The organism is Paractinoplanes globisporus DSM 43857 (genome assembly GCF_000379645.1).
GTDB lineage: Bacteria > Actinomycetota > Actinomycetes > Mycobacteriales > Micromonosporaceae > Actinoplanes > Actinoplanes globisporus.
This window is the reverse complement of the sequence record NZ_KB903301.1, coordinates 112,805-224,391: the sequence shown is the minus strand read 5'-3', so window position 1 is coordinate 224,391 and position 111,587 is coordinate 112,805. Positions and strand designations below refer to the sequence as shown.

The window sequence follows — 111,587 nt, the reverse complement described above, 5'->3', positions numbered from 1 at the left end:
CCGAGCCGGGCCGCCCGCACCTGCTCGTCCTCGTCCATCACGAAGATCTCGTCGAAGAACGTCGCCAGGGGCGCGACGAGCCGCGACACGACCTCGGTGAACCGGAGCAGATCGGGCTCGGTGGCCGCAGCCAGCGAATCCCGCACCGACCCGACCGCCGCGACCAGCGCCACCTCGGCCGGCTCCTTCAGCACCCCCGCATCGAATCCGGCCACCGTCGACGGCGGCACGATCCGCCGCGCTCGCTGCACCGCCTCCGCCACCGCCACGAAGTCAGGATTCGCCGTGACCGAGGCCAGCTGCGTCAACAGGTGACCCGCCACCGACGGCCGGGCAAAGTGGGGGAGCACCGCCCGTACGCGATCAATGGGGTTGCCCTCCTCGGCGAGCGTCTGCTCGAGGCGCTTGGCCAGGAAGTCCGCGCACGCGGCGAGCACCTCGTCCGAGACCGGCACCGGCTGCCGGGCGGCCGCCTCGCGCAGCCCGTCCGTCAGCGAAAGAGCGCCTAGCGCCGGATGCGCCCGGTGCACCGCCAGCAGCCCGAGCACGGCCCGGCGTACGGCAAAGGGGTCGCTGCTGCCCGTCGGCAGCCCCACCGTCGCCGCGAGCCCGGCCACCAGGTCGAGCCGGTCGGCCAGCGACAGCAGCGCTCCCGGCAGCGAGGCCGGCAGAGCGTCCCCGGTGCTCCGGGGCAGTTCGTTCTCGTAGACGGCCTGCGCGACGTCCCGGGGCTCGCCCGCGTGCATCGCGTAGTCCCGGGCCATGATCCCGGCGAGGCTGGTCATCTCGGTGACGAGCTGCGAGCCGAGGTCGAACTTCACCAACGCGGCCGCGCGGTTCAACGCCGCCGACGACAGCCCCAGCGACGACGCCAGCGCCAGGGCCAGCGACGCGATCCGCGCCGACCGATCGGCCATCGAGCCCAGGCGGTCGGTGAACGTGACCCGCTGCAGCCGCTCCCGCATCACCGGCAGCGGAGTCTCCCGGTCGGCCCGGTAGAAGAACGCCGCATCCTCGTAGCGGGCCCGCAGCACCGCCTCGTTACCGGCCCGCACCAGCTCGACGTCCACCGGCCCGTTCGCCACCGTCACGAACATCGGCAGCAGTGCGCCATCGGAGGACCGCACCGGCAGGTACCGCTGGTGCTTGCGCATCACCGTCGTCAGCACCGCGTCGGGCAGCGAAAGATAGCTCTCGTCGAACGTGCCGAGCAGCGGCGTCGGCGCCTCCACCAGGTACGTGATCTGATCGATCAGCGCGGCCTCCCCGCGCACGTCGACCCGCCCGTCCGGGTAGACGTGGTCCTGGGCGCCGGTGACGATCAGCTCGCGCCGGTCCTCGGGGTCGGCGACGATCCCGTGGAAGGCGAGCGTCTCCATGAACGTCTCCGCCGACGCGATCTCCAGCGTGGGGGAGGCAGCGGTCCGCAGCACGCGCGTCTGGCGGCCCGCGGCGAGGGTGCCCACCGCGACCGGTACTACGTCGTCACCCCAGAGCGCGACCAGCCAGCGGATCGGCCGGCTGTAGGACAGCTGCGGGTCGCGCCAGCGCATGTTCTTCGCGGCGCGCAGCCCCGACACCACCTTCGCCAGCACCGGGGCCAGAACCTCGGCCGCCGCGCCGCCGACCTCGGGCCGGGTCACCACGGCGTGTTGCACGCCGTTGAACGAAGCCTCGCCGAGCTCGGCCAGGGTTGCCCCCTGCCCACGGAGGAACCCCTCGAGCGCCTTCGTCGGCGCCCCGTCCGCCCCGTACGCCGCCGCCAGCTTGGGGCCGCGCACCACGCGTACGTGATCGTCCTCGCGCGCGGCGACGTCGGCGACCACCGCGACCAGACGCCGGGGTGTGGCGAAGACCCGCACGTCCCCGTGGGTGAGCCGGGTGCCGGCGAGACCGCTTCTGATCTCCCGCTCCACGGCGTCGCGCGCGGCCCGGCACTCGGACGGCGGCAGTTCCTCGGTGCCGATCTCGAAGACCAGCAGCCGCGCGCCGTCCCGCTCCGCCGGAGCCGCACTCGCCGTGGCCAACGCGGGCGGAGAGACTCTTCCCAGGGGATGTGAAAGCTCATCCCGGCGCGCCACCCACAGCTTGGCCACCTCGCCGGCCAGCCGCCGCATCCGCCCGAACTCGGCCGCCCGGTCCGCCGTGGACACGGCACCGCGCGAGTCGAGCACGTTGAACGCCTGCGAACATTTCAGCACGTAGGTGTGCGCCGGCACCGGAAGTCCGGCATCGATCAGCCGCTGCGCCTCGCCCGCGTAGATCTCCAGCAACTGCCGGTTGGCCGCCACATCGGCATCGTCCAGGTAGTACCGGGACATCTCGTACTCGCCCTGTCCGAATACCTCGCCGTACGAGATTCCCGGCGCGTACTCGATGTCCTTGAAATGGTTCTTGTCCTGAAGCGCCATGATGATGCGCTCGATGCCATAGGTGATCTCGACCGAAACCGGGTCCAAATTGATCCCACCGGCCTGCTGAAAATACGTGAACTGCGTGATTTCCAGTCCGTCGAGCCACACTTCCCAGCCGAGCCCCCAAGCTCCCAGCGCCGGCGACGCCCAGTTGTCCTCGACAAACCGCACATCGTGCGCCGCCACGTCGATACCCAGCGCCGCCAGGCTGCCCAGATAGAGCTCCTGCGGATTCCCCGGATCGGGTTTCAGGATCACCTGCAACTGCGTATGAGTCTGCAGCCGATTAGGGTTCTCCCCATACCGCGAGTCATCCGGCCGAACCGACGGCTCCACATAGACGACCCGCCACGGCTCCGGCCCCAGCACCCGCAAAAACGTGGCCGGATTGAGCGTCCCGGCCCCCACCTCGGTATTCATCGGCTGCACGACCAGGCACCCCTGATCAGTCCAATACGAGGTCAACCGAGCCAGCGCGTCCTGCATGGTGAGCATGGCGCGAAGTCTAGGGCGTGGCTCTCCGCGCGCATCCGATATCCCCGCCCGGTCACGCCTCCGGTCGTCGTGTAGCGGCTTTCCATTCAAACCCCCCAGCAGCGGTACGCGTCGACAACGCCCGCCGAACTGAGGAGCTCCCGAGTCCGGCCGCCCCGCCGTGCCCCGCGACCACCTGCCACCCCAGGCCGCAGCGCGCCTCTCGCGTGAGCGGAAAGTAATCGCCCGAACACCCATTGCGACCGATGGTCGCTCAATCGCAGGAGGCTGACGTGGCGACTCGTCGATCCCGCTTTGCCCGGAGCGGGCGGGCTGGGCTCCTCGTGGCCGGGTTTCTCGCCATCATGGTGATCGTTCTCGGTTCGCCGCTGCTCCTGGCCGCCCTTTCCGGCACCGCCCTGCCGTGGGGCCGGCTGGCCGACGTCGGCGACGCGTTCGAGGGAGCGTCCGCGCTGCTGTCGGCGATCGCGTTGTGCGGCATCGGCGCTTCGTTGCTCTACCAGCAGCGCCAGGTCCGCCAAGAGCTGGCCGGCATGGACCGCCAACAACACGCCGAGTTGTTGAAGCTCGCGCTCGACAATCCCGAATTCATGGAGATGCTCAACGGTGAGCCGGCCGGCCCGCACGCTCGTCAGGAGACCTACGCGAACCTCACGATGATGTATTGGCTCGCCATCTGGGAGTTGGGCGAGATCGACGATGACGAGCTGCGCCTGATGGTCGGGAGCCTATTTCGCAGCGATGTCGCGAGACGCTGGTGGGCGCGCGTGGGGGCGGTCTGGATCGGCACGCGGCACCGGCCCGAGCGAGTTCGCTTTCTGTCGATCATCTCGGCCGAACACGCTCTCGCACAGCGGGCCGTCGTCGAGTCGCATTGCGAGGTCAGGGCCGTCGACCGGCACCGCCCGAACGTCGCGGCCGGTGCCGCGTTGGCGGTGGGCGTCGCCGTCGGCCTGGGTTTTCGCCTGCTCGGCCGGTGTCAGGGCCGGCGGAGGCGGTCGGCCCGGATGTCCTCGATCAAGCGGCGCCACGTGTCCCGGTCGTAGCAGAGGGTCCCGCCGTGCGGATCTTTTGAGTCGCGGACGAAAACCGCGTCGCCGCCCTCGGAGATCGCGACCTCCACGCAGGCGCTGTTCGCCACGGAATAGGAGCTCTTCCGCCATTCCAAGCTCATGTCAGCGAGACTAAACCGCGGGATGACGCCGGGCAGTCGCCCGATCGAGTGGCCCCACTTGTCGACTGTCACCAGGTGAAGCGGGAGGGGTAGGTGGCTTCGGCTATTTCCTTTTGGCCCTCGGCGTTGGGGTGGAAGTAGTCGACGTTGTTGACCAGGGTGAGGGTGTAGCGGACCTCGTGCACGCGCCCGCCGTCCCAGCGGCAGCGTTTGCCGTAGGCGTGGCAGGCCTCCTGCAGGGCGCCGTTGTAGTCGTTGACGCGGGAGCGGACCTGGTCGCGGCGGGCGTCGTCGGCGGGGGCGGTGGAGGTCGGCGCGGCCAGCAACGCCGGGCAGATGTGGAAGCGGGACCAGGTGCGGACGGCGTCGGCGTCGGTGTGGCCGACCTGCCACAGGCGGTAGATGTTGGGGATGCTCGCGACCAGGACCCGGGTGTTGGGGAGGCCCTTCTTGATGCGGGCCAGCGCCTGGTCGACCGAGGCACGGAAGCTGCTCACCGAGGTCATAGCCCCCGGCGTCGTGGCGCACGCGTCGTTGGCGCCGATCAGGACGGTGATGTACTGGGGCTTCACCGCGACGGCCCGGCGGGCCTGGGTGGGCAGGTCGGCGGCCTCGGCGCCGGGCTCGGCGTAGCTCTGGGCGTGGTTCTTGATGGCGGGGTTCTTGGCGAGGATGCGGCTGTAATGGCTGTCCACCGAAGAAGCGGTGCCCGTCGACCAGGAGTTGCGACCGCAGACCACGAACGTGCCGCAGCTGCCGAAGCCGGCCGTGATGGAGTCGCCGAGGGCGGCCATCGAGGACGGGTAGCCCTTGGTCGAGCCGGTGGTGGGCGCCGGACCGGCGCCGCCGGCACCCTGTTCGCAGGCGAGCATCAGAACGCCGAGGAGGGCCAGGGCGACGACATGCCAGCGGCGGATCATAAAACCCCCGGGACGTGACGGACAGCTACAAACTACGCACGGTATGTTATCCCGCGCCGGCCAGCAGGCGGTCGGCAACCTCGGAGCGCCGGTAGAGAACCGACCGGCCGTGCCGCGCGCTGACCAGCAGGCCGCCGGCGCGCAGGGCGCGCAGGTGCTGGTTGACGGCGGTCGTGGTCACGCCCAGGCGGGCGGCCAGTTCCGTGGACGACGCGGGCGTCGCGAGCTGGACGAGCAGGCCGGCTCGGTGGGCGCCGAGCAGGGCGGCGAGCGCCCCGGGGGAGGGCAGCGGCTGCGGTTCCCAGAGCGTGCCGATGCCGCGGGCGGCGTACAGGATCATGGGTGGTTCTTCGGGGGAGATCGGGGTCGAGGCGTTGGCGGTCCAGAGCGTGGGGACGAGGGTGAGGCCGCCGGTGGTGGCGCGGGTGTAGGTGACGTTCGAGCGCAGCTGCACCTCGACGACCTCGCCGACCAGGCTGACCTGCCGGGCCAGGCCCGCGAACATCGCCGCCAGCCCGCCGTGGGCCATCTCCCGGCCGCGGTACGTGACGTCGCCCTCGAGCAGCGCGCGCATCCGTGGCCAGTGCGGGGCGAAACATCGTTCCCAGTAGCCGGTGAGCGCCGACATGATCCGGGGCAGCGGTGGTGGCCGATAGGCGGCGCCGTGCAGCATCCGCAGGTCGCGAGCGACGACCGCGGGCGGGGTCGTGGCGACCGACGCGAACTCGTCCTCGATCCGGGTGACCGGGGACAGCGGTCGCGGGTTGAGAAAGTCCGGCGTCCACAGCCGTTCGTTGGCCAGCGCGGAGAGCGTCTCGGCGTCGAGCTCGTGGCGCGCCCTCAGCGTCTCGTGGATCCAGGGCAGGTGCAGCGGGAAACGACCGGGATCGCGCCAGGCCCGCAGTGACAGCACCATCTCGTTGAACGGGGAGATCGCGAACCGCACGTCGGCCAGGTCCTGGCCGACCAGCACATATCGCACGAGCATGAAGGAATAGGCTACATCGTTATCGCGTACGACGCCCGGGTGGCAGAAAGAACGGCGTGACGATCACGCTGGCGAAGTCCATCCACCCGACCGAGCGCGCCCTCGCCTTCGGCGCCGCGACCTCTTCCCTCGCCAAGGGCCTGCTGTTCGGCGTGAGCGCGCTGTTCTTCACCCGGGTGGTCGGGCTGTCCGCGGCGACCGTCGGGTTCGGGCTCACGGTGGCGGGCGGGGTCGGGCTGGCCACCGCGTTCGGGTCCGGCTACCTCTCCGACCGGCTCGGTGCGCGGCGGGTGCTGCTGGCGACGACGGTGCTGCAGGGCGCGGCGGTCGGGGCGTACACCATCGTGCGGAATGTGATCGCCTTCGTCCTGATCGCCAGTGTGGCGGTCGGCGCGGAGGCCGCGCAGCGGACGGCGCGCACGACGCTGCTGGCGCGGCAGTTCACCGGGGCCGACCGGGTCGAGGTGCGGGCCCGGCTGCGGGTGGTCACGAACGTCTTCATCGGCGCCGGCTCGGTGGCCGCCGCGGGCACGCTCACCCTGAACTCGCGCGCCGCCTACACGATCACGATGGTCGTCGCCGCCGTGCTGGTGCTGTCGGCGGCGATTCCCTTGCGCGGGTTGCCCGAGCCCCGCACTTTAAAAAACGAGCAGAAGCAGAAGACGCCGTTGCGGGACTGGCGCTACCTCGGGATCGCCGCGCTCAATGGCCTGCTCACCATCCAGTTCGGCCTGCTCACGGTCGGCATGCCGCTCTGGGTCACCGGCCACACCCGGGCCCCGGCCGCGACGGTCGCGCTGTTGCTCGTGCTCAACACGGCGTTCGTCGCGCTGTTCCAGGTGCGTGCGGCGCGGCTGGCCACCGACATCCGTACCGCTGGGCGAGTCGTCTTCGGCGCCGCGACGGCTCTCGCGCTCGCCTGCGCGCTCTACGCCTTCGCCGGGCACGGGCCGGCCGTCTTCGCCACCGCGCTGCTCGTCGTCGGCGTGCTCGCGCACAGCACCGGGGAGATCCTCGCCGAGGCCGGCGGCTGGGAGCTGGCGTTCGAGCTGGCCGACCCGCGCAACGCCGGCGCCTACCAGGGCGTCAGCCAGACCGGGTTCGCGGTCGGCACGATGCTCGCGCCGGCCGCGGTCACCACCACCGCGATCGACCACGGCGGTCCCGGCTGGGTGGTACTCGCGGTCACGTTCCTGGTCGCGGGCGCCGGTACCGCTGTTCTCGCCCGCACCGCCGTACCGCTGTTCTCGCCGCCACCGCGGTGAGAAGATCCGACGGATGAGTTGGCTGAGGCGGCACGACCCGAACCTCATGGCGGTCCGGCGGGCCGCCCGGGTGATGCTGGTCGCCTGCCTCGGCTTCTACTTCTGCCGGTACGTGATCGACGCGCCCGCGATGGCGCCGTACGCCCTGTTCGGAGCCGTCGCGCTCGGCGCCCTCTCGCAGATACCGGGCACGCCGATGCAGCGGGCGCGGACACTGCTCGCGGTGCTGCCGGTCGCCTGGGTGCTGGTCTCGCTGGGCACGCTGCTGTCGTTCAGCACGGTCGCCGCGACCGCCGGGATGTTCCTGCTCGGCTTCACGGTCAGTTACGTCGGCGTCGGCGGGCCGCGCCTGGCCGGGCTGGCCGCGGGCATGCAGCTGCTGTACATCCTGCCGTGCTTCCCGCCCTTCGACCCGGGGTCGCTGCCGTCCCGGCTGCTCGGCGTGACCATCGCGATCGTCCTGCTCGCGATCGCCGAGGTCGTGCTGTGGCCGGACCCGTCGCCGACGCCGTACCGGGAGAAGCTGGGCGCGGCGGTCGGGGCGCTGGCCGGGTGCCTGCAGGCGGTCGCGGACACCTGGGCCGGCGATCCCACCGGTCGCGACCGGCTGGCGGCGCTGCTGCCGGAGGCCACCGAGGCGGCCGAGGCGCTGCGGCCGTCGCGTCTTCCGCCGCTGCAACGCCCGGCCTCGGCCGGCCGGCGGGACCGGGCGCTGAGCTCGGCGTCGGGCACCGCGCGACTGCTGCTCGGCCGGGCCGTCGATCTTTTCTTCACCGACGAGAAGGGCTCGGTGACCCTTCCGGCGGCCACCGATCTCGTACGGCGGACCGCCGAGTGCACCGCGGCCGCGGCGGCCTGGTTGCGCGGCGACGGGCCGTTGCCGGACACGACGCACGTCGCCGCGGCGCTCACCGAGTTCCGCGTTGCCCGGATGAACACCGACCCGAGCGGGCTGCCCCCGGACCGGCTGCGGCTGGGCGCGCTCGCGCTGGCGCTGGGGGAGTGGACCAAGACGCTCATCTTCGCGATCCGGATATCCGCGGGCGAGCAGCCGGGGCATCCCGATCCGACGCCGGAGTCGGCCCGCCCGGGACCGTTCTGGTACGCGTACCGGAAGACTCCGGCGCTGTATTGGCACCGGCTGAGGGAAAATCTCACCCCGCGATCGGTCGCCTTTCAGGGCGCCCTGCGCCTGGCCGCGGCCCTGGCGGTGGCCCGGCTGCTCGCCGGCGAGCTGGACCTGTCGCACGGCTTCTGGGTCTTGCTGACGATCCTGACCGTGCTGCGCACCTCGGCCGCGGAGACTCGCTCGGCGCTGCGCCCGGCCCTGGTCGGCACGGTCGGGGGCTCGGTCGTCGCGGCGCTGCTGCTGATCGGCGGCATCGACCCGACGGTCTACGCGATCGCGCTGCCGATCGTCATGCTGGTCGGCTTCGCGGCCGGGCCGCTGCTCGGTCTCGGCTGGTCCCAGGCCCTCTTCACGCTCGTGATCACCTTCGTGTTCGCCCAGGTCACACCCGTCAACTGGCGGCTGGCCGAGGCGCGCGTGCTGGACGTGCTGCTCGGCGCGGCGATCGGCGTGCTGATCGGGCTCTTCGCCTGGCCGCGCGGCGGTGGCGGCGAGCTGCACCGGGCGGCGAGCACGTTCCTGACCTCGGCGGCCGACGTCGTGCGGGAGACGGTGGCGGTGATGGCGAACGGTCAGCAGCCGGGCGCGGCGATGCCGCACGCGCGCCTGACCGGTCAGCTCGCCGACGCGTCGTTCGCTCTCTACCAGAGCGAACGACATCCCCCGGCGTCGGTGGACTGGCAGGCGACTCTGCTGGCGGGACACCATGCCGTACGGGGGTCGGAGGCGCTCGTGCGCTCGTGTCCCGCCGGTGGGTTGCTGCCGTGCGTCGAGCCGCTCACGGCCCTGTCGTCGGACGTCGCCGAGCGGTACGCCGCCGTTTCCGCCGCTCTGAGTCGCCATGGGCCGCTGCCGGCGTCCATGCCGCCGCCGCTGGAGCTGAGCTGGCCCACCAACCTCGGGCAGGACCTCTACATCATCGCCGACCTGCGGGTCTGGCTGGGCGGACTGGCCGAGGACATCGGCGCGATCCGCGGGCGGCCCGAGGGCCTCGACGGGCTGCGCGGCCGGGTGGCACAGCTGGCCGACGGCGCCAGCTGAGTTCCGCCATTCCACGCCTTTTTCACGATAACTACGACATTGTACGCAAGTGGTGCAGATCGGCCGGGCGGAGGCGGCCCGAGGGGTTTCGCAGCGGCTGGCGGCGACGGTGGAGGCCTATCCGGGCCTCCGGGTCGTGCCGGTGCCGGCCCAATTCCTGCGGATGCCGTCCGACTCTTCCGCGGGCGGGCAGCGCGTGCTCCGCGGCGGGCGGCTGCCGGAGGCCGACGACGAGGTCTTCGAGGTGGTCGGCGAGCTGTGGCGCTCGGCCGGGAGCCTGGTCACCGACGCCGCGACCCCGGACGGCCGGGTGCTGTCCGCCACCGACCCGGCGGGGTACGTGATCTCTCTGGCCCGCTACGGGATCGACGACCCGGTGCTCACCGTGGCGTCGCCGCCGTTTCCCGCCCCGTTCCTCGACCGCGGGCTCGCGGCCGGGCTGCTGGCCGGGGTCGGCGTCGGCTGCCTCGGGCCGTGCGTGGCGCGGGTCGGGCCGTCGGAGGTGATCCCCGGGCTGGCGTCGTACTGGGGCTGGGTGCCGATCTTCGCGCTGGTCGTGATCGGCAGCCTGTGGTTCCCGGAGACCCGGCGCTTCGGCATCGGTCTGGCCGCCACCGGCCTGATCATCGGCGTAGCCGTGGCCGCGATCTTCTCGTGAATCGCTACTGATCTGCCCCTGGCATTGCCTGGCTCGCCCGTAGCCGCCCGCCGAACGGGACGGCATGCGACTCCGCCTAGTTCTCGCCCTGGTGACCGCCGTGCTGACCGTCCTGGTCGGCGCGCCGGCGCAGGCCACCCGCCCCCCGGCGATGAAGGCGCTGACGTTCAACCTCTGCGGCAACGTCTGCCGCAACGGCGAGGTGGCCGACACGGCCGGCAACATCGCCTACAAGATCCGCAAGCTGGGCGCCTCGGTCGTGATGCTGCAGGAGCTGTGCTACTCCCAGTTCCTCGGAATTCGCGACCGCCTGGCCCGGTACGGGTACGCGGCGGAGTTCGCGGCGGCCTCGCACGGCGGCCACTGCAACGACGACGACCACAAGCACGGAACGGCCTTCGGCGTCGCCCTGATCGCCCGCGGCCAGCTCTCGGGGAAGATCGTGTACCGCCTGCCCAGCCCGTACCGGGCCCCGTCGTCGTCCGAGGGGCGAGTCGTGCTGGGTGCCGTGGTGCGGCTGCCCGGCCGCACTTTGTTCGCGGTAACGACGCACACCGCGCTCGGCCCGAACCTGTCCATCCAACTGGCTGCCATCCGCCGCTGGCTGGTGCCGGTGGCGGCGCGGCGCCCGGTCCTTTTCGGCGGCGACCTGAACCTGGCCCCCTCCAGCGGCGACCTCGACCCCTTCTACACCGCCTTCGACGAGGCCGACGCCGACCGCGACCACCCGCTGCCCACCTTCATTCCGAGACCCGCCCGGAAGATCGACTACCTGTTCGGCAGCAAGCGTTTCCTGACCCCGTCCGGCGTGGCCCGGGCCGACACCGGCTACTCCGACCACAGCATGTATCTGGGCGCCTTCCGCTAGCGGGAGACCTCTGAGGAATCATGGCCGCATGGAGCCCTCCCTGCGCAGCTGGATCGAAGCCAACCTCGCCGGCCACCGCGTAGTGGCCGAACGGGACCTGACCGGCGGATACAGCAACCACAACATCCAGCTCACCACCGACGACGGCGCCCAGTTCGTGCTCCGCCGCTACCTGGGCGCCAATGCCTGCGCCGTCGAATCCGCCCTCGCCCGCAAGCTGACCGGCGTAGTACCGGTCCCCGAGGTCATAGCCGCCGACGAGACCGGCAAGACGGCCGGCGAGCCCGTCCTGCTCTCCGCCTTCGTCCCCGGCGAGCAGGTAGGCGCCGTCCTCACCCCCGCCACCGCCCCGGATCTGGGCCGCGAGGTAGGCGCCACCCTGGCCGCGATCGGCTCGGTCACCTTCGACGCCCCAGGCTTCTTCGCCGACGCCGGCCTCCAGCCCGGCCCGCCCGGCGCCGAGCCCATCGCCGGACTGGACGCCTTCGTCGACCGCTGCCTGCGCGAGGGCAACGCCGCCGGCCACCTGACCGACGACGAGCAGCGCGCCCTGCGCCGCTACGCCGAGGAGGCCACCCCGGGACTGGCCGCCCTGGCCGGCAGCCGCCACCTGGTGCACTCCGACTACAACCCCAAGAATCTCCTGGCCGCGCGGCGCGGTGACGGCTGGTCGTTGGTCGCGGTCCTCGATTGGGAGTACGCCTTCAGCAGCTCACCGTTGTTCGACGTCGGCAACATGCTCCGCTTCCCGCGCCCGGCCGGCTTCGAGGGCGCGTTCCTCGACGGCTTCCGCGCGGCCGGCGGTGAGTTGCCCCCGGACTGGAGGCAGCTCAGCCAGGCAATCGACCTGTACGCGCTGGCCGACTTCCTGACCCGCCCGGTCGAGCACCGCTATTTCGGCCGCGCGGTGGAGCGCATCCGCACCCTGCTCAGCGGTGGCTGACCAGCGGGTGGCGCTCAGCGGTGACTGACCAGCGGCCAGCCGGGCGGCCACCGTGTCGAACGGACGCAGGCCGCCGCGCTGGGCGCCGGCCAGGCCCTGCCGGTGGCGCTCAGCGGTGGCTGACCAGCGGCCCGGGGCGGAAGTCGACGAAGGCCGGCGCATCGCCCAGCCCCAGCCGGAGTGCCGCCTCCTGCAACCCCCTGGTGGTGGCCCGGCCGTCCCAGCGCCCGGTCACCGCCCGGTGCTCGGCGGCCTGCACGGCGGCGACCAGCTCCGACACGGTGAACGAGCAATGCCCGCGCCGGGCCACGAAGGCCTGCCGCAGGAGCGGCCCGCGCGCCTGCTGGGCGTAGCGGTTCTCGAACTCCACCGGCGCGAGCTGGTCGTAGAGCGTGTGCATGGTCAGCGTCGGCACGTCCAGCCGGCCGGTCAGCGTCGACGTGCGGGCCAGCGAGGCCAGCGCCGGACGGTCGGCCCGGACGGACGCGTGCCGGGTGAGGTCGGCCAGGTCGGCCCGCAGGTCGAGCCCGGCGCGGCGATAGAGAGCCTCCACCGTGGACCGGTACGGTGACCGGGCCAGCAGGGCGGTGTAGTCCACGCCGGCGTTCCACGACGCGTTCCCGCCGGCGCTCAACTCGATGAAGTACCGCGCGGGCATGATGAACGGCAGCGTCGACACGAGCCATTCGTATTGAGCCTGCGCGATCCCGGCCGCGTCGGTGGGCGGTGTGTCCTGAGTGGACGACCAGGTCGGCATGTTCAGCAGCGCGGTCCCGAGCGCGACCCGGGCCCGCCCGGCCGGAGTCGCCTGGGCCTCGGTCGCCGCGGCGGCGAGCTGAGAGGCGGCGGCCGCGCCCTCGGCGGGACTCGCGTAACCGACGAGCGGGATGCCCGCCGCCGGCGCGAGCAACCGGGAAAGCGCAAACTCCCCGTCCAATTGGTAGTTGTTAAGGTCTATCCCGCCGCCGAGCAGCCCGCACGTGGACACCGCCGCGTCGAGCCGATGCCCGGCCCGCTCGGCCTCCTGGGTGCTGATCAGCCCGCCCATCGAGGTGCCGAGGGCGATCGTCGTGCGCGGGTGGCCCACGATCCGCTCGACGGCCGCCAGCGCGGCGAACTGGTCTCGCGTGGCCGACGACAGCGCCCACAGCGACCCGTTCGGGTCATAGGACGAACCCACCAATGCATAGCCCATTGCCAGCAGTGCCTGCCCGGTCGCGTCATTGGGCGCGTCGGCGGCGGTCAGCGTGCCGAAACCGTGGCTGTACAGGATCAGGGTGCCGCCCCAGTCGCCGGGGACGTCGGCGATCCAGGTGGCCCCGTCGGCGAGCGTTCCGGTGTAGTGGGTGACGGTGCCGCGTGCCGCGGTGGCTGAGCCGGCGCGGGTGGCGTTGCCGAGGGCGCTGTCGTTGCCGCGGGCGTCGGCGGCGGCGTTGCCGAGGGCGGTGGCGTTGTCGAGGGCGCTGGCGTTGCCGATGGCGCTGGCGTCGGCGTGGGCGGTGGCGCGGGCGGCGGTGTTGCCGCGGGCGTCGGCGTGGGCTGGTGGGGCGAGGGTGAGCGTGAGACCGAGCGGGACAGCGGCCAGAGCCGCCGCGAGACGGTGCATGATGACCTCCTGCGCAGGGTGGGGACTATGCCGTCGGGGACGAACAGCACGACCGCGATCAGCAGCAGGGCGTAGACCGCGTACGAGAGCACACTCGGCGCGTAGCTGGGCATGCCGGGCTGGGTCGCGACGACGGTCAGCAGCCGGACCACGACGGTGATGAGCGCGGCGCCGGCCAGCGCGCCGCCGATGCTGCCGATGCCGCCGACGACGGCCATCACGACGTACTCGATCGACAGCAGCACCGGGAACGAGCCCGGCGCCAGATATCCCAGATAGAACGCGTAGATGCCGCCGGCCAGGCCGGCGAAGGCCGCCGAGACGGCAAAGACCAGCAGCCGGTACGCCCCGACCGGCACCCCGCTCGCCTCGGCCGCCATCTCGCCGGTGGCGAGCGCGCGCAGCCCGCGGCCGACCCGGGAGCGCACGAGGTTCCGGGCGATCAGACTGACCATTGCAACGCTCAGAACGACCAGAATCAGATAGTCGCGATCCTGATCGAGCTCGAACGATCCGATGGACAGATACGGCAGGCCCTGGAGACCGATCGCGCCGCCCGCCCAGTCGGCCGAGGCGAGCACCGACAACAGGATCAGCTGGAGCGCCAGCGTCGCGAACGCCAGCTGGTGCCCGCGCAACCGCAGGATCGGCACGCCGACGACCGCGGCCACCACCGCAGCCGCAATCGGCGCCGCGAGAAGGCCGAGCAGCGTCGGAACACCGTGCACAGCGAGCAGACCGGCCGTATACGCCCCGATCGCGTAGAACGACGCCTGCCCGAGCGAGACCTGCCCGGCGTAACCCATGAGCAGCGACAGCCCGACCACCGCCATCGCCGACAGCCCGAGCAGGATGAGGACCGGCAGGTTCATACCGCCTCCACCACGTCGCGGCGGCCGGCCCGCGCGATCAGCACGGCGAGCATGAAGATCAAGGCCACTTCGGTCTGGTACGACGTGCTGAGGTAACCGCCGACCAGGGCCTGCACGATGCCGAGCAGCAGGCCCCCGGCAAGGGTGAGGCCGGGCCGGGTCAGGTTGCCGAGGATCGCCGCGGAGAAGCCGTTGACGACCAGGGCCACGTCGCTGTCGAAGGACACCTGCTGCACCGGCGTGACCAGCACCCCGGCCAGCCCGCCCAGCGCTCCGCCGACCGCAAAGGCGAGCAGCCCCATGCGGAGCACGTTGATGCCGACGACCCGGGCCGCGTAGGGATCGGCGGCCGTGGCGGTCAGCGCGCGGCCCAGGTCGGTGCGGGCGAAGAGCAGCGCCGCGCCGGTCAGCACCACCGCGGTGACTCCGGCGATCAGCAGGTAGTGCGCCTGGATCCGGGTGCCCAGCACGGTGACGGAGCCGGGAACTCCCGCGAAGGATCGCGGCTGATCACCCCAGATCACAATCTCGACGGCGTACGCGAGAACGCCGAGACCGAGCGTGACGATGAGAGCCGCCTGCGGCGTGGTGCCGGGTTTGCCGATGGCCACCAGTCCGACCAGCACACCGACGAGACCGGCCAGCACGACCGCGAGCCCCTCGGCCAGGCCGTGCGGCAGTCCGGCCGTCAGCAGCGTGGTCACGGTCAGCGCCGCCAGCACCGCGAAGGTGCCCTGCGCGAAGTTGACCACCCGGGTGACCCGGTAGATGACGACCAGGCCGCTGCCGGTGAGCGCGTACGCGCAACCGATCCCGGCGCCGGTGATGAGGTATCCGGCGAGCTCGCCCATCACCCCTCCAGCCCCAGATAGGCGGCCGCGACCGAGTCGCTGCCGGCCAGCGCGGCGGACGTTCCCGAGGCGGTCACCCGCCCGGCCTCGAGGACGTAGGCCCGGGTGCACAGATCGAGCGCGAGGCGCGCGTTCTGCTCGATCAGGAGCACCGCCAGCCCCTCGGTGGCGTTGCGCTCCCGCAGATGGTCGGCGAGCCCGGCCACCACCAGCGGCGCGAGCCCGAGCGACATCTCGTCGATGACCAGCACCTCGGGCCGGCTCATCAGCGCCCGTCCCAGCGCGACCATCTGCTGCTCCCCGCCGGAGAGCCGGCCGGCCCGCCGGTGCCGGAGCGGTTCGAGCGAGGGCAGCAGTCGATAGACCGGTGAGGTGTCCCGGTCCCGCCCGCGCCACGCCCCCAGCCGCAGGTTCTCGTCGACGGTCAACGGCGCAAACAGGTGCCGCCCCTCCGGCACCAGTGCGAGCCGCCCGGACACCGAGACCCGTCCCGCGGCCGGCTTCAGCAGGCCGCAGAGTGTGTTGACCAATGTGGACTTGCCCGCGCCGTTCGGCCCGATCAGCGCGACCATCTCGCCGCGACCCACCGACAGGCTGACCCCGTCGAGCGCGGTCGCCGCCCCGTACCGGACGGTCAACTCCTCGACATCGATCACTCCGCACCGCCCAGGTAGGCGGCGATCACGGCCGGATCCGACCGGATCTGGGCGAACGGACCGGACGCGATCACCCGGCCCAGATCGAGCACGGTCACCCGGTCGGCGAGCCGGGCCACGAACGCCACGTCGTGCTCGACCAGCAGGATGGACAACCCCTCGCCGCGCAGCTGCTCGATGAGCCCGGCCAGCGCCGACCGCTCCGGCCCGCGCAGGCCCGAGGCGGGCTCGTCGAGCAGCAGCAGCCGCGGCCGGCCGCACAGCGCCCGGGCCACCTGCAGCGCCCGCTGCTGCCCGAGCGGCAGGGAGTCGGCGGCCCGATCGGCGAGCGAGCCCAGCCCCACCCGGTCGAGCGCCACCGTGGCGAGCGAGCGGATCGACGCCTCCTCGCGCCGGTGCCGCGGCAGGCGCAGGACGGCCGCGACCGGCCCGGCCCCGGTGACCGCGTGCGCCCCGACCATCACGTTCTCGGCCACGGTCATCCGGTGGAACACCGGCACGTCCTGGAACGCGAACGCGATCCCGAGCCGCGCCCGCCGGTGCGGCGCCAGCCGGTCGATCCGTGCACCGTCGTAACCGACGGTCCCGGCCGTGGCGACCAGCTGCCCGCCGATCAGCTTGAACAGGGTGGACTTCCCGGCGCCGTTCGGGCCGATCACCGCGTGCGTCTCGCCGTGCGCGACGTCGAGAGAGACATCGCGCACGGCGTACACGCCCCCGAACCGCCGGGTCGCGCCCCGAACGCTCAGCAGAGCGCTCACCCGGCCAGCTTTCCCTTGGCCCAGTCCGTGGCCACGAACGCTCCGCCCTTGACCACGTTGATCGAAATGTAGTCGGAGGTCAGCCCGGCATGGTCGGTCGCCGAGTAGTGGTAGGTCCCGTTCGGGGTGGTGAGCGTGAGCCCCTCGAATGCCTGCTGGATCTTCGCGTGGTCGTCGCTGTTCGCCTTGGTCACGGCCGCGGCGAGCAGCTTCGTCCCGGTGTAGCCGTCGGCCGCGAACTGCGGCGGCGGATAGCCGTACTGCGCGGTGAACGGTTTGGACAGTTCCTCGATCGCGCTCTTCTGCTCGCCCGCCGGCAGCGCGTCGCCGACCACCGCGATCGAGCTGGCCACGAAGACGCCCTCGGCGGCCGGTCCGGCCGGCTTGAGCCACAGCGTGCTGGCCTGCGCCCCGGTGAACATCAGCGGGATGCCGAGACCCGCGGTCGCGTACTGCTTGGCGAAGGCGACTCCGGGCGGACCCGTCGCCCAGACCGTGAGCGCCTGCGCGCCCGAGGTCTTCACGTGGTTGAGCACTCCGCTGAACTCGGTCGTGGACGTCTCGAACTGCTCATCGGCGACCAGAGTCACGCCGTATTGAGCGGCCTTGGCCTTCATCCCGGCGGTGCCGGCGTTCGCGTAGGAGCTGCGGCTGTCGTGCGCCACCGCGACCTTGGTGAAGCCTTGAGCCTGGTAGTACTGCAGGATCCGGTCGGCGTACGTCGCTGAGGTCGCGGGCACCACGAAGACGTACGGATGGATGGGTTTGACCTGCTCGTCGGCGGGCGTCAGCGAGACGTAGGGAATCTTCTCGCGGTCGACCTGCGGGATCGTGGCGAGCGCCGAGTTGGAGAACGGCGACCCGAGCACCGCGGCCACGCCCGCGCCCTTGAGGTCGTTGAAGCTCAGCACCGACTGCTCGGGCTGGCTCTTGTCGTCGCGGGTGATCAGCTCGATCTTCCGGCCGAGCAGGCCGCCCGCGTCGTTGATCTGCTGCACGGCCAGCTCGACGGACTTCTTGTCCTCGCTGCCGAGTGGTGCATAGTTGCCGGTCAGGGAAACGATCAAACCAATCTTCAACGAGTCGTTCGAATCGTTGGCGTCATCGCCGCACGCGGCGATCGGAAGTAGAAGGAAAGCGCTGAGGACGGCAAGAAAACGTCGCATGAGTACCTCCGTGTACTCAGGAGCGGGTGCCGCCAAGTTAGGCGCAATCTTGACGCTGGTCAATAATCTGCCCGACTTCACGGCACATGTCGCCAACATCGCCGGTACTGTGCCGGACGTGCCCCCTGTCTCCGCCTCGGCGATCATGCTGACGTTCCTCGGCGACCACCTGCTCGACCAGGGCGTCTGCGTCTACTCCGGCAGTGTCATCGACGTGCTCGCCCGGGCCGGCGTCTCCGAGGAGGCCACCCGCTCCACGCTGACCCGGATGACCGGGCGCGGGCTGTTGCGCCGGCAACGCGGCGGCCGCCGCATGTACTTCGGGCTCACCGAGCGCTCGACCCGGATCCTGCGCGACGGCGGGGTGCGGCTGTGGCAGACGGGCGCGGTCAACCGCGACTGGGACGGCACCTGGACGCTGCTCGCCTTCTCGCTGCCGGGGGAGCGACAGCGGGAGCGGCACGACCTGCGGGCCGAGCTGGCGTGGGCCGGATTCGGCCCGGTGCAGGGCGGCCTCTGGATCGCCCCGGGCCGGCCCGACGTGTCGCAGATCCTCGACGACCTGGGGCTGGGCTCGCACATCCGGATCTTCCGCGGGCACGCCGACCCGTCCACCGACGTCGCCGAGATGATCGCCAACGCGTACGACCTGGATGCGCTCGCCGCTCGCTACGAGGATTTCCGCTCGCGTTGGGCGGCGTCGTCGGCGAAGCCGGCCGACCCGCTCGCCAGCAAGCTGCTGCTGGTGACCGATTGGCTGCAGATCATCCGGCGCGACCCGCGGCTGCCGATGGAGCATCTGCCGGCGGACTGGCCCGCGGTCGCCGCGCAGGAGCTGTTCTTCCGGCTCGACGACCTGCTGGCTGCCCCGGCCGCGGCGATTGCCGCGAGCCTGCTCGAAACCGTGCCCGACGCCGGCGAGGCGGTGCGGGACGCGGGCGAGGCCGTGCGGGACGCGGGCGAGGCCGCGCCGGCTCACGACGCCGGCTAGGCCGCCGGCTCCTGCTGTGCCCGCCGCGAGCCGCCGCCGAACTTCTTCGTGTCCCGCTTGGCGTCGTACATCGCGGTGTCGGCCGCCCGCATCAGCTCGTCGTACGCGTCCGCGTCGTCCGGGAACAGGGCGATGCCCACGCTGCCGCCGATGCGCACCTCCTGGCCCTCGATCGTGAACGGCTCGCGCAGCCGGTCCACGATGCGGCCGGCGACGGCCGTCGCCACGTGCTCGTCCGGGTCGCGGGTGAGCAGGATCGCGAACTCGTCTCCGCCGAGCCGGGAGACCACGTCGTCGTCGCGTACGGCGCCCAGAAGCCTTTTGGCGACCTGCTGCAGGAGCATGTCGCCGGCCTGATGGCCGGCGGTGTCGTTGACCTGCTTGAAGCCGTTGAGGTCGAGCAGCATGAGCGCCGCCCGGGTGCCGGTCGCGCCGGCCACCTCCACCGCCTGCTCGGCCCGATCCAGCAGGTACGACCGGTTGGGCAGCCCGGTCAGCGAGTCGTGGTACGCCTGGTGGGACAGCTGCGCGACGTGGGCCTGGGCGGCCTGGCGCATGCCGGCGCTGTCCACGATCAGCGCGCCCTCGACCGACAGCTGCTCGGCGAGGATGCGGTCGCGGCTGGTCCACTCGCGAGTCTCCGAGGCGCTCCCGCACATGATCATGCCGACCGGGCCCTGGGCCGAGAGCATCGGGATCGCGAGGTACGACTTCAGCCCCAGCGTCTTGATGATGCCGCCGTTCACCGCGGTCGCCGCCGCCGAGTTGGCGACCAGGGCCGGCTTGCCCTCGGCGATCGACTGCCACACCGGGGACTCGGCGATCGGCTTGCCGACCAGGTGCGCGAACTGGCCGTCGCCGTCCCGGGCGCCGATGCTGTGCACGTACCGGATCAGGCCCTCGCCGTCGATGAGGCAGAGCGCGCCGTAGTCGGTGCGGAACGCCTCGGCGGACGCGGCGACCAGGATCCGCCCGGCCTCCTCGACGCTGGTGGCCTCCATGCCCTTCTCGAACAGGCGCCGGACGACGTTGGACACGTGCGAGAGGAACTGGCGCTGCTTCTCGGCCGCGAGCCCCTGGAGGGTGGTGGCGAAATGCAGCGCGAGCGGCGAGAGCGTGCCTTGGCGCAAAAGGTCCAGGTGTTTGCCCGTCAACAGCAGGACGCCGAGGGTCTGACCGCCGATGCGCAGCCGCACCGCCATCCGGTCGGCGTCGACCAGCGGCTTCGCGCCGGCCGCCATCCGGAAGACCTTGCCCGCGGTGATCATGTCGCGCCCGCCCGGCTCGCCGAGGCGCGCGGCCGGGTTGAGCAGGCCGGTCTCGGAGTCGAGCTCGAAGACGGTGGCGGCGGTGAGCTCGGCCGCGGCGCGCAGGTAGGGCGCGGCGACGTCGAGCACGTGCTGCACCGACGGCGTGTCTTTGGTCATGAACGTGACGAGCTCGGTCATCAACGCCTCTTGGGGGTCGCCCAGGATGGCAGCTTCCGGCTGCACTTCGCTGCTCACGGTCACGGCTCTACGAGTCGGCACCGGCGGCGGCGGCTTGAGCGGGCGTGACGCGGGCCGCGGTGGCAGTTCGGTTGCGCGTTGCCCCCTTGGACATAGATCCTCATGAAACCTTGACGTAACCTGAGAAATCTTGTTGGACTGTGTTGGCTCATGGCGAAACACGAGCGCACTCTTCCGCTCCGAAGGGAATTTCGCGCGTGAAAACACATGTCCGGGGCCGCTGGCTGCTCGCGGCCGGGTCTGCCTCCGTCCTCCTGCTCAGCGTCGGCTCCTCCGCCTCCGCGTCCTCGTTTCCCGGGCTGGCCTCGGTCACCCCGCAGCCCGCGCCCGTGATCCAGGCCGCCGACGGGTGGCACGCCGGCATCCCGCCGATCGCCACGCCGTGGACCGGAAAGGTCACACCATCTAACGCTCTGCCCGAATATCCGCGACCGCAGATGACCCGTTCCCGCTGGCAGAACCTCAACGGCGTCTGGGAGTTCGGCAAGGCGGCCGTCGGCGAGGCGGTGCCGGCCGGTAAGACGCTCGGGGAGCGCGTGCTCGTCCCGTACCCGATCGAGAGCGCCCTGTCCGGGATCCAGCGGCACGAGGACCGCATGTGGTACCGCCGGACGTTCACCGTGCCCGCCGGCTGGAAGGTGGGCAGCGGGAACCGCCTTCAGCTGCACTTCGGGGCCGTCGACTACGACGCCAAGGTGTTCGTGAACGGCGCGCAGGTCACCACCCACCGGGGCGGTTACGACGGCTTCGACGTGGATGTCACCGGCGCGCTGACCGCGAGCGGCCCGCAGGAGCTGATCGTCTGGGCCGAGGACCTCACCGACGCGACCGGTCAGCCGATCGGCAAGCAGCGCCGCTCGAGCGACCACGGCATCTTCTACCAGGGCAGTTCCGGCATCTGGCGCACGGTCTGGATGGAGCCCGTCCCCGCCGCGAGCATCACGTCGCTGCAGCTCACGCCCTCGGTCTCCGGGGGCAACCTCAAGATCAAAGTCAACACAGCCGGCGGTACGGGGTTGAGCGTGCGTGCCGTGGCTCGCGGCGGCGGGTCCGTGGTCGGTGCCGCCGACACGCTCCTGACCCTCCCGATGCCCCATGCCCGTCTCTGGTCGCCCGATAACCCCTACCTGTATGACCTTTCTGTCGATCTGCTCGGCGGTGGTAAGACCATTGATGCGGTCGGTTCGTACTTCGGTATGCGCGAGATCGGCACCGCGCCCGGCGCCGACGGGAAGCTCCGGATCACGCTGAACGGCAAGATCCTGTTCAACATGGCCAACCTCGACCAGGGCTTCTGGCCCGACGGCCTGTACACCGCGCCCACCGACGACGCGCTCAAGTGGGATCTCGAGCAGGACAAGGCGATGGGCTTCAACGCCGTCCGCAAACACATCAAGGTCGAGCCCGACCGCTGGTACTACTGGGCCGACAAGCTTGGTCTGATGGTCTGGCAGGACATGCCTGCCGCCAACACCGGGCCGATCCCTTTGGATTGGCGTGCGCAGTTCGAGTCGGAGCTGCACGAGATGGTTCGCGAGCACCAGTCGTGGACGTCGATCGTCGCCTGGGTCCCGTTCAACGAGGGCTGGGGCGAGTGGAGTCGCGACGACACCGGCCGGATCGCCACCGAGGTGAAGGCGCAGGACCCGTCCCGCCTCGTCAACGCGCACAGCGGCGTCAACTGCTGCAACTCGCACGGCGACTCCGGGGCGGGCGACGTCATCGACTTCCACCAGTACCTCGGGCCGGCATCACCGGCGCCCTCCGGCAACCGGATCGCTATCGACGGCGAGCACGGCGGCTTCGGCCTCAAGACCTCCAATCACATGTGGTTCGGCGACGGGCAGGCATACGAGATGGAGCCCGACTCCCCGACGCTGACCTCGAAGTACGTCGCCAACCAGGAGGCCGTGATCACCTCGGCCACGTACTGCGGCATCAGCGCGGCCATCTACACGCAGATCACCGACGTGGAGGCGGAGCTCAACGGCTTCTTCACGTACGACCGGCAGGTGGCCAAGATGGACCTTCGCAAGGTCCGAGCCATCAACCAGAAAATCATCAAAACAGCAGACGGTTCCGGGGCGAACGTCCCGCAGCCTCCGGCCGGCACGCCGGGCCTGACCGGGATCGCCTTCTGGCCGTTGGACGGTTCTTACGGCACACTCAAGCCGGTCGGGGATGCCCCGTTTGTCGCGGGACATTCCGGACAAGCCGTCGCGCTGAACGGCGGCTACCTAGATGCCGGATCACCGGTCCTGAACACCGCCTCCGACTACTCCGCCGCCGCCTGGGTCAAGCTGGACAAAGCGGACGGCGCCTTCCAGACCATTATCAGCCAAGATGGTCCGACCAATAGCGACTTCTACCTTCAGTACTCCGGCGCCGACCAGCGCTTCGCAATGAGCTTCGCGGGGGTGCGAGCCTTGGCGCCGGCCAAGCCCGAGGTGGGCCGCTGGTACCACCTGGTAGGTGTCCGCGACACCGTCAAGGGCGAGCTGCGCCTCTACGTGGACGGCCAGCCGGCCGGCACCGCGAGCGCCTGCATGCCCCAGGCCGCCCCCACCGGCAACACGGTCATCGGCCGAGGCAAGTACGGCGGCAACCAGGTCGACTTCCTGGACGGCACCGTCGACCAGGTCCACCTATACGACCGGGCCCTGACCGCCGACGAGATCGCCCAGCTCTACTCCTCCGGCCAGTAGCCCGTCCCCAAGGGAGAAGGCGGCCCGGCAAGGCCGCCTTCTCCCGCCGCTCTTCTCCCGCCGCTCTTCTCCCGCCGCTCTTCTCCCGCCGCTCTTCTCCCGCCGCCCTTCTCCCGCCGGCTTCCGGCATGGCGGCCTGCGGCACCCCCGGCCTCCCGCCGGGCGTGCGGGCCCACCTTTCGTTGGGCGTGCGGGCCCGGCCCGGAACTGGTTGTCTGGCCGGGTGGCAGCGGGGGTATGGGCGCTTCGCCGATTCCGCCTGTTCTGGGCGGCCGACACGATCAGCGCCGCCGGCGGTGCGCTCTCCGCCGTGGCCCTCCCGCTTCTGGCGATCGAGACCCTGCATGCCTCCGACACCGAGGTGGGCGTGCTCCGGGCCGCCCAGACCCTCCCGTTCCTGCTGCTGGCGATCCCGATCGGCCTGCTCGCCGACCGCGTCTCCCGGCGCCGGTTGCTGCTGGCGGCCGACGCCGTACGCGTCCCGCTCACGCTGACCATCGCCCTGACCGGCGCCGCGATTCCGGTGAGCGGCCTGGTCACCCTGGTCTTCGCCATCGGCACGGCCACCATCGCGTACGAGGTCGCCTACCTCTCCGCCCTCCCCGAGTTGGTGGCCGCCCCCGCCGACCTCCCTGCGGCAAACCGTGCCGTCGAGTCCGCCCATGCCGGCGCCACCCTCGTGGGCCCGGCGCTAGGTGGCGCCTTGGTGTGGCGATCTCCGCCCCCGCGGTCATAGCACTCGACGCCCTGTCCTTCGCCATCGCCGTGGCGCTGACCGCCATCAACCGCTGGGACCGTCCGCCCCCGTCGCCCCGGGATGGCCCGGACCGTCCGCCTGCGGTGCCGCGCGACGGCCGGGATCGGCCCGCTGGGCGGCGCCTTGCTGCTGGCTGGGCATGGCTGCGGGGCGATCGGTATGTCCGGCCGTTGACGCTCTACCTGGCCACGAACAACCTTGCCGCCCAGGCGTTCCAGACGGCGTTGCTGCTCTTCGTCGTGCGCACGCTGGATCGCGGGCCGGCCGCGGTCGGCCTGGCGGTGGCCGCCACAGGGTGCGGGTTCCTGGCCGGGGCGCTGGTCAGCCCGGGTGCGGCCCGCCGCTTCGGCACCGGCCGGGTGGTCATCGCCGCCTCGCTGATCGGCGCCCTTGGCATTGCCCTGGTCGCGCTCGCGCCGGCCGGGACTCGGTCGGCGGGCGGTGCCGCGGAGCTAGCCTTGGTCCTGGTCGGCGCGGGCCTGGCCGGCGCCGGTTCGGGCCTGTTCAACCTGCACTCGATCGCGATACGTCAGGCGATCACGCCGCCCACCCTGCTGGGCCGGGTCAACGCCGTCGTCAAAACCATCTCCTACGGCTCGGCCACCGCGGGCGCCTTCCTCGGCGGCGTCGCGGCCACCGCCTTCGGTCCGCGCGCGGTGATCGCCACCGCCGCCGCGCTCTCCGCGGCGGCCACCACGTGCCTGCTCACCCCACCGATCCGCACCCTGACGACCACCCCGGTCCGCGAAGAGGTCTAGCCCTCGATCGGGCGCAGGCGACCACCCAGGCCCGCGAAGGCGCCCAGCCGCGACCGGACCCCGCCGACCACCCCGGTCCGCGATGACGCCTGACCCGCGACCGGACCTTGGCGACCACCCAGGCCCGGGAAGCCCTCGAACAGACGCTGGCGACCACCCCCGGGTTCGCGAAGGCGCTCGGCCCGCGATTCGGTGGGGGAGAGCGGTCAGTCGTTCGGGTCGGCGGGCTGGTTGGCGCGGTCCAGGGCCAGGTCCAGGGCGAGGACGCTGGCGATGATCAGAAGGGGGTTGATGTGGGCGGCTACCTGGACGGCGTAGGTGTCGCGGATGGTCAGCCAGCGCTTGGAGACCGCGGCCACCTCCTGGCCGTTCTGCTCGATCACGTACTCGTGGTCCAGCAGGTCGCCCTTCATCTCCAGGTCGTCGGGGCCGGGGACGTCGATGGTGAACTTGTCGCGGAAGGGGGTGAAGAGCTTCTTGCGGACCTCGGCCGCCTTCTCGCCGGCGATGCGGATCTCGTAGGTCTGGCGCAGGGCGATCAGCTGGCGGTGGACCGAGGCGACCTCGTCGCCGTTGAGATCTTCGATGACCACCTTGTCGCGGACGGTGAAGACCTTGCCGTCGACGTGGAAGAGCTTGTTGCCGTGCTCGTCCAGGACGTCGAAGTCGTCGCCGAAGGCGAAGAAGCGTTCCCTGATCACATACATGCCGCCGATTTTGGCACCCCGCCGCGCCGGCCGCTGAGCGCGGCCCCGCGTACGTCAAATGGCTTGTTGGCGGGCTTTGGCGACGTCGGCGAGCAGGTTGTCCCAGGTCTCGTCGGGGCGCATGGGGATCTGATGTGGCGTGCGGGAGCTGGTGTACTCCCACCAGGCGGCCACGCGGACGGGCCAGAGGCCGACGCGGATGGCGCCGCGGAGGAAGCAGCGGTGGGCCAGCAGGGTGGCGGCAATTGTCTGAGGGTCCAACTCTTCGGCGTCGACGGCCTTGCCGAGGGCGCGCACGTCGCGGTGCATCTCGGAGTACGCGATCATCGTGGGCATGGCGGGGACCAGCAGCTCGGCGTGCTCGGCGATGAGGTCGTCGGCGTAGGCGGGGGTGAAGACCAGGTCCTGGACGGTGACGATCAGCGGGAGGATCTCGTGGCCGCGGCGGATGTCGAGCTGGACGGCGGGCTGCTCGGTGGGGACGTAGACGTCGAAGGCCTCGGTCACGTCGTCGGGGTCGAGCGTCGCCGTGTCGCCGAGCGCGGGCTGGTGGATGTGCAGAGCACCCCGTCGTATGGTGACCTCGACGCCGGGGACCTCGGCCAGCGCCTCGGTCAGTTCGTAGCTCCGCATGCGCCCGTTATACGTCATGGGTTCAAGATCAAAAAAAGCCCGTTAAACAAATGTTTCTCAGGGGTATCTGAGTGATTGCGGTGGGAGCGCTCCCATGCGATGCTGTGCGAACAGCCGGGAGCGATGCCCCTCGATGCGGTTCCGGCTGATCCCCCTGGCGCGAGGGTGCGCCACTCCGCATGTCTCGAGGAGCCACCACATGAGACCTGTCCTCATCCGCGGTCTGACCGCGGCCGCCGCGGCAACGCTTGTCACCGGTCTCGGCATCTTCGCCGCGACCAGCGCGAGCGCGGCTGCCGGCTGTCGCGTCGACTACTCGGTGAACCAGTGGAACACCGGGTTCACCGCGAACATGACCGTCACCAACCTGGGTGACCCGATCTCCGGCGGCTGGAACGTCACCTGGACCTTCCCGGGCAACCAGACGATCACCCAGGGCTGGAGTGCGACGATCACCCAGTCCGGCCAGAACGTCACGGCGGCCAACCCCTCCTGGTCGACGTCGATCGGCACGAACGCCAGCGTGAATTTTGGTTTCAACGCCAATTGGTCTGGCAGTAACACCGCACCGTCCACCTTCAAGCTCAACGGCACGGCGTGCACGGGCGCGGTCCCGACCACGTCGCCCACGTCGAACCCGACATCGAGCCCGACCAGCTCACCGACGTCGAGCCCGACAAGCAGTCCGACCAGCAGCCCGACCGGCAACCCGGGCGGCGGCAAGGTCGACAACCCGTACGCGGGCGCCAAGGGCTACGTGAACCCGGAGTGGAAGGCCAAGGCCGACGCCGAGTCCGGCGGCAGCCGCGTCTCCAACAACCCGACCGCCGTCTGGATCGACCGGATCGCCGCGATCGCGGGCACGACCGGCAGCAGCTCCAACGGCTCGATGGGCGTCCGCGCCCACCTGGACGCCGCAGTAGCGCAGGGTGCCGGCTACATCCAGTTCGTGATCTACGATCTGCCCGGCCGGGACTGCTCCGCGCTCGCCTCCAACGGTGAGCTCGGGCCGAACGACCTGCCGCGGTACAAGTCGGAGTACATCGACCCGATCGCCGCGATCGAGGGCGACGCGAAGTACAAGTCGATCCGGATCATCAACATCGTCGAGATCGACTCGCTCCCGAACATCGTCACCAACACGGCCGGACAGGCCGGCGCGACCGCCATGTGCGACACCATGAAGGCCAACGGCGGTTACGTGAACGGCATCGCCTACGCGCTGAACAAGCTGGGCGCGCTGAGCAACACCTACAACTACATGGACGCGGCGCACCACGGCTGGATCGGCTGGGACTCGAACTTCGGTCCCGTCGCCGACCTCATGTACCAGACCGCCGTCGCCTCCGGCAGCGTCAACAACCTGGCCGGCTTCATCACCAACACGGCCAACTACTCGGCCCTGCAGGAGCCGTACTTCACCATCAACTCGTCGGTGAACGGCACCAGCGTCCGGCAGAGCAAGTGGGTCGACTGGAACCAGTACGTCGACGAGCTCTCCTTCGCCCAGGCGTTCCGCACCAAGCTGGTCAGCGAGGGCTTCCCCTCGACGATCGGCATGCTGATCGACACCTCCCGCAACGGCTGGGGCGGCTCGGCCCGCCCGACCAAGGCGAGCACGTCGACCAACGTGGACACCTTCGTGAACGAGTCGAAGATCGACCGCCGGATCCACGCCGGCAACTGGTGCAACCAGTCCGGCGCCGGCATGGGCGAGCGCCCGAAGGCGGCACCAGCCTCCGGTATCGACGCCTACGTCTGGGTCAAGCCTCCGGGCGAGTCGGACGGCTCCAGCTCCCTCATCCCCAACAATGAGGGCAAGGGCTTCGACCAGATGTGCGACCCGACCTACACCGGCAACGCCCGCAACGGCAACAGCATGAGCGGCGCGCTGCCCAACGCTCCCATCTCGGGTGCCTGGTTCTCGGCACAGTTCCAGCAGCTGATGACCAACGCGTACCCGCCGCTCTCGTAACCCGCCCCCATAACCGCCGGGCCCCGCTCTCTTCCCACGAGGAGCGGGGCCTGGTGTTTTCTTTGCTACGATAGTGAGCGTCACTCACTATGAAGGACGCTCATGGATGACGCACGCTTCGCCGCCGGGCTCGACCGGATCATCCTGCTGACGGTGCTGCTCAACGACGACATGAACCGGGGTCTGGCGGCCGACGGGCTGACGCCGTCGCGGACGTCGCTGCTGTGGACGCTGCGCCGGCTCGGGCCTTCGGCGCAGAAGGATCTCGCCGCCGCGATGAAGATCGCGCCGCGGACGGTGACCGGCCTGGTCGACGGGCTGGTCGCGACGGGGTTCGTCTCGCGGGAGGCCTACCCCGACGACCGGCGGGCCTTCCTGGTCACGTTCACGGCGAAGGGTCTGACCGCGATCGAGAAGCTCGAGGCCGACCAGCGGGAGTTCGGGCGGCAGCTGTTCGCCGCGATGCCTTCGGAAAGGTTTGACGGTCTGATGGCCGGCCTCGATGACGTGCTGGCCACTCTGCACGCCCTCGGCCTGAGGAGCCCATTTTGATCAAAACCATTCTTTCGTACGAGGCCAGACTGTGGATCGCGCTGCTGCGGTGGATCTTCCGGCGGCCGGTTCCGGTGCCGCCCGGGACTCAGCGGTTCCACTACTCGGGGGCCGTCACGATGGTGCTGACGGCGTTCATCGTGGTCTCGGCGCTGGAGATTCCGATCCTCGAGCTGATCCTGCCGTGGGAGGTGGCGCGGATCATCTCCCTGGTCGTCGGGTTCTACGGGCTGTTCTGGATGATCGGTCTGCTGGCCACGATGCGGATATACCCGCACCTGGTGGACGAGTCAGGCATCCAGATCAGGGGCTCTCAGGAGCTGACCATCTTGTGGGGCGATATCCGCAATGTCCGGGAAAGGGGCCGGTCGCTGCCGCCGGGCGGGAAGACCCAGTTCGAGGACGGCGTCCTCTCGCTCGGGATGGCCGGCGGCACCACGGTCGACGTGGTCCTCGCCCGCCCGATGATCCTGCCGGTCAAGAAGACCGGGGGCGAGCCGGTCACCGAGGTCCGCTTCCACGCCGACGCGCCCGGCGATCTCGTCGCCGCCGCTCAGGTGAAGATCTTGAGCCGGGACGCGGTGGACCGATAAGCACCGCATGAGACGTGTCCCGGCCGCCGCGGTGCCAGTGTTCGCCGCGGTCGCGGGGTCGGTGTCCGTGTTCGCGCCGGGCACCAACGCCGCACACATCGCGTACCTCATCGGATTCACGACCGTCGTCGTGTGCGCCTGGATCGGGCTGCGCACGATCGACGGTCCCAGCCGGGGCGCGTACCGGCTGATCGCCGGCGCGCTCACCGTCTGGCTCACCGGCGACATCCTCTACGACCTCCTCGACCGGTTCGCCGGGCCGCTCGGCGATGTCACCGTCTGCGACCTGTTGTGGCTCTCCGGCTACCCGTTCGTCGTGATCGCCATGATCAAGCTGGTGCGGCTGCGGGCGCCCGGCCGGCTGCGCGACGGCCTCCTCGACGCGGCGGCGATGACCACCGTGGTGGCCTGGCTGTTCTGGCAGTTCCTGATCCTGCCCGCGGCCGAGAACCAGGAGCTTTCCCTGGCGACGTTCGTCGGGGCGTCCTACACCTTCGGCGACGTGACCCTCTTCGCGGCCACCGCGATCCTGGTCTTCGCGCCGGGCTCGATCCGCGGTCCCGCTCGCTACCTGGTCGGGGCCCTGACGCTGACCCTGATCGGCGACATCAGCATCTCGCTGCTGCCCGTCCTGTTCCCGGATCTGTCCCGCTCGGGCCAGGCGGACCGGTTCGACGGCCTGCTGCTGCTCGCGAACAGCCTGCTCGCCGCCGGCATCGTGCACCGCGGCGCGGCCAAGGTCGCGGCCCCGGACCACGGGCGGAACCAGCGCCTGCACCCGGCCCGGGTGGTGTTCCTCGGCATCGCGCTGGTGGTGCTGCCCACGGTCACCGGCCTGCACTCGTTCGGCACGATCGTCAGCCGCGTCTCGCTGCTCGTCTCGATCGCGATGCTGACCTCGTTCATCCTCGTCCGCTTCGTGACCGTCGTACGCGAGCAGGAGCGGATCAAGGGCGCGCTGGCCCACCAGGCCGAACACGACCAGCTCACCGGCCTCGCCAACCGCGCGTCGCTGCGCGCCCAGTTGGAACTGGAGCTGTTCCGCGCCGCCGGCTTCGGCCCGGTCGTCCTGTACATGGACCTCAACGGCTTCAAACAGATCAACGACCGGTACGGCCACGCGGCCGGCGACGTCATCCTCGTCGAGTTCGCCCGCCGTCTGACCACCGCCATCCGCCCGGCCGACACCGCGGCCCGCCTCGGCGGCGACGAGTTCGTCGTCCTGGCCACCGGCGTCGAGGACGAGGAACGCGCCCGGGCGCTCGCCCACCGGCTGCGTGCCCTGGCCGACGAGCCGGTCCACTGGAACGGCGAGACCCTGCACTTCGGCGTCAGCGTCGGGCTCGCCGCGTGGGAGCCCCTGGACCGCCCGAACGGCGATGCTCTGCTCGCGGTGGCCGACGCGGCGATGTACGCGGAGAAGGTCGCCCGCAAACAGGCGGCCTGATGCAGTAGGAAGATGGGGTGGAGATTCACAAGGTCGCCTGGAACGGGGCGGGGCGGCGGCTCACGGCCGCCGCGGGTTCGGTGACCGGGAACCGGTACGAGGACAACTACGACGTCGTGCACCTCGACCCCGGGCGGGTGCTGGCCGTGGTGGCCGACGGGATGGGCGACGGCCCCGGGAGCGCCGCCGCCGGCCGGACGGCCGTCGACGTCTTCGTGCGCGACGTGCCGGTGGGTTGCGTTCCCGCCGCGCTGCGGGTCGCGGTCGATCAGGCCCAGCAGGAGGTACGCCGGGCCGCGCGCACGCTGGACGAGCTGACCGGCTGCACGATGACCGCGTTCGTCGCCGACACGCACGCGGCCGCCTGGATCGTGCAGATCGGCGACTCCCGCGCGTACCGCCTGCGCGACGGCCACCTCGAACTGCTCACCGCCGACCACACGATCGCCTGGCTGGGGTTGCTCCACGGCTGGTTCACCCCCGACTCGCCGGAGGCCCGGGCGGCCCGCTACCGCCTCACCCGGTACATCGGTCACCCGGAGAGCCCCGAGCCCGACGTCCTCAACGTCACGCTGCATCCCGGCGACGTCTACCTGCTCTGCACCGACGGCGTGACCGACCAGCTGTCGTACGAGCGCCTGATCCAGCTCTTGGGTACCAATCCGGACCCGGCCGCCGCCGTCCACTTCATGCTGGAGGACACCCTCGAGGCCGGCGGCGACGACAACGCCACGGCCGTGGTGATCAGAGTCGAGCCGACGATCTGAGAACCTCCACCGCACCCGCGATCGCCGCCGCGATGGGCGCGGCGCCGGCGTACCACCGGGCCTCGTGCTCAAGCACGACCGGGACGTCGTCGCCGACCTCGGCAAGCACCTCCCGCAGGGGTACGACGCCGGTCCCCGGCACCACCGGAGTGAGGTCGTCCATGGAGGCGACGTCCTTGATCTGCACCTCGGCCAGCCAGGGCCGCAGCGCCTCGGCCGTCTCCGCCGGGGTCTCGCCGGCCCGCCACGGGTGCACGGCGTCCCAGACGGCGCCCAGGCCCGGGTTCTCGACGAGCCACGGCCGCAGCTCGCTGCCGCGGAGGCAGGCGTCGTGCGTCTCCACCAGCAACCGGACGCCCTGATCGACCGGGAGGTCGAGCGCTCGCGGCTCCCGCTCGCCCGGGAAGAGACGCAGGGCCGGCGCACCGAGGTCGTGCGCGAGCTCCAGGTGGGCGTCGAGGCCACGGGCGCCGTCGGCCAGCTTCACGTAGGTGGCCAGGCTGACCAGCGTCACCCCCTCGTCCGCCAGCAGCTGCCGGGCGTCCCGGCGCGCGGCCTTCGAGATCCCGACGTGGACCGGCTCGTCCTCGGCGCACCGGAGCTCGATGGCGTACGGCCTGACCAGCGCGGCGACCTGGGCGAGCGGCAGACCCGGGCACCCGAGCGTCGAGACGGCGAACACCATGCGGCTATCCTTTCGCGGCCGCCGCCGGCTCGCTACCGATGATCGACATCCGGCTCCCGAGGTTGAGCGCGGCCAGATCCCGGATCGGCCGCAGGGGGTTGGCGACCGCGGCCACCCGCCGCCGCCACGCCATGAAGAACACCACGTCCACCGCGGACAACACGGCGAGGCCGGCCAGAGCCGAGAGCCAGCCGAACCACTCGGCGAGACTGACGACCCCCAGGACGGACACTCCGGCGACCGACACCAGGAACCACACGCCGATGAACAGGGCGAAGGCATCAGCGTCCAGGAGCGCTTTGTTGAGACGATCGGTCGCGGCCGAGCGAAGGCCGAGAGCTTCGGGAATTGTCAGCAGGCCCGTGACCAGAATTCCCAGCAGAATGACCGCCACGACGGTCAAGCCGAACCAGCGCGGGCCCCACGGCCAGTAATCGAAGACCGATCCGAGGAGTCGCACGAGGCCGACGCCCACGACGCCGACGGCCAGAGGCGCGAGAAGGAGAAGCGACAGCGCCAGGAGAAGGTGCGGCTGCTTCGGGTTGGTGTTGACCGTCGACCAGTGCTGGTGCGACGCGGCGGGATCGCTGCGGCAGAACACGCGGCCGGTCGCCGCCCGGTAGATCGGATCGTCCAGCATGGCCACCAGACGGCGGCGGAACTCGCCCACGCCGTGCGCGGCCAGGACGGTGTCGCAGATCTCGCGGGCGGGCGGCTCCGGCAGGGTCTCCACCACCCGCTCGACATCCGACCAGCTGGAAGACGTGACGTTCGACATCTGCCAGATCATGAAGGTCATCTGCGGCGGCGGTACCTCGAGATGGACGTGTCTCTCCCGCACCGCCTCGACCAGGCCCAGCGGGATCGCCAGCCGGGCGTCGACGTACGAGATGTCGTCGGGCATGCCGCCCGCGCCGTTGCGGTCGAGGTGCAGGGCGATGCGCCCGATGACCGACGGCAGCGATCCGGAGTCCGGCCCGCGGAACGGGGCCGACACCCAGTCGAGGGTCTCGCCCCGGCCGACGAGGCTGTTCAGCCGCAGGTGCGCCTCGATGTCGCCCTGCCGCAGGAGCTCGGCGAGGCGCCACGCGGCCCGCACCGCGATGGCGTCGTCGGACCAGATGAGCTCGGCCAGCGCCTCGGCGGCGGCCGGCGTCCCGATGATCGCCAGGTCGTCCACCGCCTGCAACGCCCGCCGGTTGAGCTGGAGGGCCATGTCGACGTACGAGGACAGGGGGTCGACGTGCGCGCGCCCGATCTGCGTGCACAGGGCGGGGATCGCCTGCTCGCCCATCGAGCGAAGCGACGTGCGAGCGTCCTCGTCGCCGGTGGCGGCCCGCTCGGCGAGGACCTCGACGGCCTGCGGCAGCCGTGTCTTGGCGAGTGCGGCGATGGCCACCCGGCGTTCGGGTAGGAACATCGACGCGGATCGGACGAGCTGATTGAAGACGAACTGGCCGCGGGGCCGTGAGTCGGAGGCCACGGCACTCAACGCGTTGATCACCGCCGCCTGATCGAGGTGTGGTGAACCGAGTCGCGACAGGAAGTAGTCGATCACGCTGAGGGCGAGTTCGTTGTCGATCCGCTTGGCCTCGGCCACGCACTCGAGAGCCAGGACACTGTCGCGGTAATCGCCTTTGGTGAATATCTCCTGGACGACTTGGGTGCACTCGCGGCTCGACGCGCCGCACCAGAGCTTCACCGTCTCGCGCCAGCCGGTCGGGTCGGCGAAATAGCGGTCGAGCAGCGCTTCCGGGCGCGCCGCCAGCTCCACCGCCGCCAGGTACTCCTGCAGCGTCAGGTGCGGGAACGCGTACCGCGAGCTGCGCCGGTCCAGCTTCACCAGCAGCTGGCTGCGCTGGTCGATCTCCTCGATGAGCAGCCGGCCGTGCTCGGGGCCGAGGTTCAGATCGGGCAGCATCGCGTTGGTGACGGCGATCAGGTCGTCCTTGTCGATCGAGCGCCGGTCGGGCCGGTCCGCGGGCGCCTCCTGGAGCGCGAGCGCCACCTTCTGGAGCACGGCCAGCTTGTCCTGCCAGTCGTACACGGAAAGGGTCTTGTGTCTCAAGAGGTGGAGGTCGCGGCGCAGGAGGTGGTCAACGGCCAGCTCGTAGAACGCGGCCCGTGAGCTCGGCAGGGTGCGGCCGCTCTTGGTGAGGACCTCGGTGTAGAGGTACGCGATCATCGTGAGCAGCAACGGGCTGGCGGCCAGGCGCATGAGCTGCTGGTTGTGCTGCAGGTCGAAGAAGAGCTTCTCGCCGTCGGTCGCGGACATGCCCGGCCAGTTGGCGAGGAAGCGGCGGATGTTCGCGTCGTCGAAGTCGGCCACCTTCACCCGGTCGGTGAACTCGGGCTCCAGCTGGCCGAAGTAGGCGGCGGTGCGGCAGGTGACGACGATCTGGCAGCGGGCGTACTCGCGGGCGAAGTCGGCGATCATCCGCGCCACGCGGTCCTGGTCGTCCTTGCCGACCTCGTCGAGGCCGTCGAGCAGCACGGCGAGCTCGCCGTCGCGCAGGGCCGACTCCACGAAGGCCGGGCCCTTGCGGACGTCGTTGCGGATCAGCTCGGCCTCGATCAGCCGGGCGATCGAGGCGTCGTTGCCGTTGCACCGGTGCAGGTCGACCATGACCGGCAGCCGCATCGCGGAGACGCCGGTGTCCATCGCCCAGATGAGCATCGAGTGTTTGAGCAGCATCGACTTGCCGGCGCCGGGCGGGCCCAGCACGATCACGCGGCGCTGGCGCCGGAGCCAGTCGTAGACGTCGCGCCGCTCGCCGCTCGTCTCGTACTGCAGCGGGACGTACACCTTGAGGATGTCGACGTTGCTGCCGTCGTCGACCTGCTCGTTGACGAAGCCGAGCCGGTGCCGGGCGAAGTTGGCCCGCACGGCCAGGCGGTAGGCCCGCAGCGCGCGGGCGTTGAGGATGCGGCTGGCCGAGATCTGCCGCACGAACAGGCCCGAGAATCGCGTCCCCATCTCCTGCAGGACGCGCCCGAGGAACTGCTTGAGCGCCCAGAGGACGATCGCCAGGAGCAGGAGGCCGCCGAACCCGTACGGAACCAGTGACGCCAGCCCCTTGTCCGCCATCGGGCCATCATCCATTGTGGATCTTGATAGGTATATCGCCCTAAGTGCCGAATCTTTCCGGCTACGCCTCCAAGCGCCGGCGCCACTCCGCGAGGCCCTCGGTGAGTGTCTCGACGAGCGCTTCCGGAAGGCCCGCCACCTGCGCGGCCATCGCGGCGTCGAAGGTCGGTCTGGCCGCGGCCAGCGCCTCCCGCCCGGCGTCGGTCAGGACGATCAGGGAGGAGCGGCGGTCGTCCGGGTTGGCGTCGCGGCGGCACCAGCCGCGCGCCTCCAGCCGATCGACGGCCTTGCTGGTCGCGCCGACCGTGATGTCGACCTCGTGGGCGATGTCGTAGACCCGGCAGCTCGCCCGGCCGGCCAGGATGCGCAGGAACTCGAACTGGCCGAGCGTCAGGTCGTGGGCGGCGCGCATGCGGGCGTCGATGCGGTTGAAGACGTGGGTCTCGGCGCGGATCAGGTCGATGAAGAGGGCGGTGAGGTCCGTCACGTGGCGAAGTTCCGATCGCAGGAATTAGCTTCCAAGGAAGCTAGTTAGCAGGAATGAATCTATCGTGACGGAGGCGGACATGGACCGGCAAGCACAACGCGCGACTATCCGGGCGGCACTGGCCAACTTCCCCCGCGAGCGGGGCACCGTGGAGCAGGAGCGCGCCGGCTTCGAGGCGTACGCGGACTCTCGGCCGAAGGATCCGCGGCTGGTGTCCGACGAGGTGACGCTGGGCGGGCGCCCGGCGACAAGGACGCGGGCGGGCGACGGGCCCACGCTGCTCTACCTGCACGGCGGCGGGTTCGTCGTCGGCTCGGGCCGCACGGGAGCGGGACTGGCCGGCGCGCTCGCGGTCCGCACCGGCGGCACGGCGTACTCGCTGGACTACCGCCTCGCGCCCGAGCACCCGCATCCGGCGGCGCTCGAGGACGCGCTCGCCGCCTACCGGGAGCTGCGCAGCGTTTCCGGCGAGATCAGCGTGGCGGGCGATTCGGCGGGCGGCGGACTCGCGGTGGAGCTCCTCGTGGCCGCGCGGCAGGAGGGGCTACCGCAGCCGTCCGCCGCCGCGATTTTCTCGCCGTGGGCCGACCTGACCCTCAGCGGCGAGAGTATGCGCACCCGCGACGGCATCGACCCTCTTTTCACCATCGACACCCTTCGCTGGTACGCCGCCAAGTACGCCCCCGGCAACGAGAAGGAGGCGAGCCCGCTCTTCGCCGATCTGACCGGCCTCGCCCCGCTGCTCGTCCAGGTGGGCAACGACGAGGTCCTGCTCGACGACGCCGTCCGGCTGGCGGCCCGGGCCGCTTCCGACGGCGTCGACGTGACGCTGGAGGTCGCCCAGGGGCTGCCGCACGTCTACCAGAACAACTACGGGCGGCTCGACGACGCCGACGAAGCCCTGGACCGCGCGGCGGCCTTCCTCACCCGGCCCCGCTGAAGGTTGCGCGGCACGGGTCACTCCTTGGGAAGGAAGTTTCCGTAGATGTGGATGCGCTTGCGCTCGACCGAGAACGCGTAGGCCTCGTACGTGTCCCCGGCCGTGTTCCGGGCGCCGCCGGTGTACTTCGCGGTGAAGGTGTAGGTGCCGGCGGTCAAGGTGGAGCCCGCGCGCAGGACGAAGTGATACAGCAGCGCGTCGGATTGCTTCGTGACGGTGGCGGTCACGGTGTCCGCCGGGGAGTCGAAGCCGTCCGGGGCCAGGCCCGGCGTATCGGGCATGCGGATGGTCAGGTCCAGTTCGGTCAGGTCGGCGGCGGCCTTGAGGGTCACCGTCGAACCGGCTGCCGAGACGGCGCTCGTCGACGAGAGGCTGCCCTTGTCGACCTGGGTGTCGCCGGGGTGGCCGCGGACGAGACCGGCCGACGGGGTCGGGGCTGTGGTGGCCGGCGGAGCCTCGGTGCGGGGGTGGCTGGTCACCGAGCGGGACGTGGGTGCGGTCGCGGTGGCCACGGTGCTGGGCGAGGGCGTCGCGGACGCCGTGGCCGGGGGAGGAGCGGCCGGCGTCGAGGGGGACTGATCGGCCAGGGCCCACTTCGCGACGCCGCCCAGGCCCAGAACCGTCAGCACCGCGAGTCCCGAGCCGGCCAGGCGCAGGAAGCGGCCCCGGGGGCGGATCCCAGCGGCGCGGTTCGCGGCTATGCGGTTGAGCATCGCGGTGCGGTCGGGGGTGTGCTCGTCGAGCGCCGAGTGCAGCGAGTCGCGCAGGAGGTCGTCGTCGGTCATCGGGCCACCTCCGGGTCGAACTTCAGGTCGCGCAGCAGATCGGCCAGTTGTTTGGCGCCGCGGGAGGTCTGACTCTTCACGGCGCCGACCGAGATACCGAGGATGTCGGCCACCTCGCGTTCGGGCAGGTCGAACGCGTAGCGCAGCACCACGCAGGCGCGCCGCCGGTACGGCAGGCGCTTGAGGGCGGTGCGCACGTCGAGCACGGCCGGCACGTCCGGGCCGGGCGCGCGGTCGCCGCCCAGGCCGAGCAGGGCCAGGCCGCGCCGGGCCCGGCCCTGACGCCGGAGCCAGTTGCGGGCGAGATTGGCGACGATTCCCTTGGCGTACGCGGCGGGATCGCCGGCCGCCGAGACCCGGTCCCAGTGCTTCCAGACCTCGGTCAGCGCGTCGGCGGCCAGGTCGTCGGCGGCCGTCTTGTCGGCCGTGAGCAGGAAGGCCAGGCCGGACAGGGCGGCGTGGTGGCGTTCGAAGAAGGCGTGGAAGGCCTGGTCGCGCACCGGCACCGCCCTCCACGAAAGCCCGACTGATCAGCCTGAAGACGATAACGGAAGCACGTCGAGCAGACCATCGGCGACCTTCTGGGCGGGTGCCCGATACGCCTCTTCGAGTGACCGGAACACCTTCTGCGCCCGCGCGGCCGGCCAGTCGGCGGGCAGGTGCTCCACCGGCAGCCGGGGGTCGCGCCGGATCGCGTCCAGCCATTCCGCCATCAGCCGCAGCCGTTCACCGAGTGGATCTCCGGCCGGGGAAGCCGTTTCCCAGCGCGCGACGAACTGGTGGTAACGGTCTGACAATTCGGCCAGGTCATAGGTATCGCCAATCAATGACGAGATATTTGTCGTGGCGTCCGCTCGCGCATGGAAGACCAGGCCGTGCGCCACCAAGCCCAGCGACGACACGATCCCGGCCGCGTCGACCCGGCCGGGCGCGATCCACAGGCCGCCCTGCACCGGGCCGAAGCCCGACCACGCCAGGCGGGAGCGCAGGTCGTGCCGTTCCCGCTGCATCGACTCGGGCAGGGAGAAGCTCAGCAGCGTCCACGTGCCGTCCCAGCGGTCGTTGACCGCGCCGTCGTGCCAGATGCGGGCGCGGCCGTCGCGCAGGATGGCCGCCGACCGGCCGGTGAGAGCGAAGTACATCTTCCGGCCGGCCGGACGCCGGTGCAGCAGGTCGCGCCCGACCATGCGGCTGAGCGTGGAGCGGGTGGCGTGCGTGGAGACGCCGGCCCGGGCGAGCGCCTCGATGATGCCGCCGGCGCCGAGCGAGACGTCCCGGTCGAGGGCGTACGTGCCGAACAGCATCAACATCAGGTCCTGCGGCTGCATGAGCTGATGTTAGGCACATTCTTGACGGCCGTGAAGGATGCGCCTAATTTCGGAGACGTGGACGACATCACTCTCGCCGGCAAGGTCGCGATCGTCACCGGCAGCGGTCGTGGACTCGGTCTCGCGTACGCCAAGGCCCTGGCCGCCGCAGGCGCATCGGTCGTGGTCAATGACGTCGACCGGGCGACCGTGGACGCCGCGGTCGCCGAGGTGAAGAACTCGGTGGGCGTGACGGCCGCGGTCGGCGACGCCGAGAGCGCGGACAGCCTGGTGCGGGCCGCGGTCGACGCGTTCGGGCGGCTCGACGTCCTGGTCACCAACGCGGGCATCCTGCGCGACCGGGTGCTGTGGAAGATGACCGACGACGACTTCGACGAGGTCGTCCGGGTGCACCTGCGGGGCACCTTCACCTGCGCCCGGGCCGCCGCGATCCGGATGCGCGAGCAGGGCGAGGGCGGCCGCATCATCCTGATCTCCTCGCCGGCCGGGCAGCGGGGCAACTTCGGGCAGACCAACTACGCCGCGGCCAAGGCCGGCATCGCCGCGATGGCCCGCACCTGGGCGATGGAGCTGGCCCGCGCCGAGATCACGGTCAACGCGGTCGTCCCGGTCGCCGCCACCGCGATGACCCGCACGATCCCCGCCTTCGCGCCGCTGATCGAGGAGTCCGAGCGCACTGGCGAGCCGCTGCCCGCGTGGGTGCGCCGCGACGAGGGGCTCGGTAGCGTCGACGACGTGACCGGACTGGTCGTCTTTCTCGCCTCCGACGCCGCCCGTGACATCACCGGCCAGGCGATCGGCGTCGGCGGGGACCGGCTCGCGCTCTGGGCCCACCCCCAGGAGAAGACCGTCGCTTTCCGCGACGGCGGGTGGAGCGCGAGTGCCATCGCCGCCGGCTGGGCGTCGGGCATCGGACAAGAGCTTGAGGGGTACGGGATTCCGGCGCCGAAACCTCCGGCGGCCTGACATGGATCTCGGGGCGATCGTCGCCATCGACGTGCACACACACGCCGAGGTCGGACGGGGCGGGCACACCTCGCTGAGCTCGCAGCTGCTCGCGGCCTCCGAGGCGTACTTCAAGGCGCACGGCCACCGGCAGCCGACCGTCGACGAGATGGCGGCGTACTACCGGGAACGGCGGATGGCGGCCGTTGTCTTCACGGTCGACGCCGAGCACGCGACCGGGCACGCCCCGATCCCGAACGAGGAGGTCGCGGCGAGCTGCGCGGCCCATCCCGACGTGCTGATCCCGTTCGCGAGCATCGACCCGCACCGCGGCCGGGCCGCCGCGATCGAGGCCCGCCGGCTGGTGCGCGAGCACGGTGTGCGCGGTTTCAAGTTCCACCCGAGCCTGCAGGGCTTCTCGCCGGACGACCGGATGGCGTACCCGCTCTACGAGGCGATCGAGGAGCTCGGCGTCCCGGCGCTGTTCCACACCGGACAGACCGGGATCGGGGCGGGCGTGCCGGGCGGCGGCGGGATCCGGCTGCGGTACTCGAACCCGATGCTGGTCGACGACGTGGCCGTGGACTTCCCGGACCTGCGGATCATCCTGGCCCATCCGTCGTTCCCGTGGCAGGACGAGGCGCTCGCGGTCGCCACCCACAAGCCGTACGTCTACATCGACCTGTCGGGCTGGTCGCCCAAGTACTTCCCGCCGTTGCTCGTCCGCTACGCCAATACGCTGCTGCGGGACAAGGTGTTGTTCGGCTCGGACTATCCGGTGCTCACCCCGGACCGCTGGCTCGCCGACTTCGAGAAGCTCGACATCAAGCCCGACGTACGCCCGAAGATTCTCAAGGACAACGCCGCCCGCCTGCTGGGCCTCACCGTCGACAAGGAGACCCCCGCATGATCACTGTGAACGGACTCGAGGAGCTCAAGACGCTCGTCGGCCAGGATCTCGGCCACAGCTCCTGGCTGGAGGTCACTCAGGAGCGGGTCAACACGTTCGCCGACGCCACCGGCGACCACCAGTGGATCCACGTCGACGTCGAGCGGGCCAAGGCCGGACCGTTCGGCGGGCCGATCGCGCACGGCTACCTCACGCTGTCGCTGGTCATCCCGCTGTTCGGGGAGATCCTGACGATCGAGGGCATCCGGATGGGCGTGAACTACGGCCTCGAGAAGGTGCGCTTCCCGCACCCGGTGCCGGTCGGCTCGAAGATCCGGCTCAACGCCAAGCTCGTCTCGGTCGAGGACGTCTCCGGCGGCACCCAGAGCGTCTACGACTTCACCGTCGAGATCGACGGCGTGGCCAAGCCGGCCTGCGTGGCCCGCACGGTCTACCGGCAATACGTCTGAGCCATGCGCAACGAAGGGCTGGGCTCGTGGCCCGCGCGGCGGGCGCTGATCTCCCCGGACCGGGTCGCGCTGATCTACGAGGACCGGTCGACGACGTACGCCCAACTGCACGATCGGGTCTCCCGGCTCGCCGCCGGTCTTCGCGAGGCCGGCGTGGTGGCGGGGGACCGGGTCGCCTACCTCGGCCCGAACCATCCCGCCTTCGTCGAGACGATGTTCGCCACGTACGCGATCGGCGGGGTGTTCGTGCCGTTGAACTTCCGGCTGACCGCGCCGGAGATCGATTACCAGCTCGCGGACAGCGGGGCTCGGCTGCTCATCTACGGACCGGAGTGCGAGGCGACCGTCTCCTCGTCCGTCACTCCCATTCCACGGGTGCCCTTGTCGTCGTACGAGCAAATGGTCTTGAGCGCCGATGAGCCGGCGGCGGGCGACGTGGCGGTGACCCTCGACGATCCCGCCTGCATTCTGTACACGTCGGGGACGACCGGGCGGCCGAAGGGCGCGGTGCTCACGCACGGCAACGTGATCTGGAACAGCTACAACGTGCTGGTGTGTGTCGACGTGGCGGGCGACACGGTGACGCTGACCAGCGCGCCGCTCTTCCACGTGGCGGCGCTCAACCAGTGCCTGCTGCCGACGTTCCTCAAGGGCGGCTGCTCGGTGATCATGCCGTCGTGGGACGTGGACGCCTGCTTCGACCTGATCGCGCGGCACCGGGTGACCTGGATGTTCGGGGTGACCACGATGTTCGCGGGGCTGGCGCAGTCGCCGCGTTTCGCCGGGGCGGATCTGAGCTCGGTGCGCAACATGATGGTGGGCGGCGCGGCGGTGCCGAGCGCCCTGATCAGGTCCTACCAGGAGCGTGGTCTGACCTTCTGCCAGGGCTATGGAATGACCGAAACGGCGCCGGGGGCGACGTTCCTCGAGGCGCCGGAGAGCGCGGCGCACGTCGGCTCGGCCGGGGTGCCGGTGATGTTCGCGGACGTGCGGTGCGTGGGGCCGGACCTCACGCCGGTCGGGGTGGGCACACCCGGCGAGGTGCAGGTCCGTGGGCCTAATGTTTCGCCCGGCTATTGGCATGACCATGACGCGACCGCGGCCGCCTTCACGCCGGACGGCTGGATGCGCACCGGCGACATCGCGGTGGTCGACGCCGGCGGGCACTACTTCATCGTGGACCGGCTCAAGGACATGTACGTCTCCGGCGGCGAAAACGTCTATCCCGCCGAGGTGGAGGCCGCGATCTTCGAGCATCCGGCGGTGCTGGAGGCCGCCGTCGTGGGGGTTCCCGACGCTCGATGGGGCGAGGTGGGGCGGGCGTTCGTGGTGCTCGCGCCCGGCGCCTCGTTGGACTTAACCGACTTGTCCGGCTTCCTGACGGGTCGGCTCGGGCGCTACAAGATCCCGAAATATCTGGACATCATGGAGGCGCTGCCTCGGACCGGATCGAACAAGGTGCGCAAGGCGCCGCTGCGCGAGCTGCCGCTGCCCTAACGGAACGTCTGGCGGATCTCGCCGATCCCCTCCACGCGGCTGACCAGCGTCTCGCCCGGTTGCAAGTACCGGGGTGGGTTGCGTCGGTTGCCCACGCCGGCCGGCGTGCCGGTGAAGATCAGGTCGCCCGGCAGGAGGGGGCAGACGGCCGAGATGCGGGCGACCAGGTCGTCGATCGGGAAAATCATCTGATTGGTACGACCATGCTGCACCAGCTCGTCGCCGAGGTGGCACTCGAAGCCGATGTCGTCGCGGTCGGGGAACTCGTCGGGGGTCACGGCGACCGGGCCGATCGGGCCGAAGCCGGGGAACGACTTGCCCAGGCTGAACTGGGCGGGGGCGCCGCGGAGCTGGACTCCGCGCTCGGAGAGGTCCTGTCCGACGGTCAGGCCGGCCACGGCCGCCCACGCCCGGTCGCGTCCGATCCGGAAGCCGCCACGACCGATCACGGCGACCACCTCGATCTCCCAGTCCGGCTTGCCGGGCGGCAGGGTGACCTCGGTGATCGGGCCGGCGATGCAGGACGGGAACTTGGTGAAGATCAGGGGCTCGTCCGGGGGCTGGAAGCCGGCCTCGGCGGCGTGCGGGCGGTAGTTGAGAGCGACCGCGAAGACCTGCCGGGGGTTGGGCACGGGCGGGCCGAGCACGCCTTTCGCCGAGAAATCCGAAATATCGCGACTTGCCGCCCAGGCGGCCAGCTCGTCGAAGCGGGCCAGCGCGGCCAGCGGGTCTGCCGGCAGGTCGCTGTGCGCGGCCACATCCAGCGCCAGGCCGTCCCGCACGAGCGCCAGCCGCCCGTCGATGGTTCCGAAGCGCACGGTCTCAGTCCTCGCTGTACAGCGACCCGCTGTACGGAGGCGTGTCGTGCGCGGCGCTCCACGGCACGACGCGGTTGCGCAGCGTCCCGATGCCCGCGATCTCGGCCTCGACCACGTCGCCCGGCCTCAGGTAGAAGTCGAACGGGTTCGGCTGCACGGCGGCCACGCCCGAGATCGTGCCGGTCGTGATGATGTCGCCGGCCGAGTATCCCTGCGGCGAGTGGAACGCGACCAGGTGCGGGATGGAGAGCACCATCTGGTCGGTGTTGCCGGACTGCCGCACCTCGCCGTTGACCCGCAGTTCCATCGCGAGTTTCTGCGCGTCGGGCACCTCGTCGGCGGTGACGATCCACGGCCCGATCGGGCAGAACGTGTCGATGCCCTTCGAGAACGAGAACACGCCCGACCGCATCTCGCGCCGCTGGATGTCCCGCGCGGTGACGTCGTTGAAGACCGTGTAGCCGGCGATGTAGTCGACCGCCTCCTCGGGCCCGAACCACTTGCCGGACTTGCCGATGATCACCGCGAGCTCGAGCTCGTAGTCCAGCTCCTTGGTCAGGCCCTCCGGGTAGACGATCGCGTCCTCCGGGCCGATGATCGCGTCCACATTCTGGAAGAACACGATCCCCTTGTGCACCGGGTGTGACCAGTTGACCTTCTGCAACTCCTCGTGATGGACGGCGAAGTTGCCCGCGGTGTGAAAGAACTTCTTCGGCACGATCGGCGCACGCAACGTCACGCTCTCCAGCGCAAGCCGCTCGCCGGTCTCGGGGACGCTGCCGCCCCGCTCGAAGAACTCCCGCGTCGACGCGACCTCGAGCTCGATCACGGTCTCCCCGTCGATCCGCCCCACCCGGCCATCATCGAAGGTCACCAGCCGCATTTTCACTCTCCGAAAGTCGTTTTCTCATTTGAGATCCTCTCGCCGGGGGCGTCGCGCTGTCAAGCACCGCCGCCCGCCCCGAGGGAGAATCGAAGACACATCTGCATACGACGAGAGGTGGGTGCCATGTCGCGGGCCGACTCCGGTGGGGAGACCGACGCCGAGCGGCGCGAGCGGATCCTCGAGCAGGCGTTTCTGGCGGGCGCGGTGCCGGCCGTCTGGTATCGGCATGAGAAGGCGGCGATCGCGGCCTCCGCGGCCGACGAGGGCCTACGGGTTCCAGCCGCCGATGAGGTCCATGAGCGACCCGGCGATGAAGACGATCAGCGCGGTCAGCCGTAACTGGCGGCCGCCGTTGCGGGTGGCCCAGCGGCCGGCCCGGGCCAGCCGCAGCCGTACCGCCGAGTCGAAGAGCAGCAGTCCGGTCACGAACCGGGGCGTCAGCAGCAGTGCCTCCGCCGAGATCACTACCAAGCCCGCACACAGGAACGCGAAGAGGATGCTGGCCCACGCGGGGAGTCCGCCCGTGTGAAGCCCCACCCCGAGGACGGCCGCGGCCATGAGCGCCACCCCGGTCAGGACGAGTCTTGTCCGGGCCCAGCCGCCCTCGCGCTGCTTGTATTCGCCGTACGCATAGGCAAGTGACGCGCTTTCAGCCTCGCCGAGCTGACCGAGCAGGAATTCGTACGTCATCCCCTCGAAAGTGGCGCGCATGAAGCCGTAATTGTGCAGCTGGGCCCGGCTGAATCGGTTCGAGCCCCGTACTTCCGCCCAGGCCTCGTCCGCGAACTGCTCGACCTGCTCGGTCGTGACATGGTCGCGATCGCGCTCGTCCAGCTCGACGCGATGTCGTCCGGGGTGGATGGCCACGACCTTGGTGATCCGGGTGACCATCTTCTGCCATTGGCGGCCGTCGGCGATCCGATCCGATCGCTCCCGCGCTAGTTCATGTCGCTTCTCGGCAGCGTCCGTCCACCCTTTCAGCCGCTTTCCGAGGAAATCGAGCACCGCCACCAGGCCGGCCACGGTGAGCAGAATCTTGCCGACGTTGCTCAGCGTGTGCACGGCCACAGGGTAGCGATCACCGCCAAGATGGGCCGGTACAGTGCGGGCATGGCTGATCTACGGCAGCGGATTCTCGACGAGCTCGGCGTGAAGGCGGCGATCGAGCCCACGGCCGAGATCCGGCGGCGCGTCGACTTCCTCAAGGACTATCTGCGGGCCACCCCGGCCGCGGGTTACGTGCTGGGCGTCAGCGGCGGGCAGGACAGTACGCTGACCGGCCGGCTGTGCCAGCTCGCCGTCGAGGAGCTGCGGGCCGAGGGGCACTCGGCGACCTTCGTGGCGGTTCGTCTTCCGTACGGCACCCAGGCCGACGAGGACGACGCCCAGACCGCGCTGGCGTTCATCCGCCCCGACCGGTCGATCGCGGTGAACGTCAAGCCCAGCGCCGACGCCGTGGCCGCCGAGGCCGCGTACGGACTGCGGGAACTGCTCGGCGGCGAGCCGCGGCTGCGCGACTTCGTCCGCGGGAACATCAAGGCCCGCGAGCGCATGGTCATCCAGTACTCGATCGCCGGCCAGCTGAACCTGCTGGTGGCCGGCACCGACCACGCTGCCGAGGCGGTCACCGGCTTCTTCACCAAGTACGGCGACGGCGGCGTCGACATCACCCCGCTGACCGGGCTCACCAAGCGCCAGGGCGCCGCGCTGCTGCGGGAGCTGGGCGCCCCCGCGAGCGTCTGGGAGAAGATTCCGACCGCCGACCTCGAGGACGAGCGCCCGGCCCTGCCCGACGAGATCGCCCTGGGCCTGACCTACCGCGAGATCGACGACTACCTGGAAGGCGTCCACGTCACCCCCGAGCTGGCGGCCCGGGTCGAGTCGGTGTTCCTGGCGACCCGGCACAAGCGCGCCCTCCCGGTGACCCCGCTCGACGACTGGTGGCGTTAGATTCCATGGCTGACGTCGCGATCCGGCTGCGCCCGGTCACCGAGCCCGATCTGGCGATGTTCCGCCGGTTCGCCACCGAGCCCGGCCTGATCGGGCTGGACTGGGCCGGCTTCCGCGACGCCCAGTCGTACGCCCGCCGCTTCGCAACCGACGGCTATCTGGGCGCCGAGGACGGCCGCCTCATGGTCTGGGCCGACGAGGAGTTGGCCGGCCTCGTGAGCTGGATCGCCGGCCAGTACGGCGTCGCCGGCCGCCACTTCGAGATCGGCATCGTCCTGCTGCCCGAGTGGCGAGGCCGCGGCATCGGCTGGCGTGCCCAGGCGATGCTCTGCGACTACCTCTTCGCGCACAATCCCGTCCAGCGCATCCAGGCTGCCACCCACCCCGAGAACCTCGCCGAGCAGCGCGCGCTCGAGAAGGCCGGCTTCCAGCTGGAGGGCGTCGTCCGCGCCTGCGAGTTCCGGGCCGGCCAGTGGCGGGACGGATACCTCTACAGCCGCCTGCGGGACGACCCGGCACCGGCACTATAGAGCCATGATCGCGCACCCGGGACTCCGCTTCACCGACCACACCGTCGCCGTTCCGCTCGACCATCACCGCCCCGGCGACGGCACGATCGAGGTCTTCGCCCGGGAGGTGGTGGCCGCCGACCGCTCCGGCGACGACCTGCCCTGGCTGCTGTTCCTGCAGGGCGGCCCGGGCGGCAAGTCCCCGCGCCCGGTGCGCTCGGAGAGCTGGATCGCCCGCGCCGTGCAGACCCATCGGGTGCTGCTGCTCGACCAGCGCGGCACCGGTCGCAGCACCCCCATCACCGCGGCCACGGTCGGTGACCGGTCCGCGCGGGAGCTCGCCGACCACCTGCGGCTGTTCCGGGCCGACAGCATCGTGGCCGACGCCGAAATGCTCCGCGCCCGGCTCGCCGGTGGCGCCCGGTGGGACACGCTGGGCCAGAGCTACGGCGGCTTCGTCACGATGACGTACCTCTCGCGGGCACCGCACGCCCTGCGCAACTGCTTCGTCACCGGCGGGCTGCCCGGCCTGACCGCGACCGCCGACGAGGTCTACGCGCGTACGTATCCCCGGGTGGCGGCCAAGAACGCCGAGTTCTACCGCGCGTTCCCCGGCGACGTGGCCGCCGTCCGCCGCGTGGCCGACCATCTGGCCGCCGACGACGTGCGCCTGCCCGACGGCGACCGCCTCACCGTCGAGCGTCTCCGTGTCCTCGGCAACGCCTTCGGCATGAGTTACGGATACGCCCAGGTGCACTGGCTGTTCGACGAGGCCTGGCACGGTTCCCGGCTGTCCGGCACGTTCCGCTACGAGGTCATGTCCCAGACCGGATTCATCGACGAGCCGCTGTTCGCCCTGCAGGAGTACATCTACGGCCGGCCGGCCGGCTCCACCGCCTGGGCCGCCGACCGGGCGCTCGCCCAGCACCCGGCCTTCGCGGCGGACGCCACCCCGCTGCTGTTCACCGGCGAGATGATGTATCCCTGGATGTTCGACCAGATCGCCGCCCTGCGCCCCTTCGCCGGGGCGGCCGACATCCTGGCCACGGTGGACGACTGGCCCGCCCTCTACGACCCGGATCGCCTGTCCGCCAACGAGATCCCCGTCCTCGCCGCCGTCTACGCCGACGACATGTACGTGGACGCCGGCCTCTCCCTCGCGACGGCAAGCTCGGTCGGGAACGTGCGCACCTGGGTCACGAACGAACACCAGCACGACGGCCTGCGTACGTCCGGCGAGTCGGTCCTCGGCCATTTGATGGAGATGGCCTCCGGCATGACGTGATCGCCCACGCGGCCTTGACAGGCACAGCTAACCGTTAGAGGGTAGGGCTAACGGTTAGCTGAGGGGTGGCCATGCAGCAGGAAGTTGTGCTGGCGATGCTCGCGAAGGAGCCTTCGCACGGGTACCAGCTGCGGGCCCGGCTGCGCGACGCGCTCGGGCCGCTGGGCGACGCGATGAACGCGGGGCAGATCTACGTCACGCTCACCCGGCTGGAGAAGGCCGGGCTGCTGGCGGTCGAGCCGGGCGAGGACGGGGAGCGGGCGGACCGCAAGGTCTACGCGCTGACCGCGGAGGGCCAGCAGCGGGTCTCCGAGTGGATCGCCGAGACCGGGTGGCCCAAGCCCGACCTGGCGGAGTTCCACCTGAAGCTGATCGCGGCGGCGGCCGCGGGGCTGGCCGATCCGATCGCGATCGTGGACACGCAGCGGCGCGAGCTGCTGCGGCGCGTCCGGGAGGCGCAGCGGGCCGCCCTCGGTGAGCCGCCGCAGTCGGACGCGGCGCTGCTGCTGGAAGGGGTCGTCCTGCGCCTGCAGGCCGACCTGCGGTGGCTCGAGGCATGCGAGCGGAGCTGGACTCGGCGAAGGAGTGGATCGTGAGCGACGTGCTACGCGCCCGCGGGGTGCGCAAGGAGTACGGGCGGGGCGAGGGCCTGGTGCGCGCCGTGGACGGGGTCGACCTCGACGTCGCCGCGGGGGAGACGGTCGCGGTGATGGGACCGAGCGGGTGTGGCAAGTCGACGCTGCTGCACCTGCTCGGCGGGCTCGACCGGCCCTCGGGCGGTGAGATCTGGCTCAACGGGCGTCGCATCGACGACATCGGGGAGCGGGCGCTGGCCCGGATGCGGCGCGGCGAGGTCGGGTTCGTCTTCCAGTCCTTCCACCTGATGGAGGAGCTCACCGCCGTCGAGAACGTCGAACTGTCCGCGTTGCTGGCCGGGCGGTCGCCGCGGGCGGCCCGGCGGCGGGCGGAGGAGCTGCTGGATCGGGTCGGGCTCGCCGACCGGGCGCGGTTCCTGCCGTCGGCGCTCTCGGGCGGGCAGCGGCAGCGGGTCGCGGTCGCGCGGGCGCTGAGCAACGAGCCGCTGATCGTGCTGGCCGACGAGCCGACGGGAAACCTCGACAGCGCGGCGACCCTGGACGTGCTGCAGCTGTTCGAGAGCCTGCACGCGGCCGGGCAGACGCTGGTGATCGTCACACACGACGCGCGGATCGCGGCGACGGCCGACCGCCTGATCTCGATGCGGGACGGCGCGTTCGTGGACGAGACCCGGCTGACCGGCGGGACGAGCGGGCAGCTCGGTGCCCTGCTCGGGCTGGAGGAGTAGGCGATGGGCCGGCTCCTGCTCGTGGGCCGCCTGGCCCTGCGCGACCTGCGGCGGCGGCGCGCCGAGGCCGTGCTGCTGTTGCTCGCCATCCTCGCCGCCACGACCACCCTGACCCTCGGGCTGGTGCTGCGGGATGCGGCGGCCGACCCGTACCGGAGCACGCGGACCGCCACCAACGGACCGGACGTGGTGGCGGCGGGCCCGGCCGGCAAGCTCACCGAGCTCGCCGGATCCGCCGGCGTCACCGGCCACAGTGGACCGTTTCCGGTTGCGGCGGCGAAGCTCGAGACCGGCGGCCGGACGATCGACGTGCAGGCCGTGGGGCGCGACACGGCGACGGCGGCGGTCGACCAGCCGAGAGTGACCCAGGGCAGCTGGGCCCGCGACGGGGGAGTGGTGGTCGAGGCCGCCTTCGGGACGGCGCTCGGCCTGCACGTGAGCGACGCCGTCACGCTGAGCGGACGGACGTTCGAGGTCGCCGGGTTCGCCGTCACGGCCGCCGCGCCGCCCTACCCGCAGTCCAGCTGCTACTTCCCGTGTGTGGTCGGGCCGGTCACGGCGGGCGAGAAGCTGCCGGCCGGGGCACTGCGCAACCCCGGACTCGTGTGGCTCACCCCAGCCGATGTGCGCACCATCGACCCGAGTTCGACCACGTACGTGGTGAACCTGAGGCTGTCCGATCCGGGCGCGGCGGAATCGTTCGTCGACGCGCACCCTGGTCTGCCGATGGAGACCTGGCAGAGCATCCTCGGCGACGCGACCGAGCTCGCCAAGGACTCGCAGATCCTGTTGCTGATCGGGGCCTGGCTGCTGGGCCTGCTGGCGGTGGCGAGCCTGTCGGTGCTGGTGGGCGGGCGGATGGCCGACCAGACCCGGCGGGTCGGACTGCTCAAGGCGGCCGGCGGCACTCCCGGGCTGGTCGCGGGTGTGCTGCTGGCGGAGTACGTCATCGTGGCGCTCGCGGCGGCCGCCGCCGGGCTGACGATCGGGGCGCTGACCGCGCCGCTGCTGACCTCGCCGAGCGCCGGGCTCCTCGGCAGCGCGGGGACGCCGTCGATCACCCTCGCCATCGTGGGCATCGTGACCGGCGTGGCGCTGGCGGTGGCGGTGCTGGCGACGCTGGTGCCGGCCGTGCGTGCGGCCCGGCGCAGCACGGTGAACGCGCTGGCCGACGCGCCGCGGCCGCCTCGCCGGGCCGGGTGGCTGATCGCGCTCTCGGCTCGCCTGCCCGTGCCGCTCCTGCTCGCCCTGCGGGTGGCCGGCCGCCGCCCGCGCCGGACCGCTCTGGCCGTGGCCGGCATCGCGATCACGGTGAGCGGCATCTACGTCGTCCTGGTTCTCAGTGCCTTCCTCGGGACGCAGCCCGGCCAGGGCGGATACGACGCGACGCAGGTGACCGTGCTCCGGCACGTGCTGCTGGTGTGGACGCTCATCCTGCTGGCCCTGGCCGGCGTCAACGCGGTCGTCATCACCTGGGCCACGGTCCTCGACAACCGGCACGCGTCGGCGCTGGCCCGGGCGCTCGGCGCCACCCCGCGCGACGTGACCGCGGCGTTGTCGGCGGCGCAGCTGATCCCCGCGCTGACCGGCGCCGTCCTGGGCGTCTTTCCCTGCGGCTACGTGCTGTTCCACACCATCATCGCCATCACCGGCGGCGACAGCAGCCGGGCCACGCTGCCGTCGCTCGGCCAGCTCCTCGGGGTCGTGCTGGCCACCGTCGTCGTGGTGGCGGCCCTGACCGCGGTTCCGGCCGCCCTGGCCACCCGCCGCCCACCGACCGAAGCCCTCCGCGCCGCCGGCTGATCGGCCTCTCCGCGTGGCTGGGGGCGCCGCGGGTCGGGCGCCGGCTGGGGTTGCGCGGGTCAGGCGCGGCTGAGGCGGCGCGGGTCAGGCGCGGGTGGTTCGCAGGAGGAAGCCGCGCAGGGAAAGGCGTTCGCCGTCGGGCTCGGCCGTGATCGTGATGGGCTCGACCGTGGTCGCCGTCCAGGTGGGAGCGGGGAAGCAGGCGTGCAGGAAGGCCTCGGTCAGCCCCCAGCCCTCGCCCGACTCGATCGACATCGCCAGGACGAAGACGGCCGCTCCGGGGGCGGCCAGGCCGGGCAGCTGGGAGAGGTAGTCGTCCACGTGCTGCTGGTCGACGCGCTGGAGGCTGTGCAGGAGGCCCGAGTCGAAGATCGAGTTGAAGGGCCCGTCGGTCAGCGAGAGGTGGGTGGCGTCCTGGGCGTCGAAATGAACGGTCAGGCCCTCGGCGGCGGCTTTCTCTCGCGCCTGGCCGATGGCGACCGCGGAGATGTCGACCGCCGTCACCTCGAAACCGCGACGGGCCAGCGACAGGGCCAGGTCACCCGTGCCGCAGCCGACGTCGAGGACCTTGGGGCCGCGGACCTCGTTGTCGAGAACCGGGGCGAGCGCGGGTTGCGGGCCGCCGATCTGCCAGGGCGGGCGGCTCGAGCGGTAGACCTCGTCGTAGTCCATGACGCTCATGGACATCGAGCCTAGACCCGGAAGACGCGCAGCTGCAGGGCCAGCGTGGCGTAGTAGCCGACGAGCGTGGTCAGTTCGAAGAGAGCCGGCCGGCCGAGAGCGTCGACGGCGTTCTCGTACTCGTCGTCGGTCAGATCCGATCGTTCGGCCAGGGCGGTGGCGACGTCGAGGACCGCGCGCTCCCCGGGGTCGGTGAAGACCGACGGATCTCCGGTGCGGAGGCCGGCCAGCTCGGCGGAGGACATTCCCGAGGCCCGGGCCACGGCCTCGTGAGCCTGGCGTTCGAAGGCGCTGTCCCAGACGCGGGCCACGGTGAGGATGGCGATCTCACGGGACCGGGTGCTCAATTCCGTACGATATCGAACTGCTCCGCCCAAGGCTTGCAGCGCCTCACCCAGAGCGGGCTGCAGCAACATCGCGTTGAACGGGCCCTCCAGGGCGCCGTCGTCACCGACCAGGGCGAACGGTCCGGATGCGCGCGGGCCGCCGGCGATCCCGTCGTAGAGGGCGCGCTGCGAATCGGACATTCCAGAGGGCGTCAGGCGGGGCAATCGTGACATCAGGCGATATATCCTAAGATAGCGGAAATGTCGTCACAGGCGGCCGTGACCAGCGGGCGGAGTTCGCGGACTATGCGCTGACTCGACCAGTCGCGGGACTGAAGAGCCAGATTCGCACCGGCCACCACGGAACCGTCCGCGCCCCGGACGGGAGCGGCGATCGAGCGCAAACCGTGGGCCAGCTCTTCGTCCTGCAGGGCCCAGCCGTCGTTGCGGATCTTGGCGAGCTCGTCGCGCAGCTCGTCGAGGGAGAGCTTGGCGTTCGGCCCATGGTTGAACGCGAACGAATCCCCCGACACGCGCTCCTTCAGATCGGTCTCGTCGAGAAAGGCCAGCAACAACTTCCCAATCGACGTGTGTACGGCCGGCAGCGTCGAACCGACCTGGATGTTGGCGGTGACCAGGTCGGAGTTGCGCAGCCGGACGAGATAGAGCACCCGGTCCCCGGCCAGCACGGCCAGGTTGACCGTCTCGCCGGTGGCGGCGGCCAGTTTCTGCAGGCGCGGTGTGGCCGCCTCGACGAGATCGAGACTGCGCAGCGCCGCCGTCCCGAGCGTCAGCACCCGTACGCCCGGCCGGTAGTCGCCGTTCGGCAGGTGATCGAGATAGCCCTCCGCGGTCAGCGTCATGACCACTCGGTACACGGTCGGCAATGGCATCCCGACCGCGGGCGCGATGTCGCTGACCCGCCAGGCCGGCCGCTGCTCGGTGAACAGCGACAGGATCCGCAGGCCCTTGGCCAGTGCCTCGACCCGATACTCCACCATGGCGTGGAAGTTACTTTCGCAGAGTGAGAAATGCAAGGTTGCTGAAAGCCGCCGGGTGACCATTGACACCCGAGGGCCGGACCGGAAACACTCGGGTAACACGCGCTGGAAAGCTGTTATCGCCTGTTGAAAGTGGGAACGCCATGACGCGCACCGTCTTCACCAAGGGGCTGGTCTTCGACGGCAGCGGCACCGCGCCCGCGCCGGGCGAGGTGGTGGTCGAGGGTGACCGGGTCGTCGAGGTCCGTTCCGGGTGGCACGACGATCATGGCAGTGACCAGGTGTTCGACGCCACCGGCTGTACGGTCATGCCCGGCATGATCGAGTCGCACGCGCACCTGACGTTCCCGTCGGCCGTCGGGCACATCGACCCGTCGTTCAACCCGCCGCTCGACGTGACGTTCTTCCACCACATCGAGGGCCTCGAGAGCGAACTGGCGCGCGCCGAGCGAAACGCGTCGATCCTGCTCGACTCCGGCTTCACCTCGGCCTACTCGGCCGGATCGATCCTGCCCATGCCGGTCGAGATCATCCTCCGCGACAAGATCAAGGCAGGAGCGGTGCCGGGTCCGCGCATGCGCGCGGCAAGCATGGAGAGAGACAATCATCCGGTACGCCCCGACGGGCACGTCGAGCCGGATTGGCAGGGTCCCGAGGCGTGCGCCCGATGGGTGCGCGAGATGGCCGCCCAGGGCTACGACAGCGTGAAGTTCCTGCTCAGCAACGACGACGTCTTCATCGAGGGCGGCTCGCACATCACCCAGTACACGCTCGAGGAGGCGATGGCGGCCGGCGCCCAGGCCCGCGAGTCGGACGTCTGGCTCAACTGCCACGCCCAGTCGGCCGAGTCGGTGAAGATCGCGGTGAAGGCCGGCTTCCGCTCGATCTACCACTGCACCTACGCCGACGAGGAGGCCCTCGACCTGCTCGAATCGGTGAAGGACACGGTGTTCGTCTCGCCCGCCCCCGGCATCATCTACGCGAACGTGCACGAGGGCGAGGAGTTCGGGATCACCCGCGAGGTCGCCGAGAAGATGGGCTCGGTGGCGGCGCTGGAGGGCATGGCCTCCGTCTACCCCGAGATCCGCCGGCGGGGGATCCGCGCGCTGCCGGGCGGCGACTACGGCTTCCCGAACAACCCGATCGGCCGCAACGCCCGCGACCTCGAGCTCTTCGTCGACGTGCTCGGGTACACACCGCTGGAGGTTCTGACGGCCGTCACCCAGCACGGCGGGCAGCTGCTCGATCTCGGTGACATCGGCATGCTCCGCCCCGGCTGGGTGGCCGACGTGCTGGTCGTCAAGGGCAACCCCGCCGATGACGTACGCATCCTGCAGGACCCCGCGAACCTGCGCGTCATCATGCAGTCCGGGCGGTTCCACAAGGCGCCCGCGGTCGCATGAGAGACGTCGTCTTCTCCCGGCCCAACGGGTACCGGCCGCTCGCCCTCGATCTGTATGTCCCGGAAGGGGCGACGACACTCTGCGTTTACCTGCACGGGGGCGGCTGGCGGGTCGGCAGCCGTCGCGAGGGGCCCGGCCCGGCAGCGGCCTGGTTCTTCGACGAGGTGGCGTCGCTGGGCATGGCCGTGGCGAGCGTCGACTACCGGCTCAGCGCGGAGGCCGTCTATCCCGCGCAGTTGTCCGACGTACAGGCGGCCCTGGAATTTTTGTCCTCCAACGATCACGGCTGCACTCGAACGGTCATCTGGGGCACGTCGGCCGGCGGGCATCTGGCCGCTCTGGCCGCACTCACGTCGCCGCGCGCCCTGTCCGCGGCCGTCTGCTGGTATCCGCCCACCGACTTCGACGCGCTCTCCAAGGACATCGACGAGGCCGGCGGGACCGGCGACCGCAGCGAGTCCTCGCGGGAGGGCCGGCTGATCGGGGCGAGCATCGACGCACGACCGGATCTGACCGCCGCCGCCAGCCCGGTCAACCACGTCCACGAGGGCGCGCCACCGTTCCTCTTCCTCCACGGAACCGCCGATCTGGCCGTTCCGCCGCGGCAGAGCTCCCGGCTGGCCGAGGCCCTCACCGCGGCCGGCGCGTCGGCCACGGTCGAGCTGATCCCGGGCGCGTCGCACATGTTCCCCGAGCTGGACGAGGAGGCGACCCGCGCGGTGATCCGGCGCTCGGTCGGCTTCCTGCTCGCCGGCTGAGCCTCCGCCTTCCCCACCGAGCGGCCAGGGACGGGACCAGGGCTGTCACGGGTGCGACGGGCGCCGCGTTTCCCGAGTCTGGGGCGCGGAACCACACTCGTCGAGGGGGGAACGATCGGCATGGCAACACGACGAAACGTTTTGCGGGGGACCGCCGCGCTGGCCGGCGCGGCCGCGGTGACGACCACCGGCCTGGCCTCGGCCGCACAGGCCGCGCCGGCCCGCACCGGCGGCCGTCCGAAGGCGAGCGTCCTGCTGGTGCACGGAGCCTGGGTCGACGGGTCGAGCTGGAACGCGGTCACCGCGATCCTGCAGCGGCAGGGCTACACCGTGCTCTGCGTGCAGCTGCCGCTGACCTCGCTCGCCGACGACGTGGCCTGGACCCGGCACGTGCTGGCCGAGCGGGTGCAGGGTCCGACGGTCATGGCCGGTCACTCGTACGGCGGTGCGGTGATCTCCGGTGCCGCCACCGGCGTGGGCAACGTCGTCGGCCTGGTGTACGCCTCGGCGTTCGCGCCGGACGAGGGCGAGACGCTGGGCGGCCTCAACGCCCAGTTCCCGGCGCCTCCCGGCCTCGCGTTCGCGCAGCCCGACTCCCAGGGCTTCCTGTGGTTCGACCCGGCCGCGATCCCGACCAACTTCGCCCCGGACATCCCACCGGCGGACGCGCGCGTGCTCGCCGCGACGCAGAAGCCGATCGCCGCCCAGTGCTTCGGCGAACAGGCCGGCCCGCCGGCCTGGAGGTCCCTGCCGTCGTGGGCCCTGGTCTCCACCCAGGACCGGATGATCAACCCCGACCTCGAGCGCTTCATGGCCAAGCGCGCCCATGCGACCACCATCGAGGTCCGTTCCAGCCACGCGTCGCCGGCCTCCCACCCTGACAAGGTCGCCGGCCTTGTCGTCGCGGCCGCTCGCGCCGCCCACGCGTAGGTGGCGCTGATCGTCCTGACCGGGTGATGCGGTCCCGTTCGGCCCGGTGGCATGCTGATCGCTTGTGCTTGCGACTGCGCAAGCGATCGACACCGCCGGAAGGTCGCCATGCCGGATCCGGTACTTCGTGGGCGGCAGCGCGAATGCGAGCTGCTGCGCCGGGTGCTGACCGACACCCGGGAGGGCAGCAGCCAGGTGCTCGTCCTGCGCGGCGATCCCGGCTCCGGGAAGACCGCCCTGCTGGACTACCTCTCCGGGCTCCTCGCCGACTGGCGCCGGCTGGCGGCGGTCGGCGTCGAGTCGGAGATGGAGCTCGCCTACAGCGGACTGCACCAACTGTGCTCGCCGGTGCTCGACCACCTGGATCGGTTGCCCGCGCCGCAGCGTGCTGCCCTCGAGGTCGTGTTCGGGCTGAGCTCGGCGCCGCCGCCCGACCGGTTCCTGGTCGCTCTCGCCACCCTGACCCTGCTCGACCACGTGGCCGAGGACGAGCCGCTGGCCTGTGTGGTCGACGACGCTCAATGGCTGGATCAGGCGTCGGCGCAGGTCCTCGCGTTCGTGGCGCGACGCCTGCTCGCCGAGCCCATCGCGCTGGTCTGCTCGGCCCGGACCGGCGCCGGGGACGCGGTGCTGGCCGGCCTGCCCGCGTTGCCGGTCGGCGGTCTCGGCGCGGACGATTCACGGGCGTTGCTGCTGACCAACGTGACCGGTCCGATCGACACGGAGGTCGTCGACCAGATCGTCGCCGAGAGCCACGGCAACCCGCTCGCCCTGCTCGAGCTCCCGCACACGTGGACAAGTCACGATCTCGCCGGCGGTTACGGCCTCCCGGACAGTCACCCGGTGTCCAGCAAGGTCGAGCAGAGCTACGTCCAGCGGGTCGCCTCGCTGCCGCGGGAGACGCAGCAGCTCCTGCTGATCGCGGCGGCCGAGCCGCTCGGCGATCCGCGCCTGCTGGAGGCGGCCGCGGCCGTGCTCGGCATCGACCCGGCCGCGGCGGCCCCGGCGATCGGCGCCGGCCTGCTCCGCCTCGGTTCCCGGGTGGAGTTCGCCCATCCGCTGGTGCGGTCGGCGACCTACCGGTCGGCCGTGCCCGATCAGCGCCAGCGCGTGCACCGCGCGCTGGCCGAGGCGACGAACGCGAGCACCGACCCGGACCGCCGCGCGTGGCACCGGGCCCGGGCCACCAAGACGGCCAACGAGGACGTCGCCGCCGAGCTCGAGCGGTCGGCCGGCCGGGCCCAGTCCCGGGGCGGGTTCGCCGCCGCCGGCGCGTTCCTGTCACGGGCGGCCGAGCTGACGCCGGATCCGTCCCGGCGCAGCGGGCGGGCGCTCGGGGCGGCGCTCGCCAACGTGCAGGCGGGCGCGTTCGACACGGCGCGACGAATGCTCACGCTGGCCACCGACAGCGGCGTCGACGAGCTGCAACGGGCGCAGGTCGATCTGCTCGGCGCCCAGCTGGCCTTCGCCTCCAGCCGCGGCACGGAGGCGCCGCCGCTGCTGCTGGAGGCCGCACGACGTCTCGAACCGTTCGACGGGCGGCTGGCCCGGGAGACCTACCTGGACGCGTTCACCGCGGCGCTGTTCGGCGCGCGGCTGAACGAGGGCGTCGGCCTGACCGAGATCGCCGAGGCGGCCCGGACCGCGGCCGGCCAGATCGGAGCCGAGCCCGGCCCGGCCGACCTGTTACTGCAGGGGCTGATCGCGCTGGCCGGCGACTATGCCACCGCGGCGCCGGCCTGCCTGGCCGCGGTGCGGCGGATGGCGGACGGCTGGACGGCGCCCCCCGACCAGCTGCGCCGGTTGTGGCAGGGCTGCGTCGTCGCGATCGAGGTCTGGGACGACGAGAGCGCGTACGTGTTGTCGCAGGGTCACGTGGAGATCGCTCGCCGGACCGGGGCGCTGAGCGAGGTCGCGCTGGCCCTCAGCTCCCGGACCCCGGTGCTCGTCTTCAGCGGTGAGCTGGCCGCGGCCACGGCCGCCGTCGCCGAGACGGAGTCCGTGGAGGAGGCGACCGGCATCGCCGCCGCCCCCTACGGCGCATTGATCGTGGCCGCCTGGCAGGGTCGCGGCGATCACTCCGATCGCCTGATCGCGACCGCCCGGCGCGCGGCGACCGCCCGCGGCGAGGGCATCGGCGTGGCCATCTGTGACTACACCCGGGCCGTGCTGGCCAACAGCGGCGGCCGGTACGGCGAGGCGCTCGCCGCCGCGCGCGACGCCGCCGCCTACCGGGAGGTCGTGGTCGAGAACTGGGCCCTTCCCGAACTGATCGAGGCGGCGTCCCGTACGGGGGAGCCCGAGCCGGCGAGGACGAGCCTGGCCCGGCTGGCCGAGAAGGCACAGGCCAGTCACACCGACTGGGCGCTCGGGGTGGAGGCACGCTCGCGCGCGCTGCTGAGCGACGAGCGGCGGGCCGAGGACCTGTACCGCGGCTCGATCGATCTGCTGAGCCGCACGAGGATGCGGGCCGACCTGGCGCGGGCCCACCTGCTCTACGGCGAGTGGCTGCGGCGGACGAGCCGCAGGGTCGACGCCCGCCACGAGCTGGAGACCGCGTACGAGATGTTCACCGCGGCCGGCATGGCGCTCTTCGCCGAGCGCGCCCGGCGCGAGCTGTCGGCCACCGGAGCGACCGTGCGCAAGCGGGGGCTCGAGGAATCCACCGAGCTGACGCCGCAGGAGGCGCAGATCGCGCGGCTGGCGGTCGAGGGACGGACCAATGCCGAGATCGGCGCTCAACTGTTCATCAGCAGCCGTACGGTCGAATGGCATCTGCGGAAGGTCTACACGAAGCTCGGCATCAGCTCCCGCCGCTACCTGCACACCGCGTTTCCCTCCTGACCTCCGAGGTCGAGGACCTCACCGGTCACCATCGGATCGGTCATGAGCCGAACCGCCCATGCCGCCGCTCCGTCCGCCGGCCCGCGGCCGATCAGGTTGACCCGGACGGGAGCGGCCTCGACCGCGAGGTTCGCGACCAGGGCCGGCAGCGCGGCGGCGGCGATCGCGGCGAGCGCCCGGCCCTCGCCCGGACGCTCGGCCCGAGCTCCGGCGGCGAACACCAGCGAACCGGCGCCGCGCATCTCCCGCCGGGCGTACCGGGCGAGGCAGATCGGCAGGAGGAGCTGGTCGAGCGCGCCGCGGGCCCGGGCCAGATCGATCTCGCCGAGCCGCGCCGCGTACGGTTCGCGGCCGCTGAGCAGCACGTGATCGACGTGTCCGGGCAGTCCACCGAGGAACGCCTCGAGCTGGCCGACATCCGACTCGTCGAACGCGACGGTCGCCTCCACCCCGATCTCGTCGGCCACGTCCTCGAGCGGCCCCGGCTGCCGATCGGTGAGGATCAGCTGGGCCCCCTCCCGCTTGGCCCGGCGGGCGGTCGCCAGCCCGACGCCGGTGCAGGTCCCGATGACCACCACCGTCTGTCCCAACAGTCCCGCTGACGAGCCGGACATCGTCGATCGGTCATTCCCCGGCCGCGAATGCCGACCTCAGGGCTTGCCCCCGCATGGTCACGCCTCGAGGTGGTAGCCGGCCGCGGTGAGCATGCGGCGCAGCTGGACGACCGTCGGCAGGTCCACATTCTTCTGCCGGGGTGCCTCGAGGACCACGGTCTGCTTTCCCACCGTGAGCGCGAGCTTGCCGCCGCTGTGCTCGGTGACCGAGCCGACGGCGTCCAGCAGCGAGAGCGTGTCCGGCCACTCGATGTTGTGGCCGCCGTCGTGCTGAAGGATCTTCCGCAGCGTGGTGCGATGGTGGCTGTCGAGATGAGCCGGACCGGACGGTGCTGACATCGCATTACCTCCATTGGTTACCCGTGAACGTACGACTTCCGGCGCGGCGATCGCGCCCGTGCACACCCTGGTCCGGTTGCCCCGGCTCGCGACTGGCGAGCCGCGCTGGCGTATTGGCGGACTCGACACCCACCGGCTCGGAGAGATCGTCATCGAGACACCACATCCGAGGGGGTTTCGATGTTCACTCGCAAATCGGCAGGTCCGCGCGCTCTCCTGATCGGACCGGTCCTGCTGCTCGCCGGGCTTGTCGCCTTCGCCACGGCCGGGCCGGCCGGGGCCGAGTCGCCGGCCAAACAGCGCCCGCGCCCGACGATCGTGCTCGTGCACGGTGACTGGGCCGACGCGTCGTCCTGGTCCGCCGTGACCGAGCGCCTGCTGTCCAAGGGCAACAAGGTGGTCGCTCCGCCCAACCTGCTGCGCGGGCCGGCCACCGACGCGCCCTACCTCGCGAGCTACCTGCGGTCGATCTCCGGTCCGATCGTGCTGGTCGCCCACTCGTACGGCGGATTCGTCGCCACCAACGCCGCCACCGGCAACCCGAACGTGAAGGCGCTCGTCTGCATCGACTGCTTCCTGCCCGACGAGGGCGAGGTCGCCGGCGGCCTGGTCGCAAACTCGGGCTCGTGCGTGGGTGAGGACGGCTTCAACCAGGTGCCGTACGACGGGGGAGTGGACCTCTACCTGCGGTGGGAGGCGAACGGGGCCTACCCGGGCTTCGTCGACTGCTTCGCCAACGGGGTCGCGCCGAAGGACGCGATGCTTCTCGCGGCCGGGCAGCGGCCCGCGGCCGTGGCCCAGTTCAGCGAGCCCTCCGGGCCTCCGGCCTGGAAGACGATTCCGACGTGGTCCCTGATCGGCACGCAGGACAACGTCATTCCACGGGCCCTGCAGGAAATGATGTCCAGCCGGGCCCATGCGCACATCACCCGGGTCAGCGCCGGTCACCTGACGCTCATCACCCGTCCGGCCGACGTCACCAAGGTGATCCTCGCGGCGGTCGACGCGACGAAGTGATCCGGTCCATCGGGGGTCGCCGCCACCGCGCCTGTCCGCGGTGGCGGCGATCGGCCGGTCAGAACCGGCTCGCCGGGAGCCGGATGAGCTGACCACGCGAGGTGATCTCGAGCTTGGCGAAGACCTTGCCCAGGTGGTACTGCACGGTCCGGGGGCTGATGAACAGCTGGGCGCCGATCTCGGGGTTGGACAGGCCGTCGCGGGCCAGCCGGGCGATCTGCCCCTCCTGCGGCGTCAGCGCGTCGCGCGTGTCCACGGTGCGCTTGCGCGCGGTCGCGCCCGTGGTCAGCAGCTCCCGGCGGGCGCGCTCGGCGAACGCCTCCGCCCCGGCGCCGTCGAACATGTCGAACGCGGCTCCGAGGTGCTCGCGCGCGTCGACCCGGCGGTTCTCGCGGCGCAGCCACTCGCCGTACACCAGATGCGCGCGGGCGAGATGGATGGCGACACGAGTTCGCTCCAGCCGTTCGATCGCCTCGCGATAGCAGGACTCGGCGGCCGTGCCCTCCTGCAACAGGGCGGCCGACCAGGCCTGGACGCCGAGTGCCCAGTCCGTGCCGGCCGCGGCGGTCCGTTCCTCAAGTCGTCGCAGGGCGGCCGCGGCCTCCTCGTGAGCGCCGCTCCGGGCGGCCGCCTCGATCAACTCGACGAGGGCGAAGCCGGCGATGCCGAGGTCGTCGTACTCGAGAGCCGACCGGGCGCCGGCCAGCGCGGCGTCGTAGCGGCCGAGACCGTTGTACAGCACCGCGGACACGTAGCCGTACCCGCCTATGGCTCGCCCCTCGCCGCGCGCGAGGGCGTTCTGCAGGCCCCGGTCCAGGCCGTCCTGCGCGTCGGGTTCGACGCCACGCCAGCCGGCGAGCAGCAGTTCGGCGTACCTCGCCGGGGCATTGCCGGTCGCCTCCGTGATCGCCTCGGCCTCGTCCGCCAGCGCCGAGGCGGCCGCGAACTCACCGGCATGCACGTGGACGACCGCACGGTGTCCCAACGCCAGCGGCAACGCGATCAATGCGCCCGCGTCGCGTGCGAGCCGGACCGCCCGGGTGGCCAGCTCGTGCCACGTCTCGTCGTCCCACAGGTCGCCGGCAGCGATCCAGGGCAGGGAGACCCACCGCATGTCGACGTCGGAGTCGCGCCCGAGCGCGTCCAGGGCATCTCGCAGCGGCGCCACGCCGGCGACGTAGCCCCGTGTGTACCGCGTGGCCAGGCCGTCGAGGAGGAGGTCGATCGACCGCGGCGACGTCCCGGCCGGCGGCGCGTCCCGGGCGGCCGTCGCCACCTCGTGCGGGCCGACGCGGTCATTGAGGCGGCCGGCGAAGATCGCGGCTTCGAGCGCCTCCAGGTACGTCTCGCGCCCCGACTTGCAGTCGAGCGGCGCGAGCCGTTCGGCGGCGGCGAGCAACAGCGGCGGAGCGTCGCTGCCGCGCCGGAGGGCGAAAACGATCTGCGCACGCAGGCGACCGAGCTGCGCCTGCTGAAGGTCGTCCAGCGGGCACAACCCGGCCAGCGCCAGAAGCTTGTGCGCGGCCTCCGGCGCCCCCGAGTCGAACGTCGCCTTCGCGGCGGTGAGGGCGCGCCGGCCACGATCGGCCGGGCCTGGGGTCAGCTCGGCCGCCCGCTGGAGGAACGCCGCCGACGCCGCGATGCCGCCGCGATGAGCCGCCCGCCAGGCCGAGCGCTCCAGCTCCACCGCGATGTCCTCGTCCGGCGCCGTCGTCGCGTGCGCCCGGTGCCAGGCGCGACGGTCGGGATCGGACTCCGGGTCGGTGGCCTCGGCGAGCGCCTGATGCGCGTGCTCCCGTTCGGGCAGGGTGGCGGTCCCGTAGATGGCGGACCGGACCAGCGGGTGCCGGAACCGCACCCGGCCCCGGAGGTCGATCAGTCCCGCCGACTGCGCCGGCGCGGCGTCGTCGGCGTCGAGTCCGAGCCGGCCCGCCGCACGCCAGAGCAGGGAAACGTCGCCCACCGGCTCGGCCGCCGCCACCAGCAGGAGCCGTCGGGTCTCGTCCGGGAGCGCGTCGAGTCGCCGCAGGAAGCTCTGCTCGATCCGGTTCGCCATGGGCGTCACGTCGAGCACGCCGAAGCCGCCGGCCAGCTCGGTCGGTGTCAGTCCGCGCGGCAGCTCGAGCAGGGCGAGCGGGTTGCCGCGCGACTCGGCGACGATCCGATCCCGTACGAGCTCGTCGAGGCGCCCGGCCAGCGCCGAGTCGAGCAGGGCCCGCGCGTCGCTGTCGCCGAGTCCGGCCAGCGGGAGCTCGGGAAGGCCGTCCAGCTCCGGAACCTTGCTCGGCTCCCGGACCGCGAACACGAGACCGACCGATTCGGCGAGCAGGCGGCGGGCGACGAAGGCGAGTGTCAGCGCCGAGGCCTTGTCCAGCCATTGGGCATCGTCGATCACCCAGAGGAGCGGCTGGTCCTCGGCGGCCGCGGAGAGCTGGCCGAGGACTCCCAGGCTCACGACGAAGCGATCGGGGGCCGGGGCCGCGCTCAGGCCGAACGCCGCCTCGAGCGCCTCACGCTGGGGAGTCGGCAGCCGTACGCGCAGATCGAGCAGCCGGGCGCACAGCTGGTGCAGGCCCGCGTAGGCCAGTTCCGTCTCGTACTCGTGGCCCGACGCCCGGGCGACGCGGAAGCCGGACGCGCTGCGCACCAGGTAGTCCAGGAGGGCCGACTTGCCGACGCCCGCCTCGCCGCGCAGGACCAGTACCTGGCTTTGACCCGACCGCACGCTTGTCAGCAGTCGATCCAGCACGTCGCGCTCGTTGCGTCGGTCGCACAGCGCAGGGCTCGTCGACATCGTTTCGGACGCTATATCGGCCATCTGATCACGTCAATCGGCTGGCCCGCCACGGCTGGCGACACGGGCTGGCGTGTTGGCGGACTCGACGGCAGGCACCGGCGGGCGATTCTCGGCGTAGGGCAGAACCCAGGGCGGTCCGGCCCGGACAAGCGAACGAAAGCGGGATGAATACCGTGGATGCCGCCGTAATCGAACGTGCCGAACGCGGTCCCTCGACGATCCAGGCGGAGGCCGAATTCGAAGGCGTCCGTTCCCGGCTGTTGGGCGTCGCCTATCAGATTGTCGGTCGTACGGCCGACGCCGAGGACGTCGTCCAGGACGCGTGGGTCCGCTGGCAGACCGCGGACCGCGCCGAGGTCCGGTCCCCGCTCGCATTCCTGACGACCGTCACGAGGCGGCTCGCTCTCAACACGGCGACCTCCGCCTACGCGCGCCGCGAGGTGTGTGCCGGCGAATCGCTTCCGGAGGCCGGGCTCGCGACCGACGATCCGGCGCGGGAGGCGGAGCGCCGCGAGGCACTCGGGATCGCCGTCCAGTTCCTGATGGAGCGGCTGTCCCCGGCCGAATGCGCCGTCTACGTGCTTCAGGAGGCGTTCGGCTATCCGTTCCGGGAGATCGCCGGGGCACTCGGCCTCAGCGAGGCCAACGCGCGGCAATTGGCACGCCGGGCGCGCGGCCATCTGGCGGAAGAACGACACAATCCAGTCGATCCAGCCGTACGTGATGCTCTGCTCGAAGCCTTGGCCGAAGCGACGCGAGCGGGCGACGTGGCGCGCCTGATCGCGCTGCTCAGGGCTCCTCGTCGCTGGCGATCCGGTACTTCCGCACACTCGCGTCCCGCAGTGGGGGAAGCTCCAGGGGCGGGCCGCCCGAGCTGCGGAACCGGTGAAGATCGTCGTCGGACTCCCACCGTTCGTAGACGTTGATCCGGGTGGGGTCGAGCTGGTCCGCCGCCTGGACGAAATCGAGGCAGCCCGGTGCGGCCCGGGCCAGGCGCGCGACGTCCGCCACCCCGGCCAGGTAGTGATCGCGATCGGACGGCCGGACGTGAAGCCTTCCCGCAACGATGATCATGAGGCCCTCCCTCCGATCCGAAGATGCCACATCGAGCGCCGTCCCGCCCGCCGGGCGTGACCCGGCCACCGCGGTCTCGCGAACGCCGGCGACACCCCGCTACGTCGTCGCGCGGCGGATCACGCGGGTCGCGGCGGGCTTGGTGTCGTCGGCCGGGAGGTCGAGCGCTCGGCGGGCCAGCCGCCGTCCGTAGGTGGCGGCGTCCACTCGCACGGACGTCAGCGGCGGGCGCCACCGGGCGGCCTCGGCGCTGTCGCCCCAGCCGATCACCGCCAGGTCGCCGGGGCAGGACGCGCCGGCGTCGGCCATTGCCGCCAGGACGGCCAGCGCCAGGCTGTCGGTCAGCGCGGCCACGGCGGTGACGCGACCCAGCTGCTCGCGCACGGCGGCCAGGGTCGCGGTCTCGCCACCGACCGGCAGCGTCGCCGGCTCCGGCAGTCCGAGCGCTTCGGCGGCCCGTCGCACGTAGTCGGCCATGAGGCGCATGAAACGGTCGGGGCGGGCCGGGACGGCGACGGCGACGTCGCGGTGACCGAGCTGCCGCAAGAACTCGATCTGGGTCAGGTAGTGCGAGGCCATGCCGTCGACCCAGCCACCGTCGGCGATCGCGCCGGGGCGCGTGTAGAGCGCCGCCAGGTCGATGACCGCCCGCGGGCCGACCGCGTCGATCGAGGCCCGCCGGGAACGCCGCGAATAGGAGACGAGCAGCGCGTAGCCGGCGGCGCCCAGCTCCTCCTCGAGGCCGTCGACGAACCTCTCGAGCACACGGTCCCGGGGCAGGCCGCCCACGTCGAGCACGACCACACGGGACGCGCCCTCGCGCAGCGCCCGGGCGATCGGGTGAGCCCGATAGCCGAGGTCGGCGGCGGCCTGGCGGACCCGGTCGCGGGTCGCCTCGGAGATCGTCTGGTCGGGTGCGTCGTTCATCACGAAGCTCACCGTCGCGGGTGAGACGCCGCTCGCCCGTGCCACGTCCCGCATGGTTGCGCGGCGCACCTTCATCCTGGACATCCTCCCAGCTCAGGATGCTAGTTTAACCACTAATACGAATTAGCGACGCGCGACCCTGGGGAGGGCCCGATGAAGAGCCTGGTAATCACCGCACCCGGCCGTACCGAGATGCTCGACGTCGAGCCTCCCCCGGCCGCGGAGGGCGACATCGTCGTACGGATGAAGGCTTGTGGCATTTGTGGGTCTGATGTTTTCTACACGCAGATCGGCGGCATCCCGCCTCGTCAGGGAGCTACCCCGCTCGGACACGAACCGGCCGGCGAGGTCGTCCGGGTCGGGCCGGCGGTTACCGGGGTGTCCGAGGGTGATCACGTGGTGCTCAACCCGATGGCGGCGGCGGACGGCATCATCGGCAGCGGCGGGGCCCAGGGCGGGCTGTCGGAGCTGGTCGTGGTCAAGGACGCCGTGGCCGGTGTGCATTTCCGGGTCATCCCGGCCGAGATCCCGTGGGAGGTGGCGGCGCTCAACGAGCCGATGGCGGTGGCGTTTCACGGTGTCAACCGCTCCGGCGCGGGCAAGGGCACGCGAGCGGTGGTCTTCGGCGCCGGGCCGGTCGGTCTGGGCGCCGCGATCGGGCTGAAATCCAAGGGCGCCGAGCACGTCGTGGTGGTCGACATCGTTCCCAACCGGCTCGAGAAGGCTCTGCTCGTCGGGGCCGACGCCGTCATCAACTCCGCCGCGGAGGATGTGGCCGAGCGTCTCAAGGCCCTGCACGGCTCCGAGCCGGGCTTCCAGCACGGCCCGTCCCGCCCGCTGACCGACGTGGCGATCGACGCGGCCGGCGCCTCGGCGGTCATCACGACGGCCCTGCGCTCGTTGCGCCGGGGCGGCGTGCTTTCGGTGGTGGGTGTGCACAAGAAGCCGGTCGAGCTCGACTTCCAGGAGATGCTGGTCAACGAGCCCGACATCCGGCTGTCGATGGGCTACCCGACCGAGATCTTCGAGGTGACCGACTCGATCATCGCGGACTGGGCGCTCTACCAGCACATCATCAGCGACCGGGTCCCGTTCGCCGAGGCGGCCGGGGCGGTCGATCTGGCCGCGACGCCGGGCGCCACCGACAAGGTGGTGGTCGTCTTCTGAGCGGCCGGCCCACGGGAAACTCAGCGGTCTTCGGCCAGGGAGTCCAGGTCGGCCAGGGCGTCGGCGGGGAGGGCCACGCCGGCGGCGGCGATGTTCTCGCGGAGGTGGGCGACGGAAGACGTGCCGGGGATCAGCAGGATGTTGGGGGACTGGTGGAGGAGCCAGGCCAGCGCGACGGCGTTGGGGGTGGTTTCGAGGCGCTTGGCCACGGCGTCCAGCGAGCCTGACTGCAGGGGGTTGAAACCGCCCAGCGGCCAGAACGGGACGTAGGAGATGCCCTGGTCGCGGAGGGTGGCGATCAGCCGCTCGTCGCCGCGGTGTGCGACGTTGTACCAGTTCTGCACCGTGACGACGGGGGCGATCGACTGCGCCTCGGCGACCTGCCCGGCGTCGACCACGCTGACGCCCAGGTGCTTGATCAGGCCCTCCCGGCGCAGGTCGGCCAGGGCGCCGAACGGTTCGGCCAGCGAACCGGGAACGGCGGAGTGGCCGTCGGAGCCGCCACCCCAGCGCAGGTTGACCACGTCGAGCGCGTCCACGCCGAGGTTCCGGAGGTTCTCGTGGACCTGGGAGCGCAGTTGCCCGGGTTCGCGGGCGTGGATCCATGAGCCGCCGTCGCCGCGGACGGCGCCGACCTTGGTGACGATCACCAGATCCTCGCCGTACGGGGACAGGGCCTCGCGGATCAGCTGGTTGGTGAGGTGCGGGCCGTAGAAGTCGGCGGTGTCGATGTGGTTCACGCCGAGCTCGACCGCCGTGCGCAGGACCGCGATCGCCTCGGCGCGGTCCCGCGGCGGGCCGAAGACGCCGGGGCCGGCCAGTTGCATGGCGCCGTAGCCCAGGCGGGAGACGGTGGTGCCGGCGAGGGAGAAGGTGCTGCTCATCTGCGTGGTCCTTTCTCGTTGTCCTGGCCAGCGTCCCGCTTTGCCACGCAGGCAGGCAGTTCCCCGCCGATACTGGGTGTGACAGGGACAGGATCGCCGGCCGTGCCGCGATTACCGTGGCGGTCATGAGCGACAACCTGATCGGCGACTTCCTGCGTGCGCGGCGGGCCCTGGTGCGGCCCGAGGACGTGGGTGTGCGGGTCACCGGCACCCGGCGCGTCGCCGGGCTGCGCCGCGAGGAGGTCGCCATGCTCGCGGGCATCAGCAGCGAGTACTACCTGCGGCTCGAGCAGGGCCGCGACCGCCACCCGTCGGTGCAGGTGCTGGAGAGCCTCGCCCGCGTGCTGCGACTCGACGAGGACGCCGCCGACTACCTCCTCGAGATCGCGACCCCGAAGCCGCGCCGGACCCGGCGCCCACGCCGCGAGACCGTGCCGGCCGGGATCCGGCAGCTGCTCGAGGTGATCGGCCTGCCCGCGTTCGTCGAGGGCCGCTACTTCGACGTGCTCGCCGCCAACGCCCTCGCCGCCGCGCTGTCGCCGAACCTGCGCCCCGGCGAGAACCGGATGCGCGCGATCTTCCTCGATCCGCGGGAGCGGGCCCTCTACCCCGACTGGGAGCAGGACACGATCACGCTGGTGGCCGGCTTCCGCGAGTCGGTCGGCAACGACACCGACGACCCGCGCTTCGTCCAGCTGGTCGGCGAGCTGTCCCTCGGCAGCGAGCGTTTCCGGCAGCTGTGGGCCCGGCACGACGTGCACGGCCGCGAGGGCCGCCCCACCCGCCTGAACCACCCGCAGGTCGGCGAGATGACCGTGCGCCGGGAGAAGCTGGCCATCGGCGGCGCCGAGGACCAGATCCTCTGCGTCTACCACGCCGAGCCGGGCACCAGCAGCGCCGACAAGCTCGCCCTGCTTGCCTCGGTGGATCAGCCGGCGCCGGCCCGCTCGTCGCCGCGCACCTGACGCTTGGGTCCGCCGTCTTTGTCCCGCCGGATGGGAGACTCCCGGGATGGACAACGGGCTGCGGGTTACCGGTGGCGGCGAGGGTGAGCCGTTGCTGCTGCTGTTGCACGGGCTCGGCGCGACCGGTGACGTCTGGTCCGGGTGGGGGCCGGTGCTGGCGCGGCGGTGGCCCGGCCGGTGGCTGGCGCCCGACCTGCCCGGTCACGGCGGCTCGGCGGCGCTGCCCGCATACACGTTCGACGCCTTGGCCGAGGCAGTGAGTCCGCTGGTCGGGACGGACGGCCGCACGGTAGTGCTGGGGCATTCGCTCGGCGGCGTGGTAGCCCTGGCCCTGGCGGCTCGGCAGCCGGTGGCCGCGGTCGCCGGGCTGGGGATCAAGGTCGCCTGGACCGCCGAGGAACTGGATCGCGCACGGGCGCTGGCGGAGCGTCCGGTGGCGTGGTTCGACTCGCGCGAGGAGGCGGCCGCCCGGCATCTGCGGGTATCGGGACTGGCCGGTCTCGTCGCCGAGGACGACCCGTCGGCGCCGGTCAGGCTGGCCCGCGGCGAGCACGACGGGATGAACACCGACGAGCAGCTGGCGGGCCTGGGCGTGCCGGTGGTCACGCTCGCCGGACTGGGTCACAACGCCCACGTGGAGAGCCCCGAGCGGTGCGGGGTGCTGCTGGATTAGTTGCTTTCCGGGGGCGCTCCGGCGCCTCCTTCAGCTCGCGCGGCCCGCGACCGATGCGACGGGAGATCTCTTCCCGCTTGCCCGCTCGCGAAAGGCGCTAGATGAGTACCACCACTACCGAACTGCCCACCTCGACCTCACCACCGGACGCCGCCTCCGCCGGGGGCTCCGGCCGCTGGTGGGCGCTGGTCGTCCTGGCGATGGCCCAGCTCATGGTGGTGCTGGACGCCACGATCGTGAACATCGCGCTGCCGACCGCGCAGCACGACCTGGGCTTCTCGGACGCCTCCCGGCAATGGGTGGTCACCGGGTACGCGCTCGCCTTCGGCAGCCTGCTGCTGCTCGGCGGACGCCTGTCCGACTTCTTCGGCCGTAAGCGCATGTTCCTGATCGGCCTGATCGGTTTCGCGCTCGCCTCCGCGCTCGGCGGCGCCGCGAACGGTCTCGAGATGCTGATCGTCGCGCGGGCCCTGCAGGGCGCGTTCGGCGCGGCGCTCGCCCCGGCCGCCCTGTCGCTGCTGTCGACCACGTTCACCACCCCGGCCGACCGGGGCAAGGCGTTCGGCATCTTCGGCGCGATCTCGGGCGCCGGCGGCGCCGTCGGCCTGCTGCTGGGTGGCGTCCTGACCGAGTACGCGTCGTGGCGCTGGTGCCTCTACGTCAACCTGGTGATCGCCGCGATCGCGGTGGCCGGCGCGCTGTCGAAGCTGCGGGACGAGCCCGTCACCAGCCGCAACAGGCTCGACATCCCCGGCGTCATCACCGCCGTGTCCGGCCTCGTCGGCCTGGTCTTCGGCCTCGGCAAGGCGGAGACCGACGGCTGGAGCGCCCCGGTCACGCTGATCCCGATCATCGCCGGTGTGATCATCCTGATCGCGTTCGTCGTGATCGAGACCCGGGTGGCGCACCCGCTGCTGCCGCTGCGCGTCGTGCTCGACCGCAACCGGGGCGGCTCGTACGCCTCGATCGGCATCGCGGGCGCCGGCATGTTCGGCATCTTCCTGTTCCTCACGTACTACATGACGGTGTTCCTCAAGTTCACGCCGATCCAGACGGGCCTCGCGTTCCTGCCGATGCTCGCCGCCATCATGACCTCGGCGACCACGGCCGGCTCGATCCTGACCCCGCGCGTCGGGCCGCGCCCGCTGGTTCCGGTCGGCGCGCTCGTGGCGGCCGGCGGCATGGCCTTCCTGACCCGCCTCGACCTCGACTCGCACTACGCGTCGGGCGTCCTGCCCGGCCTGCTGATCATCGGCCTCGGCCTCGGCCTGGTCTTCGCCCCGACCCAGAACGCCGCCACCAGCGGCGTCGAGCACCGCGACGCCGGCGTCGCCTCGGCGATGATCAACACGGTGCAGCAGATCGGCGGCTCGATCGGCACGGCGCTGCTGAGCTCGTTCGCGACCAGCGCGGCGACCCACTACGCGTCGAGCCACACCCCGTCGGCGCGGCTGGCGGCCGAGGCGGCGCTGGCCAGCTACCACACGGTGTTCTGGTGCGCGTGCGGCTTCTTCGTGCTGGCCGCGGTCGTGGCCACGCTGCTGTTCCGCACGGGTCCGCTGGACGTAGACCCCGACGCTCCGAAGGCCATGGCCCACTGACCTGGCCCATTTGTTGCCCCGGTCGCGCATTCGTGCGCGACCGGGGCGTTTTTGTCCGCGTGGGTGGTTTGTCCGCGCAGCGCGTTTTGTCCGCCCGGGTGTCGCGGGCACTCCTTTGATCGTGAAGACTGGCGCGATGGCGAAGGCGATGTCGTGGCTCAACGAGCCGCCGCAGTGGTCCGATCAGGCCGGCGTGATCAGCGTGCGGACCGGCCTGAAGACCGACTTCTGGCGCCGGACGTTCTACGGCTACCTCACCGACAACGGCCACTTCTACCACCGCCCGGTCACCGGTGACTTCACCGCGGAGGTGGTGGTGTCGGCGGGTCATTCGGCGCTTTTCGACCAGGCCGGACTGATGCTGCGCGCCGACGAGCGCACCTGGCTCAAAACCGGGCTCGAGGTCACCTCCGGGGCCGTGCAGCTCAGCACCGTGCTGACCCGGGACGAGTCCGACCTGTCGGTGGCGGCGGTGCCGGGCTACGACGGTGAGCTGTCGCTCCGGCTGACTCGCTTCGGGTCCGCGGTCTGCGTCCATCGCGGCGACGGGAACGGCGGCTGGCAGCTGGTCCGGCTCGGCTACCTGGATCTGCCGGAGACCGTCGGTGTCGGGGTCATGTGCTGCTCGCCGCAACGGGCCGGGCTCGAGGTCACGTTCCGCGACTTCCGTGTCGGTGAGCCCATCTCCCGCGACGGCCTCGAGTAGGCGCCCGTCGAGCCGACCGGCCCTACAGCGGCCGGCCGTGCCAGTGTGACAGTGCGGCCAGGGCCGCGCGCCGGCCGACGACGGCTCCCAGCTCGTCGGTGTTGCGGAAATGCACGCCCTCCCAGACGCGTGCGTCGATGTTGTCCCGGGTCAGTTCCGACCACTGCCGGTACTCCAGAGTCACGTCGGTCGCCACCGCGCTCGTCAGCGAGAACGAGGCTCGTGGCGGGCCGGCGAGCTTTTCCAGTACGGCCTGGGCCGCGCCGGCGTAGGTGGTGTGCCCCGACGGGTACTCCGGGTGGGCGGGCGTCGCGATCAGCGGCGTCCAGGCGGGGTCCGGCGCGACGGAGCCGGTCCGGATCGCGGTGACCGGGCGCCAGAACAGGTAGCGGTACTTCGCCTTGTAGGTGGTGATCTGCGCGTCGATCGTGGCCGCGTGGAACAGGGCGATGAGCGCGATCCGCCGGGCGAGCGGGCGCCGGTCCGCGGCGTGCGAGCCGTGCGGTGCGACGGTGGTGCGCAGCGCGCCGGTGAAGCCGTTGAGCGAGGTCTGCGACCAGAATCGGGCCACCGCCGTCTGCCGCGGTGTGCGTACGGCGCTGTCGACGGCGCCCACGGCTCGCGACTCGGCGAGGTCCCGTAGGTAGACGGCGCTGCCGAGAGCCGGCGGCGGACCGGGCTGCAGCGGCCCGACGCCGGGCACCAGGAACGGGCGTCCGTCGCCCTGGCCCGCCTGGACTGCCGCGGCGAAGGCGGGCGGCGTCGGCTGCCACACGCCGGGCGCGGCCGGCGGCGGTGTGAAGGGCCGGTTGACCGAGGCCAGGTCGAGCCCGTCGCCGGCCCGCTCGGCGAGCACGGCCCGGGCGGACTCGACGCCGGCGGCGACGGCGCGCTCCGGGTAGCGGGCGCTCAGCCGGGAGCGGGTCGTCGCGAGCGCGGCGTCCAGGACCGGCGCGGCGGCCGGGTTGGTGGTGATGAGGGTTTCGTGGACGGCGGCGGCCAGCGCGAGCTCGGCGTCGGCGCCCGGACGAACGGCGGACGCGGAGCGCCAGGCGGCGATCCAGGCCACGGCCCAGGTGCGGCTGTTGGTCACCTGCTGGGGCCCGGTGATGACCCCGATGGTGGTGGCGGTGAGGTCATACCACTCGAGCAACGTGTCGGTGCGCGGCGCGGCTTCGGCGGGCGACGGGATCAGGACGGTGGCGGCGCCCACGCCGGCGGCGGTCGTCAGCACGGCACGGCGAGTCAGGGGCATCGATGAGTGCACCCCCTGACCGTAGTATCCATCTCCCATCGGTTCAATAGGAAAATGGACCGGAGACCGCCTCGCGCAGACGGTCGACGGCGGACAGATCTCCGGCCACGGCCAGGGTGCCGTCGGCGCGGGCCGCGGTGAGGGCGGCGGAGTCGGTCAGCAGGGCGCTGAACGTCAACGGATCGGTGCGCAGTGAGACGTCGGCCGTTGCGGGCTCACCGGGCTGCACCTCGGCGCGGCCGGACCGCAGGATGACCGTCCACACTCGACCGTCCAGCTCGAGACGGTAGGTCGTGGGCGGCGCTTCGGGGCCGGGGCGGGCGGCGCCCTGCAGGAAGATGAGCACCGAGGTGGCGCTGAGCGCGGCCGGCCCGGGGGGCTGCGGTGCGTCGATGCCCCAGTCGCCCAGGGCCCGCAGGATCGGTTCCAGCTTCCGGCCCCGTTCGGTCAGTTCGTAGACCTGGTGGCCCTCGGTGGGGGCGGGGACGCGGCGGATCACGCCGTTGTGTTCCAGCTCGCGGAGCCGGTCGGAGAGCAGGTTCGAGCTGACGTGGGGGAGGGCGTGCCGCAGTTCCGAGAAGCGCTGGGGCGTCAGGAGCAACTCGCGGACGACCAGCAGGGCCCATCGCTCACCGACGACGTCGAGGGCCCGGGCGATCCCGCAGGAGTCCCGGTAGCTGCGGCTGGTCGGCACGCTCTGAAACTACCACACGTGGTGGTTGTTTTTTACAACTGAAAGTGGTTAGGTTTTTGTCATGCTGCTGGAGAACAGGAACGCTGTGATCTATGGGGGCGGGGGCGCCATCGGGGGCGCCGTCGCGCGCGTGTTCGCCCGGGAAGGCGCTCGGGTCTTCATCGCCGGGCGGACGCGGGCGAAGCTCGATGCGGTGGCGCATGATGTGGCCGCCGGGGGCGGAAAGATCGAGACCGCCCAGGTCGACGTCTTCGATCAGGAGGCGGTCGAGAAGCACGCCGACGCGGTAGCGGCGTCGGCCGGGAGCATCGACATCGCGCTCAACGCGGTGAGCGTCCCGCACGACCAGGGAACTCTGCTGGCGGATCTGTCGGTGGAGGAGTTCATGCGGCCGATCGACGGGTTTCTGCGGGCGCTGTTCATCACCAGCAAGGCCGTGGCGCGGCACATGGGCCGGGAACGTCCCGGCGTCATCCTGACCTTGTCGGAGCCGGGTTCCAAGCTGGCCGTGGGCGGGATCCTGGGGCATGCCGCCAGCGCCGCCGGCAAGGAGGCGTTCGCCCGGGTGCTCGCGGCGGAGCTGGCGCCCAGCAATATCCGGGTCGTCGGCATTCGCCCGCACGCTGTCGTGGATGCACCGGCGGCGGGTTCCTACACGGGGGAGCTCTTCAAGCCGATCGCGGCGGCGGCCGGGCAGTCGGTGGAGCAGCTGCTGCACGGCGGGGGAATGGCGCAGGGAACGCTTCTGAAGAGGCTGCCCACGCTGGCCGAGGTCGCCGAGACGGCTGCCTTCCTCGCCTCGGACCGGGCCGCGGCCATGACCGGGACGATCGCCAATCTCTCGGCCGGGGCGCTCGTCGACTAGACCCATTTCAGCGTACGCAGGCGGGCTCGGATCGGACGTCCGAGCCGAGATACCGGCGGCGCTCGGCGGCGTCGAGGTCTCGGCCTACGGCCTGGCAGATGGCGGATGCGGCCGCGTCCAGGGTGGGCAGCGCCACGTCCCACAGTTGGATCGTGCCCTCGCCGTCCCCGGCGGCCAGAGTGCGGCCGCCGGCCAGGGTTGTCCCGTCGGGGCTGCGCGCCACCTCGACGACCGGCTCGCCCGGGTCTCCACGACGGGTCAGCCCGGAACCCGGGCGACGGGCCGGCCCCAGCGCCTGCCCGTCCCCGGCTCCCAGCTGACTCTTGTTCCCCCGTACGTGCGAAGGGTTCAGGCGACGAAGCGCGACCGGCGCCGGCTGATCACGAAGGCCGCGCCGCCGCCGAGCACGAGCACGAGGCCCACGCCGGCGATGAGCAGGGCCGGTGCGCCGGTGATCGGGAGGCCGCCGCCGCCCTGGCCCCCGGTGTCCGGCGCGGCGACCGGGTTGATGACCAGCTTGGCCGTGTCGTTCGCGGCGTTCGGGTCGGGCTGGGAGGACTTGACCGCGACCTCGCCGGTGAGCGTGCCGGACTGACCAATGCGCAGTTGGAATGGCCAGACCTCCGACTTGTTCACGTCGAGCGGCATCGCGGTCGTGGTGCAGACGTAGTCCGCGCCCGACGTGGCGCAGCCCTCGGGCGCCGTGACGACGGTGGCGCCGGCCGGGATCCTCACCGTGACCTTGGCGGCCGGGTCGGGGAAGCCGAAGACGAACGCCGGGCCGAGGTTCCTGACCCCGACCGTGGCGGTCACGGTGGCGCCGGTCGCGCCGTTGGCCTCGGCGCCGACCGCGGCCAGATCGGCCTGCTGCGAGCCGGTGAGCGTGATCAGCGTGTCCTGCCAGTCCTCGCCGGACGTGTCGGTCTGGGGGACGCCCTGCACGGACGCGGTGGCCTTCTCCTTCAGCGAGAGGGCGCCGTCGGTGCCGCGCTTCGGCTTCTGCGCCTCGACCAGGTCGATGTTGTCCCGGTTGTCGGTCGGCGTCAGCCAGTGATAGGTCTGTCCAATCAGTTCGGGCGCAGGTATGTCCGCCCGCACCTTGACGCCCATGTCCTCGGAAAGGGCGTAGGTGACTCCGGGCTTCAGCGTGGTGTCGAAGTGGCAGTAGGCCGCGCTCGCGCCGTAATAGCAGTTCGAGTAATGCTTCGCCATTCCGTACCACGGGTCGATGAAGAAGAACATATCGACGCCGGTGACCGCGTTCGCACCCTCGTTGCGCACACCCAATGGCGAGGTGACCGTCGCGCCCGGTTTGGCCGACCGCTCGATCAGCGCGGTGCTGGCGGCCGCGAGCTTCACGCCCTCGGCGACTGTGATCTTCGCCGTCCGGGTGAGCGTGCCCAGCTCATCGCTGGTCACGGTCAGCTTCACGGCGCCCTCGGCGCCCGGCTTGGCCCCGTCGGCCGCGCGGTAGCTCACGTTGGCGACGGCCGCGAACCCGTCCGGCGCCGACAGCGACTCGAATTTGCAGGTATAGATGTCGCCGGCCGCCGTGCAATGGTGGTCGGCGCTGTCGAACTCGAGGCTCGGCTCGGCGACCCCCGCCAGCTTCGACGCGTCGAGCACGGCCGTGACATTGTGCAGCGTGTATGTCTGCTCATAGGCCCAGAAATAGGCGGTCTGCAGCTTGGCCGGACCGCCGGGCACGAGAGCGACGTGTGCGAAATCAAGCTCCGGCGTGACCGGCGTGACCGGCGCGGCCGACGCCGCAGCCGGGACACCAGCGGCCGCGACCAGCCCGGCGACCAGCGCGCCCAGCTTTCGCAAGCGGGTTGAAGACACGAAATTCCTCCCCGTTGATGCAATGCGCGGGGAAGCATAGTGGCCGGTCGATCATCCCGCTGACCCGGAAAGGTTGTTCAGCTCCCGTTCGACCGGTGTAAAACCATCAGTTCATTGCCCTCGGGGTCGGCGACCCGCCAGCGATCCTCCGACTCGTCAAGGAGCCGGCCGCCGGCGGCGACGATCGTGGCGAGGCGCGCCTGCGCGAGGTCTTGCGGCACCGCGAGCTCGAAGTGGATGCGGTTGCGCTGCCGGCGTCGCGCCGTCTCCGAGGCGTCGAGCTGCTGGAACACCAGCACCGGGTTCAGCCGCCGCGGATCGTGGATGTCGGTGACCCCTTCTCTCCGGTCGGGGGTGTATCCGAGTGCGGCCACCCAGAACGCGCGGACCGCGGCGACGTCGGCGGCGTCGAGGAAGAGCTGCGCGAAGCGCGGCAGCCCCGGGTCCGCGGTTGCCCCGAGTTCGCGGGCGGCGGTCTGAAGGTTTCCGGCGAGGTCGGTGAAGTCGAGATCGAGGCCGTGGGCCTCGTCCTCCCACTGGTCCTTGCCGCTGTCGATGATCACGAGCCCGGGGCGCAGGTCGACCAGCAGCGGGAAGCCCGTGTCGTCGGCCAGCGCCGCTGCCGCGGCGACCAGGTCACGCTGCTGCGCCGGCGAGGTGGTGCGGTAGCACGCCATCGCGCTGAACACCGCCTGCCAGTCGGCCATCCCGGTCCCCTCGCCGAGCGGGTCGCCCGGCACCAGGTCGACCTCGTTGCCATCGGGGTCGGCGTGACAGACCCCGTACGGTCCCGACCCGTCACCGAGACCCACCATTTCGACCGCCGCGGCCGGCCGCACCACGTCGAGGTGGACGCGGTTCCGCAACGGCCGCGGCTCCGTCGACTGCCGGATCCGTATCGCCGGGTCGCGCCGCAGCGGATCCGCCAAACCGCCGTCCTCCCCGAGCGCGTAGTCGAGCACGCGCTGCCAGAACTGCCTCACGACAGGCGGGTTCGCGCTTTCGAACACGACGCTCAGGTGCTGCAGCACGGCCGGGTTCGCGGCCAGCCCGAGATCTCGCGCGGCCGCCGACACCGCCTCGGCCTGCTCGTCCGTGTGGAGGCGCACCCGCAAGCCGGTCGCGCGCAGGTCGACCGCGATCTCGGCCGACAGCTCCACGATGCGCCCAGCCAGCGCGGCCCCCACGATCAGCGAGGGCGCGTCGAACCAGGCCGTCGCAACGCCGTCGACCACGCGCCAATCCGTCTCTGCCATGCCCAGCACTGTAGAGCCCGATCCGGACTCAGCCGCCGACGGCGGCCCACGCGCCGGCCGGTCAGAGTGGCTGTGCGCCGAGCACGGACAAGAGCTGCAGCTTCTCGTACGTCTCGCTGCCCGGGTTTGCGGTGTAGACGAGAAGGAAATGCGACTGGCCGGGGTCGAGCAGCGTCTGGCAGTTCAGCTCCAGCGGGCCCAGCTCCGCATGGACGAAGTTCTTGACGTCGTGGGGGCGCAGGCCGACCTCGTGGTCGTTCCAGAGCGCGCGGAACTCGTCGCTGCGGGCGAGGATCAGGTCGGCGTAGTAGGCCGCGCGGGAGCCGGGGCCGCGCAGCGTGACGAGTTCGCGCAGGTGCGAGGCGAAGAGCCGGGACTGGAAGGAATGCTCCTCCGGCGCGTACAACTGCCGCGCGGCCGGGTCGGTGAACCAGCGGTAGCCGAAGCTGCGGTCGGGGCCGCGGAAGCCGGTCGTCTCCCCGGTGAGCGCGACGCCGAGCGCGGTCTGGCGCAGCGTCTCGCCCAGCTCGGTGATGATCTCCGCCGGGGTGTCGCCGAGCCGGTCGAGCACCCGCAGCAGGCCGGGGCTGATGTGCTCGCTGACCGGCCCTCGCAGCGGTGGCTCGTGGCCGGCCAGCCGGAACAGGTGGTCGCGCTCGTCGAGCGACAGGTGGAGCCCCTGCGCGATCGACGCCAGCATCTGCGCGGACGGCTGCGGCCCGCGCTCCTGCTCGAGCCGCGCGTAGTAGTCGGTCGACATGTGGGAGAGCGCGGCCACCTCCTCCCGCCGCAGCCCGTTGGTACGGCGGCGCTGCCCGCGCGGCAGGCCGACGTCCTCGGGTTGCAGCGACTCCCGGCGGCGCCGGAGAAACTCCGCCAGTCCGGTCCGATCGATCACCACGTGTGTTCCCTCCCTCGGGCGCTACCTCGTTTCTAGTCCCCGTTCACCGAGGCAGGCAGGGATTGCCGATCCCCCCTTGAACCCCGCGCATCAGCGGATCGCGCATCCCTGAATAACGCCGGCCGTCTCCGCGACGGTGGAGACACCGACGAGACCTTGGAGTGAACAAATGCCAGCCAAACCATCTGACATCAGCGTCCCTGACCTGTCCGGCCGACGCGCGGTCGTCACCGGTGCCAGCGACGGCGTCGGTCTCGGCCTCGCGGCCCGGCTCGCCGCGGCCGGAGCCGAGGTGCTTCTGCCCGTACGGAATCCGCGCAAGGGCGACGCGGCGATCGCCCGGATCCGCCGGCAGACCCCGGCCGCGGACGTCTCGCTGCGCGCGCTCGACCTGTCCTCGCTCGACTCCGTGGCCGCCCTCGGCGCGACCCTGCGGGACGAGGACCGCCCGATCCACATCCTGATCAACAACGCCGGCGTGATGACCCCGCCCGACCGGCAGACCACGGCCGACGGGTTCGAACTGCAGTTCGGCACCAACCACCTCGGTCACTTCGCGCTCGTGGCCCACCTGCTGCCGCTGCTGCGGGCCGGCCGCGCCCGGGTGGTGTCGCAGATCAGCATCGCGGCCAACCAGGGCGCGATCAACTGGCCCGATCTGAACTGGGAGCGTTCCTACAACGGCAACCGCGCCTACCAGCAGTCGAAGATCGCGTTCGGGCTCTTCGGGCTCGAACTGAGCCGGCGCAGCCGGGCCGGCGGCTGGGGCATCACCAGCATCCTCGCCCACCCGGGAGTGGCTCCGACCAGCCTGCTCGCCGCCCGCCCCGAGGTCGGCCGCGCCCGCGACACCATGGGCGTACGCGTCATCCGCGCGCTGTCGGCCCGCGGCATCCTCGTGGGAACGGTCGAGACCGCGCTGCTTCCGGCCCTGTACGCCGCGACGGCCGCGGATGCCCGGGACGGCGCGCTCTACGGCCCGAGCGGACCCGGGCACCTCGGCGGCCGGCCGGCGGAACAGAAGCTGTACTCGCGCCTGCGCGGCACCGAGGAGGCCGAGCGCGTTTGGCATGTCTCCGAGGAACTGACGAAGGTCTGACCGTGGTTTGGTAAGTCCATGATGGAGTCAGCCGACCGGGTGGTCGCCCGCACCGTGGAGCTTGCCGAGATTCCGGCTCCGTCCGGGCACGAGCAAGCCCGGGCCGCCCGAGTTGCCGAGTGGTGGCGAAGCGACGGCCTGGCCGAGGTGCACGCCGACGCGGTGGGCAATCTCTGGGCGCGGGTACGCGACGGCGCCGGTTCCGCGGTCGTGCTCGCGGCCCACCTCGACACCGTCTTCGACGCCGATACGGACCATACGACCCGCCGGGACGGGACCAGGCTGCTCGGACCGGGCGTCGGCGACAACACCGTCGCCGTGGCCGCCCTCGCCGAACTGCACGCGCTGCTGCCACCCCGTACCCGCCGCCCGGTCTGGATTGTGGCCACCGTCGCCGAGGAAGGCCTCGGCAACCTGGCCGGGGCGATCGAGGCCCTGCGCCGGCCAGCCGCCCCGATCGGCGCGTTCATCGCCGTGGAGGGCAACTACCTGGACCGGATCGCGACCCGCGGGGTCGGCTCGGCGCGCAGCCGGATCACGGTAAGCGGGCCTGGCGGCCACGCATGGGAGCGCGCCGCCGCGCCCAGCGCCGTGCACGGAGCGGTCGCGCTGGCGGCCGAGGCGCTCAAGCGGCTGCCGCCCATGCCGCAGACGTCCGTCAACGTCGGCCGGATCGGCGGCGGCGAGGCCATCAACGCCCGGGCCCGGGAGTGCTGGTTCGAGATCGACCTGAGGGCGATACGGCCGCAGACCCTCGCGTGGCGGGAGACAGCGCTGGCCGAGGCGATCCGGGTATGGCGGAACGGTCCCGATTCCGCCGGGCTCAAGGAGACGATCACGGACCTCGGTCGCCGGCCGGCCGGCGAGATCCCGCAGGAGGCGCCCCTCGTTCGCGCCGCCGAGTCCGCGCTGCGGAAGGCCGGCCGAGACGTCAACCTCGTCGCGGCGAGCACCGACGCCAACGCCGCGTACGAGGCCGGGGTGCCCGCCATCGCGATCGGGGTGACCACCGGCGCGGGCGAGCACACCGAGCAGGAGTGGATCGAGCTGGCCGACCTGCCGGTGGGCCTGACCGTCCTGGCCGACACCGTCGCCGAGCTCGACGACGAGCGATAGCTCAGGCGCTCACCTTCGGGTGGCGGCCGACGACCCGGCGGAACGCGTGCCACAGGCGGGTCACGCCCGAGCCGGCCGTGTTCACCACGCGGTCGCCGACGATGGCGAACTCCGCGACCAGCGACGCGGCGCGGTCCATCGCCCGGCGGGCCTCTTCGAAGTCCTCGGCGTCGTTCCGCAGCGCCCACAGGTGGCGGCCCTGGTCCCAGGCGTGGGCCCGGGTCACCGTGACCAGCATGCGCTGGGTCCAATCGTCGAGCGGCCCGACGAACTCGTCGATCTCCAGCTGCCACCGCGTGGAGAAGCCGCGGCGCAGCGGCGGGATCTCCTCGTAGAAGATCTGGTTCACCAGCAGGTAGTCGGGGTGGATCGTGTCGTCGGTGGGCGCGCCCAGCTCGTTCCAGGTGCCGATCAGCGCCAGCGACAGGTCGTGGTTGATGTGCGCGTTCACGCCGAGCATCGCGGCCGTGAGGCGGCTCATCTTCATGTCGTGGCCGCGCTTGAACAGCACCTCCCACACGTCGGGGGTGGCCTCGTCGTCCTGGTTCCACAGGTCGAGGGCGGCGAAGTAGCGCTTGGCGAACTGGACGTCGAGCAGCTCGAGGAAATCGGGCTGGTTGACCCCGGTCCTGATCGCGGTGTCCACCCGGCGGGTGATGCGGTTGTAGAGCTCGTTGAAGGCGGCCACCCGGTTGGCGGACGGACTGGGCGGCAGCTCGTCGAGAATCACCTGGATCGAGTCGAGTTTCGCGATCACCTCGGTGATGCCGCCCGGCTGGGTGGCCAGCACGGCGGCCATGGCGTCCCGCTGCGGATCCCACCCGCGTCCCGGCGGGATGGCGAGCGCGGACAGCTCGAGACGCTTCTCCTTGAGCGTCTCCGCGCTGCCGCGCACGCGCTCCCGGTCGAATGTTGTCGTCATGCCAACAGCCTGGTGACCGAGCCGCCTCACCGCCATAACCCTGTCGGCTACCCGTCGCGCGAGATCCACCACAGTGGCCCGTCCGGGCGACGGAAAAATCGGCTGACGCCCGGACGGACGACGGATATGGTGGCCCGCATGTCGGTGACTTTCCTGGTCTTCGCGCCCTCGCGGGGACCACAGCAGCCGTTCCGCACGCGCGCCCGGGGCCGAGCCCTGGCGATCGCCGCGTAGCACACCCCGCCAGGGCCCAGACGCGTCCATTCCGGATCGGTCGGGCCCCGCAAGCCGGGCCCGCCCGTCGTCTCGAAGACGGGGCCCCATGGCAGCACCATCACGGCGAGAGCACACCCGTGCCCGCCGCACACTAGGACAGAACTTCCTCGCCGATCCCGCCGCGGCCCGGCGGCTCGCGGAGACGGCCGTGCCGCATCCGCGCGCCCTGGTCTACGAGGTGGGTGCGGGCCGAGGCCACCTCACCCGGGAGCTCCTCCCGCTCTGCGGGCGCCTGGTGGCGTACGAAATCGATGTCGGCATGGCCGCCCACCTGCCGAAACATGCCCGCCTGAGCGTGCGGACGGAGGATTTCCTGGCGGCGGAGCCGCCGAACGAGGACTTCGCGGTGGCCGGGAACATCCCCTACGCCCTGACCGCGGGTGTCGTCCGCTGGTGCCTGGCCGCGCCGTCGCTGCGGCGCGCGACGCTTCTCACCCAGATCGAGTACGCGCGCAAGCGCACCGGCGACTACGGACGGTGGAGCCGGCTGACGGTGCTGACCTGGCCGGACTTCACCTGGCGGCTGGCCGGCCGGGTGCCGCGCGGCTCGTTCCGCCCGGCGCCGCGGGTGGACGGCGGCGTCCTCCAACTCGAGCGGCGCCCGGTACCGCTGGTGCGACCAGGACTCATGCCGGCCTGGCGACGGCTGGTCGAGGACGGCTTCACCGGGAAGGGCGGCTCGCTGCACGCCACCCTCGTGCGGCGCCACGGCCGGCGGGCGCACGGCGCGGCGAGGGCGGCACGGCTGGGCGAGGACGTGCCGGTCGGCGAGGTCTGGCCGGAGCAGTGGCTCACCCTGTTCCGGCTGCTGGCGCCACGATGAGCGTGCCGAGCCCGGCGACCGCGTCGATGTCGAGGCCGCCCGACTCGACGCCGTCGCCGCCGTCCGCGCGGAGCCGGGTGTCCCGGTCGATGCCGTCGGTGCGATCGCCGTTGAGGACGGCATGGCCACCGCCGTCCTCCAGCAACGCCCGCACCGGCACCCGTACCGGCGTGGTGATCTTCCAGGTGTTGACGCCGCCGGTCATCCGGATCGGCAGGGTCTCGTCCGGCGTGGGCAGGGCCATGTCGATCCGGGCCACGCCGCCGATCAGGTCGATCCGCCGCACCAGGGCCGTGGACAGCGCGAAGTGCTCCTCGCGGGCGCCGCCGGTCATCCGCAGCGACCAGGTGACCTTGCTGTTGAGCCGCACGTCGACCTGGCCGGAGCCGTCGGTGCCGACGGCCTGCGCGGTCAGCCGCACGGTGCTGCCGTCGCGGATCAGGCGGGTCTTGAGCCCGCTGCCGGCTGGTGTGCTGACGCGTACCGGATCGGCGCCGAGCGCGGCGACGGAGACGTTGATGACGGCCACGTCGGAGGCGAGCTCGAACGTTCCCGAGGTGAACGGCAGCACGGCGGCCGGACTCGTCGTGGTGGCGGACGGCTTCGCGCTCGTCGGCGTGGTGGCCGGGGGCTCGGCCGGCACGATCGAGACGGGCGGGCTCGGCGGGGGCTCGAAACTGATCGCAGGCGGCGGCGGGGCGGTGTTCACCGTCGTCGTTGCGTCGTCGCGCAGCACCAGACGGCCCAGCACCACCACGCTGCCGCCCAGGAAGACCAGCATGGCGAGGGCGCCGAGGATCAGCCGCAGGCCCCGGCGGGCCGGCGGGGGCGGTGGGCTGATCAAGCGGTCCGGTTCCGCTTCTTTCATCCCGTACGCGGAGGGAGCGGCGGCCGCCGGAGGATCCTCGCCGGGGTAGTAGTCGGCCTTCGGGCTCATGCGGTGCGGCGCGTCGGGCCAGTAGTCGGAGATGCGCGGCCACTCCGCGGTCGGGGTGGCGGGGGAGTCCGGGTTGTCGGAGGCGTCCATGCGATCGTCTCCTCGGTGCGGCTACGGATGGCGTCGCCTGGCAATACGGAGCGCACCCGGGCGGCGGTTCGATTTCCCGCTGAGCTGATCACGAAGACGGCCAAAGATGGGCTTAAATCTCACTCTTGCCCTTCACGCCGTTCGCCGCAAGAATGCCTTTTCGACAGTTTAAAAGCGCCTTAGGTCGCCGGCCGCAGGAGCGGATGCTGCATGCCCCACGACGACGAGCGAAACGGCTGGCCGTCCGCCTCCCGGAGTGTTGTTCCCTATCGCGCTTTACCGCCCGGCCCGGCCGTCGCGCAGGCCGCCCGGGCCCGCCGGATTCTCGTCGCCTGCGCGGTCGCGGTGACCGCCGGGGTCGCCGCCATCATGGTGCTGCTCTACCCGTCCGGCGACGACGGGCCCGACCCCGTGGCCCAGCAGATCACCTATCCGTCGCCCTGGGACTTCGGCTTCACGCCGTCGGCTCCGGTGTCCGTGCTCCCGGCCCCGACCAGCAGTTTCAGCCCCACACCGACGTCCGCCTCGCCGTCGCCGGCCCGCCGCGCGTCGACCCCGGTGGTGACCCGCCCGGTCAGCCCGGCGCCGGTGGTCGACCTGGTCATCGGCGCCACCGTCGGCCTGTCCCCGGCGGGCCGGCCGGACTATCGGCTGCGCCATCGCGACTTCGTCGGACGCATCGACCGCATCGGATCCGGCGCGAGTTCTCCGGAACGCCAGGATTCCCAATTCGTCGTCCGCAAAGGCCTCGGCCGCTCCGGATGTATATCGTTGGAATCCGTGAACTTTCCGGGCTATTTCCTGCGGCACCGCGACTTCGTCCTGCGGCTCGAACAGCAGAACCGGTGGGGCCGCCGCGGCGGCTCGGAATTGTTCGCCCAGGACGCCACCTTCTGCACGACGCCGACCGGCGACGGCCGGGGCTTCATTCTGGAATCGATCAATTATCCGGGCCGGGCGCTCGCGGTTCACACCGACGGCGTGGTCCACCTCGACGTGGGTGGATCGACCGCGTTCGTGGTCCGGTCACCCCTGTGAGCGGCGCCCGGCCGACCGGGCCGGGCGCCGCACCCGGTGCTACTTGGCGTTCATGAACTGGCTGATCGGCAGGGGGTGGTTCACGACGCGGACGTCGCCGATCCAGCCGTGGAAGACGTTGTCGACGGCGACGTGCCACCAGACCTCCTCGAAGAGGCCGTGACCCCAGTTGGTGGTCGGGTAGGTCTGGCTCAGCGGGTAGAAGTTGAACTGCGGCTCACGGCCGTTGTTGGAGATGTTGAGCCCGGCCGGCGGCTCCTTCGGGTCGGTAGGCCGGCGTGCGCGGGCTGGTCGGGGTGGTGGTCGCTCGCCCAGGTCAGCGCGTCGGCGGCGCTGCCCGCCACCGCGGCCACGGTGAGGTCGTTGCCGCGCCCGGAGAGATCGCGGACGGTCTGGCCCACGCCGACCGGGCTGCCGCTCACGCCGCCGCCGTCGAACCGCCAGTACGCGAGCGTGCCGGGCACCACCAGCCTGCTCGCCGGCCGGGCCGGGCGCTCCGGCACCGGGATGAAGCTCGCGAACCGCTTCTCGAAATCGATCGGCATCGAGAACAGGTCGACCGGCGTGGTCAGCCGCAGGTGCTGAGCGGCGAGCGGGCTCCGCTCCTCCGGGTCCTGGGCCAGGAAGTACGGCGCGACCGTCTCGACGCCGAGCCGACCAGGTCGTGGGTCGGCACGATCACCGGCAGCGTCGGGTGGTCCTTGATGAACTGGTCGGCGGTGTTGTAGCCGCTCGCGTCGGCTCCGGCGAACGTCTTCGAACGCTTGAACCGCTGCGGTCCCATCGTCCGCAGGTACGGCGTGGCGGCCCCGGGTGTCGTCGCCGGACACGTCGTGGTTGCCGGCCAGCACGCTGTACGCGACACCGTGCGAGTCGAGGACCTCGAACGCCTTGCCGACCGCCGGTGTCGCGCTCCCGAATGCCGCCGCGCCCGCGCCGGCCAGCGCGGCGGCACGCAGGAGGTCACGCCGGTTGGGCCCCGCCTGCACGTGGATGTGCTCGTGCTCGAGCATCGCTTTCCCCTCCGAAGAAGTTCGGGAATCCAGCGAATCGGACGCTACGAGCGGTCCTTCAATGGGGAGAGGCCGGCAGGTGACGAACAGTTGATCAGATGCCGGGCATCCTCGAGGTCAGGCGCCGGCCTCGTCGAGACGGGTGAGCTGGTCCTCGGTGAGCTTGACGTCGAGGGCGGGCACGACGTCCTCGAACTGCTCGGGGGTGCGCGGGCCGATCAGCGGGATCACCCGCGGCGCCGTCTGGTGCAGGAGCCAGGCCAGGACCAGCTGGTTGGGGGTCACGCCCACCTCGGCGGCGATCTCCGTGACCGCGGCGATCCGGGCGTCGGCGTCGGGGCCCGCGTAGTTGGCCATCATCCAGTGGTCGGCCCGCTTCGCGGCGCTGTCGTAGACGCCCTTCACGATCGGGGAGTACGCGACCAGGGTCTGATCGTCGTTGTCCCGCAGGTAGTCCAGCTGCTCGGTGTCCACGATGGACGCGGTGTCGAGACCAGCCCTGCGGCGCAGGTAGCTGTGCTGCTGCTGGATCGCCACCGGGAGCGGCCAGCCGTTGCGCGCGCAGAGGCCGCGGATGCGCTCGAGCCGCCACGTGTACACATTGGACCAGCCGAGGTACCGCACCTTGCCGGCCTCGACGAAACCGGCCAGGGCCTCGAGAGTCTCCTCCAGCGGCGTGGCCTTGTCGTCGACGTGGATGTAGTAGAGGTCGATGTGGTCGGTGCCGAGCCGGCGCAGGCTGCCGTCGAGGGCGTCGCGCAGCGTCTTGGCGCCCGCCCCCGCGAACGTGCGCCGGGCCAGGTCCCAGTTCGGGGTGCCGTCGGCGGCCCAGAGGTCGGGGGAGTATCGCGGCAGCGCGCTGCCCTTGGTGGCCAGAAAGATCTGGTCGCGCTTGGTGCCGTCCCGCATCCAGCGGCCGAGGAGCTCCTCGCTCTCGCCGCCGCGGCTGCCCTCGCGCGCCCACCACTCGTAGCAGTCGGCGGTGTCGATGAACGAGCCGCCCACCTCGAGGTACCGGTCGAGGATCCGGACGGAGTCGCTCTCGCCGGTGGCGTTTCCCATCTGCATCGCGCCGAGCGCGAGCTGGCTGACCTGCCGGCCGGTCCGGCCGAGTTCTGTCGTCTGCATGAATTCGACGCTATTTCCTGGAGCGCGCTCCAGGTCAACCGCCAATATCCGTGCACTTGGATGTAGCCGAGCGGCTAGGTACCCAAAACACCCGATAGCATCCCGGGATGCACGAGAACCGGCCCGGCACGGCACGCGAGCGGCTCCTGGCCGCCGCGCTCGACCTGTTCGCCGAGCACGGGGTGAGCGGCACCTCGCTGCAGATGATCGCCGATCGGCTGGGTGTGACCAAGGCGGCGGTCTATCACCAGTTCCAGAGCAAGGACGACATCGTGCTGGCCGTGATCGATCCGGCCCTGTCGCGGCTCGGACCGATCGCCGACCACGCCGAGGCGCAGCGCGGGCACGTCGCGCGCCGCGACACGGTGCTGCACGGCGTCGTGGACCTGGTCGTCGAGTTCCGGAAGGTGTCGGCGACGCTCAGCTTCGACCCGGTGGTGATGCGGCTGGTGCGGGCCCATCCGGCGCTGCGCTCGCTGCAGCGGATCCGGCGGCTGCTCGGCGGCACGGCGCCCGACCCGGGCAGCCGGGTGCGGATGGCGGTGCTGAGCGGGGGCCTCATGATGGCGGGCGCCGACCCGGCCGTGATCCGGCTCGACGACGAGGACTACCGGGACCATCTGCTGGCCGCGGCCCGCCGTATCCTCGTGCGGTGACGCCGCGCCGCCTTGGCTCCTGGGTCGTAGTCGCCCTGTTCTTCACCGCCGTGCTCAAGTTTGTGCTCGACGACCTCGACAGCGGCTATGCGGGCTGGCTGCTGCCGTTCGCGACGGTGCTGGCGACCGTGTTCGTGGCGATCGTGCTGCACGAGACCGGTCACCTGCTGGCCGCGCTCGCGCTGCGGCTGAAGGTGGTCGGCGTCCGGATCCGCTATACGGGACAGTCGTTCGTGCGGGTCAAGCCGGACGCCGCGCTGAAGTGGCTGCCGGCGCGGTTCGTGCTGTGGCATCTGGCCGGGCCGGCGGTCGATTTCGCGCTCGCGGTGGGGCTCTTCGCGGCGGCCCGGTCGACGGATTCGCCGACGGCTCTGGACTGTCTGCTGGCCGCTGCGTTGACGGCGTTCCTGCTCGGCGTGGGAAACCTGTGGCCGCACACCACCCCGGCCGGGATGCGCAGCGACGGCGCCCAGGTCCTGCGGTGGCTTCTGCACCCGAGCCGGCAGTCCACCATCGTGGTCACCGACACGGCGGCGCTGCGAAAGGTCGTCGACGGGACGATCGACCCCGCCGCGCTCGACGCGTTCATCGAGACGACGGTGGACGGGCGGGCCGTGGCGCTCGCCGTCCACCTGCGCCTGCTGCGCAAGCTCGGCCTGGACCGCCCGGGCGTGAAGGTCACCATCGGCAACGTCGCCATCGGCCCGGCGACGGCCTCGGACTACCTTCGATTGCACACGTACGCGGTGGCGCCTTCCACACCCGGGGAGATGACCGACGCGCTCGCGCCCAACCTGGGCGTGATCGCCGGCCTGTGGCAGCTCCACCGGGTTGTGGTCGCCGGGGAGCCCGCCTCGCCGCCGATCGTGGCCCAGGTCGCGGCGGTGCGTGACGCGCTGGCCCGGCGCAAGTCGGAGAGCCTGTCCCACCTCGTCGTGGCGGCCCTGGTCGACCTGCTCGAGGGCCGCCCGGCCGAGGCGCGGCGCGCGCTGACCGGCGTGTCCCCGGGGACCGGGCAGGAGCAGACGCGGGCGCTGCTGATCCGGGCGATCGCGGAATCGGCGCTCGGCGACCATGCCCAGGCCGACCGGCTGGTCGAATCGGTGCGGCGGGCGCACGCCGCAGCCGGAAAGCCGGACGGGGGCGAGCCGCCCCCGATCCTGGCCGAGATGCTGACGGCGATGCGGCCGGCCCCCGTCGCGGACTGATCCTCAGGGGCTGTGCAGCGCCTCGCGGAGCTCGCGGCGCGAGGCGACCCCCAGCTTGGCGAAGACCTTGCGCAGGTGCCACTCCACGGTCCGGGCGCTGACGAACAGCTCCGCGCCGATCTCCGCGTTCGTGCGGCCGTCGCGGGCCATCCGCGCGATGTGCTCCTCCTGCGCGGTGAGCTCGTCGGTCACCCCGGGGGCGCGCTTGCGGACCTTCTCGCCGGTGGCGCGCAGCTCGCGGCGGGCGCGGACGGAGAACGCGTCGAGGCCGATCGCCGTGATCATCTCGTACGCGATCTGGAGTTGTTTGCGGGCCTCGGCGCGCCGGCCCTCGCGGCGCAGCCACTCCCCGTACAGCAGATGGGCCCGGGCCAGATCGGGCCGTAACCTGGTGCGCCCGAGCCGTTCCACCGCTTCCCGATAGAAACGTTCGGCGTCGGCGCCGTCGCTGATCAGCGCCCGGCAGCGGGCCGTGAGACCCAGCGCCCAGTCGGAGCTTTCCACGGTGTACGCCGACAGCTGCTCCAGCGCCTTTTCCGCCGCCGCGGGATCGCCGGTGCGGGCGGCCGCCTCGACCAGCTCGGCCAGGGCGAACGGGGTGAGGAACGAGAGCTCGTCGGAGGCCACGTCGCGGGCCGCGTCGAGGGCGCTGCGGTAACGGCCCAGGCCGTTGTCCAGGATCGCGGCCGCGAGGCTCGTGATCTGCAGGGCATAGCCGTCGCCGCGCTCGATCAGCTCGTTCTCGACCGCGGCCGTCTGCGGCGTCGCCTCCACCGGGCGGCCCTGGTAGGCGGCGAGCAGGCGGGCGCCGTAGGCCGCCATGTGGACCCCGGTCGCCTCCTTGACCGCGTCGTGCTCGGCGACCACCGCCGCGGCGGCCTCCAGATCGCCGCAGTGGGTGGTCATGAAGCCGTGGTAGTTGAGCGAAAGAACCAGCGAGGTGAGGGCCCCGGACGCCCGGGCCAGCCGCACCTGGCGGGTGCTGAGCTCGGCCCAGGCGTCGACGTCCCAGAGCGCGAAGGCGGCCGTGGTCGCGGTGCGCCCCCACCGCAGCCAGTCGTCGGCGGAGACCTGGCCGTCGCGGAACAGCGTCACGGCCCGCCGCAGGTTCGGCACGGCCGCCGCGCGCCCCTTGACGATCGTCGTGGCCAGGCCGTCGAGGAGCAGGTCGACCGGGCGCGGCCGGGCCGGCCACGGCGCCGCCAGCGCCGCCCGGCAGACCGTGCCGAGATCGCCGCCGGGCGCGGCGAACCCGCCGGCGAGCACCGCCGCCCACCACGCGTGCAGGTACGTCTCCCGGGCCAGCCGTACGTCGATCGACTCCAGCCGGGATGCGGCCCGCAGCAGCAGAACCGGCGCGTGGCGCCCCGGGTTCGCCGCCGCCTCGATCTGCCCGGCGAGCTGCTCGGCCCGTGCCCGCTGGAGATCGCCGGTCGCCACGGCCGCGGCCTCGGCCGCGAAACCCCGCGCCGCGTCGAAGGCGCCCGCGTGCAGGTGCGCCTGGGCCGTGGCCCACGCCCGGTCCGCCCGCCGCGCCGGGTCGGCGGTCAGCGCCAGCGACCGTTGCAGCAACGCGGCCGCGGCGGCCAGTCCAGCGCGGGCCTGCGCCGTCTCCGCGGTGCGCTCGAGCTCGGTCGCGAGGGCCTCGTCGGGCTCGTCGGTGGCGGCGGCGAGGTGCCACACCCGCCGCTCGGCGTCCTCGGCGCTCGTCGCCCGGGCCAGGGCCCGGTGCATGGCCCGCCGGTCGGCCGGCGACGCGGCGGTGTACGCGGCCGACCGGACAAGCGGATGACGGAAGCGCACCCGGGCGCCGATCTCCAGCAGGTGTTCCGCGTCGGCCACCTCGGCGGCCTCGTGCCCGATGCCCAGTGCCGCCGCGGCCCGCCAGACCAGCGCTGCGTCGCCGGTGGGATCGGCCGCCGCCAGCAGCATCAGGTGCCGGGTCGGGGCCGGCAGGGCGCGGACCCGGCCCAGGTAGAGCAGGTGCAGGCGGTCGGAGATCCGCCCGGTCGCGGGCACGGCGAAACCGCCCGCGAGCTCGGCGGGGCTCATGCCCTTGGGCAGTTCCAGCAGGCCGAGCGGGTTTCCCCGGGTCTCGGCCACGATCCGGTCGCGGACCCGCGGGTCGAGCTGGCCGGGGATCGTCGCGCTCAGCAGCGCGCGAGCGTCCTCGTCGATGAGGCCGTAGAGGGTGAGCGCGGGCAGGCTCCGGAAGGCCGGCTGCTCGTCGGCATCCCGGGCGGCGACCAGCAGCAGCACGGCGTCGGCCAGCAGCCGGCGGGCGACGAACCCGAGCACCTGCAACGACGCGTCGTCCAGCCATTGCGCGTCGTCGACCAGGCAGACCAGCGGCCGGTCCGCGGCGGCCTCGGCCAGCAGGCCGAGCACGGCCAGGCCGACCACGAACCGGTCCGGCGGGCTCCCGCGGGTGAGGCCGAACGCGACGCGCACGGCCTGGGCCTGCGGCTCGGGCAGGGCGGCCAGGTGGGTCAGCAGCGGCGCGCACAGCTGGTGCAGGGCGGCGAACGGCATGGCCAGCTCGGCCTCGACACCGGCGATCTGGATCACCCGGCAGCCGGCCGACTGCCGGGCCGCGTAGTGCAGCAGGGCGGTCTTGCCGATCCCGGCCTCGCCGTGGATCACCAGCACACCGCCGTGGCCGGCGCGCACGGCGTCCAGGGCCGCATCCAGGGCGCTGCGCTCCGGGGTGCGTCCTCTGAAGGCGGGCACGCGCGGCGCGGTCACGTCCATCAACATATGACCAGGACAGGACCAGGGGGAACCCCTGGTGTGAACCGGCGCGGACGGGCCGGACAGTACCTGGCATGACGACCGGACGGCGGGTGGCCATCGTCACCGGCGGATCGCGTGGCCTCGGCCAGGAGCGGACCGCCCGAGGTCATCGCGCTGCTGGCCGGCATCTAGCGACGGAGGAGTCGGCATGTTGTCATTCCAGGTCTTCAACAGCGGCTATCGACCGATACCGAGCGTTCCCGGGTGGGGCGAGGCGACCTGGCCGGCCGGTACGGCGACGCTGATCCGCGGGGAGCGCGAGGCGATCCTGGTGGACGCGCTGCTGACCGTCGACGAGGGGGAGCGGCTGGCGGCCTGGGTGCGGGAGTCCGGACGGGACCTGCGGGCCGTCTTCCTGACGCACGGCCATTTCGATCACTTCTTCGGGGCGGGGCCGGTGCTCGGCGCGTACGCGGGAAGTCGTTTGATCGCCTGTGACCAGCAGGTGGTCGACGAGGCTGTCCGGCAGACCGGAGCCGAGGTCATGGCCCGGTGGAACGCGTTGTTCCCCGGCCGGCTCGCGGCGACGCCACCGGTGCCCTCCTGGTCCGGGGCGGCGAACCTCGACCTCGAGGGCAACCCGGTGTACCTGCGGACCATCGGGGGCGCCGACGGCGTGCTCGCCACCATCGCGTACGTGCCGGACCTGCGTCTGGTGTGCGCGGGCGACATCGTCTACAACAACATCCACATGTGGCTGCGGAACTCGACCCCGGAGTCGCGCAAGGCGTGGCTGGCCTCGCTGGACGCGGTCGCCACCATGAAGCCCGTCACCGTCGTGACCGGACATCGGGATCCGGACGCGCCGGACGACGACGCCGCCCGCGTCATCGACCAGTCCCGGCGGTACATCGAGGACTTCGAGCGGGAACTGGCGGTTTCGGGCACGGCGCGGGAGCTGATCGATCGGATGCTCGCCCGGTATCCGGACCACGGCAACCGCTACACCTTGTTCGCCTCGGCGACGAGCCAGTTCGCCTGACCACCGGCGGCGCGTTGTGCGGCGCCGGAAGACGCCTAGAGTCGGCCCGTGACCGACAACGTGAATCCGGGGCGGCGGGTCCGTCAGCTCAGGCTGGTCGTCGAGGCGGAGGACTTCGCCGCGGCGGTGGCGTTCTACCGCGACGTGCTGGGCCTGCCCGAACAGGAGGCGTACGAGGGGGACGGCGGCGCCCGGGTGGTCATCCTCGACGCCGGCCGGGCGACGCTGGAGATCGCCAACCCGGAGCAGAAGCGGATGATCGACGAGGTGGAGGTCGGCCGGCCTGTGGCGCCGCGGATCCGGGTGGCGTTCGAGGTCGATGACGCCATCGCGCGCACCGCCGAGGCGGTCGCGGCCGGCGCCGAGGAGGTCGCCCCGCCGACCCGCACGCCCTGGGAGTCGCTGAACTCCCGGCTGGAGGCCCCGGCCGGCCTGCAGATCACCCTGTTCCAGGAGCTGGCCCGGAAGGAGGACAAGTGAAAGCGGTCGTGTACGACAGCTACGGATCTCCGGACGTCCTGCGGGTGGAAGACGTGCCACGGCCCACGCCGAAACCGGGCCAGGTGCTGGTGAAGGTGGCCGCCACCTCGCTGAACCTCAGCGACTGGGAGACGCTGGTCGGCCGCCCGGCGTACTCGCGCATCGGCGGGGTACGCAAGCCGGCCCGGCGGACCCTCGGGTCGGACATCGCCGGGACGGTCGAGGCGGTGGGCGAGGGAGTCACCCGGTTCGCGCCCGGTGACGATGTCTACGGCGACAACCTCCAGCTCAAGGGCGGTTTCGCCGAGTACGCGGTGGCGCCCGAGCACGTCCTCGCCCGCAAGCCCGCGGAGCTCAGCTTCGCCGAGGCCTCGACCATTCCGCAGTCGGGGGTGATCGCGGCGCAGGGCATCAGCGGGGCCGGCCCGGGGAAGCGGGTGCTGATCAACGGCGCCGGCGGCGGGTCCGGCGCGTTCGGGATTCAGCTGGCCAAACGGCTCGGGGCGCACGTCACCGGCGTGGACAACGCCGGCAAGCTGGACTTCATGCGCGAGGTGGGCGCCGATCACGTGATCGACTACCGGCGCGAGGATTTCACCCAGGGCGAGCCGTACGACCTCATCCTCGATCTGGTCGCGCAGCGATCGGTGTTCGCCTACAAAAGAGCGCTGGCTCCCGGCGGCCGGTATCGGTGCGCGGGCGGGACCGTGCCCGCCCTGCTGCGGGTGCTGACGGTCGGCGTGGTGGCGGCGCGCCTGTCCGGGCGGCGGATCGGCGTGCTGGCGGTCCGGCCGGGTCCGGCGCACTTCGAGCCGGTGGCCGAGCTCTGCGCGACCGGCGATCTCGCGATCCACATCGATCGCACGTTCACGCTGGACGAGGTGCCTCAGGCACTGGCTCACGTGGGCGAGGGGCGGGCTCTCGGAAAGGTCGTCGTAGCAGTAGCGGGCTGAGCAGGATCAGCAGCCCGGCGGCGGCCAGCACCGTACGCGGGCTGGTGACCTCGGCGAGCAGGCCGCCGAGGGCGGTGCAGATCGCGATCGAGGCGCTGCTGCCGATCGACCAGGCCGTGAGCGTGCGCGCCGCGCGGTCCTGCGGAGTCTGCTCGAGCCGGTAGGTGGCCAGCACCGGGGTGTACAGGCTCATGAAGACGATGATGGCCAGCTCGACGGCGATGACGGTGAGCAGGCCGATCAGGCCGGGGCGGACGAAGACCAGGCCGATCAGCCAGACCACGCGCAGCGCGCCGACGACCCGGATGATCCGGTCCCGGCCGTGGCGGGCCACGACCCGGCGGGCCAAGCGGGAGCCGATCAGGCCGCCGAGGCACGGCAGGGCGAACGCGAGCCCGTACTGCCACGGCGGGAACCCGAGGTCGCGCAGCAGCAGCACGGCCAGCACCGGCTCGGTCGCCATGATCAGGCCGCCGACGACCAGCTGGTTGGCGTAGAGCGCGCGCAGGCCGGGATGACCGAAGATGTGCCGCCAGCCGTCGAGCAAATCGGCCGCCCGCATGGTGCGCCGTTCGCGGCGTGGAGGCGGCTCGTGATGCCCGTGGATGGCGGTGATGCCGAGGGCCGAGAGCAGATAGCTGAACGCGTCGGCGATCACCGTCGTGACCGGGCCGAGCACGCCGATCGCCGCGCCACCCAGCGGCGGGCCGATCGCGATCGAACTCCACTGCGTCGACTCGAAACGGGCGTTCGCGACCAGGAGCTCATCCGGTCGCACCAGGGTCTTCAGAAAGGCGCCGCTGGCCGCGTTGAACGCGATCTTGGCGGCGGCCAGGGCCACCGAGGCGACCATCAGCTGCGTGAACGTCAACAACCCGAGGGCGTACGCGATGGGGATCGTCATCATCACGGCGAAGCGCGCCAGATCAGTGCCGATCATGACCGATCGTTTGCGACGGAACTCGACCCAGGGGCCGAGCGGCACCGCGATCAGCGCGCCCACGGCCGGGCCGACCGCCGACAGCGCGGACACCTGACCGGGACCGGCCTGCAGCACCAGGACCGCGATCAGCGGAAAGGCGCCGAAACCCAGCCCCGAGCCGTACGCGCTGACCGCGTACGACGCCCACAACCACCGGAACTGCCGTCCCACCGAACCCCCCGCCGTAGAAGGACCGCCGAGATCAAAGCAGGACGGCCGATCGGGGATCAAACAACGGACGCGGCGGCGCGCCACAACCGTGCGTTGTGCCGGTAGGGTGCCGCGGGTGGATCTCGACGCCGTGCGCACGTTCGTCGCCGCCGCCGACGCCGGCCAGTTCCAGGAGGCCGCCGCCCGGCTCTCGATCACCCAGCAGGCGGTCTCCAAGCGGGTCGCCGCGCTGGAGAAGGAGCTGGCCGTCCGGCTGTTCACCCGCACGCCGCGGGGCGCCCAGCTCACCATCGACGGCCAGGCGTTCCTCCCGCACGCCCGGGAGCTGCTGCGGGTCGCCGAGCGGGCCGACGCGTCGGTCCGCCCCGGGCGCCGTGCACTGCGTGTCGACGTCGTCAACCGCCGGATCGCGCCGGCCGTGCTGCTGCAGGACTTCTACCGCGTCCATCCCGGGGTGGAGCTGGACGTCATCACGCTCGCGGCCGACTTCCACGGCGCCGTCGCCGCGATCGAGGCGGGCACGATCGACGCCACCTTCCACGCCGTCCCGGTCGCCGCTCAGGAACTGCCGGACGTGATCCGGACGGCCGCCGTGATCGACGAACCGCACGAGCTGCTCGTGGGGCCGCGCCACCCGTTCGCCGACGCCCGTGCCGTCACGCCGGCCCAGCTGGCCGGGCATCGCATCTGGATGCCGGGCCTGCCCTCCGGGACCGAGTGGGGCGACTACTACGACCAGCTGGCCGCCGCGTTCGGGCTGACGATCGACGTGATCGGGCCGGTCTTCGGCAACGAGGCCCTGCTGGCCGAGATCGCCGACTCCGCGACGCTGTCCACTCTGGTCGGTGCGCGCTCCTGGTACATGTGGCCGGACCGCTACGACCTGCGGCGCGTCCCGATCCGCGATCCGTCCCCGATCTACCCGATGTCGATCATTTGGCGCGCCGACAACCCGCATCCTGCCCTGCAAAAACTTCGGGACTTTCTCGACGTACGGAGGGAAGTTCGCGAAGCGGAAATATGGCTTCCGGCGTGGGCCTCTTAGGCAACTCTTAGGGAACCGAGCAGGACCTTTAACCTCGGCGGGCGAAGGTGGGTGAATGTCCGCCGCCACCGTGTCGCCGCCCATCTCTCGCCTCCCCCGGGCGACGCCCCGGTGGTGGGCGGATCTCGGCGGGCTCGCGGCCGGCGCATCGCTGCTGGTCGTGACCGCGCTCTGGGTCTCGGACGGCGGGATTCAGGCGCTGTCGAGCGGCTTCGCGCTGGCCTCGGGGCAGATCACCGGCCTGTGGGCGTCGGATCTGCTGTTGCTGCAGGTGCTGCTGATGGCCCGGGTCCCGATCGTCGAGCGGGCGTTCGGGCAGGACCGGCTGGCGCGCTGGCACCGCTGGGTCGGTTTCAGCTCGTTCTGGCTGATGGTTGCGCACATCGTGCTCATCACGATCGGTTATGGGAGCTTCGAGCGTTTCGTTCCGACCTTCTGGGACCTGACGGTCAACTACGCCGGGATGCTGCTCGCGGTGGCCGGCAGCGCGCTGATCGTGCTGGTCGTGGTGACCTCGCTGCGGGCGGCGCGGCGGCGGCTGCGGTACGAGTCGTGGCATCTTCTGCACCTTTACGCGTACCTGGGCGTGGGTCTGGCGCTGCCGCATCAGTTGTGGACCGGGGCGGACTTTCTTTCCTCGCCGGCGGCCACGGCCTATTGGTGGACGCTGTACGCGGTGTCCGCGGGCGCCGTCCTCGCGTACCGGATCGGACTGCCGGCCTGGCGCAACCTGCGGCACCGGCTGGTGGTCTCGCACGTGACCGCGGAGGGGCCTGGTCTGACCTCGGTCTATCTGACCGGCCGAAGGTTGGACCATATGCCGGTTCGCGCCGGTCAGTTCTTTCAGTGGCGCTTCCTGGACGGGCCGGGCTGGTCGCGCGCGCATCCCTATTCGCTGTCGGCGACGCCGCACGGCGGGATGCTCCGCATCACCGTGAAGGATCTGGGCGACGGAAGTCGCAAGATCGCCGGGCTCAGGCCCGGCACGAAGGTCCTGGTCGAGGGTCCTTACGGCCGGTTGACCAGCGAGTCGTACGGGGGTGGAGCGGTCACGTTGCTCGCGTGCGGGATCGGGGTGACCCCGGTGCTGGCTCTGCTCGGGGAGCTGCCGTACCGGCCGGGGCAGGCGACGTTGATCTATCGCGCCCGGAACGAGGCGGAGGTCGCGTTCCGGGACGAGTTGGAATGGTTCGCCCGGCAACGCGGAGTCCGGGTGGTGTATCTGCTCGGGGCGCGGGCGGCCCGCGAGTCGTGGCTGCCGGGCCGGTACGCCGATCATGCGGACGCGGCGGCGCTGCGGGAGATCGCGCCCTACGTCGCCCGGTCGGACGTCTACATCTGCGGGCCGGAGGCGTGGGCCGCGGCGGCACGGCAGGCGGCGCTCGAGGCCGGGACGCCGGGGGAGCGGGTCCACACGGAGCTGTTCGAATGGTGAGTTCATCGGAAGGTATGACATGCGCCGGATAACGCTGTGGCTGTTCTCCACGGTCGCCGCGGTGGTCCTACTGTTCAGCTATCGGACCAGCACGGCCGGGGCGGGATCGTCGTCACCGCCGGCGGTGGCCACCGCGCCGCTCGCGGGCGACTCCGGCGGCGGCTCGGGGGCCGGCTCCGACTCGGGTTCCGGCACCGGCTCGGGCAGCGGCTCGGGCTCGGGCGGCGACTCGGGTTCCGGCACCGGGTCGGGCAGCGGGTCGTCGACCAGCGGGGCGAAGACCTACACCGGGTCGGTGGCGCAGACCCGGTGGGGGCCGGTGCAGGTCAGCATCGTCGTCTCCGGCGGGAAGATCACCGACGTCGGCGTGCCGACCTACCCGAACAACAACAACCGCGATGTCGAGATCAACGCGCAGGCGCTGCCGATCCTGCGCCAGGAGACGCTCGACAGGCAGAGCGCCGACATCGATGCCGTTTCCGGAGCTACCGTCACCAGCGACGGTTACAAGGAGTCGCTGCAGTCCGCGCTGGACGCCGCGCAGCTGAAATGAGGGGAGACCCGTGCGGATCCTGGTGGTGGAGGATGACGCGGCGGTCCGCGACTCGCTCGCCCGCACTCTGCGCTTCGAGGGCCACCAGGTCGACATCGCCGAGGACGGCCTCGAGGCCCTCGACGCGGTGAAGGCGGCCGAGCCCGACGCGATGATCCTCGACGTCAGCATGCCGCGGCTCGACGGCCTGCACACCTGCCGGCTGCTCCGGGCCGACGGCGTGATCCTGCCGATCCTGATGCTGACCGCCCGCGACAGCGTCGGCGACCGCGTGGCCGGCCTCGACGCAGGCGCCGACGATTATTTGGTAAAACCGTTTGCCTTGCAGGAGTTGCTGGCCCGGCTGCGCGCCCTCCTGCGCCGCTCGGTGCTGACCACCCCGCCCGCCGCCCCGTCGCCGGTCGAGGGCGAGTGGCTGACCTTCGCGGACGTGCGGCTCCACCCCGCCACCCGAGAGGTCTGGCGTGGCGAGCGCCCGCTGCGGCTGACCCGGACGGAGTTCGCGATCCTGGAGGCGTTCCTGAGCCACCCGCGGCAGGTGCTGACCCGGGCCGCGCTGTTCGAGCAGGTCTGGGGCTACGACTTCGGCGAATCGTCCAACAGCATCCACGTCTACCTGGGATATCTCCGCCGCAAACTGGAGGCGGATGGCGAGTCGCGCCTGCTGCACACCGTCCGCGGCGTCGGTTTCGTCCTGCGCGAGGAACCGCTGTGACGGCGCCGGATCGTACGGCCTGGTGGAGCCGGCGGACGCTGCACGCGCGGCTCGCTTTTCTGGTCGGGGCGACTGTGGCGCTGGCGCTGGTGGCGTTCGCGATCGCGTCGTGGGTGGCGGTTCGGGAACTGCAGGAGCACCGGATCAACTCGCAGCTCAACGCGGACGCGATGGCCATCTCGCAGGCGCCGGGGCAGTGGGCGGCCAACCGGGCGGCGCTGCCCGATCCCGGTTATCCGGTCGGGCGGCCGGGGCGGGGCCCGCATCGGGGGGAGCTGGGGCCGCGGTGGCAGATCGTGAACGCCGCCGGGGGTGTGGTCAGTTCGCCGGACAGCCCGCTGCCGGTGACCGCGCTGGGCAAGGAGGCGGCATCGGGGGTCACCCATCGGCACCCGGTGCAGGAGCAGGTGACCATCGGCGGCGATACCTATCAGATGCTCACGATGCCGCTCGCCGGCGGTGGCGCGGTGCAGGTTGCGATCAGTGAGGACGAATCCCGGCGTACGCTCGCGGTCTTGGCCTTGTTGCTGGCCGCAGGTTGCGTGATCGGCATTGCCGGCGCGGCTTTTGCCGGGCGTGCCGTGGCCCGCGCCGGACTGGTCCCGGTGGAGCGCCTCACCGGCGCGGTCGAAGAGGTCGCCGCGACAACCGACCTGACCCACCCGATCGAGGTGACCGGCGACGACGAGATCGCCCGGCTGGGACGCTCGGTCAACACGATGCTGGCCGCGATCGACTCGTCCCGCCGGGCCCAGCGCGCCCTGGTCGAGGACGCCGGTCACGAGCTTCGGACGCCGCTGACCAGTATTCGCACCAATGTGGAGCTGCTGCTGACCGTCGAGCGGCACCCCGAGCTGGCGCACCGGCTGCCGCCGGAGGAACGGGCCAAGCTGCTGTCGGACCTCGACGCGCAGGTGCGCGAGCTGGCGACGCTGACCACCGAGCTGGTGGAGCTGGCCCGCGAGGACACCACCCGGGAGGACCCCGAGCCGGTCGAGCTCGGCGATATCGTGACGGCTGCGATCAATCGTGTACGCATCAGGGCGCCCGGGCTCACGTTCGAGGCGACGCTGTCCCCGGTCACGGTGACCGGCCGACCCGGTGAGCTGGAGCGGATGGTCGTCAACGTGCTGGACAACGCGGCCAAGTGGAGCCCGCCCGGCGCGGCGGTGGCGGTCGCGCTGACGCCGGACGGTGTGCTGACCGTGTCGGACAGCGGCCCGGGGATCGCCCCCGACGACCTGCCGCACGTCTTCGACCGTTTCTACCGGGCGGCGGCGGCCCGGTCGATGCCCGGGTCGGGTCTGGGCCTGGCGATCGTCGCCCAGACCGCCGCCCAGCACGGCGGCACGGTCACGGCCGGACCGAACTCCCCGCACGGCACCACGGTGACGATCCGCCTGCCGGTGACCGACCATCCGGCCGGGGCCGGGCCGTCGTAGGCCCGGCGCCGCGGGCCGGGCGGCGCGGGGCGGGGCGGCGCGGGGTGAGCAGCGCGAGGGCGTGGCCGGCGGCCGCGAGCCGGGTGCCTTAGCCGCGCCCGCCGCGAGCCGGGTGCCTTAGCCGCGCCCACCGGAGGCCGGGCCGCCGTAGGCCCGGCGCCGCGGGCGAGCCGGGCGCGTCAGGCTGGGCCGCCCAATTGGTCGATCGAGCGGAGGGCCTCGATGACGCTGGCGATGTGGTCGCGCATGGCCTCCTCGGCCACCTTGGGGTCGCCGTCGCGGATGGCGGTGATGATGCGTTCGTGCTGGGGCAGCGACTGCTGGGGGCGGCCGGGCAGCAGCGACAGCACGAACTGGTGCCGCACCAGCTGGCCGCGCAGCGTGCCGACGATGCGGTCGGCGGTGCGGTGGCCGGCGATCTCGCGGATCAGCGCGTGCAGGCGCTGGTTGAGGTCGCTGTACCGGCGGTACTCCCCGGACTCGACCGCTCGGCGCATGAGCAACGCGATCTCGTCTAGCTCGGAGGCACGCTCGGTGTCGATCCGCTCGGCGGCCCGGGCCGCGATCAGGCCCTCGACCACCATGCGCACCTCGGTGATCTCGACGGCCTCGTCGAGCGACACCTTGCGCACCTGGGCACCCCGGTTGCGCTGCGTCTCGACGAGGCCCTCGGCCGACAGGTCCTGCAGGGCGGCCCGGACGTTGAACCGGCTCGCCGCGAACCGGGTCATCAACTGCGCCTCGACGAGCCGCTCGCCCGGCAGGAACTCGCCCCGGAGAATCGCGCCGCGCAGGGCGTCGCTCACGTGCCGACGGTCATTGTCGCGCTCTGCCGCCATTGATATTCGCTGTCCCTGTGCTCGCCCCAGATCAGTGCGCGCAACAATACCGCCCGCCCGCCTTGCCTCTTCAGGTGTTCGTTGCTTAGCTTAGCCTCGCCTAAATCTTGGAACGTGAGGTCCGCATGCGCGAGGTGACGTCGGGAATCGCCGCGAAGGTGATCGCGGCTGGGCCTCCGCCGGCGCCGATCCTGACGCCGCCCTGGACGATCCGCCCGCTCACCGCGCACGGGGACGATTCCGAGCTGGTCAGCCGGTGGATGAACGAGCCGCACGTGGCCCCGTTCTGGGAGCAGGCGTGGCCGCCCGCGCGGTGGGCGGAGACGCTCGCCGCGCAGCTGGCCGGCGACTGCACCCGGCCGTACCTGGTGTCGCACGAGGACAGGCCGCTGGCGTACCTCGAGGTCTACCGGACCCCGCGGGACGTGGTCGGCCGGCACTACGACGCCGACCCGTACGACCTGGGCATTCACCTCGCGATCGGCGAGTTGGACGACACCGGCCGGGGACTCGGGCGGGCACTGGTGACGGCGGTCGCGCTCGGGCTCTCGGCCGCGGATCCACGCGTACGGAAAGTGTTGGCCGATCCCGATGAGCGGCACCGGATCGCGCGGCGGATGTTCGACGCGGCCGGATTGGCGTCGCTGGGGGTGCGCGATCTCGGTCACAAGCGCGCGGCCCTGGTGTTCTACGACCTGTCGGACCGGCGTCCACAGTAGCCACGGATTGCGTATGCTCGATGCATCCAGCGTGACCGACCTGGTCGCCCGCCCCGAGGGGATCACCGCCGTGGTCGAACACCTGCCTCCGGGTACGCGCACCACCGTGGGCGACGATCGGTGATCGGTGACCTGCTGCCACCGGGGGTGGCCTGGGCGGAACGCTTCGGCGACGACGTGCCCGAGGAACTGTTCCCGCAGGAGGAGGAGGCGGTTGCCCGGGCCGTTCCCAAGCGGCGGCGGGAATTCGCCACCGGGCGTTGGCTGGCCCGCGAGGCGCTGGGCGAGCTCGGTCTGCCCCGGTCGCCGATCGTGCCCGGGGAACGGGGTGCGCCCGGCTGGCCGCCCGGAATCGTCGGATCGATCACCCATTGCGACGGCTACCGGGCGGCGGCCGTCGCGCTCGACCACGGGTTCCTGACCGTCGCCATCGATGCCGAGCCCGACCTGCCGCTGCCCTTCGGCGTGCGCGACGCCATCGCCCGGCGTGAGGAGGTCGGCCAGCTCTCCCGCTCGGGGCTCAACTGGGATCGCCTGCTGTTCTGTGCGAAGGAGGCCGTGTACAAGGCGTGGTTCCCGCTCGCCCGCACCTGGCTCGACTTCTCCGAGGCGCGCGTCACGCTCCGCCCGGACGGCACCTTCGGCGCCACGATCCTGATCGACGGCCCGCTGGACCGGCTCGACGGCCGCTGGCTGAGCGCGAACGGCCTGCTGCTCGCCGCCATCGCCCTACCGGCCGCGCCCCACCGGGAGCACTGACGGCGGGTGGCCCGCCGAGAGCACTGACCGCGGGCCGTCCCCGGGTGCAAGCGCGCCGCAACAAAAGTGGCCGCGGCGATGTAAGCGTCGTCTCAGCAACAGCCGTCTCAGCAACAGCCCGGCATGACCGATATGACGATAGTGCCGGAACAGCTTTTCCTGCTCGGCAACCTGGTGATCATGGTGGCCTATGCGGCGATCATGGTGGCGATCGTCGTGCCCGTCTACCGGGCCGGGCAGCTGCGCAGCAACAAGCTGGCCGGGGCCACCGCGCTGATCTTCTTCAGCTGCGCGGTGGGGCACGGCCTGCATGCCCTCATGACCTACAAGGCCATTGTCGCGGCCAGCGCGATCGGCGTCGCCCACGAGCACCACGAGGCGGCCGGCTGGTCCTGGCCCTCCGCCGTCTGGGACCTGTTCACGGCGGCCGTCGGCGTCTACTACTGGACCCTGCGCCGCGGCTACGGCGTACTGCTGGGCGGCGGTGTGATCTTTGTGGCGCCGGGCATGCAGAACCAGCTCGACGCGGCCGACGCCCGGGAGCGGGCGGCCCGCGACGTCGCCGAGAGCCACCGGGCCACGCTCGCCGCGGTCGCCGAGCACACCGACGCGGCCATCCTCGGCGTCGACCTGGAGGGCAGGGTGACCGCCTGGAACAGCGGCGCCGAGGCGATCTTCGGCTGGCGGGCCGACGAGATGATCGGCCGGCCCGTCTCGGTCATCAGCGACGAGGCCGGGGCCGCGGAGCAGAAGGAGATCCTCGCCCGGATCGGCAACGGCCAGCGCAGTGTCGTCTACGAGGCGCGGCGCGTTCGCAAGGACGGCTCGGCCGTCGAGCTGTCGGTCAACCTGGCCGCGATCCGGGACTCGACCGGCGCGATCGTCGGCAGCTCGGTCGTGGCCCGCGACATCGGCGCCGCCAAGGAGGCCGCCGACCGGCAGCGCGCGCTTGAGGAGCGCACGCACCAGGCGCAACGAATGGAGAGCCTCGGCAAGCTGGCCGGTGGCATCGCGCACGACTTCAACAACATCCTCGCCATCATCGTGAACTACACCGAGTTCGCGACCGAGGCGAGCGCCGCCAGCGACGAGGTGCGCGCCGACCTCGCGCACGTGCGCACGGCCGCCGACCGGGCCATGAACCTCACCCGGCAGCTGCTGACCTTCACCCGCGGCGACACCATCCAGCCGCAGGACATCGACCTGAACGGGGCGATCGCCGAGGTGCGGGCGATGCTGGAGCGCACGATCGGCGAGGACATCGCGATGTTCGCCCGGCCGGCCGAGCGGCCGCTGGTCGTGCACGGCGACCCCGGCCAGCTGCAGCAGGTGCTGCTCAACCTGGCGATCAACGCCCGGGACGCGATGCCCGACGGCGGCACGCTGGTGATCGAGGCGGACGAGGCCCAGCTGGACGGCGACGAGCTGAACATGCAGCCCGCGGTGGCGGCCGGCCGTTACGCCCGGCTGCAGGTGAGCGACACGGGCGAGGGCATGTCGGCCGAGGTGGCGGCCCACATCTTCGAGCCGTTCTACACCACCAAACCCCAGGGCAAGGGTACGGGGCTGGGACTGGCCACGGTCTACGGCATCGTCACCGACGGCGGGGGCAGCGTCAACGTCTTCTCCGAGCTCGGCGTGGGCACGACGTTCCGCATCTACCTGCCGCTCGCCTGCGCCCCGGCCGGAGTCGCGGTGCCGGTCGCCCGCACCGCCGCGCCGCCGGACGGGGACGGCCGGACCGTGCTGGTCGTCGAGGACGAGGCGGTGCTGGCCCGGGTCGTCGGCCGCATCCTCACCGGGGCGGGCTACCGGGTCCTGGCCGCGGGGACGGGCGCCGAGGCGTACGCCATCTTCAAGGAGAAGGGGTGCGACGCGCTGCTGACCGACGTGATCATGCCGGAGATGTCGGGCCCGCGGCTCGCGGAGCTGATTCACGAGCGGGCGCCGGGCCTGCCGGTGCTCTACATGTCGGGCTACAGCAACGGCCTGCTCGGCACGACCCGAGTGCTCGACGAGGAGTTTCCGCTGCTGGAGAAGCCGTTCACGGCCGGGGAGCTGCTGCACCGGATGCACGAGACGCTCACGGCGTCGGAACCGGCACCCTCCCGGCAGAGCGAGCCGGCCTAGAGGTCGCGGCCCATCTGATCTTCGGCCGACAGGTGCTCCACGGTGATGCCGGTGTCGGTGAACGTGCGGGTCACGACGCCGGACGTGTACACCCAGAGGATCCGCAGCGGCTCATCCCCGACATTCCGGAAGAGGTGCGGGATGGGGGACGGGATGTAGGTCGTGTCGTACCGGGACAGCGGCGTCACCGTGCCCTCGACCAGCACCTCCGCGAACCCGTCCAGGATCGTCACGTGCTCGTCGCAGTTGTGCGAGTGCATCGGGGCGCCGGTGCCGACCGGATAGACGCTGATCCCGCTGGTGATCTTGTTTTCGCCGCCGGCCGCGGTCGTGGTGATCAGCGGGGTGGTGACGATCGCGCCGCCGCGGTCGAGCACCTTCACGTCGGCGGACTTGATGATCACGGTCATGGGTCGAGCCTAGGGCGAACGGCGATACGTGGACTGCAGCCTTACCTTGCGCCCGACGCCGTTGGGCCTCCGCGGCGAGAGCGTTACGTTCTCGCCAAACCAGGAGGCGAGACAAGCGATGAGACTTCCCGTCATCAAGCCGGACGAGATGACCGCACGGCAGCAGGAGATCGCGGCCCGGATCGCGGGCCGGCGCGGCGCCGTTCGCGGACCGTTCCAGGTCTGGCTGAACAGCCCGGAACTGTGCGAGCGCGTCGAGGCGCTCGGCGCCTTCCTGCGCTGGGAGTCCTCGCTGCCCCTGCGGCTGCGCGAGTTGTCCCTGCTCCTGGCGGCCCGGCATTTCGACGCGCAGTACTCGTGGAACGCGCACGTCGCCAAATGCGTCGAGGAGGGAATTCCGCAGGCGGCGATCGACGCCATCGCCCGCAACGAGGTCCCGCGGTTCGACAATCTCGAGGACGACGCCTTCTATCGGTTCTGTCATGAATTGCTGGAGGAGCACTTTGTCACCGACGAGACTTTCGCCGGCGCCTTGAAGTTCTTCGGCCCGCAGGGATTGGTCGACACGGTCGGCTCGCTCGGCAATTTCTCTATGCTCGGGATGTGCCTGAACGCGTTCCAGGTCGACCTTCAGGCGGGCAAAGAACCCCCCTTCCCCGATGTCAAGGGCTACGCAAGGATTGTTGACAATCAGGTTAACGACGTAACATCCGAGCGTGCGTGACGGGCGTCGCGCGCGCCCGGCAGGAGGATCCATGGACCGCGTTCTCGTCATGCGCAGCTTCGTCACCGTCGCCAAGGTGGGCAGCTTCTCGGGGGCCGCCAAACAGCTGGGCACGTCGGGCTCGCTCATCTCCCGGCACGTCGCGGACCTGGAAAAACAATTGGGTGTACGCCTGGTCAACCGCACGGCCAGGTCGGTGAGCCTGACCGAGCCCGGCCAGCGCTACAGCGAGTTCGCGAACCGCATCCTCGACGAGATCGACGACGAGGACGCCAAGATCGCGCAGCTGCACGACCGCCCGGAGGGCCCGCTCTCGATCATCTGCCCCAAATGGATCGGCAGTCTCGACCTCGGCGACGCGATCGCCGCGTTCTCGGTGGCGCACCCCAAGATCGCCGTACGGTTCGAGCTCGGCGGGATGTCCGACCGCACCTACGACTTCCTCGACTCGGGCTTCGACATCGCGTTCCACACCCGTGACCTGCGCGATTCGAGCGTGCGGCTGAAGCGGATCGCGTCGCTGCCGTTCGTGCTGTGTGCCTCCGAGGGCTACATCGAGCGCTGCGGCCTGCTCACCGACCCCAACGACCTCTCCGACCACGACTGCCTCGTGCACACCAACGACCCGGTCTGGCGGATCGGGCACGGCCACGAGAGCACCCTGCACAAGATCCGGAATGTGGCGTTCAGCTCGAACTCGTACATCGCGCTGCAGAAGGCGGCGGTGCACGGCCGCGGCATCGCGCTGCTACCGGTCCGGCCGGCGTACGACGATCTGATGAACGGCACGCTCAAGGTGCTGCTGCCCGAGCTGCCCGTCCCGAGCCGCTCGCTGTACGCCATCTACGGCCCCGCGCAGCAGGCCCCGCGCAAGGTCGAGGTCTTCCTGAGTTTCCTCACCGAATGGTTCTCGGCCAACCCGATCCCGGCCTTCGATCGTGCATCTTAGCTTGCGTTTTCGGAACGGTTTGGCGGCGCTTGCCGCCCATAGGATCGGTAAGGCCTTCGGCGAAACAAGGGGTGGCTGCGGAAATGGGAATCCAGCGCATCGAGTCGGTGATCTACAGCGTAGATGACCTGGACACCTGCGCGCGCTTCTTCACCGATCTCGGGCTGGCGCCGCGGGAGCGCGGCCCGGAGCACGCGGTCTTCGCGACGCTGATCGGCCAGACGCTGCACCTGCGCACCGGCGCCGCGACCGAGGGCCTCCCGCCGTCGGTCGAGCCGGGCAACAACACGATCCGCGAGGTCGTCTGGGGCGCCGAGACCGAGGAGGATCTGGCCGGCTTCGTCGCCGCGGTCGGCGCCGACCGCGAGGTGACCCGGGACGATGACGGCGTCTTCCACAGCGTCGACGAGACCGGCTTCGGCGTCGGGCTGACCGTGGCCGGCCCCTCGGGATATGAGCCGGCCGGACAACGAGCGGCGAACACGACCGGCCACGTCAGCCGGTGGAACGAGGCGCTGCACAGTGTCGGCGAGGTGCGCCCGCTGCGCATGTGTCACGTCGCGCTGAACATCCCGAAGGCCGGCCGGGAGGAGGCGGTCGCGTTCTACGTCGACCGGCTCGGCTTCATCCCGACCGACATCGTCAAGCCGATGGGCGTCTTCATGCGCGTGCCCGGCGACGCCGACCAGCACAACTTCCTGCTCTGCCACCGGCCCGACAAGGCGAGCGTCAACCACGTCTCGTTCGAGGTCCCCGGCTTCGACGACGTGATCGAGGGCGGTAACGCCATGATCGAGAAGGGCTGGCAGGAGGCGCGGCGGCTGGGCCGGCACACGGTCGGCTCGAACGTCTTCCGCTTCGTGCACTCGCCCGCGGGCGGCCGGGTCGAGCTCGCCGCCGACATGGACCGGGTCGACGACACCTATGGCCCGAACGTGCACGAGACCGCCCCGCCGCACCACATCTGGACTCTGCGCACGTCGCGCGACGCCTAGGAGGCAACGTGTATCCCGAGCTTGGTCTCTACATCGACGGCCAATGGCGCCCAGGTGGCAGCGGCCTCACCGCGCCCGTGCTCAATCCCGCCACCGAGGAGGTCCTCGGCCAGGTGCCGCTGGCCACCATCGCTGATCTTGACGACGCGATCGTGGGGGCTCGAAAAGGCTTCGAGACCTGGCGGGCCATCCCGATCGCCGACCGGGTCGCGATCCTGCACAAGGCGGCCGACATCCTGACGAGCCGGGCCGACCGGGTCGGCCGGGTCATGACGCTCGAGCAGGGCAAGCCGTTCAGGGAGGCCCGCGGCGAGGCGCTGCGGGTGGCGAACGCGCTGCGCTGGGACGCCGACGACGCCCGCCGCGCGTACGGCCGGATCATCCCGTCCGCCGACGACACCGTGCTGTCGGTGCGGCACGAGCCGGTCGGCGTCGTCGCCGCCTTCACGCCATGGAACTTCCCGGCCGGCTCGCCGATGCGCAAGATCGCCGCCGCGCTGAGCGCCGGCTGCTCGATCGTCGTCAAGGCCTCCGAGGAGACCCCGGGCACCGCGGTCGAGCTGGTCGGCTGCTTCGCCGAGGCGGGTGTCCCGGCCGGCGTGCTCAACCTGGTCTTCGGCGAGCCGGCCGAGGTCTCGAAGCACCTGATCGCCTCGCCGGCCACCCGGCTGGTCGCGTTCACCGGCTCGATCCCGGTCGGCAAGCTGCTCGCCGCCCAGGCCGGCGCCGAGATGAAGCCCTGCCTCATGGAGCTCGGCGGGCACGCCCCGGTGATCGTCTGCGCCGACGCCGACCCGGTCGCCGCCGCGCGCAAGGCCGCGTTCGCCAAGTTCGTCAACGCCGGCCAGGTCTGCACGTCGCCCAGCCGCTTCCTGGTCCACGAGGACGTGTACGACGAGTTCGTCACCGAGTTCGTGGCCGCCGCCGACCGCGTGGTGGTGGGCGACGGGCTCGAGGAGGGGGTCACGATGGGCCCGCTCGCCAACCCGCGCCGGCTCAAGGCCATGGAGGAGTTCGTCGCCGACGCGGTCAGCAAGGGCGCGACGCTCGTGCGCGGCGGCGAGCGGCTCGACCGGGCCGGGTTCTTCTTCGCGCCGACCGTGCTCACCGACGTGCCGGCCGACGCGCAGGTCATGCGGGACGAGCCGTTCGGCCCGATCGCCCCGATCGTCCCGTTCAACGACCTCGACCGGGCCCTCACGATCGCCAACGAGCTGCCGTACGGCCTGGCCGCGTACGGCTTCACCCGCTCGTCGAAGACCGCCGAGAAGCTGATCCGCGGCCTCGAGGCCGGCATCCTGTCGATCAACCACTGCGGCGGCTCGGTCCACGAGGCGCCGAGCGGCGGCGTCAAGCAGTCCGGGTACGGCAAAGAGGGTGGCCCCGAGGGACTCGAGGGCTACCTGATCACCAAGCGCGTCTCGCACCTGCTGGTGGACTGATGAGGTACTGCCGCATCGAGCACGTCGGCGGCCCGGCGTGGGGCCTGATCGACGGCGAGGTGATCCGCCTGATGGACGGCTCCCCGCTGGACAACGGCCTGCCGGGCAAAACGGAAATCGCCCTCGAAAAGGCGATTTTCCTCCCGCCGATTGTCCCGCCCGTCTTCTACGCCGTCGGCCTGAATTACCGCGGCCACGTCGAGCATGCCCTCGCCACCGGCTACCGGGCCGCGAAACTGCCCGACCGTCCCGAGGTCGGCTACCGGGCGAACAACGCGCTGACCGGCCACCGCTCGCCGATCGTCCGGCCGGCCGGGGTCCACGGTCGCTTCGAGGCCGAACCTGAGGTTGTGGCCGTCATCGCGCGTACGGTCAAGAACTGCTCTTGGGGTGAAGCGCGAGAATCGGTCTTCGGCTGGACCATCGGCAACGACGTCAGCGCCCGCGAATGGCAGAACGCCGACCGGACCTTCTGGCGGAGCAAGAACGCCGACACGTTCAAGCCGATGGGCCCCTGGATCGAGACCGATGTCGATCCCCTCGCGCAGACCACCACCGTGCGGGTCGACGGCGAGGTGAAGGCGGAGTTCGCGACCGGGGCGATGATCTTCGACCCGTACGAGTACATCGTCGAGACCACGAAGTACATCACCCTGCACCCCGGCGATGTGCTGTGGATGGGCGCCGACGCGTCCGTGCCGATGGAGCCCGGCAACGTCGTGGACATCGAGATCAGCGGGATCGGCGTGCTGTCGAATCCGGTACTAGCAGAGGACTGAATATGACCGACTCGGACGTGAGCAACAAGCCGAAGTACATCCACCACGTGAACTTCCCGACGACCGACCCCGAGCGCACCAAGGAGTGGTACACGAAGGTCTTCGGTCTCAAGGCCATCACGCCCAAGAGCAACACCAAGGTCGTGCTGATGACCCGCGGGAACTTCGACCTGCACTTCACCCCGGTCGAGGAGATGGACCGGATGGCGCCGTACCACTTCGCCATCGAGGTGGAGGACTGGGACGGCTTCCTCGCCCACCTCAAGGAGCTCGGGATCCGGCACACCCGGCCGGTCGAGCGCCCGGAGAACCAGTCGAAGTTCTGCTACATCCACGACCCCGACCACACGATGATCGAGCTGGTCTATCACGGCAAGCGCCCTGCCTGATCCTTTCGAAGGAGAAACACTCATGGCGTTTGCCAACTCCGACGGCGTTTCCATCTATTACGAGCGGCACGGCGACGGTCCCGCCGTGCTGTTCGTGCACGGCTCGGGCGGGCATCACGCCGCGTGGTGGCAGCAGGTCGCCGATCTGCGGTCTCGCTTCACCGTGATCACCGTCGACCTGCGCGGCTTCGGCAAGTCCGACTCCTCGATGCCGGAGTTCGACGGCCAGGACTTCCCGGGCGACATCCTCGCGGTGCTCGACCAGGAGGACCTCACCGACGTGGTGCTGGTCGGCCAGTCGATCGGGGCGGTCGCCGCGCTGCGGGCCGGTCTGTCCCGGCCGTCGCGGGTCAGCGGGGTCGTGCTGGCCCACTCGCTCGGCGGCCTCGCCGACCCGGAGCTGTCGGAGCTGGTCGCCGCCGACCGCTCGGAGGCCGTGAAGCTGCCGGTGCTCGACCGCCTGCTGTCGAAGAGCTTCCAGGAGAACGAGCCGGCCAAAACCTTCCTTTTTCAGCAGATGGGTACGTTCAACGTCGCCAAGATGGCCGACCTGCGGAACCTGTCGACCGGCGGGCCGACCGTCGAGGAGGTCGTCGGCTCGGGCCTGGACGTCACGTTCCTGGCCGGCGAGAACGACGCCGTGCTCAGCGCCGCCACCGTCCGGCGGGCGCACGCGCTGGTCAAGGGCTCGCGCCTGGAGCTGATCCCGGACGCCCCGCACTCGATGTACTGGGAGCGGCCCGACCTCTTCAACGCCGCGATCGTCCGGGTGCGGGAGGCGATCTCCGCATGACGAAGCTGACCATGGCGGAGGCCGAGGCGCTGGTCGACGCGGCGCAGACGGCGGCGCGGGAGCTCGGCAAGGCCGTCAGCGTCGCGGTGGTCGACGACGGCGGGTTCCTGCTGGTCGTGAAGCGGCCCGACGGCGCCCGGCCGCTCACCCCGAACATCGCGATCGTCAAGGCGTACAGCGCCGCGGTCATGCAGCGCCCGACCAAGATGCTCAAGGGGTGGGCCGAGGGCAACCCGGGCTTCTTCGCCTCGCTGTCGACCATGGGCGCGCACCCGATCGTGGCGACCGAGGGCGGCGTGACGATCAAGCGGGACGGCGAGATCCTCGGCGGTCTCGGGGTGGCCGGCGGCACCGGCGACGAGGACCAGGAGATCGCCGACGAGGTGCTCGCGG

At 71.4% G+C, this 111,587-nt stretch carries 106 protein-coding genes and 1 pseudogene (2 of these 107 running past the window's edge); 63 read left to right on the top strand and 44 right to left on the bottom strand.

Going from position 1 to position 111,587, the window contains the following annotated elements; genetic code table 11:
- Nucleotides 1–2,909, bottom strand: partial view of a glycine--tRNA ligase gene (locus A3CQ_RS0116375; protein WP_026205765.1) — the 5' portion only. 67 nt of this gene lie to the left of the window's left edge; 2,909 of the gene's 2,976 nt are visible here — the first part of the coding sequence; the start codon lies at nt 2,907–2,909; its stop codon lies off the left edge, out of view.
- 272 nt (nt 2,910–3,181) lie between these two features.
- Between A3CQ_RS0116375 and A3CQ_RS0116370 the strand changes: the two genes are divergently transcribed.
- Nucleotides 3,182–3,955, top strand: a complete 774-nt coding sequence (locus tag A3CQ_RS0116370) for a DUF6082 family protein (protein WP_169516281.1) — start codon at nt 3,182–3,184, stop codon at nt 3,953–3,955.
- On the opposite strand, the gene A3CQ_RS59065 is transcribed toward A3CQ_RS0116370, so the two are convergent.
- The 3 genes from A3CQ_RS59065 to A3CQ_RS0116360 all read right to left on the bottom strand — a co-directional run bounded on the left by A3CQ_RS59065 (nt 3,889) and on the right by A3CQ_RS0116360 (nt 5,991).
- A complete protein-coding gene (locus A3CQ_RS59065; protein WP_084699103.1) occupies nt 3,889–4,083 on the bottom strand; it encodes a DUF397 domain-containing protein in 195 nt (64 codons plus the stop codon). The two genes, A3CQ_RS0116370 and A3CQ_RS59065, sit on opposite strands and share 67 nt — an antisense overlap.
- A 68-nt stretch (nt 4,084–4,151) precedes the next feature.
- A complete protein-coding gene (locus A3CQ_RS0116365; protein WP_020512021.1) occupies nt 4,152–5,003 on the bottom strand; it encodes an SGNH/GDSL hydrolase family protein in 852 nt (283 codons plus the stop codon).
- Nucleotides 5,004–5,049: 46 nt separating this feature from the next.
- Complete coding sequence (locus A3CQ_RS0116360) at nt 5,050–5,991, bottom strand: ArsR/SmtB family transcription factor (protein ID WP_020512020.1); 942 nt, start codon at nt 5,989–5,991, stop codon at nt 5,050–5,052.
- Nucleotides 5,992–6,047: 56 nt separating this feature from the next.
- On the opposite strand from A3CQ_RS0116360, the gene A3CQ_RS0116355 reads away from it, so the two are divergent.
- From A3CQ_RS0116355 to A3CQ_RS57460, 5 genes are all read left to right on the top strand, one after another.
- Entirely contained in the window at nt 6,048–7,256 is a 1,209-nt protein-coding gene (locus A3CQ_RS0116355) for an MFS transporter (protein WP_020512019.1), read from the top strand.
- A 13-nt stretch (nt 7,257–7,269) separates the two neighbouring features.
- Nucleotides 7,270–9,426 (top strand): FUSC family protein, encoded by a 2,157-nt coding sequence (locus A3CQ_RS53100; RefSeq protein WP_020512018.1) that lies wholly within the window; start codon nt 7,270–7,272, stop codon nt 9,424–9,426.
- Nucleotides 9,427–9,475: 49 nt separating this feature from the next.
- Entirely contained in the window at nt 9,476–10,084 is a 609-nt protein-coding gene (locus A3CQ_RS0116345; protein ID WP_020512017.1) for a hypothetical protein, read from the top strand.
- A gap of 64 nt (nt 10,085–10,148) precedes the next feature.
- Nucleotides 10,149–10,952, top strand: a complete 804-nt coding sequence (locus A3CQ_RS0116340; RefSeq protein ID WP_026205763.1) for an endonuclease/exonuclease/phosphatase family protein — start codon at nt 10,149–10,151, stop codon at nt 10,950–10,952.
- 28 nt (nt 10,953–10,980) lie between these two features.
- Nucleotides 10,981–11,895: a phosphotransferase family protein gene (locus A3CQ_RS57460; RefSeq protein WP_020512015.1), complete on the top strand. Its 915-nt coding sequence runs from the start codon at nt 10,981–10,983 to the stop codon at nt 11,893–11,895.
- Nucleotides 11,896–13,167: 1,272 nt separating this feature from the next.
- Here A3CQ_RS57460 and A3CQ_RS57455 read toward each other — a convergent pair.
- The 5 genes from A3CQ_RS57455 to A3CQ_RS0116305 are packed head-to-tail and all read right to left on the bottom strand — an operon-like array spanning nt 13,168 to nt 17,807.
- Entirely contained in the window at nt 13,168–14,373 is a 1,206-nt protein-coding gene (locus A3CQ_RS57455) for a branched-chain amino acid ABC transporter permease (RefSeq protein WP_020512014.1), read from the bottom strand.
- A complete protein-coding gene (locus A3CQ_RS0116320) occupies nt 14,370–15,224 on the bottom strand; it encodes a branched-chain amino acid ABC transporter permease (RefSeq protein WP_020512013.1) in 855 nt (284 codons plus the stop codon). Before A3CQ_RS0116320 ends, A3CQ_RS57455 begins: the two co-directional genes overlap by 4 nt.
- Entirely contained in the window at nt 15,224–15,880 is a 657-nt protein-coding gene (locus A3CQ_RS0116315) for an ABC transporter ATP-binding protein (RefSeq protein ID WP_020512012.1), read from the bottom strand. Before A3CQ_RS0116315 ends, A3CQ_RS0116320 begins: the two co-directional genes overlap by 1 nt.
- Nucleotides 15,877–16,641: an ABC transporter ATP-binding protein gene (locus A3CQ_RS0116310; RefSeq protein ID WP_020512011.1), complete on the bottom strand. Its 765-nt coding sequence runs from the start codon at nt 16,639–16,641 to the stop codon at nt 15,877–15,879. The genes A3CQ_RS0116315 and A3CQ_RS0116310 overlap by 4 nt, the downstream gene beginning before the upstream one ends.
- Nucleotides 16,638–17,807 carry an ABC transporter substrate-binding protein gene (locus A3CQ_RS0116305; protein WP_020512010.1) on the bottom strand — a complete coding sequence of 390 codons (1,170 nt, stop codon included), beginning with the start codon at nt 17,805–17,807 and terminating at the stop codon, nt 16,638–16,640. Before A3CQ_RS0116305 ends, A3CQ_RS0116310 begins: the two co-directional genes overlap by 4 nt.
- Before the next feature lie 118 nt (nt 17,808–17,925).
- Here A3CQ_RS0116305 and A3CQ_RS53080 point away from each other — a divergent pair, with 118 nt between their 5' ends.
- Nucleotides 17,926–18,798 (top strand): PaaX family transcriptional regulator, encoded by an 873-nt coding sequence (locus A3CQ_RS53080; RefSeq protein WP_245577247.1) that lies wholly within the window; start codon nt 17,926–17,928, stop codon nt 18,796–18,798.
- Here the strand turns inward: A3CQ_RS53080 and A3CQ_RS0116295 are convergent.
- Entirely contained in the window at nt 18,795–20,303 is a 1,509-nt protein-coding gene (locus A3CQ_RS0116295) for a sensor domain-containing diguanylate cyclase (RefSeq protein WP_245577246.1), read from the bottom strand. The genes A3CQ_RS53080 and A3CQ_RS0116295 overlap by 4 nt on opposite strands.
- Before the next feature lie 200 nt (nt 20,304–20,503).
- Here A3CQ_RS0116295 and A3CQ_RS0116290 point away from each other — a divergent pair, with 200 nt between their 5' ends.
- The 3 genes from A3CQ_RS0116290 to A3CQ_RS0116280 all read left to right on the top strand — a co-directional run bounded on the left by A3CQ_RS0116290 (nt 20,504) and on the right by A3CQ_RS0116280 (nt 24,526).
- Entirely contained in the window at nt 20,504–23,011 is a 2,508-nt protein-coding gene (locus A3CQ_RS0116290) for a glycoside hydrolase family 2 (RefSeq protein ID WP_020512007.1), read from the top strand.
- A 223-nt stretch (nt 23,012–23,234) separates the two neighbouring features.
- Nucleotides 23,235–23,747 (top strand): MFS transporter, encoded by a 513-nt coding sequence (locus tag A3CQ_RS0116285; RefSeq protein ID WP_020512006.1) that lies wholly within the window; start codon nt 23,235–23,237, stop codon nt 23,745–23,747.
- Complete coding sequence (locus A3CQ_RS0116280) at nt 23,720–24,526, top strand: MFS transporter (protein WP_157295944.1); 807 nt, start codon at nt 23,720–23,722, stop codon at nt 24,524–24,526. The genes A3CQ_RS0116285 and A3CQ_RS0116280 overlap by 28 nt, the downstream gene beginning before the upstream one ends.
- A 206-nt stretch (nt 24,527–24,732) precedes the next feature.
- On the opposite strand, the gene A3CQ_RS0116275 is transcribed toward A3CQ_RS0116280, so the two are convergent.
- Together A3CQ_RS0116275 and A3CQ_RS0116270 are read right to left on the bottom strand one after the other, a co-directional pair.
- Nucleotides 24,733–25,233 (bottom strand): LURP-one-related/scramblase family protein, encoded by a 501-nt coding sequence (locus A3CQ_RS0116275; RefSeq protein WP_020512004.1) that lies wholly within the window; start codon nt 25,231–25,233, stop codon nt 24,733–24,735.
- Between the two features lie 54 nt (nt 25,234–25,287).
- Nucleotides 25,288–25,866, bottom strand: coding sequence for a hypothetical protein (locus tag A3CQ_RS0116270; RefSeq protein WP_020512003.1), 579 nt, complete (start codon nt 25,864–25,866; stop codon nt 25,288–25,290).
- Between the two features lie 199 nt (nt 25,867–26,065).
- Between A3CQ_RS0116270 and A3CQ_RS0116265 the strand changes: the two genes are divergently transcribed.
- The 5 genes from A3CQ_RS0116265 to A3CQ_RS0116245 all read left to right on the top strand — a co-directional run bounded on the left by A3CQ_RS0116265 (nt 26,066) and on the right by A3CQ_RS0116245 (nt 31,200).
- Entirely contained in the window at nt 26,066–27,841 is a 1,776-nt protein-coding gene (locus A3CQ_RS0116265; RefSeq protein WP_020512002.1) for a glycoside hydrolase family 6 protein, read from the top strand.
- Nucleotides 27,842–27,943: 102 nt separating this feature from the next.
- Nucleotides 27,944–28,393 (top strand): MarR family winged helix-turn-helix transcriptional regulator, encoded by a 450-nt coding sequence (locus A3CQ_RS0116260; RefSeq protein ID WP_020512001.1) that lies wholly within the window; start codon nt 27,944–27,946, stop codon nt 28,391–28,393.
- The gene (locus A3CQ_RS0116255; RefSeq protein WP_020512000.1) at nt 28,390–28,986 is read left to right on the top strand and encodes a hypothetical protein; all 597 of its coding nucleotides are present in this window, start codon (nt 28,390–28,392) and stop codon (nt 28,984–28,986) included. Before A3CQ_RS0116260 ends, A3CQ_RS0116255 begins: the two co-directional genes overlap by 4 nt.
- A 7-nt stretch (nt 28,987–28,993) precedes the next feature.
- Nucleotides 28,994–30,433, top strand: a complete 1,440-nt coding sequence (locus A3CQ_RS0116250) for a GGDEF domain-containing protein (RefSeq protein ID WP_063713571.1) — start codon at nt 28,994–28,996, stop codon at nt 30,431–30,433.
- A gap of 17 nt (nt 30,434–30,450) precedes the next feature.
- Entirely contained in the window at nt 30,451–31,200 is a 750-nt protein-coding gene (locus A3CQ_RS0116245) for a PP2C family protein-serine/threonine phosphatase (RefSeq protein ID WP_020511998.1), read from the top strand.
- Here A3CQ_RS0116245 and A3CQ_RS0116240 read toward each other — a convergent pair.
- The 3 genes from A3CQ_RS0116240 to A3CQ_RS0116230 all read right to left on the bottom strand — a co-directional run bounded on the left by A3CQ_RS0116240 (nt 31,178) and on the right by A3CQ_RS0116230 (nt 35,460).
- Nucleotides 31,178–31,885, bottom strand: a complete 708-nt coding sequence (locus A3CQ_RS0116240) for a sugar phosphate isomerase/epimerase family protein (protein WP_020511997.1) — start codon at nt 31,883–31,885, stop codon at nt 31,178–31,180. The two genes, A3CQ_RS0116245 and A3CQ_RS0116240, sit on opposite strands and share 23 nt — an antisense overlap.
- Before the next feature lie 4 nt (nt 31,886–31,889).
- Nucleotides 31,890–34,973 carry an NACHT domain-containing protein gene (locus A3CQ_RS0116235; protein ID WP_020511996.1) on the bottom strand — a complete coding sequence of 1,028 codons (3,084 nt, stop codon included), beginning with the start codon at nt 34,971–34,973 and terminating at the stop codon, nt 31,890–31,892.
- A 61-nt stretch (nt 34,974–35,034) separates the two neighbouring features.
- Nucleotides 35,035–35,460 carry a MarR family winged helix-turn-helix transcriptional regulator gene (locus tag A3CQ_RS0116230; protein ID WP_020511995.1) on the bottom strand — a complete coding sequence of 142 codons (426 nt, stop codon included), beginning with the start codon at nt 35,458–35,460 and terminating at the stop codon, nt 35,035–35,037.
- A 79-nt stretch (nt 35,461–35,539) separates the two neighbouring features.
- On the opposite strand from A3CQ_RS0116230, the gene A3CQ_RS0116225 reads away from it, so the two are divergent.
- Entirely contained in the window at nt 35,540–36,400 is an 861-nt protein-coding gene (locus tag A3CQ_RS0116225; RefSeq protein WP_026205760.1) for an alpha/beta hydrolase, read from the top strand.
- A gap of 17 nt (nt 36,401–36,417) precedes the next feature.
- On the opposite strand, the gene A3CQ_RS0116220 is transcribed toward A3CQ_RS0116225, so the two are convergent.
- From A3CQ_RS0116220 to A3CQ_RS0116210, 3 genes are read right to left on the bottom strand one after another with little or no spacing between them, the layout of a single operon-like run.
- Nucleotides 36,418–37,185 (bottom strand): hypothetical protein, encoded by a 768-nt coding sequence (locus tag A3CQ_RS0116220; RefSeq protein ID WP_020511993.1) that lies wholly within the window; start codon nt 37,183–37,185, stop codon nt 36,418–36,420.
- Complete coding sequence (locus tag A3CQ_RS0116215; RefSeq protein ID WP_040432493.1) at nt 37,182–37,685, bottom strand: SigE family RNA polymerase sigma factor; 504 nt, start codon at nt 37,683–37,685, stop codon at nt 37,182–37,184. Before A3CQ_RS0116215 ends, A3CQ_RS0116220 begins: the two co-directional genes overlap by 4 nt.
- Before the next feature lie 30 nt (nt 37,686–37,715).
- Nucleotides 37,716–38,513 carry a PaaX family transcriptional regulator gene (locus A3CQ_RS0116210; RefSeq protein ID WP_020511991.1) on the bottom strand — a complete coding sequence of 266 codons (798 nt, stop codon included), beginning with the start codon at nt 38,511–38,513 and terminating at the stop codon, nt 37,716–37,718.
- Between the two features lie 57 nt (nt 38,514–38,570).
- Here A3CQ_RS0116210 and A3CQ_RS0116205 point away from each other — a divergent pair, with 57 nt between their 5' ends.
- Genes A3CQ_RS0116205 through A3CQ_RS0116190 form a run of 4 tightly spaced genes read left to right on the top strand, consistent with a single transcriptional unit; the run spans nt 38,571 to nt 42,314 of the window.
- Nucleotides 38,571–39,479 (top strand): SDR family oxidoreductase, encoded by a 909-nt coding sequence (locus A3CQ_RS0116205; RefSeq protein ID WP_020511990.1) that lies wholly within the window; start codon nt 38,571–38,573, stop codon nt 39,477–39,479.
- Nucleotide 39,480: 1 nt separating this feature from the next.
- Complete coding sequence (locus A3CQ_RS0116200; RefSeq protein ID WP_020511989.1) at nt 39,481–40,368, top strand: 4-hydroxyphenyl-beta-ketoacyl-CoA hydrolase; 888 nt, start codon at nt 39,481–39,483, stop codon at nt 40,366–40,368.
- Nucleotides 40,365–40,817: a MaoC family dehydratase gene (locus tag A3CQ_RS0116195; protein WP_020511988.1), complete on the top strand. Its 453-nt coding sequence runs from the start codon at nt 40,365–40,367 to the stop codon at nt 40,815–40,817. The genes A3CQ_RS0116200 and A3CQ_RS0116195 overlap by 4 nt, the downstream gene beginning before the upstream one ends.
- Nucleotides 40,818–40,820: 3 nt before the next feature.
- A complete protein-coding gene (locus A3CQ_RS0116190; RefSeq protein WP_020511987.1) occupies nt 40,821–42,314 on the top strand; it encodes an acyl-CoA synthetase in 1,494 nt (497 codons plus the stop codon).
- On the opposite strand, the gene A3CQ_RS0116185 is transcribed toward A3CQ_RS0116190, so the two are convergent.
- The 3 genes from A3CQ_RS0116185 to A3CQ_RS0116175 all read right to left on the bottom strand — a co-directional run bounded on the left by A3CQ_RS0116185 (nt 42,311) and on the right by A3CQ_RS0116175 (nt 45,080).
- Entirely contained in the window at nt 42,311–43,132 is an 822-nt protein-coding gene (locus A3CQ_RS0116185) for a fumarylacetoacetate hydrolase family protein (RefSeq protein WP_020511986.1), read from the bottom strand. The genes A3CQ_RS0116190 and A3CQ_RS0116185 overlap by 4 nt on opposite strands.
- A gap of 4 nt (nt 43,133–43,136) precedes the next feature.
- A complete protein-coding gene (locus A3CQ_RS0116180) occupies nt 43,137–44,015 on the bottom strand; it encodes a fumarylacetoacetate hydrolase family protein (protein WP_020511985.1) in 879 nt (292 codons plus the stop codon).
- A 270-nt stretch (nt 44,016–44,285) separates the two neighbouring features.
- The gene (locus A3CQ_RS0116175) at nt 44,286–45,080 is read right to left on the bottom strand and encodes a hypothetical protein (protein WP_157295940.1); all 795 of its coding nucleotides are present in this window, start codon (nt 45,078–45,080) and stop codon (nt 44,286–44,288) included.
- Between the two features lie 48 nt (nt 45,081–45,128).
- On the opposite strand from A3CQ_RS0116175, the gene nadE reads away from it, so the two are divergent.
- The 6 genes from nadE to A3CQ_RS0116145 all read left to right on the top strand — a co-directional run bounded on the left by nadE (nt 45,129) and on the right by A3CQ_RS0116145 (nt 50,889).
- A complete protein-coding gene (nadE, locus tag A3CQ_RS0116170) occupies nt 45,129–45,968 on the top strand; it encodes an NAD(+) synthase (protein WP_026205758.1) in 840 nt (279 codons plus the stop codon).
- A 5-nt stretch (nt 45,969–45,973) separates the two neighbouring features.
- Entirely contained in the window at nt 45,974–46,498 is a 525-nt protein-coding gene (locus A3CQ_RS0116165) for a GNAT family N-acetyltransferase (RefSeq protein ID WP_020511982.1), read from the top strand.
- 4 nt (nt 46,499–46,502) lie between these two features.
- The gene (locus tag A3CQ_RS0116160) at nt 46,503–47,762 is read left to right on the top strand and encodes an alpha/beta fold hydrolase (RefSeq protein WP_020511981.1); all 1,260 of its coding nucleotides are present in this window, start codon (nt 46,503–46,505) and stop codon (nt 47,760–47,762) included.
- A 71-nt stretch (nt 47,763–47,833) separates the two neighbouring features.
- Complete coding sequence (locus tag A3CQ_RS0116155; RefSeq protein ID WP_020511980.1) at nt 47,834–48,358, top strand: PadR family transcriptional regulator; 525 nt, start codon at nt 47,834–47,836, stop codon at nt 48,356–48,358.
- Entirely contained in the window at nt 48,355–49,086 is a 732-nt protein-coding gene (locus tag A3CQ_RS0116150; protein ID WP_245577245.1) for an ABC transporter ATP-binding protein, read from the top strand. The genes A3CQ_RS0116155 and A3CQ_RS0116150 overlap by 4 nt, the downstream gene beginning before the upstream one ends.
- 3 nt (nt 49,087–49,089) lie before the next feature.
- On the top strand, nt 49,090–50,889 hold the full coding sequence (locus tag A3CQ_RS0116145; protein ID WP_020511978.1) for an FtsX-like permease family protein: 1,800 nt from the start codon (nt 49,090–49,092) through the stop codon (nt 50,887–50,889).
- 84 nt (nt 50,890–50,973) lie between these two features.
- Here A3CQ_RS0116145 and A3CQ_RS0116140 read toward each other — a convergent pair whose 3' ends face one another.
- From A3CQ_RS0116140 to A3CQ_RS0116130, 3 genes are read right to left on the bottom strand one after another with little or no spacing between them, the layout of a single operon-like run.
- Nucleotides 50,974–51,570 carry a class I SAM-dependent methyltransferase gene (locus A3CQ_RS0116140; protein ID WP_245577244.1) on the bottom strand — a complete coding sequence of 199 codons (597 nt, stop codon included), beginning with the start codon at nt 51,568–51,570 and terminating at the stop codon, nt 50,974–50,976.
- A gap of 11 nt (nt 51,571–51,581) precedes the next feature.
- On the bottom strand, nt 51,582–52,097 hold the full coding sequence (locus A3CQ_RS0116135) for a carboxymuconolactone decarboxylase family protein (RefSeq protein ID WP_020511976.1): 516 nt from the start codon (nt 52,095–52,097) through the stop codon (nt 51,582–51,584).
- A 32-nt stretch (nt 52,098–52,129) separates the two neighbouring features.
- A complete protein-coding gene (locus A3CQ_RS0116130; protein WP_020511975.1) occupies nt 52,130–52,897 on the bottom strand; it encodes an IclR family transcriptional regulator in 768 nt (255 codons plus the stop codon).
- 143 nt (nt 52,898–53,040) lie between these two features.
- Between A3CQ_RS0116130 and A3CQ_RS0116125 the strand changes: the two genes are divergently transcribed.
- The 4 genes from A3CQ_RS0116125 (at nt 53,041) to A3CQ_RS0116110 (ending at nt 58,832) form a co-directional block, all read left to right on the top strand.
- Nucleotides 53,041–54,300: an amidohydrolase family protein gene (locus tag A3CQ_RS0116125; RefSeq protein WP_020511974.1), complete on the top strand. Its 1,260-nt coding sequence runs from the start codon at nt 53,041–53,043 to the stop codon at nt 54,298–54,300.
- Nucleotides 54,297–55,058, top strand: a complete 762-nt coding sequence (locus A3CQ_RS53075; protein WP_020511973.1) for an alpha/beta hydrolase — start codon at nt 54,297–54,299, stop codon at nt 55,056–55,058. The genes A3CQ_RS0116125 and A3CQ_RS53075 overlap by 4 nt, the downstream gene beginning before the upstream one ends.
- A gap of 120 nt (nt 55,059–55,178) precedes the next feature.
- A complete protein-coding gene (locus A3CQ_RS0116115; RefSeq protein ID WP_157295938.1) occupies nt 55,179–55,988 on the top strand; it encodes an alpha/beta hydrolase in 810 nt (269 codons plus the stop codon).
- A gap of 108 nt (nt 55,989–56,096) precedes the next feature.
- Nucleotides 56,097–58,832, top strand: a complete 2,736-nt coding sequence (locus tag A3CQ_RS0116110) for an ATP-binding protein (protein ID WP_020511971.1) — start codon at nt 56,097–56,099, stop codon at nt 58,830–58,832.
- Here A3CQ_RS0116110 and A3CQ_RS0116105 read toward each other — a convergent pair.
- A complete protein-coding gene (locus tag A3CQ_RS0116105) occupies nt 58,805–59,410 on the bottom strand; it encodes an SDR family oxidoreductase (protein ID WP_157295936.1) in 606 nt (201 codons plus the stop codon). The two genes, A3CQ_RS0116110 and A3CQ_RS0116105, sit on opposite strands and share 28 nt — an antisense overlap.
- A gap of 93 nt (nt 59,411–59,503) precedes the next feature.
- Nucleotides 59,504–59,785: a hypothetical protein gene (locus A3CQ_RS0116100; RefSeq protein ID WP_020511969.1), complete on the bottom strand. Its 282-nt coding sequence runs from the start codon at nt 59,783–59,785 to the stop codon at nt 59,504–59,506.
- Nucleotides 59,786–59,965: 180 nt separating this feature from the next.
- Between A3CQ_RS0116100 and A3CQ_RS0116095 the strand changes: the two genes are divergently transcribed.
- Complete coding sequence (locus A3CQ_RS0116095) at nt 59,966–60,802, top strand: alpha/beta fold hydrolase (RefSeq protein WP_020511968.1); 837 nt, start codon at nt 59,966–59,968, stop codon at nt 60,800–60,802.
- A gap of 58 nt (nt 60,803–60,860) precedes the next feature.
- Here A3CQ_RS0116095 and A3CQ_RS0116090 read toward each other — a convergent pair whose 3' ends face one another.
- Nucleotides 60,861–63,596: a helix-turn-helix transcriptional regulator gene (locus A3CQ_RS0116090; RefSeq protein ID WP_020511967.1), complete on the bottom strand. Its 2,736-nt coding sequence runs from the start codon at nt 63,594–63,596 to the stop codon at nt 60,861–60,863.
- Between the two features lie 167 nt (nt 63,597–63,763).
- Between A3CQ_RS0116090 and A3CQ_RS62785 the strand changes: the two genes are divergently transcribed.
- Nucleotides 63,764–64,525: a sigma-70 family RNA polymerase sigma factor gene (locus A3CQ_RS62785; protein WP_084699096.1), complete on the top strand. Its 762-nt coding sequence runs from the start codon at nt 63,764–63,766 to the stop codon at nt 64,523–64,525.
- Nucleotides 64,526–64,529: 4 nt separating this feature from the next.
- Here the strand turns inward: A3CQ_RS62785 and A3CQ_RS62780 are convergent.
- A pseudogene (locus A3CQ_RS62780) lies at nt 64,530–64,673 on the bottom strand (putative quinol monooxygenase); the annotation flags it as partial.
- A 99-nt stretch (nt 64,674–64,772) separates the two neighbouring features.
- A complete protein-coding gene (locus tag A3CQ_RS53070) occupies nt 64,773–65,675 on the bottom strand; it encodes a LacI family DNA-binding transcriptional regulator (RefSeq protein ID WP_051115260.1) in 903 nt (300 codons plus the stop codon).
- Nucleotides 65,676–65,753: 78 nt separating this feature from the next.
- On the opposite strand from A3CQ_RS53070, the gene A3CQ_RS0116075 reads away from it, so the two are divergent.
- Nucleotides 65,754–66,767: a zinc-dependent alcohol dehydrogenase gene (locus A3CQ_RS0116075; RefSeq protein ID WP_020511964.1), complete on the top strand. Its 1,014-nt coding sequence runs from the start codon at nt 65,754–65,756 to the stop codon at nt 66,765–66,767.
- A 20-nt stretch (nt 66,768–66,787) separates the two neighbouring features.
- Here A3CQ_RS0116075 and A3CQ_RS0116070 read toward each other — a convergent pair whose 3' ends face one another.
- A complete protein-coding gene (locus A3CQ_RS0116070) occupies nt 66,788–67,651 on the bottom strand; it encodes an oxidoreductase (RefSeq protein ID WP_020511963.1) in 864 nt (287 codons plus the stop codon).
- Between the two features lie 125 nt (nt 67,652–67,776).
- Here A3CQ_RS0116070 and A3CQ_RS0116065 point away from each other — a divergent pair, with 125 nt between their 5' ends.
- From A3CQ_RS0116065 to A3CQ_RS0116050, 4 genes are all read left to right on the top strand, one after another.
- A complete protein-coding gene (locus A3CQ_RS0116065; RefSeq protein WP_026205753.1) occupies nt 67,777–68,616 on the top strand; it encodes a helix-turn-helix domain-containing protein in 840 nt (279 codons plus the stop codon).
- 46 nt (nt 68,617–68,662) lie between these two features.
- Nucleotides 68,663–69,289 carry an alpha/beta fold hydrolase gene (locus tag A3CQ_RS0116060; RefSeq protein WP_020511961.1) on the top strand — a complete coding sequence of 209 codons (627 nt, stop codon included), beginning with the start codon at nt 68,663–68,665 and terminating at the stop codon, nt 69,287–69,289.
- A 101-nt stretch (nt 69,290–69,390) separates the two neighbouring features.
- On the top strand, nt 69,391–70,890 hold the full coding sequence (locus tag A3CQ_RS0116055; protein WP_020511960.1) for a DHA2 family efflux MFS transporter permease subunit: 1,500 nt from the start codon (nt 69,391–69,393) through the stop codon (nt 70,888–70,890).
- Nucleotides 70,891–71,026: 136 nt separating this feature from the next.
- Nucleotides 71,027–71,596 carry a DUF1349 domain-containing protein gene (locus A3CQ_RS0116050; protein WP_020511959.1) on the top strand — a complete coding sequence of 190 codons (570 nt, stop codon included), beginning with the start codon at nt 71,027–71,029 and terminating at the stop codon, nt 71,594–71,596.
- Nucleotides 71,597–71,618: 22 nt separating this feature from the next.
- On the opposite strand, the gene A3CQ_RS0116045 is transcribed toward A3CQ_RS0116050, so the two are convergent.
- Together A3CQ_RS0116045 and A3CQ_RS0116040 are read right to left on the bottom strand one after the other, a co-directional pair.
- On the bottom strand, nt 71,619–72,851 hold the full coding sequence (locus A3CQ_RS0116045) for a phosphatase PAP2 family protein (RefSeq protein ID WP_040432466.1): 1,233 nt from the start codon (nt 72,849–72,851) through the stop codon (nt 71,619–71,621).
- 43 nt (nt 72,852–72,894) lie between these two features.
- Nucleotides 72,895–73,545 (bottom strand): winged helix-turn-helix transcriptional regulator, encoded by a 651-nt coding sequence (locus tag A3CQ_RS0116040; protein WP_020511957.1) that lies wholly within the window; start codon nt 73,543–73,545, stop codon nt 72,895–72,897.
- Between the two features lie 61 nt (nt 73,546–73,606).
- Between A3CQ_RS0116040 and A3CQ_RS0116035 the strand changes: the two genes are divergently transcribed.
- Complete coding sequence (locus A3CQ_RS0116035) at nt 73,607–74,410, top strand: SDR family NAD(P)-dependent oxidoreductase (RefSeq protein WP_026205752.1); 804 nt, start codon at nt 73,607–73,609, stop codon at nt 74,408–74,410.
- Nucleotides 74,411–74,417: 7 nt separating this feature from the next.
- On the opposite strand, the gene A3CQ_RS0116030 is transcribed toward A3CQ_RS0116035, so the two are convergent.
- From A3CQ_RS0116030 to A3CQ_RS0116015, 4 genes are all read right to left on the bottom strand, one after another.
- On the bottom strand, nt 74,418–74,633 hold the full coding sequence (locus A3CQ_RS0116030) for a hypothetical protein (protein WP_020511955.1): 216 nt from the start codon (nt 74,631–74,633) through the stop codon (nt 74,418–74,420).
- Nucleotides 74,634–74,758: 125 nt separating this feature from the next.
- Nucleotides 74,759–76,252, bottom strand: coding sequence for a DUF11 domain-containing protein (locus tag A3CQ_RS0116025; RefSeq protein ID WP_157295934.1), 1,494 nt, complete (start codon nt 76,250–76,252; stop codon nt 74,759–74,761).
- Between the two features lie 77 nt (nt 76,253–76,329).
- Complete coding sequence (locus tag A3CQ_RS0116020) at nt 76,330–77,508, bottom strand: VOC family protein (RefSeq protein ID WP_026205751.1); 1,179 nt, start codon at nt 77,506–77,508, stop codon at nt 76,330–76,332.
- A gap of 61 nt (nt 77,509–77,569) precedes the next feature.
- The gene (locus A3CQ_RS0116015; RefSeq protein ID WP_020511952.1) at nt 77,570–78,409 is read right to left on the bottom strand and encodes an MmyB family transcriptional regulator; all 840 of its coding nucleotides are present in this window, start codon (nt 78,407–78,409) and stop codon (nt 77,570–77,572) included.
- Between the two features lie 169 nt (nt 78,410–78,578).
- Here A3CQ_RS0116015 and A3CQ_RS0116010 point away from each other — a divergent pair, with 169 nt between their 5' ends.
- Together A3CQ_RS0116010 and A3CQ_RS0116005 are read left to right on the top strand one after the other, a co-directional pair.
- Nucleotides 78,579–79,508 carry an SDR family oxidoreductase gene (locus tag A3CQ_RS0116010; protein WP_020511951.1) on the top strand — a complete coding sequence of 310 codons (930 nt, stop codon included), beginning with the start codon at nt 78,579–78,581 and terminating at the stop codon, nt 79,506–79,508.
- Nucleotides 79,509–79,526: 18 nt separating this feature from the next.
- Complete coding sequence (locus tag A3CQ_RS0116005) at nt 79,527–80,624, top strand: M20/M25/M40 family metallo-hydrolase (protein WP_020511950.1); 1,098 nt, start codon at nt 79,527–79,529, stop codon at nt 80,622–80,624.
- 1 nt (nt 80,625) lies between these two features.
- Here A3CQ_RS0116005 and A3CQ_RS0116000 read toward each other — a convergent pair whose 3' ends face one another.
- Nucleotides 80,626–81,546, bottom strand: coding sequence for a DUF5995 family protein (locus A3CQ_RS0116000; protein ID WP_020511949.1), 921 nt, complete (start codon nt 81,544–81,546; stop codon nt 80,626–80,628).
- 322 nt (nt 81,547–81,868) lie between these two features.
- Here A3CQ_RS0116000 and erm point away from each other — a divergent pair, with 322 nt between their 5' ends.
- Nucleotides 81,869–82,645, top strand: a complete 777-nt coding sequence (gene erm, locus A3CQ_RS0115990; protein WP_026205749.1) for an ErmE/ErmH/ErmO/ErmR family 23S rRNA (adenine(2058)-N(6))-methyltransferase — start codon at nt 81,869–81,871, stop codon at nt 82,643–82,645.
- On the opposite strand, the gene A3CQ_RS57450 is transcribed toward erm, so the two are convergent.
- Nucleotides 82,614–83,672, bottom strand: coding sequence for a hypothetical protein (locus A3CQ_RS57450; RefSeq protein WP_020511946.1), 1,059 nt, complete (start codon nt 83,670–83,672; stop codon nt 82,614–82,616). The two genes, erm and A3CQ_RS57450, sit on opposite strands and share 32 nt — an antisense overlap.
- 210 nt (nt 83,673–83,882) lie before the next feature.
- On the opposite strand from A3CQ_RS57450, the gene A3CQ_RS0115980 reads away from it, so the two are divergent.
- Complete coding sequence (locus A3CQ_RS0115980) at nt 83,883–84,710, top strand: AbfB domain-containing protein (RefSeq protein WP_020511945.1); 828 nt, start codon at nt 83,883–83,885, stop codon at nt 84,708–84,710.
- A gap of 191 nt (nt 84,711–84,901) precedes the next feature.
- On the opposite strand, the gene A3CQ_RS0115970 is transcribed toward A3CQ_RS0115980, so the two are convergent.
- Nucleotides 84,902–85,723 (bottom strand): hypothetical protein, encoded by an 822-nt coding sequence (locus A3CQ_RS0115970; protein WP_026205748.1) that lies wholly within the window; start codon nt 85,721–85,723, stop codon nt 84,902–84,904.
- A 117-nt stretch (nt 85,724–85,840) separates the two neighbouring features.
- Nucleotides 85,841–86,851 carry an aldo/keto reductase gene (locus A3CQ_RS0115965; RefSeq protein WP_020511944.1) on the bottom strand — a complete coding sequence of 337 codons (1,011 nt, stop codon included), beginning with the start codon at nt 86,849–86,851 and terminating at the stop codon, nt 85,841–85,843.
- Between the two features lie 107 nt (nt 86,852–86,958).
- Here A3CQ_RS0115965 and A3CQ_RS0115960 point away from each other — a divergent pair, with 107 nt between their 5' ends.
- Together A3CQ_RS0115960 and A3CQ_RS0115955 are read left to right on the top strand one after the other, a co-directional pair.
- Nucleotides 86,959–87,507, top strand: coding sequence for a TetR/AcrR family transcriptional regulator (locus A3CQ_RS0115960; protein WP_020511943.1), 549 nt, complete (start codon nt 86,959–86,961; stop codon nt 87,505–87,507).
- Nucleotides 87,504–88,715, top strand: a complete 1,212-nt coding sequence (locus tag A3CQ_RS0115955) for a hypothetical protein (RefSeq protein ID WP_020511942.1) — start codon at nt 87,504–87,506, stop codon at nt 88,713–88,715. Before A3CQ_RS0115960 ends, A3CQ_RS0115955 begins: the two co-directional genes overlap by 4 nt.
- Nucleotides 88,716–88,718: 3 nt before the next feature.
- Here the strand turns inward: A3CQ_RS0115955 and A3CQ_RS0115950 are convergent, their stop codons facing one another.
- Nucleotides 88,719–91,466, bottom strand: coding sequence for an ATP-binding protein (locus tag A3CQ_RS0115950; RefSeq protein WP_020511941.1), 2,748 nt, complete (start codon nt 91,464–91,466; stop codon nt 88,719–88,721).
- 190 nt (nt 91,467–91,656) lie between these two features.
- Between A3CQ_RS0115950 and A3CQ_RS0115945 the strand changes: the two genes are divergently transcribed.
- From A3CQ_RS0115945 to A3CQ_RS0115935, 3 genes are read left to right on the top strand one after another with little or no spacing between them, the layout of a single operon-like run.
- On the top strand, nt 91,657–92,490 hold the full coding sequence (locus tag A3CQ_RS0115945; protein WP_020511940.1) for an MBL fold metallo-hydrolase: 834 nt from the start codon (nt 91,657–91,659) through the stop codon (nt 92,488–92,490).
- Between the two features lie 48 nt (nt 92,491–92,538).
- Complete coding sequence (locus tag A3CQ_RS0115940) at nt 92,539–92,970, top strand: VOC family protein (RefSeq protein ID WP_020511939.1); 432 nt, start codon at nt 92,539–92,541, stop codon at nt 92,968–92,970.
- Entirely contained in the window at nt 92,967–93,923 is a 957-nt protein-coding gene (locus A3CQ_RS0115935; RefSeq protein WP_020511938.1) for an NAD(P)-dependent alcohol dehydrogenase, read from the top strand. Before A3CQ_RS0115940 ends, A3CQ_RS0115935 begins: the two co-directional genes overlap by 4 nt.
- Here the strand turns inward: A3CQ_RS0115935 and A3CQ_RS0115930 are convergent.
- Complete coding sequence (locus A3CQ_RS0115930) at nt 93,838–95,076, bottom strand: MFS transporter (protein WP_026205746.1); 1,239 nt, start codon at nt 95,074–95,076, stop codon at nt 93,838–93,840. The two genes, A3CQ_RS0115935 and A3CQ_RS0115930, sit on opposite strands and share 86 nt — an antisense overlap.
- Before the next feature lie 115 nt (nt 95,077–95,191).
- Here A3CQ_RS0115930 and A3CQ_RS0115925 point away from each other — a divergent pair, with 115 nt between their 5' ends.
- From A3CQ_RS0115925 to A3CQ_RS0115905, 5 genes are read left to right on the top strand one after another with little or no spacing between them, the layout of a single operon-like run.
- Nucleotides 95,192–96,121 (top strand): LysR family transcriptional regulator, encoded by a 930-nt coding sequence (locus A3CQ_RS0115925; protein WP_040432463.1) that lies wholly within the window; start codon nt 95,192–95,194, stop codon nt 96,119–96,121.
- A gap of 55 nt (nt 96,122–96,176) precedes the next feature.
- Complete coding sequence (locus A3CQ_RS0115920) at nt 96,177–97,556, top strand: ferredoxin reductase family protein (RefSeq protein ID WP_020511935.1); 1,380 nt, start codon at nt 96,177–96,179, stop codon at nt 97,554–97,556.
- A gap of 19 nt (nt 97,557–97,575) precedes the next feature.
- A complete protein-coding gene (locus A3CQ_RS0115915; RefSeq protein WP_020511934.1) occupies nt 97,576–98,109 on the top strand; it encodes an FMN-binding protein in 534 nt (177 codons plus the stop codon).
- A gap of 10 nt (nt 98,110–98,119) precedes the next feature.
- Nucleotides 98,120–98,824 carry a response regulator transcription factor gene (locus A3CQ_RS0115910; protein WP_020511933.1) on the top strand — a complete coding sequence of 235 codons (705 nt, stop codon included), beginning with the start codon at nt 98,120–98,122 and terminating at the stop codon, nt 98,822–98,824.
- Nucleotides 98,821–100,266 carry a sensor histidine kinase gene (locus A3CQ_RS0115905; RefSeq protein ID WP_020511932.1) on the top strand — a complete coding sequence of 482 codons (1,446 nt, stop codon included), beginning with the start codon at nt 98,821–98,823 and terminating at the stop codon, nt 100,264–100,266. The genes A3CQ_RS0115910 and A3CQ_RS0115905 overlap by 4 nt, the downstream gene beginning before the upstream one ends.
- A gap of 179 nt (nt 100,267–100,445) precedes the next feature.
- Here the strand turns inward: A3CQ_RS0115905 and A3CQ_RS0115900 are convergent, their stop codons facing one another.
- Entirely contained in the window at nt 100,446–101,072 is a 627-nt protein-coding gene (locus A3CQ_RS0115900) for a GntR family transcriptional regulator (protein WP_020511931.1), read from the bottom strand.
- 158 nt (nt 101,073–101,230) lie between these two features.
- On the opposite strand from A3CQ_RS0115900, the gene A3CQ_RS0115895 reads away from it, so the two are divergent.
- The 3 genes from A3CQ_RS0115895 to A3CQ_RS0115880 all read left to right on the top strand — a co-directional run bounded on the left by A3CQ_RS0115895 (nt 101,231) and on the right by A3CQ_RS0115880 (nt 104,713).
- Nucleotides 101,231–101,824 (top strand): GNAT family N-acetyltransferase, encoded by a 594-nt coding sequence (locus A3CQ_RS0115895; RefSeq protein ID WP_020511930.1) that lies wholly within the window; start codon nt 101,231–101,233, stop codon nt 101,822–101,824.
- A gap of 120 nt (nt 101,825–101,944) precedes the next feature.
- Nucleotides 101,945–102,583, top strand: coding sequence for a 4'-phosphopantetheinyl transferase family protein (locus tag A3CQ_RS0115885; RefSeq protein WP_020511928.1), 639 nt, complete (start codon nt 101,945–101,947; stop codon nt 102,581–102,583).
- Between the two features lie 123 nt (nt 102,584–102,706).
- Complete coding sequence (locus tag A3CQ_RS0115880; protein WP_157295932.1) at nt 102,707–104,713, top strand: PAS domain-containing hybrid sensor histidine kinase/response regulator family protein; 2,007 nt, start codon at nt 102,707–102,709, stop codon at nt 104,711–104,713.
- Here the strand turns inward: A3CQ_RS0115880 and A3CQ_RS0115875 are convergent.
- Entirely contained in the window at nt 104,710–105,123 is a 414-nt protein-coding gene (locus A3CQ_RS0115875; RefSeq protein ID WP_020511926.1) for a cupin domain-containing protein, read from the bottom strand. The two genes, A3CQ_RS0115880 and A3CQ_RS0115875, sit on opposite strands and share 4 nt — an antisense overlap.
- Before the next feature lie 118 nt (nt 105,124–105,241).
- Between A3CQ_RS0115875 and A3CQ_RS0115870 the strand changes: the two genes are divergently transcribed.
- The 8 genes from A3CQ_RS0115870 to A3CQ_RS0115835 form a co-directional block, all read left to right on the top strand.
- Nucleotides 105,242–105,847: a carboxymuconolactone decarboxylase family protein gene (locus A3CQ_RS0115870; RefSeq protein ID WP_020511925.1), complete on the top strand. Its 606-nt coding sequence runs from the start codon at nt 105,242–105,244 to the stop codon at nt 105,845–105,847.
- A gap of 31 nt (nt 105,848–105,878) precedes the next feature.
- Nucleotides 105,879–106,796: a LysR family transcriptional regulator gene (locus A3CQ_RS0115865; RefSeq protein WP_020511924.1), complete on the top strand. Its 918-nt coding sequence runs from the start codon at nt 105,879–105,881 to the stop codon at nt 106,794–106,796.
- A gap of 83 nt (nt 106,797–106,879) precedes the next feature.
- Nucleotides 106,880–107,791 carry a VOC family protein gene (locus tag A3CQ_RS0115860; protein WP_020511923.1) on the top strand — a complete coding sequence of 304 codons (912 nt, stop codon included), beginning with the start codon at nt 106,880–106,882 and terminating at the stop codon, nt 107,789–107,791.
- A gap of 8 nt (nt 107,792–107,799) precedes the next feature.
- Nucleotides 107,800–109,233, top strand: a complete 1,434-nt coding sequence (locus tag A3CQ_RS0115855; RefSeq protein WP_020511922.1) for an NAD-dependent succinate-semialdehyde dehydrogenase — start codon at nt 107,800–107,802, stop codon at nt 109,231–109,233.
- A complete protein-coding gene (locus tag A3CQ_RS0115850) occupies nt 109,233–110,012 on the top strand; it encodes a fumarylacetoacetate hydrolase family protein (RefSeq protein WP_020511921.1) in 780 nt (259 codons plus the stop codon). The genes A3CQ_RS0115855 and A3CQ_RS0115850 overlap by 1 nt, the downstream gene beginning before the upstream one ends.
- 2 nt (nt 110,013–110,014) lie before the next feature.
- A complete protein-coding gene (locus A3CQ_RS0115845; RefSeq protein WP_020511920.1) occupies nt 110,015–110,401 on the top strand; it encodes a VOC family protein in 387 nt (128 codons plus the stop codon).
- A 22-nt stretch (nt 110,402–110,423) separates the two neighbouring features.
- Nucleotides 110,424–111,194: an alpha/beta fold hydrolase gene (locus A3CQ_RS0115840; protein WP_020511919.1), complete on the top strand. Its 771-nt coding sequence runs from the start codon at nt 110,424–110,426 to the stop codon at nt 111,192–111,194.
- On the top strand, nt 111,191–111,587 hold the 5' portion of the coding sequence (locus A3CQ_RS0115835) for a GlcG/HbpS family heme-binding protein (RefSeq protein WP_020511918.1). Its footprint extends 56 nt past the window's final position; the window shows 397 of its 453 coding nt (coding positions 1–397); the start codon lies at nt 111,191–111,193; its stop codon lies off the right edge, out of view. Before A3CQ_RS0115840 ends, A3CQ_RS0115835 begins: the two co-directional genes overlap by 4 nt.

Excerpts from the sequence above, each read along its gene's own strand:
- A3CQ_RS0116110 (WP_020511971.1), top strand. The coding sequence starts at position 56,097 with ATGCCGGATCCGGTACTTCGTGGGCGGCAGCGCGAATGCGAGCTGCTG.
- A3CQ_RS0115875 (WP_020511926.1), bottom strand. The coding sequence starts at position 105,123 with ATGACCGTGATCATCAAGTCCGCCGACGTGAAGGTGCTCGACCGCGGC.
- A3CQ_RS57455 (WP_020512014.1), bottom strand. The coding sequence starts at position 14,373 with ATGAACCTGCCGGTCCTCATCCTGCTCGGGCTGTCGGCGATGGCGGTG.
- A3CQ_RS0115980 (WP_020511945.1), top strand. The coding sequence starts at position 83,883 with ATGCCCCACGACGACGAGCGAAACGGCTGGCCGTCCGCCTCCCGGAGT.
- A3CQ_RS0116275 (WP_020512004.1), bottom strand. The coding sequence starts at position 25,233 with ATGTATGTGATCAGGGAACGCTTCTTCGCCTTCGGCGACGACTTCGAC.
- A3CQ_RS0115860 (WP_020511923.1), top strand. The coding sequence starts at position 106,880 with ATGGGAATCCAGCGCATCGAGTCGGTGATCTACAGCGTAGATGACCTG.
- A3CQ_RS0115850 (WP_020511921.1), top strand. The coding sequence starts at position 109,233 with ATGAGGTACTGCCGCATCGAGCACGTCGGCGGCCCGGCGTGGGGCCTG.
- A3CQ_RS0116235 (WP_020511996.1), bottom strand. The coding sequence starts at position 34,973 with ATGGCGGACAAGGGGCTGGCGTCACTGGTTCCGTACGGGTTCGGCGGC.
- A3CQ_RS0116060 (WP_020511961.1), top strand. The coding sequence starts at position 68,663 with ATGGACAACGGGCTGCGGGTTACCGGTGGCGGCGAGGGTGAGCCGTTG.
- A3CQ_RS0116010 (WP_020511951.1), top strand. The coding sequence starts at position 78,579 with ATGCCAGCCAAACCATCTGACATCAGCGTCCCTGACCTGTCCGGCCGA.
- A3CQ_RS0116200 (WP_020511989.1), top strand. The coding sequence starts at position 39,481 with ATGGATCTCGGGGCGATCGTCGCCATCGACGTGCACACACACGCCGAG.
- A3CQ_RS0115945 (WP_020511940.1), top strand. The coding sequence starts at position 91,657 with ATGTTGTCATTCCAGGTCTTCAACAGCGGCTATCGACCGATACCGAGC.
- A3CQ_RS0116005 (WP_020511950.1), top strand. The coding sequence starts at position 79,527 with ATGATGGAGTCAGCCGACCGGGTGGTCGCCCGCACCGTGGAGCTTGCC.
- A3CQ_RS53100 (WP_020512018.1), top strand. The coding sequence starts at position 7,270 with ATGAGTTGGCTGAGGCGGCACGACCCGAACCTCATGGCGGTCCGGCGG.
- A3CQ_RS0116260 (WP_020512001.1), top strand. The coding sequence starts at position 27,944 with ATGGATGACGCACGCTTCGCCGCCGGGCTCGACCGGATCATCCTGCTG.
- A3CQ_RS0116220 (WP_020511993.1), bottom strand. The coding sequence starts at position 37,185 with ATGACCGACGACGACCTCCTGCGCGACTCGCTGCACTCGGCGCTCGAC.
- A3CQ_RS0116000 (WP_020511949.1), bottom strand. The coding sequence starts at position 81,546 with ATGACGACAACATTCGACCGGGAGCGCGTGCGCGGCAGCGCGGAGACG.
- A3CQ_RS0116165 (WP_020511982.1), top strand. The coding sequence starts at position 45,974 with ATGGCTGACGTCGCGATCCGGCTGCGCCCGGTCACCGAGCCCGATCTG.
- A3CQ_RS0116360 (WP_020512020.1), bottom strand. The coding sequence starts at position 5,991 with ATGCTCGTGCGATATGTGCTGGTCGGCCAGGACCTGGCCGACGTGCGG.
- A3CQ_RS0116035 (WP_026205752.1), top strand. The coding sequence starts at position 73,607 with ATGCTGCTGGAGAACAGGAACGCTGTGATCTATGGGGGCGGGGGCGCC.
- A3CQ_RS59065 (WP_084699103.1), bottom strand. The coding sequence starts at position 4,083 with ATGAGCTTGGAATGGCGGAAGAGCTCCTATTCCGTGGCGAACAGCGCC.
- A3CQ_RS0115920 (WP_020511935.1), top strand. The coding sequence starts at position 96,177 with ATGTCCGCCGCCACCGTGTCGCCGCCCATCTCTCGCCTCCCCCGGGCG.
- A3CQ_RS0116340 (WP_026205763.1), top strand. The coding sequence starts at position 10,149 with ATGCGACTCCGCCTAGTTCTCGCCCTGGTGACCGCCGTGCTGACCGTC.
- A3CQ_RS0116045 (WP_040432466.1), bottom strand. The coding sequence starts at position 72,851 with ATGCCCCTGACTCGCCGTGCCGTGCTGACGACCGCCGCCGGCGTGGGC.
- A3CQ_RS0115960 (WP_020511943.1), top strand. The coding sequence starts at position 86,959 with ATGCACGAGAACCGGCCCGGCACGGCACGCGAGCGGCTCCTGGCCGCC.
- A3CQ_RS0115840 (WP_020511919.1), top strand. The coding sequence starts at position 110,424 with ATGGCGTTTGCCAACTCCGACGGCGTTTCCATCTATTACGAGCGGCAC.
- A3CQ_RS0115880 (WP_157295932.1), top strand. The coding sequence starts at position 102,707 with ATGACCGATATGACGATAGTGCCGGAACAGCTTTTCCTGCTCGGCAAC.
- A3CQ_RS0116020 (WP_026205751.1), bottom strand. The coding sequence starts at position 77,508 with ATGGCAGAGACGGATTGGCGCGTGGTCGACGGCGTTGCGACGGCCTGG.
- A3CQ_RS0116100 (WP_020511969.1), bottom strand. The coding sequence starts at position 59,785 with ATGTCAGCACCGTCCGGTCCGGCTCATCTCGACAGCCACCATCGCACC.
- A3CQ_RS0116195 (WP_020511988.1), top strand. The coding sequence starts at position 40,365 with ATGATCACTGTGAACGGACTCGAGGAGCTCAAGACGCTCGTCGGCCAG.
- A3CQ_RS0116365 (WP_020512021.1), bottom strand. The coding sequence starts at position 5,003 with ATGATCCGCCGCTGGCATGTCGTCGCCCTGGCCCTCCTCGGCGTTCTG.
- A3CQ_RS0116160 (WP_020511981.1), top strand. The coding sequence starts at position 46,503 with ATGATCGCGCACCCGGGACTCCGCTTCACCGACCACACCGTCGCCGTT.
- A3CQ_RS0115870 (WP_020511925.1), top strand. The coding sequence starts at position 105,242 with ATGAGACTTCCCGTCATCAAGCCGGACGAGATGACCGCACGGCAGCAG.
- A3CQ_RS0116135 (WP_020511976.1), bottom strand. The coding sequence starts at position 52,097 with ATGTCCGATTCGCAGCGCGCCCTCTACGACGGGATCGCCGGCGGCCCG.
- A3CQ_RS0115970 (WP_026205748.1), bottom strand. The coding sequence starts at position 85,723 with ATGCTCGAGCACGAGCACATCCACGTGCAGGCGGGGCCCAACCGGCGT.
- A3CQ_RS0116065 (WP_026205753.1), top strand. The coding sequence starts at position 67,777 with ATGAGCGACAACCTGATCGGCGACTTCCTGCGTGCGCGGCGGGCCCTG.
- A3CQ_RS53075 (WP_020511973.1), top strand. The coding sequence starts at position 54,297 with ATGAGAGACGTCGTCTTCTCCCGGCCCAACGGGTACCGGCCGCTCGCC.
- A3CQ_RS0116210 (WP_020511991.1), bottom strand. The coding sequence starts at position 38,513 with ATGCAGCCGCAGGACCTGATGTTGATGCTGTTCGGCACGTACGCCCTC.
- A3CQ_RS0116050 (WP_020511959.1), top strand. The coding sequence starts at position 71,027 with ATGGCGAAGGCGATGTCGTGGCTCAACGAGCCGCCGCAGTGGTCCGAT.
- A3CQ_RS0116090 (WP_020511967.1), bottom strand. The coding sequence starts at position 63,596 with ATGTCGACGAGCCCTGCGCTGTGCGACCGACGCAACGAGCGCGACGTG.
- A3CQ_RS0116320 (WP_020512013.1), bottom strand. The coding sequence starts at position 15,224 with ATGGGCGAGCTCGCCGGATACCTCATCACCGGCGCCGGGATCGGTTGC.
- A3CQ_RS0116270 (WP_020512003.1), bottom strand. The coding sequence starts at position 25,866 with ATGCGGAGCTACGAACTGACCGAGGCGCTGGCCGAGGTCCCCGGCGTC.
- A3CQ_RS0116145 (WP_020511978.1), top strand. The coding sequence starts at position 49,090 with ATGGGCCGGCTCCTGCTCGTGGGCCGCCTGGCCCTGCGCGACCTGCGG.
- A3CQ_RS0116250 (WP_063713571.1), top strand. The coding sequence starts at position 28,994 with ATGAGACGTGTCCCGGCCGCCGCGGTGCCAGTGTTCGCCGCGGTCGCG.
- A3CQ_RS62785 (WP_084699096.1), top strand. The coding sequence starts at position 63,764 with ATGAATACCGTGGATGCCGCCGTAATCGAACGTGCCGAACGCGGTCCC.
- A3CQ_RS0116140 (WP_245577244.1), bottom strand. The coding sequence starts at position 51,570 with ATGAGCGTCATGGACTACGACGAGGTCTACCGCTCGAGCCGCCCGCCC.
- A3CQ_RS0116130 (WP_020511975.1), bottom strand. The coding sequence starts at position 52,897 with ATGGTGGAGTATCGGGTCGAGGCACTGGCCAAGGGCCTGCGGATCCTG.
- A3CQ_RS0116225 (WP_026205760.1), top strand. The coding sequence starts at position 35,540 with ATGGACCGGCAAGCACAACGCGCGACTATCCGGGCGGCACTGGCCAAC.
- nadE (WP_026205758.1), top strand. The coding sequence starts at position 45,129 with ATGGCTGATCTACGGCAGCGGATTCTCGACGAGCTCGGCGTGAAGGCG.
- A3CQ_RS0116070 (WP_020511963.1), bottom strand. The coding sequence starts at position 67,651 with ATGAGCAGCACCTTCTCCCTCGCCGGCACCACCGTCTCCCGCCTGGGC.
- A3CQ_RS57460 (WP_020512015.1), top strand. The coding sequence starts at position 10,981 with ATGGAGCCCTCCCTGCGCAGCTGGATCGAAGCCAACCTCGCCGGCCAC.
- A3CQ_RS0116180 (WP_020511985.1), bottom strand. The coding sequence starts at position 44,015 with ATGCGGCTGGTGACCTTCGATGATGGCCGGGTGGGGCGGATCGACGGG.
- erm (WP_026205749.1), top strand. The coding sequence starts at position 81,869 with ATGGCAGCACCATCACGGCGAGAGCACACCCGTGCCCGCCGCACACTA.
- A3CQ_RS0116055 (WP_020511960.1), top strand. The coding sequence starts at position 69,391 with ATGAGTACCACCACTACCGAACTGCCCACCTCGACCTCACCACCGGAC.
- A3CQ_RS0116240 (WP_020511997.1), bottom strand. The coding sequence starts at position 31,885 with ATGGTGTTCGCCGTCTCGACGCTCGGGTGCCCGGGTCTGCCGCTCGCC.
- A3CQ_RS0116305 (WP_020512010.1), bottom strand. The coding sequence starts at position 17,807 with ATGCGACGTTTTCTTGCCGTCCTCAGCGCTTTCCTTCTACTTCCGATC.
- A3CQ_RS0115950 (WP_020511941.1), bottom strand. The coding sequence starts at position 91,466 with ATGGACGTGACCGCGCCGCGCGTGCCCGCCTTCAGAGGACGCACCCCG.
- A3CQ_RS57450 (WP_020511946.1), bottom strand. The coding sequence starts at position 83,672 with ATGGACGCCTCCGACAACCCGGACTCCCCCGCCACCCCGACCGCGGAG.
- A3CQ_RS53070 (WP_051115260.1), bottom strand. The coding sequence starts at position 65,675 with ATGAAGGTGCGCCGCGCAACCATGCGGGACGTGGCACGGGCGAGCGGC.
- A3CQ_RS0116155 (WP_020511980.1), top strand. The coding sequence starts at position 47,834 with ATGCAGCAGGAAGTTGTGCTGGCGATGCTCGCGAAGGAGCCTTCGCAC.
- A3CQ_RS0115865 (WP_020511924.1), top strand. The coding sequence starts at position 105,879 with ATGGACCGCGTTCTCGTCATGCGCAGCTTCGTCACCGTCGCCAAGGTG.
- A3CQ_RS0116125 (WP_020511974.1), top strand. The coding sequence starts at position 53,041 with ATGACGCGCACCGTCTTCACCAAGGGGCTGGTCTTCGACGGCAGCGGC.
- A3CQ_RS0116115 (WP_157295938.1), top strand. The coding sequence starts at position 55,179 with ATGGCAACACGACGAAACGTTTTGCGGGGGACCGCCGCGCTGGCCGGC.
- A3CQ_RS0116190 (WP_020511987.1), top strand. The coding sequence starts at position 40,821 with ATGCGCAACGAAGGGCTGGGCTCGTGGCCCGCGCGGCGGGCGCTGATC.
- A3CQ_RS0115915 (WP_020511934.1), top strand. The coding sequence starts at position 97,576 with ATGCGCCGGATAACGCTGTGGCTGTTCTCCACGGTCGCCGCGGTGGTC.
- A3CQ_RS0116095 (WP_020511968.1), top strand. The coding sequence starts at position 59,966 with ATGTTCACTCGCAAATCGGCAGGTCCGCGCGCTCTCCTGATCGGACCG.
- A3CQ_RS0115895 (WP_020511930.1), top strand. The coding sequence starts at position 101,231 with ATGCGCGAGGTGACGTCGGGAATCGCCGCGAAGGTGATCGCGGCTGGG.
- A3CQ_RS0115845 (WP_020511920.1), top strand. The coding sequence starts at position 110,015 with ATGACCGACTCGGACGTGAGCAACAAGCCGAAGTACATCCACCACGTG.
- A3CQ_RS0116265 (WP_020512002.1), top strand. The coding sequence starts at position 26,066 with ATGAGACCTGTCCTCATCCGCGGTCTGACCGCGGCCGCCGCGGCAACG.
- A3CQ_RS0116075 (WP_020511964.1), top strand. The coding sequence starts at position 65,754 with ATGAAGAGCCTGGTAATCACCGCACCCGGCCGTACCGAGATGCTCGAC.
- A3CQ_RS0115965 (WP_020511944.1), bottom strand. The coding sequence starts at position 86,851 with ATGCAGACGACAGAACTCGGCCGGACCGGCCGGCAGGTCAGCCAGCTC.